We start from the raw sequence: 115,343 nt of genomic DNA, 5'->3' as shown, positions 1-115,343 counted from the left end.
ACCACAATAAATGACGCTATTGCAAGCATGCAAACAGCCATCCAGTTACGCCATTGTGTCTTATTTTCTGAATTATTCACTAAATCATTTCCTCTTTTGCAATGAGTTTTTCAAACAGATAGAGTTTGACCTGATATACGAACCTAAAAGATCGGCAATTGTGCACATCCGGCTGAAAACAGATTGTATTGAGTTGTTATAAATCTGCTTTTAAACATAGTTATTAGCTTGGTGAAAGCAGCGTTAATTCAGTATACTTTGCGAAAATAGACAGATATATAGCTAAATCTGGTAACTGGTTTTCCAGAATCGGAAATCAAATATGAACAAAAAACTATGCTGGGATGATACTAAAGTATTTCTGGCAATCGTACGTGAAGGCACATTGAGTGGTGCTGCAAAGACATTAAAACTTGGCATTGCTACAACTTACCGCCGTCTGGAACGTATGGAAGAGGTACTGGGATATCGGTTATTTATCCGCGATCAGCAAGGGTATAAGCTAACAGATGAAGGCAGAATACTCGTTTCGCAGGCAGAAATACTGGAACAGGCCGGACACGCGTTTGATGCCATGGCTACCGGTGTCAATGCCGGTGTCAGCGGGCACGTACGTTTGGCTACGGCTCAGGGGCTGGCTGATCATCTTATTATTCCGGCTTTACCCAAGCTATATTCAGCACATCCTGATTTAACCCTGGAACTGGTTACTGGAGTATCAACTATCAATCTGCAAAGAAGAGACGCTGATATGGCCTTGCGTCTGGTTCGCCCGGAGCAGGGTAAAGTAACCATCCGCCGTTTAGGCGAGCTTGGTTTTGGTTTGTATGCCTCTGAAAGCTATTTACAGCGCAAACCGTTAAACAAAGAAGAAACAATGTTAAAAAATGCTGATTTTATTGGCTGGCCGGAAACACACCAGAACTTGCCGGCTGCAAAGTGGATAGAAAAAAACAGCCGTGGTAAAACCTGTTGTCTGACTGCCGGCAGCATGTCTGCACATATCAGTGCAGTTGAAGCAGGTATCGGAATGGGTGTCTTACCGAATTTTATTGCTTTAACCAAAAATCTGAATTGTGTTCGCAACGATATTGGCTGCAATCAACCCATTTGGCTAGTCATCCACTCCGACCTTACTAACTCCCGAAGAATAAGAGTGGTAGCTGATTTTCTGAGTAATTTGGTGCAAGAAAATAAAACTCGGCTTGGTTGAGCGGCCTATCCAGACAACAGATTTATTTCTTCACAACTCATTAAATTAATCAATTAATATGCAAAAATACAAACAATATATCATTGGTTTAGCAAATGCTGTTTACTTATAATAATGAGTAAACTATGTTATATTTTAGGTTAATGCTCTTAACTATAAACGATGTATGGATATTAAACTTGGCAAAAACGATAAGCGTTATATAGAAGGTTCAGATGATGTATTCAGCATCATGCAACGCGTACTTCTTCGTGAAAATAAGATAGACAAAGAAAAAGAGCATTTCTGGATTATCGGCATGAACGAAGCAGGATATATCCTCTATATCGAATTAATTGCTTTAGGTTCAGTAAAGGCTGTGAATATAGAGCCCATGAATGTATATCGTGTTGCGGTTATGAAAAATGCGACACGTGTTATTGCTATTCACAATCATCCGACTGGACGCTTAGCTCCTTCCAAGGCAGATTTAGATATCACTGATCGTCTTATCCAGGTAGGCCGTATACTTAATATTGCACTCGTTGATCATCTTATAATCAGCACAGAAGCCTATGAAAGTTTCAGAAGCATGGGCATTATGGATGATTTAGAGAAAAGTCTTACCTATGTCCCGACTTATCAGGTGGTTGAGCAGATTAGGAAAGAAGAGAAGAAGATTGCCAGGGATAAAGTAAAATTGGCAAATGATAAAACTAAGGCTGCTAAAGAAGAAACAAAAGTAGAACGAGAGAGAAGAGAAAAATTAGAGTTTGCTATGGTTTCAACATTGATTGATAAAAATGTTTCTATTGAAGATATAGCAAAGATTATGGAAGTTACACCCAAAGCAGTCGAAAGTATAGTTAATAAATTTAACTTTCTCGCAAGTAACAAGGCAAAATAATTGGAAGAATAGATAATGCAAATTTTCTCAAATAAAAATAGTAAATTGAAAATTTTAAAAGAAAAACCATTTAAATTAGAAAAAGAAATTCAGTCGTTATTTGAAGAAAATTTGGAGACGATCAGTAATTTAAAATTTGTTAAGTCTGAATTTGTTATTAAAGATTATCGTATTGATACTCTGGCCTATGATACTGAAGCTAATGCGTTCGTAATTATTGAATATAAAAGGGAGCGTAATTTTAGTGTTATTGATCAAGGTATTACCTATTTAAATCTAATGCTGGAATACCAAGCCAATTTTATTGTTGAATATAATGAGTCTTGCCAAGAAAATTTAAAGCGCAATCAGATTGATTGGTCACAAAGTAAAATTATTTTTGTTTCATCTGCATTTACTGACTATCAAAAACAATCAACTAATTTTAAAGACTTAGCCATTGAACTTTGGGAAATAAGACGATTTGAAAATGATTTGGTTTCAATCAACCCGATTAAAAAATCCAAATCAGCTCCAAGCATTAAGAAAGTCCAACAAGCTAAAGATTCTGCTCTCGCAAAAGTAACTAAAGAGCTAGTTGTTTATGATGAAGATTATCATTTGAAAGACAGGGCAGATGATATTCTAGAACTCTATGAAAGTTTTAAGAATGCTATATTAATTTTATCACCGGATTTAGAAATATCACCTAAAAAATTTTATTTAGCCTTTAAACAAAATAAAAATAATATCGTCTCTATACGCCTGCAAAATAAATCGTTAAAAATTTGGATAAATGCTAAAAAAGGTAACCTCGATGATCCTAAAAAATTGACCAAAGATGTGTCAAATGTAGGACACTGGGCGACAGGGGATTATGAATTAACCGTTAGTGATACAAAAAATTTAGAATATATTATGAGTTTAGTAAAACAGGTATTGTAAGATATAAAATTCCAGACTTAGGTTATAAGTGGAATACTTTATTATTCAATTTTAATAATAACATACCCTATAAAATTAAATAATTAAATATAACCTATAACTTTGCAAGTATATTATCTGATGCTATTTTATCTATCATAGCCATAACAGCTTTTTCAATATCTGACTCATTTGTATAGTCTGCAGGTAATGCTAAAGTAGCACGACCTTCTTCTATCAGTTTTTTAGCTTTTCCCAAAGCTCCTCTTTTTCCTTTATGATAAACAGCTATTGAATGTCCTCCGAGATCTTTTACTAATCGCATACATGGTATATCAGTTTCTCCATCTCCAATAAATACCATGTTTTTAAACGGAACAGGTCGTTCATTATGGGGCGTAAATTTATTTATAACACTATTGTCATGTTCATCTAAACTATTTTTATTTATACGAAATAAGTATTGAGTTTTAGTCGTATAATTTACAGCTAAGGCTGGCCAATATGCAATTTGATTATGATCAAACATAAAACCTGAGGCATAAATTTTACTAAAATATTTAGCAATTGATGTACCTTGTATCATTTCACGTAATCCAGATGAAATAATATAATGTTTAACGTCTATCCCCTTTTTTTTGCCATACTCATTTATTCGATCAAACCAGGTATCAACTCCTGGAAAAAATTCAATATTCTTACCAAAATCTGCAAAATTCTGTTTACTAATTGGAATTCCTTTTTGGTTAGCTTCTTCTATCATTAAGCGCATATATGCGAGTATTTCATCTGCTTGATGTTTTTTAGCCGATTCCTTTGCTTTTTGCCAAAATTCTTTAGGTGTTACACCTAATTTAGGTACAAAATTATATTCTTGCATATTGCCTGGTGATAAGGTACCATCAAAATCATATATAAGAACAAATGGTGCTTTTTTTCTTCTAGGCATGATTAAACTTCCTTATATCTTATCCTGTAATGTTTTGTATATATAGGTTAGCTAATCATTATTCAAGCAATTTAAATATGGATTTATTGATAAAATATGTATTATTTTTATTAAATATTGTAAATATTCTATTGTTAGTATAAAACCAAGTAGCAAATAATGCTATTTGTTTTAGATTGAACGGGCGTCATATTATTTAATGCTTCATACAGTTTTTCTGTGCTCACATCTCTAACAGTAAATCCAGTTTATTAAAATAGTTTAAATTATAAAATAGTGATTTCGTCTTGAATAAACCATTGTTTTTGTATTATATTTTCTTTGAGTAAATCTGGTGAATTTGTATAGGTGACTAGTGCCAGACTTTCTTTTGCTCGTGTACATGTTACATAAAATAGACGCCTAGTTCTTTGTAAGTCAGTTTCCTTACCATCTATTTGATTTTTAAGATCTGTTTCACTTTCAGGAACAACACCAAATAACTTCTCATACGAAGCACTCAGTGCTCCACGACCTCTTTTTTTATAATCATTCATGATAATCATCACTCTATCAAACTCAAGGCCTTTTACTCCATGATGTGTTGCATAAGGTGTTTCATCATTGATATATTTTGTGTAGTTAATTAACTGTTGATATGGAACTGTCAAAAATTTTATCCAAACTGTTTCTTTTTCTTGCTCTTCTTTTTCTTGTGTTTGCATGTCTCCATTATTTTGATATACCTGTAATGCTTCTTCTAATTTAGGTGGTATTGTAAAAATTTTTTCTTCTTCAAGTATTGTTAAAACGTCTAAAAATTTTAAATCACTATTATAGGAAAATAAATTTGCTAGTTTCTGAACGGACTTTTTTATATCTGAAAGCGTTTCAGTTGTAACATTTTCAGCTAATGTTAAAGAGCTTTCAATTCCTTTTAAAATAGTCGATGAATTTCTAATTAATTCTATGACTGAGAAATTATCATTTTGTGAAAGAGCTTCCTTTAACGGAGTTATTAATTTTGAAAAAAAAGACAATTCTGAAATAGAGCCTTCAAGTATTAATGATTTATATTTCTCATCAGCATAAAAAATATCGTATAATTCAATAAAACCTTGTTGAATTGCTGCCATTCGATGTTCTAAATATAATTTTTTGACTTCATCCTTTTTATTCCATAGTCCATCCTTAGTTATTTCAGCCATTTTACGACAAATTTTGACTTCATTTTCTAATGTATTATTAGCAGTATTCTTTAAAATAAATAAATGAACATTGCCACCTAGTTTATCATCTCTTGGATGCTGTTCTATTTTATCGCTTTCGAATCGAATATTATTAGCTAAATCGATAATTCGCTTCTGACTTCGATGATTCATCTTTTTTTGTGGTGTTGCCCAATGACTTTTAATACATGAGGGTAAATCATGCTTTCCTTGTGAATAAATCCTTTGCATATCATCGCCTATTAATCCTAATAAAAAATTAGAATGGAAGTTATTTTCAAGTTCTAACAAAGCCTCTATAAGTTCCTTATGAGTATCTTGGCTTTCATCAATAAGTAAAAACGGATATTTTTGAACAAATATAGACTGAAATATTGGTTTATTTTTTATAAAATGAGTAGTAAGATTAATCACCTCAGTATGATTCAAAGAGTCTTTTCTAAATTGAGTATTAGAGTTAGGGTTATAGGTAAACTCATAAATAGAATCAAGCTCTGTTAGTCTTTTCTCAGCTTTGTCTAGGCTATACACATTGTTTCTATATAGCTTTGTATTTGTGTTTTTTGTGCCTTCAATTTTTTCACTCAACGCTTGAATTTTATCTTTTAAATCATTTTTTAAAAATTCTCGAATATCATTGTTAAATCCCTGTATAACTGACCAGCAAAAACCATGAATGGTTGCTATATGAAAAATTGGATCTTCATTAGTTCGATGTTTAATTTCATCGCAAGCAGCGTTAGTGAATGTAATAACACCAACATATTTTCCTTGTGATAAAAAAATATTTTTATAGCTATTTTTTATATAGTTTAAAGCGTTAACTAAAGAGCGAGTTTTACCTGAACCAGCTCCAGCAAATAGAAAAAAACTTCTAGGTGAAACCAGATCTAAACAATTCTCTATTTCTTTTTCTACTTCATCATCAAGATTATTATTCATTAGCTTGCTCCTGCGTTTTAGTTTCTTTCTTTTTAAGTCTGTTATTTAACCAATTCAATCCAAGTTCGATATATTTAGGCGGATTAAGCGTGTAATTTGTATCACAAATAAAGAGTAATTCTAAAGCAAGTTCTGCTTTTGTAATTTTGCTTAGTCCTTCAATTAATTTATCGTTAGGGTTTAATCTGGTATAAAATGCTTTCATTAATGTAGTAAGATTATTAAAATCATTACAATCTTTAACAACTTTTTTTAATTGGCTTTTTTCTTGGGTTGGTAAGGTGTCCATTTTTTTTGGTAATTGAGCAATAAACTCTAAGTTATTAATAAGAAGCGCATCTTCAAATGTTCTGGGAATTGTTTGCCCAATGAATTTTTTATTAAATCCTCCATCTAAACGTGAAAAATCAACATCTATTTCTTGTTGAAAAGCGAAATACACTTCAGATGAGGTGGATGATAATTTTTTAATCCGTTCTTCTTCTTTTAAGTTAATTAATATATCAATTGTTTTTTTCTTTTCATTATCGTCAAATAGCCAAGCATTAATCACTGGATTTGAGGAGATTTGTTCCTTTGTTTTTTGTGGTAGCTGTTTGTTTCCATTTTGATCAGCGGAGTCTAAATCTGTAATAATTAATGTATCAATGCCAAGAATTTCAATGAGTGGACGGAAAATATGAACATAATCACCCTCAATTTCAATATAGGAAATATAACGACGATATAGCTCCTTAAAGCGATCTTTAATGAATTGTGGAATTAATAGTTTTTCAGCCTTTCCTTCCAGCATTATCAGTGCATCCGCAAAAAATATATCACAGTGATGAAGTTTCAAATAACGAGCGGCAAAGCGCTTACCTGCATCTTGTGAATTAAAATAATTGGAAAGATTTTTGACTTGAGTTAATGGTATCTCGCTAGCATTATTAGAGGTAAATCGATCAAAATAACGTAAACAAGCAAAGTCTACCTCATGAACAATGTGCGAGGAGTGTGTTGTTACAAGCATCTGTGTACATAAAGATTTATCTATATGTTTATAACGTTCTTTTATTACACTATCTTCAGTATTTTTATAACGTGTAAGTAAATTATATGAGTTGTTAATAAATACCAGTTGTGCTTGTGCATGTAAATGAGCTTCGGGTTCCTCAATAATAACAAAATGTAAGCGTTTTATATGTTCCTTTTGCTCTTTAGATTTTCCAATTCCTAACCATTCATCACGCTGCTTAATAAGCTTAACAGTCATCGCAATAATATTTTGATACCCAAGCCCCAGATAATTTTCAGGAAGTGATAGATCATTGATTTTGTAGTTTAAAGCAGATGAATGATTAATAAAACTACTAAGTATTCCTATCTTAGTTTTGATTTCAATATCAGGGTCTGCAATACTTGGATAACCTAGAGATTTTATTTCTTCAAATAAAGATTCTAATTTAGTTTCTAGCATTTTATTAAAGTTATTTTGTGAATCCTGTATCGCTGTTATAGCATCAAAATCTCTATCATCTGTTGGTGATTTCTCAGGGTTTATTATTGTGTCGTAATATTGCCTGATTTGGGCTGCTGGTTTTTCTATATCATTTAATTTGTCAGAGTCATCGGATACTTCACGTTGTGCAGGAATAAAATCAAATTTTATTAAATCATGTATATTAAATCCCTGAACAATGAAATCAGATTTTTTTCTAACTTCTTTGCTTTCGTTGTCTATATCTAAGAGGTATGTATTTATTGTAAAAAAAGAATTTAACTCGTTGGATAAAAAATCTACCAAATTGGAAGGCCAAAGAGTAACCTTTTTATCTTGTGCATCTATTGCATTCAATCTTTTTTCAACAAATACTTTTCTTAACTCTTCAATAGAATCTGCTTCATAGCATAGACGAACACCTAATATACCTGCTTGCCAATCTAAACTGGGAATAATTTTAATAACATGATGAATTTCATTTTTTGGAACATCGATTAGTATATCTAAAGAAGGGAAATAGCTGATAAACTCTTGGTAACTTTTCTGAATATCTTCATCTGATATTTCCTTTTTGTCATATTTCACCCATTTTTCACCAATTTGGTTTATTTTTTTATGATTAATCAATGTAATATCATTCATTTTTATTTGTTTTCTACCATCTTTGGATAAAAAACATTTTAAAGCATGGGATGCAGAGGTTTTACCACTATTATTAGCTCCAACAAAAATAGTTTTTTCATTTGCAATATCTATTTGTGCATCAAATAATCGTCTAAAATTGGTTATCTTGAATGATATTATTTTCATTATTTCAATCCACTGTCGTTTTACTAAATTGATGGAGATGATTATCTTGAACAATGGTAAAAATGAATTATTGAACTAACGCCTTGCATACTAATTTATATAATCTCTCTATATTCATTAATATTGTAATTAATCCAAATGAGAACAAATCAGACTTAGAAACAATAATGCATAATTCATCATAAACCAAAATTTTATGGACTTAACTCTTAGATTAAATGCCTTAAATTTGGTTTTAATCAATATATCTCTGTAATTGTGAACTATAAAAATATAGCATATCACAATATATTAAAAATTTTTACAATTTTTTATTGTAAAAATTTAAAACATTTGTTGGTTTAATATGGATTAAAAACTAAAAAGCCAGTGATCTTAATTATATTCACTGGCTTAAACAGATATTAACGAACTATTTTGTATTTTGAAATCTGTGTATTTATTCCCACTCAATAGTGGCTGGCGGTTTGCCGCTGACATCGTAAACGACACGGTTAATGCCGCGTACTTCGTTGATGATGCGATTGGAAACGCGGCCGAGCAGGTCGTAGGGCAGGTGTGCCCAGTGTGCTGTCATGAAATCGCTGGTAATTACTGCTCGCAGGGCTACTACGTATTCATAGGTGCGACCGTCTCCCATTACACCTACGGATTTTACCGGCAGAAATACAGCAAAAGCCTGACTGGTTTTATCATACCAGGATACACCGTCTTCATCGCAGGTATTACGCAACTCTTCAATGAATATATGGTCGGCACGGCGCAGTAAATCGGCGTATTCGCGTTTTACTTCACCCAGAATTCGCACGCCCAGGCCCGGACCGGGGAAGGGGTGACGGTAAACCATATCACGAGGTAATCCCAGTGCAACGCCCAGTTCGCGCACTTCATCTTTGAACAAATCGCGCAATGGTTCCAGCAATTGCAGATTAAGGGTTTCGGGCAGACCGCCTACATTATGATGGCTTTTAATAGCATGTGCTTTTTTGGTTTTAGCACCGGCGCTTTCGATTACATCGGGGTAGATGGTGCCTTGTGCCAGCCATTTTGCATTTTGACGTTTGCCGGCTTCTTGCTGAAAGACTTCGACAAATTCGGCTCCAATGATTTTACGTTTACGTTCAGGATCGGTTTCACCAGCAAGTTTGGCGAGAAAATCGGCAGAGGCATCAATGTGAATTACATTGACGCCAAGGTTTTTGCCGAACATATCCATAACCATTTGCGCTTCCTGATAACGTAACAGGCCATGATCTACAAATACGCAGGTGAGCTGGTCGCCAATGGCGCGATGAATCAGTGCCGCAGCTACTGATGAGTCTACTCCACCGGAAAGGCCAAGAATAACTTCATCGGAACCAACCTGTTCGCGAATTTTGATAATGGCTTCTTCGATATAGTTAGGCATAGTCCAGCTGGGTTTGGCCTGACAGATATCAAGTACAAAGCGGTTGATTAGTTCACGTCCCTGTTTGGTATGGGTAACTTCAGGATGAAACTGAACTCCGTAAAAATGTTTGTGCGGGTTTTCAATGATTGCATACGGACAGCTTGGTGTATGTCCGATACTTTTAAACCCTTCTGGCAGTTTGCTTACTTTATCGCCATGGCTCATCCACACATCCAGTGTGTTAGGCTGGTTATCAAAAATGCCATTGGTAAACTGGCTGTCTTCTGTATGTACTTGAGCATAACCGAATTCTCGCTGATCGCCACCGCTGACTTCGCCGCCCATGGTATGTGCCAGCCATTGCATGCCATAACAGATGCCAAGAATGGGTATACCGAGATTGAGAATTTCCGGGTTAGCCTGATAGTCTGATTCATAAACTGAATTGGGACCACCGGACAGGATAATGCCTTTAGGGGCGAATGCCTTGATATCTTCAATAGGCATGTCAAATGAATGTAATTCACAATAAACATGAGCTTCACGTACGCGCCGGGCGATAAGCTGGGTTACTTGTGAACCAAAATCGAGAATTAATATTTTATCCTGATTCATGCTAGGCTCTTGACAGGTTTTATGTATGAAACCAGTTATTTTAACACTTTTCCGGTTTTATTTCTGCAAGTGCTTTGTTCTGGAAAAAACAGTTTTTGAAAACCAGACATCAGATTTGGATAAAGATATTTAATAAATTGATTTATGATTGTATGTTAGGTTATCTGCTCAGAATATTAGTGGTTATATTGCTGTACTCACACATTTTAATGATTCTCTTTTTTCTTTTGCAAAAGATTTCAGAATATTGATAAAGTTGTTTTGATAGTCGTAATCAGCGATATTTTCTACAATTCCGTCACTAAATTGTATATAAAAGTGTATATCTTCTTTTATATTTGAGTTTTTATTAAATGTCATAACAAATTCAAAGGCTTTTATATTGTCAGGATAATTTTCGCTGGAGATTAATGCATTAGCTTTGATTATATGTTGAACAAATACAATAGATTCCAGATAAGATATATCTATTTTTTCATTTTCTACATAGATTGCATCTGGTGTGAAAAGAACCCTTTTAATTAATTCATTAGTTTTTTTGAATTTAATAACTGCAGGGATTACTATAAATAGAAGAATTGTTGACCAAAACCAAAAGTATTGCCCAAAAACGAAAGGAATCAAATAAGCACAAAAATAAATAAAGTAAACGAAATAATTAATATGTGCAAAAAGTTTATTAGAGGTAAATTTTTTAGATTCACTTCTCCATTCTTGCATGACTTTTAAATTTTGTGCTTGGTCATTCATAAAATCTCTTTCTTGGATTCTGCATGATTTAAAATTTACAGGATAGATTTTTATAAAGTTTGATGCAATAGATAAAGTGGTTTGATTTTTAAGTAAAATATGTTGGTGGATATTATTTTTCTTATTCAGATTCTACCAGCATGAATAATTTATTATTCAGAAATATTAGATTGCTTTACCAGAATCTTTTAGTATCTCTCTTCTTTCTTTTGCTAAATTTTCCAGAATAGTGATAAAATGGTCTTCAAAGTTATAATACTGATATCTTCGTCGAAATGATTTACCAAATGCCATGTAAAAATATATTTCTTCTTTAATTATTGGATTTTCAGTAAATTTTATGCAAAATTTACATGTAGACCCTTTATATGGAGAGTATACATGATTAATAAACGTAATTGATTTAAGATAGCAGATGTCTATTTTTTTTTCTTCTATATAAATTGCTTTTAATGAGAAATTAATTTGTTTAATATTTTTTCTTTGAGTTTTATAGAGTTTCCAGAATATAAAAGTCACTACTGCTGTAAATAAAGCTATTGATATGATAAAAAAATCTTGATCTTTAAATGATATATTTGATAGATATATAAAACAAACATAAGCACTTAAAGCTGTAAAAAACAAATAAATATATGCATAATCATTTGAACAACAATGCCATTCTTGCATGAGTTGTAAATATCTGGATCGGTCATTCATAAAATTTAAGTACTCAGTTTTCTTAAATTAGGTATGGAATGTTAGTAGTGCTTGCTTATATTGATGGAGCTATACAATTTTAACACAATTTAACTTTTTTGTATCTGGTTAAATTATTAAATTCAATGTGATTTAAAGTGTATAGGAGCGGTTTTAATGTAGTTTGATGCAATAGGTAAATTAGTAATATGGCTTGATTTATAAGTTAAAAATATGTTGGTGGATATTGTAAATACCCCATTGTTAGCACACAAACCAAGTAGAAAATCATGCTATTTGTTTCATATTTCTATATTCAATGGGTGTCATATTATTTAATGCTTCATGCGGTCTTTCTGTGTTATATATTTCTAACCATTCTTCGGTTATTTTTCTTGCTTGTTCCAGATTTTTAAATATATACAAATCTAATACCTCCGTTCGATATGTGCGGTTAAATCGTTCTATGTAGCCGTTTTGATAAGGACTACCAGGTTTAATGTAATCTATGCTTATTCCATGTGATTTTGCCCAGCTTGTGAATCTGTTTGAGGTAAATTCTGTGCCATTATCAACTCGTATTTTTAATGGATAACCGTAATATTGAGCCAGTCTATCTAAATAACGGGTAATTCTACCTGCCGATAAACTGACCGCAATATCAATGCCTAATGCCTCACGATTAAAGTCATCAATAACATTAAAGGTTCTAAATCTACGATGATTTTCAGAACGATCACTCATAAAATCCATTGACCAACATTCTCCCAGACGACTTGGTACTGATAATGGTTGTGGATAACGCTGGGGTAATCGTTTATTTCGTTTCGAACGAATGTTGAGTTTTAATTGACAATAAACCCGATAAACCCGTTTATGATTCCACTTATATCCTAGTTTCCTGATTCGATGAAAACACTTAGGAAATCCCCAACGTAAATGCTTGTCTGTTATTGACTTAAGTAACGAAATAATCATAGAGTCATCTGCCGATTTAGGTTGGTAGTAGTAAGCACAGCGACTTAAATTCACAATAGTGCAACTCATTTTAATTGTTACACAGTATTGTGACTGAAGTGTTTGTGCCCAACACTTACGAACTGCCGTCGGCACTATAGCTTTTTTATTATTTCTTGCTGAAGCTGAGAGGTTAAGCTTAATTCGGCATACATTTGTTTGAGTTTACGATTTTCAGCTTCCAGCTGTTTTAAGCACTTAATATCCGAAGATTGCATACCGCCATATTTATCCCGCCATTTATAAAAAGTAGAAACGGCCATACCATATTTACGGCAAAGCTCTTTGACAGAGATGCCAACTTCAGCTTCATTTAAAATAGATACAATTTGATGCTCTGAAAATTTTTTCATATTGAAATTCTCCTTAAAAATATCATAGAGAATTTTCTACTTTCTTGCTGTACTATTTTAGGGGATAGTTACAATATTATTTTCCTTATTCAGAATCTACCTGCATGAATAACTTATTTTTCAGTAAAATTAGATCGCTTTACCGGAATCTTTTAGTAGCTCTCTTCTTTCTTTTGCTAAATCTTCCAGAATAGTGATGAAACAATCTTCAAAATTATAATCCTGATACTTCCATCGAAATGGCTTACCGAATTCCATGTAAAAATATATATCTTCTTTAATTACTCGGTTTTCAGTAAATCTTATGCAGAACTTAAATGTAGACCCTCTATTATAAGTAGGGTATTTAAGTTTAATAAATGTAATTGATTTAAGATAAGATATATCTATTTTTTTGTTTTCTATATAAATTGCTTTTGGTGTGAAATAAACCTGTTTAATTTTTTTTCTTTTAGCTTTAAAAAGTTTCCAGAAAAAAAAAGTACTTATTGCTGCAAGTAAAGCTATTAATGTGTTTAAAATTTGATCTTCAAATAATATATCTAACTGTTGATCTTTTAATATTATATTTAATAGGTACATAAGGCAAATATAAGCACCCGTAGCTCCAAAATACAAATGAATAAATGCATGATATCTTGAACAACAATGCCATTCTTTCATGATTTTTAAATATTGGGATCGGTCATTCATAAAATTTGAATATACAGTTTTTTAAATTAGGTATGGAATGTTATTAAGGGTGTTTGCTTATATTGATGTAGCAATACTATTTTAACATAATTTAACTTTTTTGTCTGGTGAAATTATAAAATTCAACGTGATTTAAAGTGCACAGGAGCGGTTTTTATGTAATTAGATGCAATGAGTAAAGTAATTATGTGATTTGATTTTTAAATAAAAATATGTTGGTAGATATTATTTTCCTTATTCAGATTCTACCAGCATGAATAACTTGTCATTCAGAAATATTAGATGCTTTACCAGAATTTTTTAGTAGCTCTCTTCGTTCTTTTGCTATAGTTTCCAGAATAGTAATAAAGCGGTTTTGATAGTCATAATCTTCATTCCATTCAAATAGTCTATTACCAAATGCCATGTAAAAATATACATCATCTTTAATTACTGGGTTTTTGGTAAATTTTATGCAGAACGTAAATAGAGCTTTATTTAAACTAGGGTATGGTTGTTCAATCAATGTAACAGATTCAAGATAAGATATATCAATTTTTTTATCTTCTATATAAATGTCTTTTGATGTGAAGTAAACCTGTTTAATATTATTTCTTTTAGTTTTAAAGAGTTTCCATAAAAAAAGTGTACTAATTGCTGCAAGTAAAACTGTTATTATGCTAAAGTTCGGATATTTAAATAATATATTCATTAGGTACAAAAAACAAATATAAGCACCTACAGATCCAAAATATAAATAAATAAATGCATAGGCTCTTGAACAACAATACCATTCATGCATGATTTTAAAATCTTGTGGTCGGCCATTCATAAAATTTGAATAAACAGTTTTCTTAAATTAAGTATGGAGTCTGATGGTAAATAAAATATTTATTTAATAATTCATGTTTACCGGCATTTTCGCGGACTTTTTCCTTTTAGTTCTTCATTTGTCCTGGTATCATAAATCCGGACTGTGGCTTTAGGAAATGCCTTACATAGTACAATTTTTGAGCGATAAATTCCTGATCCGTGAGCCAGCATTTGTACTTTAGGCGCCAGGTCGTTACCATTTTCATCCAATGCAACGAGACGGTAATCTCCGTTTAATGTCATACAGCCGTTTAGCAATAAAATTATTGATAGCAGACCGATTTTCTTCATCATTACACACCCTGTATTGTTAATAATGCTTGCCTGTATTGATACAGTAATACAAGTTTAACATAATTTAACTTTTTTATGTCTAGTTAAATTTAACTAATTATTATATTAAGAATGGATGTTAAAGGATGATATATAAAATACTGATTTAATAATAGATTATGATTAATTTAATTTGGTTTATATGAAATATGATTTTCTGGAGTTTATTAGCTGTATTATTTTACCAGATAAAAAGAAATGCTTTAATTAGTTTAATTTTTTTATTTATACGGGAAATTAATGAATTTAATTTCCCGTTTTATTATTAATATTTGCCAGGATTTAGCGTGTCTGTTTAAGCAGGCGTTGTTTTTCACGATTCCAGTCTTTTTCTTTACTGCTTTGGCGCTTGTCATGCTGCTTTTTACCTTTGGCCAATCCCATATCGATTTTTACATAACCATGGCTGTAATGCATGTTAACAGGCACAAGGGTATAACCACTGCGTTCTACTTTGCCTATCAGCTTGTTGATTTCTGATTGTTTCAGTAATAGTTTTCGCTGCCGTACGGGATCGGGTTTTACATGATTGGAAGCGGTGGGTAAAGCAGTAATGTGACTGCCAACCAGATAAAAAGCACCTTTTTTCCATTGGATATAGCTTTCTTTGATTTGAACTCGTCCGGCACGAATAGCCTTTACTTCCCAGCCTTCAAGAACAATTCCGGCTTCTATCTGTTCTTCGATAAAGTAATCGTGAAATGCTTTTTTATTGTTGATAATGCTCATTTTAGATATCTGCTACATAGTATTTTTATGTGTATTTTAGCAGAAAGATTTATTATGGAAACAGATTAAGCTAACACTAATGTGAATTAATCGCTAAGATAAAAAACCGATTGGTTAAATCGGTTTTTTATCTGTTTTAATTTTCAATTTCCTGTTTATGTGTTTCTGGTAGCAGTAGTACTGCAATCATACTCAGTATACAGGCGGCAATCAGAAACCAGCCTATATATACTGTACCCTGTAAGCCATATGTTTTAACTATCCATGCTGCAGCAAACGGGGTAAGTGATCCACCCAAAATACCGCCAAAGCTGAAGGAGATAGCTGCACCGGTATATCTTACGTTGGTAGGGAATATTTCAGGTAAGAAAGCCGCTAAAGGTGTCCACAAGATACCCATTATAAACAGTGCAGAGGATAAGAAAATGGCCGCAGTAACACCACTGGCAGAATTGATTAAGTCACCAAAAAAGAAACCGATTATGATTGTGGCTATACCACCAATCAGAAATACCGGGCGACGGCCGATTCTGTCTGAAAGCCATGCAGATATCGGGGAACCGACAGCCATAAATACAATGGCACCCATGAGAATGGATAAATACTCAATTTTATTAAATAATGCTGTACTTTGCCACTCATGCTTTGTAGTAGCATATTGCAAAGAAAATACGGTTGTTAAAAAGAACAGGGTAAAGCACGACGTAGCGGCCAGAGAGCCTAAAAAAAGCTGATTGTAATGTTTGCGTATAGTGTCAGTCAGAGGGATTTTTACAGCACTCTGTCTGGCAACCATGGTACGAAAAGCATTACTTTCAATAATGGACATGCGAACATACATACCCAGACCAACCAGAACAATGCTCAGTAAAAATGGGATACGCCAGCCCCACGACATCATTTGTGCATTATCAAGATTTTTGGATAAAACAATGAAAATCAGGCTGGCAGTAATGAATCCGATAGGAGGCCCGATTTGCGGAAACATCGCAAAAAGAGCACGTTTACCTCTGGGCGCATTTTCGGTAGCCAGTAAAGCGGCTCCGCCCCATTCACCACCTAAGCCAAGACCCTGACAAAAGCGCAGGACGCATAAACAAACTGGTGCAATAATACCTGCCTGCTGATATGTCGGCAGAACACCGATCAGGGTTGTACTGATACCCATTATCAATAATGATGCTATCAGGGTGGTTTTACGGCCAACTTTATCGCCAAAATGTCCGAATAATCCGGCACCAATAGGGCGGGCAACAAAGGCTATTCCAAAAGTAAGAAATGAGGACATGATAGCAATTGCCCGATCTTCGGTTGGAAAAAACAGGTCGCTTAATACGAGTGCAGCAGCAAGTCCGTATATGTAGAAGTCGTAAAACTCTACGGCTGTACCTACGAGGCTGGCAATCGCTACTTTGGCAGGGGAGTTCTGAGTAATTTTGTTTGCAGATTCAGACTGCGGAGCGGGTGGAGTAGTCATATTCTTTCTTGAATTCGGGGTTTAAAAAAAGCTTGTATATGAAAATGCATACACAAGCTTTTTGCTTTGTTACAAACAGACTTAAGCAGCTATATTAGTTTTTATCCTGATCAACCAGTTTGTTTTTGGCAATCCATGGCATCATGCTGCGTAATTGGTTACCAATGATTTCGATTGGATGATCAGCATTCTGGCGACGGCGAGCAGTCATAGACGGATAGTTGGTTGCACCTTCTACGATAAATGATTTGGCATAGTCACCATTCTGAATGCGTTTTAATGCCTCGCGCATAGCCTGACGTGAATGTTCATTTACGACTTGCGGGCCGGTGAAGTATTCGCCGTATTCGGCATTATTGGAAATGGAGTAGTTCATGTTTGCAATACCACCTTCGTAGATTAAATCTACGATCAGTTTCATCTCGTGCAAACATTCAAAATAAGCCATTTCCGGGGCATAGCCTGCTTCTACCAGTGTTTCAAAACCGGTTTTGATTAATTCAACCAGCCCGCCGCACAATACGGCCTGTTCGCCGAAGAGGTCGGTTTCAGTTTCTTCTTTGAAGGTTGTCTGAATCACGCCGCCTTTGGTGCCGCCATTGGCTGCAGCATAGGATAAAGCGATGTCGCGGGCACGACCGGTTGCATCCTGATGTACTGCAATCAGGCTGGGCACACCACCGCCTTTCAGGAATTCACTACGTACTGTGTGACCGGGGCCTTTGGGTGCAATCATCACTACGTCAAGATTTTTGGCCGGAATAATCTGGTTGTAATGAATATTAAAACCATGAGCAAAAGCTACTGTGGCATTGTCTTTCAGATTAGGCGCGATTTCATTCTGATAAACTGCCGGCTGAAATTCGTCAGGTGTCAGAATCATCACTACGTCGGCTGCTTTTGTGGCTTCTGCAACTTCCCGTACGTCATGACCGGCATTTACAGCTTTATGCCAGGAATTACCACTTTTACGCAGCCCGACGATTACGTTTACACCTGAATCTTTCAGGTTGGCAGCGTGAGCATGACCTTGTGAACCATAACCGATGATGGCTACGGTTTTGCCTTTGATTAATGAGAGATCTGCGTCTTTATCGTAATAAACTTGCATTGCTATTCCTTCAATTTAATGTGTTGATTTTTAAAATCAGGGTTTTAATATGTTTTTAGGTCGGATAATGCTTTAAAAATGTCCGGCTTAAATACGTAACATGCGTTCGCCGCGACCTATGCCTGCTGCACCGGTACGTACGGTTTCCAGAATAAGTGTTTTGCCCACGGTATCCAGAAAGGCATCTAGTTTGCTGCTGGTGCCGGTGATTTCTACTGTATAGGTTTTGTCGGTTACATCAATGATGTGTCCGCGGAAGATATCGGTCAGACGCAGTATTTCATCGCGATCCTTGCCAGTAGCACGCAGCTTAACCAGCATTAATTCACGTTCAACGTAGTTGCTATCGTTCAGATCGATAACTTTGATAACTTCTATCAGTTTATTAAGCTGCTTGGTTATCTGTTCCATTACTTTGTTATCGCCGCTGGTGACAATTGTCATTCGTGACAGGGTTTTGTCTTCTGTTGGAGATACGGACAGGGAGTCGATATTGTAAGCACGGGCTGAAAACAGACCAACAATGCGGCTCATAGCTCCGGCCTGATTTTCCATCAGAATAGATAAAATGTGTCTCATGATGTGCTCCGGCTATTCTTCTCTCATATGTGGCGGTAATACCATTTCATCCAGACCTTTACCATTGCCTACCATGGGATAGACATTTTGAGTACGGTCGGTAATGAAATCCATGAATACCAGTCTGTCTTTGAGTGCAATGGCTTCTTTCAGTGCACCTTCGATGTCGGCTGCTTTTTCCACTCTGATGCCAACATGCCCGTAGGCTTCAGCCAGTTTGACAAAGTCAGGCAATGATTCCATATAGGTTTCAGAATAGCGGTTGTCATAATAGAGTTCCTGCCACTGACGAACCATGCCAAGGAAGCCGTTATTAAGATTGATCACTTTAATCGGCAGACGATACTGATAACAGGTGGAAAGTTCCTGGATATTCATTTGTATAGAACCTTCACCGGTAATACAGAATACGTCTTCTTCCGGTTTAGCCAGTTTGGCACCCATAGCATAAGGTAGTCCAACGCCCATTGTGCCCAGCCCGCCGGAGTTTAGCCACTGGCGCGGGCGTATGAATGGATAGTACTGTGCTGTAAACATCTGGTGCTGGCCAACATCCGATGTGATGAGGGCATTGTTGTCGGTCAGTTTTGCCAGTGTCTGGATTACTTGCTGAGGTTTGATAATTTCATCTGAACTTTCAAACCAGATGCTGTCACGGCTGCGCCAGTTTTCGATGTTTTTCCACCATCTGTCCAGTGCATTACTGTTAAAGTTCAGATTCTGCTTCTGCCACAGGGCTAGTAAATCAGCCAGAACGTTTTTAACATCACCAACAATGGGTACGTCTACTTTTACGCGTTTGGCAATGCTGGACGGGTCGATATCAATATGGATGATTTTTTTGCCATCGTCAGTGAATTTATCGGGTACAGAAATAACACGATCATCAAAACGGGCACCGACAGCAAGTACTACATCGGCATTTTGTAAAGCAATATTAGCTTCGTAGCTGCCATGCATACCTACCATGCCAAGAAATTGACGGTTGGTGGCAGGAAATGCGCCTAGTCCCATCAGGGTAGAGACACAAGGTGTACCGGTAGACTGAATAAAATCGGTAAGGATGTTGCTGGCATTACCCAGGATTACGCCTCCGCCGTACAGTACAATTGGTCGTTTAGCTGCAGCCATCACTTGTGCTGCTTTTTTTATCTGACCTGTATGTCCCTGAGTAACGGGCTGGTAGGAGCGGATATTGATGTCTTCCTGCGGATAGCTGAATTTCGCCATTGCCTGGGTCACATCTTTGGGCACATCAATCACTACTACACCGGGTCGGCCGGTACGCGCAATCTGAAAGGCTTTTTTAACTGTTTCTGCAAGCTCACTTACGTGGGTAACCAGAAAATTATGTTTTACACACGGGCGGCTAATGCCGACAGTATCGACTTCCTGAAAGGCATCAGTACCGATAGCAGGTGAGCCAACCTGACCGGATATGACTACGAGCGGGACAGAATCGGAATTGGCGGTGGCTATGCCGGTTATGGCATTGGTAGCACCCGGACCAGATGTTACCAGAGCGACTCCGATTTTTTCTCCGTTGCTGGCGCGTGAGTATGCATCAGCAGCATGAACTGCAGCCTGCTCATGACGGACAAGTATGTGGCGGAATTTTTTTAATTGAAAGATGGCGTCGTAGATTTCGAGAACTGCTCCGCCGGGATATCCGAAAACATATTCTACATTCTCGGCTTTAAGACTCTGCACGAGTATTTGTGCACCTGAAAGTTGCATATCAACCTCTTATGTTCTAGTAGTCCGACTGATACATTGCCAATGCATCTTCATCCGGTAAGATTAATAAGTGTAAACGGCGGTTTAGGGTACGCGAATATACTTATTGTGATGATCTATTGGCTCTGCATCCGGTAGTCGGAATAGCAGGTTTGGGTTAGCTAAATGAGTGTTTACGATAAAACAGGTATAGATGTTAAGCAAGCGCTAATTTTGAAAAGAATGCTAGTTATATGATTATATTAATTTATTTTATGCTAAAGATTTTATATTTTGCGCAATATTATACTTGTTTTAGACAAATTTAACGTTGCAAATGATTAAATTTGTCTAAATTTATAAATAATATATGTTTTTATAAAATTATTTGTTTTGGACTTATTGTCCAGTTAATGTATGACAATATGAGCACCTGCAGCTTGTGCCAGTTGCATAAGTGTTGCACTGTCCATATAGGCATGAGCGAGGCGGGAAATATTGGCCACAATGGGCAAATGAGTAATCTGTCTGGCTTTAACAATGGCTTCTACATCAAGCCGGTAAGGAGCGTTTCGCTCCAGACTTAATGTACCTGCTTCACCCAGCATCAGATGATGATTGCCCTTTAAGGCAATATGCTCAGCTGCAATCAACCATTCATCTACCTGATGATGTTTGTCTTTGCAGAGTACAACCGGAATATTCAGACAGCCTACTTCGTTAAGGAGGGTGCGATTAGACATTAACTCTCCGCCCAGATAGATAATATCTGCTTCTGCCTGTAAAGCCGGTTCTAGCTGGCGCACATCCCTGATACGCAGCCAGACGGGTTTATTGGCTGCATGTGCCTGCTTAATTTGTTGTTGCATGCTGATATTGGTTTGCGGCACTGTCGAATAGGGTGAAAATGCCTGATAAAAAGGATCGATAAAGACATTAGCTCTTTCCGGAAGCCGGGTGCCGCTCATGCTGTCGACTATATGAAAATGGTTGCCGCCAAAGTTCTGTCCTCGTACGGTGATAACTGTATCCTCCGGCTGACTTTCACGGCTGATAATGCGCCAGTCCTGTAGTATGCGCATGGCTTTTTCAACGCCGGCAAGTGCTTCTAGTTCGCGTGGTTCGAAGACTCTTTCATCACCAACAGCTCCGATGATGGTGCGTTCTGCGCCACGGGATAAATGTTCGTGCAATCCGCGTCCACGGATAAAACTGATGACATTGCTGATCTGTGTTTCGGTTGCCTGACGCTGCATTACGATAATCATATCCGAATTCCTTGAAAACAGTATTCTGATTGTCAGAAAAAAACAGAATGCTGACAAGTGGCAATTAGTTGTTTAGCACTCAGAATTTGCTTGGCGCAATTTTCGCAAATATGTAACAGTAATAGTAAACTATTGTTATTGATGAAATGAATGGATATTTTATGTGTTAAATTGTGTGAGCAGGATATGGCGAGTTTCGTGATGCGGAACCAATAAAACAGTTTGTTCAGGGAAAAATAAATGAAAACAAAAAAACTGTTGTTTGTGTTGGTGGTATTGGTATTAGCCGGACTGGCAGTGTGGATTAATATGCGCAGCCATACTGATTTACCTGATGGTTTTGCTGGCGGTAATGGCCGTATGGAACTCAAACGGCTGGATGTGGCTACTTTATATGCTGGTCGTGTCATTGAAATGAAAGTGGATGAAGGTGATGTAGTCGCTAAAGATCAGGTTCTGGCTGAGCTTTCATCTGATCAGACCAGTAGCAAACTGGATGCTGCCCGTGCTGATAAAAAGCGTGCACAGGAAAATGTCTCTAAAGCAGAAGCAGAAATTGCCGCTCAGCAGCAGATACATAAGGTTGCTCAAATGGATCTGGATAATGCGCGTCAGCTTAAATCAGATGAACTGGTTTCTTCACCTGAATTACGCCGGAGAATGGCTGAACGTGATGCTGCAATAGCCAGAGTTAAATCTGCTCAGGCAGCACGCGCTGAGGCTCTGGCAGCAGTACAACAGGCTCAGGCTCAGATTAATGCTACTTCTTCTGCTAATAACGATATGCTGATACGTGCGCCTAAAGCCGGGCGTGTAGAGTATCGTATTGCCGAGGCCGGTAATGTACTGGGTGAAGGTAATAAAGTTGTGTCATTACTTGATCCGTCTGATGTAACGCTGTCGGTGTATTTACCCACAGATACTATTGGAAAATTAAAGCTTGGAGATGAAGCAAGGATTGTTCTGGACGGAATGAGTGCAGTCTGGCCGGCTAAGGTGGATTTTATTGATTCCAATGCTCAGTTTACGCCTAAGTTTGTAGAAACTCAGAATGAACGGCAAAAGCTGATGTATAAGGTTAAGCTGAAAATCCCGCCTGAGATTGCATTGAAATACAGTGGATTGCTTAAAGGCGGGCTGACAGGTAATGGATATATCCGTTTTGATAACAATAAAGCATGGCCGCAGCAATGGCAGGTAAATTTACCCAGTATAAAACAATCTGCCAAAGGTGCCTGATATGGATAGTACGGCCAGAGAGCAGGCTGTAACAGGAGAAGAATGGGCTGTAGATTTACGCCATGTTTTTCATCAGTACCGTCAGACGAAGGCATTGCAGGATGTATCATTGCAAATCCGGCGCTGTGCAACGGTGGGTCTGATTGGTCCGGACGGGGTAGGTAAGTCTACTTTGCTGTCTTTGATTGCCGGTGTAAAAATTATTCAGCAGGGCGAGATACTGGTATTTGGCGACAGTATGGCGGACAAGCATAGCCGGCAGTCGCTAAGCCATCGGATTGCGTTCATGCCGCAAGGGCTTGGTCAGAATCTTTATCCTACTTTGTCGGTTAATGAAAATGTTGATTTTCATGCTCGTTTATTCGGCTTACATGGACGTATGCGTCACGAACGTATTGCGCGTTTGTTGCAGGCGACAGGGTTATCACCTTTTGCTGACCGACCGGCAGGTAAGCTTTCCGGAGGCATGAAACAGAAATTAAGTTTATGCTGTGCGCTGGTGCACAATCCGGAATTACTGATTCTGGATGAACCAACTACCGGAGTGGATCCGTTATCCCGTCGGCAGTTCTGGCAGTTGATTGATGAATTGCGGGCAGAAAACCCGGATATGACGGTGATTGTAGCCACGGCATATTTTGATGAAGCGAAACGCTTTGAATATCTGCTGGCAATGGATAATGGTCATCTGATTGTCAATGCGCCCACTCAGCAGGTTTTGGATGATACCCATACGGATACGCTGGAACAGGCTTATGTCAAACTTTTACCTGAAAATAAGCAGAATAAATCAGGCAGTCTGCAACTAACGCCGTTTGTTCCTGATAAAGACTCTCCACCGGCGATTGAGGCAAAGGATTTAACCAAACGTTTTGGTGATTTTATTGCCGTTAATAATGTTAGTTTCAGGATTGAGCGGGGCGAGATTTTTGGTTTTCTTGGTTCGAATGGCTGTGGTAAATCAACAACCATGAAAATGCTGACGGGGCTGCTGGATGCCAGCTCCGGTTCTGCTGAGCTGTTAGGTCATACGGTTAATGCCAATGATATGACGACTCGGATGAAAATCGGTTATATGTCGCAGTCGTTTTCTTTATATGAAGAGTTAACGGTACGACAGAATCTGGTACTTTCAGCCCGATTATACCGTATGGATGCTGCCCAGATTGATTCTTCTGTTCAGCAGTCTTTACAGGAATTTGATCTGCTTGAATTTGCAGATATTCAGCCTAGTGAAATGCCGCTGGGTATCAGACAGCGTTTGCAGCTGGCAGCAGCCTGTCTGCATCATCCTCAGGTATTAATTCTGGATGAGCCTACATCCGGAGTTGATCCGGTAGCCAGAGATATGTTCTGGCATCATCTGCTAAATTTGTCGCGAAATCATCGCACTACTATTTTTGTCTCTACGCATTTCATGAATGAAGCGGAGCGCTGTGACCGGATATCATTCATGCATCAGGGGCGGGTTCTGGCTATCGGAACACCAGAAGAACTGTGTGAAAGTAAAGATACAGATGATCTTGAAACCGCATTTATTGATTATTTGCAGGAGGCTGTAGATAAAAATCAGCCTAAATCTCAGGTATCTGCTTCTGATACAAAAGAAACCCAAAACACCGCGCATGAAAGCGGATTTGGTCAATCTTCGGGTAAAACAACGGATGTTGATAGCCTGGCTTACTGGCTACAGACTATATGGACATTTGCTGTACGCGAAGGCAAGGAATTACTGCGGGATAAGATTCGTTTATTCTTTGCTCTGTTCGGACCGGTGGTGTTAATGATGATGGCTGCATGGTCAGTATCTTTTGATGTTGAGCATGTTAAATTTGCGGTAATAGATCGAGACCAGACGGTAGAAAGCCGCGCTTTGATTGAGCAATTTCAAGGTTCGCGTTATTTTACTTTCACTGGCAGTCTTCACAGTGCTGCTGAGATTGATAATACGCTTAAGGTTTCCAATGCCAGAATGGTGATTGATATCCCGCCGCATTTTGGTCGTGATCAGCTGCGTGGCAATAAGCCGGAAGTAGGCTTTTATGTTGATGGTACGATGCCGTTTATGGCAGAAAATATTAAAAGTTTTATTTTATCGACACTAAATAACTATACAGCGATGAAATGGACTGAAACAGGTTTGCCGATCTCTCTTAAGCCGGCTGCGCAGATCGCGCCGCGCTATGTTTATAATCAGGATTTTAAAAGTATTTTTGCAATTACCCCCGGTATGATTATGATGGCAATGATGCTGATACCGGTAATGATGACAGCTCTCGGGGTAGTCAGAGAACGGGAAATCGGTTCAATTACTAATTTGTATACTTCCCCCGCATCTGTTAGACAGTTTCTGATTGGTAAACAGCTTCCGTATGTTTTTGTTTCTTTTCTCAGCTATCTGATTCTCGTATGGCTGGCCGTAGTGGCATTGGGTGTGCCGGTGCGTGGCAGTTTTCTGGCGATGAGTCTGGGTGCGCTGGCATTGATATTTGCAGCGACAGCTTTCGGTTTATTGATTTCCAGCTTTGTAAAGTCGCAGGTGGCCGCCATATTCGGTTCGGCAATCTTATCATTAATTCCGGCGCTGAATTTTTCCGGTCTGCTGTATCCGCTGTCTACACTTAGCGGGATTAATTATTGGTTTGGCTGGAGCTTCCCGACTGCATGGTATCAGTTAATCAGTTTAGGCGGTTTTACTAAAGGCTTAGGCTTTCTGGACTTTATTAATTATTACTTGATATTAATGGTATTTTGTCTGGTATACGTTTTTCTGGCCGGCTGCTTACTGAAGAAGCAGGAGGTATAGATGCTGCAGTGGTTTAAAAATGTATGGGTGCTGAGTGTAAAGGAGCTGAAAAGCCTGCTGAGTGATGTGGTTTTAATTGCATTAATGGTAGTCGTGCTGTCTTTAGCCATTTACTCAGTTGCAACCAGTATTACTACCGAAGTGCGCCATGCTTCAGTTGCCATTATGGATGCTGATCACAGTGTTTTGTCTTACCAAATTCGTGATTCTTTGCTGGAACCTTATTTTAAACAGCCGGTAGAAGTAAAGCGTGAAGAAATTGATGCGGCTATGGATAAAGGTGATTATGTCTTTGTACTGGATATTCCGGCCAATTTTGAACGCGATGTGGTCGCAGGACGGTCTCCTACCATTCAGGTGCTGGCTGATGCAACGTCAGTAACTCAGGCTGGTATAGGTTTTAATTATTTAAGCCAGATTATTGATGCACAGACACGTTCTTTTTTACATCAGCACTCTGCAGTGAAGTTATCTCCGATTACGCCGGTGTTAAATATTCAGTTTAATCCTAATGGTGAATCCTCATGGTTTATCGCTACGATGAATGTAGTATCCAATCTGACTTTACTGGCGATTATTCTGGTCGGTGCCGCGGTAATCCGTGAGAAAGAGCACGGTACGATAGAACAGTTGCTGGTTATGCCGGTACGACCCAGTGAAATTGTGATGGCCAAGATTTTTGCTAATGGTGCGGTTATCTCAGTAGCTTCTCTGCTGTCTTTATGGCTGGTTATTCAGGGCTGGCTGCATATACCGATAAACGGCTCAATATTTTTATTTAGTATGGGCATGTTTATTTATTTGTTTTCTGTGGCGTCTCTGGGTATCTGGTTTGCAACGCTGGCTCCTACCATGCCGCAGTTTGGTTTGTTATGTTTGCCGATTTATGTGGTAATGCGTTTACTTTCGGGCTCTGAATCGCCATTGGAAAGTATGCCGGCAGTTTTTCAGTATATAACTTGGTTTTCACCGGAAACTCAATTTACTCAGTTTAGTCAGGATGTGCTCTTTCGGAATGCCGGTCTGGATATTGTCTGGCCGAAAATTTTGATGATGAGCATAATGGGTGTGTTGTTTCTGGCTCTGGCGCTATCGCGATTTCGTGGCATGCTGGCACAGCATTCTTGATGCTTACACCGGATTTTAGGGAAGTATGGTGATGAATAAAACATGGTTGTCTGTATTACTGGCTTTAGGATTGGTGGCAGGTTGCGGCAGAACTGATATTCAGGTGAAATCTACTGTCGGTATGCCACAGCAGTTTGATCAGAATGCGGCAGCACGCGGCTCAGCTGATATCAGCCGCTGGTGGCAAAGCTGGCCGGATCCGGTATTGAATGAGTTAATTGAAACCGGATTAAAAAATAACCGGAATCTGGCCAAAATGAAAGCAAATATGCTTGCAGCACGAGCCAGTGCTGCTATGGCTGAGTCTGATTTAGGACCGCAAGCAGGTGTGGAAAGTAGCGGAGGATTACATCGTTACAATGGTGATAATTCACTTAAAGATTTAAACTTACCGGCAATTGGTAATGCAAAGGATTACTTGCAGGCAACTGGTTCGCCGCTGGGTAATAATCGCCGGCATGTTCATGGTAATATGGTTCAGGCAGGTTTTACAGCCAGCTGGGAGCCGGATGTATTCGGACAAAAACGCAGTGATGCTGATGAAATGCATTATCTGAGCCTGAGCGAAACAGAACGCTGGCATGGTGCGCAGATGATGCTTGGCAGTGAAATTGCCGATAATTATCTGAAAATGCGTGCAATGCAGCAACGGGTAAAAGTAGGTGAGCACAGTGTTGCTACTCTTAAGCAATTGCAGCGATATACGGAAGGGCGTTTTCGTGCAGGTCAGGCATCGGCTTATGATGTCAGAGAAGTTGCGGCAAAACTTTCAGCTATGCAGGCAAAAATTGCTACTTATCAGGCACAGGCTGATGTTTATCAGCGCAATATAGCAGTATTGACTGGTCAGCCTTCGCAAGGATTTGTGGTTGCGCCTGCGTCTTTAGATATTTTTCAGCATTTACCTTCTGCTCCGGCGGGACAGCTTCCACTGGATCTCATTACCCGGAGACCGGATATCCGCACTCAGGAAAATCTGGTGAAAGCGATGAGTGCCGGTTTAGCCAGTGCTAAAGCTGACCGTCTGCCACGATTTTCGCTTAATTTTTTATGGCAGACCGGACAAATACATTTAGACAGCAGTACTTCATATTTAAAAAATACGGCCGGTTTGCTGAATGCAAGTATGACTATTCCTGTGTTTACTGCAGGCAGAATCAAACATAATATTGAGCGGGCTGATGCTCAGTTACAGGCAGCTATTGCCGGATATGACCAGATGATTTTACAGGCTCTGGCTGAAGTAGATAGTGCATATCAGATGCAGTTTAGTCTAAATAAACAAAACCGGTTAATGCATGAGGCTCAAATGCAGGCTGCCAGTCAGGCCGGTGCGGCTGAAAAACTGTTTCGCTATGGCGATATGACCCTGGACCGCAGTTTACGGGCACGCCTGAATGCCGAGGATCTGGATGATCAGCAAATTCAGGGCAAGCTGGAAGAGGCGCGTAATCTGGTTAATCTGTATAAGGCATTGGGTGGTGGCTGGCAGATTAATGATGAAAACTGATTTAAGATAATCAAGCTGAAAATTATGTTATCGTTTAATTTTCTGTTTCTATGTATGAATGAATGGCAGTAATGGTACATTGATAAATTACCTGATAAATAGCAATTATTAATTAATCAATTTATATCAGGTATCCTGATATTTTCTGCTCCGGGAGCTGTAATGCCGCTAAGTATTACGAGATATGTTAGATGGTACCTGCTGACACTGATTGCTGTATTGAGCCTGAATGCCTGTTCTACCTTGCAATATCAGCCTATAGACACAATTGATCATATTGATGAAAAGCAAGGTTATCGTTTACAACGTGCATTGTTAAACAATAATGCGAATAAAAGAGATGATGTAATCGGTATTGTGATGCTTTCCGGTGGCGGAACCCGTGCAGCTGCGTTTGGTTATGGGGTTTTGGAATCTCTGAAAAAGCAGCAAGTAAAAATAGACGGTAAACAGGTAAGTCTGCTTGATACGGTTGATGTGGTTTATGGTATATCTGGAGGCTCAGTTTTAGCTACTTATTTTGGATTACACGGAGCCGATACAATACCGAAATTTGAGCAAAATTTTCTCAATTTAAATTTGCAGAAAATGTTAGTTGGTCAGGTTTTTTCGATGGCTAACTGGTCGCGGCTGGCTTCACCTGAATTTGGGCGTGGTGATTTATTACAGGAACAGCTGGATTTACATTTATATCACGGTGCCACTTATGCAGATTTAAATAATAAACGTAAGGGGCCGTTTGTAGTAATTAGTGCTACAGATATGAGTTTAGGTAGCCGGCTGGATTTTACGCAGGAGTATTTTGATTTACTCTGCATTGATTTAACTAAATTACCCATTTCCCGTGCCGTAGCGGCATCTAGTGCTGTGCCACTGGTTTTTGCACCAGTAACTCTAAATAATAATGGCGGTAATTGCCATTATCGGTTACCGGATAATCTGGTTGATAGTAATAATGCTGATGCTACCGGCACGACAGCTTTCCGTGCTCAGACACGCTCAGCTTATCGCAATAACCTCAAGCAGTACCAGGATAGTCAGAAAAGACCTTATATTCATTTGCTGGATGGTGGATTAACGGACAATCTGGGATTACGCAGTTTACTGGATGCTACTGAGCTATATAGTAATAAAACTTTGTATGACCGGCTGGAATCAGCGAATATTCATAAAATTATTATTATTAATGTCAATGCTCAGACACAGCGCAAAAATGAAATTGACCGTAGCGCCAGTGTTCCCGGTACAACTGAAGTGGTGAGGGCATTAACCAGTATCCCGATTGAAAAATATTCAGAAGATACTCAGAATCAGTTTCAGAAATATGTAGACTGGTGGAATGAAAATCGCAGTGAGGGTACACCGCGTGTTTATTATGTAAGTGTGAATTTACTGGATTTACCTTCTTCCCCTTTAAGGGATAAAGTAATTCATATACCAACAACGTTTTATCTGGCACGCAGTGAAGTAAATAACCTGCGCAAAGCTGCAAAACAGTTGTTAGCTCAATCTGCAGAGTATCATCGGCTGATTAAGGATATCGGTGTATCTTCACCTGAAAGTGAAGTAAATACATTTTCTTTATATGATGATGAAACTGATGATGTTGATACAGACTCAACAGATCCTGCAGATTCTACTCAATATCCGGATGTTGAAGATAATCCACAAAATAATTTAAATAATGCAGTTAATTTTATCAATACCGAATCAATGCCTTTATTTCGCTGAATATTTTATAGCTGAGCCTCGACAGGTATATTTATCTGTATGTAAGTTTGAAAAAAAGCCTGAATAAATTTATTCAGGCTTTTTCTATAATTTTTTTTAAAGATAAGCTGTTTTAATAAATAAGCTTTTCTAATTGCTTTATATTTGATTTATAAATAGTTTTAAAAAATATTGATACAAATACAGCTTAAATAAAATTTTAATCTTTAAATGCAAACTGTTTGTATTCAGTTTTCAGGTATAAAAATATTTATGTAAATGTTGTGTAACAAAATGGATTAATTAGTCATTTTTTTGATTAGATATTTTAATTAGTAATTTATGTTAATTTCAATATCATTTTTATTTAAAAAAAAAGGGGAGTTTGTTGTGAAATGACTACAGAATTTTTAATAATCGGCTAAGTTGTTAAACAGGATTCTTATTATCATTTCAATATGTTAGAAATTATCACTTGCATTAAAAAAATATTTATTTAGCTTAATAATTAAATATTCAATATGAATAAATATATTCAGTTAAAAATAAATTACTTCAATGATGGTTTGAATAAGCTAATATCAGGATATATTTCAATATTTATTCATATTGAATTTTTTATTATTGTATTTGTTTATATATTAATAAAAAAATCTAAACATAATCTTAACTTTTCTCTTTTAAATCAGAGGAAAAATACCCTAAAAGCTGCTTATTACACTAGTGTGAAATTAATCTTACATAGTAATTAAACGTGGTTAATTTGATTAATTAAATGCCAATGTTGTTAACAAAATACCAAAATTATCATTAATTTTCGAACATATGAATATTTAGACAAAAATTAAAAGCGCATAAGCGCACACTAGCCTTCGTTCTTTCAGGAGAAGGTAGACATATGTTGAATTGGGTATTGACTAATATTAAGGAATCACCGGTTATTCTGATGTTTCTGTCGTTAAGTCTGGGATATTTGCTGGGCAATATACGCTTCGGTAAGTTCCAGCTTGGCGGGGTTGCCGGTTCCCTGCTGGTGGCAGTGGTCTTAAGCCTGCTCAATGTTCACATTGATTCTGGCCTTAAGGCATTGCTGTTTACTTTATTTATTTACGCTGTGGGTTATGAAAGTGGTCCTCAGTTTTTCCGTTCACTGGGTGTAAAAACTCTGCGTGAAATCTTTCTGGCATTGTTTATCGCCATTACCGGCTTTATTACGGTAATGATTATGGCACGCCTGTTCCATCTGGATAAAGGTCTGGCCGCTGGTCTGGCTGCCGGTGGTTTAACTCAGTCAGCAATTCTGGGTACGGCTGCTGATGCTCTGACACATATGGGTCTGCCTGCCGATCAGTTACAGCAGTTACAGGCTAATGTAGCTATTGGTTATGCGGTGACATATATCTTTGGTTCTCTGGGCGCAATCATAATTTGTATGAATGTGTTACCGAAAATTATGGGTCGGGATATTCGCGATGATGCGGTAGCTGCAGAAGCTGAACAACTGAAAGGTGCTATGGCACTGGAAGGTAATCAGGGGATGGCAATTACGCAGATGGTGGGACGTATCTATGTGGTTGAACATGATATTCAGAAATCTATTAAAGATATTGAATTAGAAAATCTGGGTATTACGATTGAACGCATTAAACGTCACGGTAATCTGATTGACTGCACTCCGTCTACGATTCTGAAACCGGAAGACATCATCCTGATTGTTGGTCGTCGTGAAGCTGTTACTTCTGTCAGCACTTTATTCGGCCGCGAACTAGATGCCGAGCCGGGTCTGGAAGTCATTGTTGATACTAAAAATGTGGTTTTCCGCAATCCTGAGTATGCGAATAAAACCATGGCTGAAATTCGTTCCAAAGTTCATATGAGCGATAAAGATTTTGAAATTCAGCATGGTATCTATCTGATTGAACTGCATCGCAATGGTGAAAAACTGGATCTGACACCTGATACAGAGTTCAAACTGGGCGATGTAATGACCATTTACGGTTCTACCAGTGATATTAACCGTGTCGTACACATCATCGGTGCACCTATTACGGTTAATAGTAAAACTGACTGGGCTTATCACGGTCTGGGCGTAGTACTTGGTCTGATTATCGGCTGGGTAGTAATTCGTATCGGCAATATTCCGATTACGCTTGGTGCCGGTGGTGGTGCATTGTTATCTGGTCTTTTCTTTGGCTGGCTGCGTGCCCGTAAACAGACATTCGGCAATATGCCTGCTGCGGCTTCTCAGTTTATGAAGGATTTCGGTCTGGCCGGCTTCGTATCTGTTGTGGGTCTGCAATCAGGTTTACAGGCAATTACCACTATTAAAGAACATGGTCTGACTCTGTTCCTGATCGGTGTGGTGGTTACTCTGGTTCCGATGATTCTGGCTATTTTCTTTGGTCGCTATGTGCTTCGTTATGACAATGCAGCTGTATTTGCAGGTGCCTTGGCTGGTTCACGCAGTGCCAATCCTGCATTTGGTGAAGTTCTGGATAAAGCAGGCAATGCAATTCCGACTACTCCATTTGCCGTTACATATGCATTAGCCAATGTGTTCCTGACATTGTTAGGTCCGTTGATTGTGGCTCTTGTTTGATATGTGCTTTAACTTCTTGAGGAAACTATTATGACTTCAAAACATGATTTTGAAAAATATGCTAATTTAAGCCCGTTTGAGTTGAAAAATCACTTGATTGATCTGGCACAGAGCCGCAACGATCGGATGATGCTGAATGCCGGCCGTGGTAACCCTAATTTTCTGGCTACTTTACCACGCAATGCCTTTTTTGAATTAGGTTTGTTTGCTGCGGAAGAGTCTGAAATTTCTTTCTCTTTCCTGGATCAGAATATCGGTGGTATGCCGTTTAAAGATGATCTGATGGCACGTTTTGATGATTTTATCCGTCGTAACCGTCACAAACCGGGTGTTGATTTTCTGAGCAAAGCCATGTCTTATGTACGTGACCAGCTTGGTTACAATCAGCATCAGTTCCTGCTGGAAATGACCGAAGGTATTCTGGGTTGCAATTATCCTGTACCTGACCGTATGCTGCGCTTGTCTGAAGAAATCGTTAAAACCTATATTTTGGAAGAAATGGGTGCTAAAACGATGTCTAATGATGATATCGATCTGTTTGCAACTGAAGGTGGTACTGCTGCTATGGCATACATTTTCAGTTCTCTGAAACAGAATGGTCTGATTCGTCATGGCGATAAAATTGCTCTGGGCGCACCAATTTTCACACCCTATCTGGAAATTCCTGAACTGAACGATTATGAACTGGAAGAAGTTCTAATCAATGCTGATCCGAAACTGGACTGGCAGTATCCTGAAAGCGAATTGCGCAAACTGGAAGATCCTTCAATCAAAGCATTCTATCTGGTTAACCCATCCAATCCGCCTTCAGTGAAAATGGACGACCGCAGTCTGCAGATTATTGCTGACATTGTGAAAAAACGTCCTGATCTGATTATTCTGACTGATGACGTATACGGTACATTTGCTGAGAACTTTGAATCTCTGTTTACTCTGTGCCCGTACAACACTATTTTAGTGTACTCTTTCTCTAAATACTTCGGTGCTACCGGTTGGCGCTTGGGTGTGATTGCCATGGCCAAAGAAAATGTACTGGACAAGAAAATTGCTGAGCTGCCTGAAGAAGAACGTCAGGTATTGCACAAACGTTATCTGTCTATTACTCCGGAACCGGAAAAACTGAAACTGATCGACCGTATGGTTGCTGACAGCCGTGCTGTTGCTCTGAACCACACAGCTGGTTTGTCTACACCACAACAGGTGCAGATGGTACTGTTCTCTCTGGCCGAAATGATGGATACCAAGAAACAGTATAAAGATGCTCTGATGGCTCTGATTCGCAACCGCAGTGCTGCCATGTACAAACAGCTGGGTATTAAACATGAGTTTAATGAAAACAGTGTGGATTACTACACTCTGGTTGATATGGAAGATACTGCACGTCAGCTGTATGGTGATGAGTTTGCTGAATGGGTTGTTAAAACCAAAAACCCGAATGAACTGCTGTTCAGAATTGCGGATGAATCCGGCGTAGTATTGTTACCGGGTAAAGGTTTTGCCGTACGTCACCCATCCGGTCGTGTTTCATTAGCCAATCTGAATGAATATCAGTACAAAGCTATTGGTGCATCTCTGCATAAACTGGCTTGTGAATATCATGAAGAATTTAAGGCCAGCAAGTAATTAATTTTACCCTAGCTTAAATCAGCGCCGCACTGTTTGTGCGGCGCTATTATATTTGCTTTGGCTATATCGTAAATCAAAAATCTGATAAATGGAGATCCTTTTATAATTGGATATCTACCGGAAAAAACCGTATAGTTTAACCAGTTTATTCTGATTTTATTGTATATGGAGGAGAATAAAATTGCGGGTACATTTTATTATTCATCAGGATTATGAAGAAGCTGCAGCTTGTGAAGAATGGGCAATCAGTAGAGATTATCAGATTTCGCATTCACGCGTTTATCTTGGCGACAAATTACCCGAATCTGCAGCTGGTTTCGATATGCTGATTATTATGGGGGGGGCGCAATCACCAGTTACGACAATTGAAGAATGCCCTTATTTTGATACTAATGCAGAGCAAAGTCTGATTCTCAGTGCCATTAATAATGGTAAGGCTGTGCTTGGTATTTGTTTAGGTGCCCAATTAATCGGGCAGGCTTTAAACGGAATGTATGAACACAGTCCTAATAAAGAAATTGGTTATTTTCCAATTTATCTAACTCATGCAGGTATGGCGGATGAACTTATCTCTCATTTTGATAAAGAAATGCTGGTGGCACATTGGCATGGTGATATGCCGGGTCTGACCGAACAGGCACAAGTGCTTGCCTATAGTAAAAGTTGTCCGCGTCAGATTATCCGTTATGCACCGTTGGTATACGGTTTTCAGTGTCATCTGGAGCTGAATGCAAAAGCTATTGATAAATTAATTGCAGCTTCTGCATCTGAATTAGAGAAAGCAGCTGATTATCCTTTTATTCAGTCAGCAGAGGAAATCAGATATTTTGATTATTCTGTTATGAACCAGCAGCTTTTTATTTTTATGGATAAACTGATGCGGCTATATCAAAATAATATTGAATAGCTTAGCAGGAAGGTATGATTTAACGGTGAAAGAATCGGGAAACAGCTGTTTCAGCCTGAGCTTTAAGTGCCGGTGTGATGGCTTTTTGCAGTTGTCTGCATACCATGGTAATAACCGCAATATCATCAGTAAATCCTATTGGTCCGAGTAAATCGGGAATCAGATCTATAGGACTGAGAAAATAGAGCAGGGCACCCAATATCAGCATTTTACTGCGTAGCGGTGTTTCTGCTGATTTAAAAAGCAGATATAAGGTGTATAGCTGCACAATTACGGGCTTACCCAGAATTAAGGCATTTTTCCTAAGCTTTGTGAAAAAGCTTTTTTCATTGAACTGATTATGTCCGATATTGACATTTTTATGTAACCAACTCATCGCTATATGCTTTCATTTGCAGATTATATCTGTATGGTTTATTTTAAAGCAGCGGGTGAAAGAACGACTTTTAGCCGTGCCTGATGGCGCTGTTGATAAAAACGGACATCAAACCACCAAAAAGCTGATTTTTTCACTGACCAGAATTGCTGCGGTAACCAGATGCCGTTGAGCAAATAAGCGCAGAACTGACCTATCCATGGTTGATGACCTACCCATATCTGTGTAGAAGAAGCAGCGTTCTGTTGTTGCAGAAAAGTAGCGAGATTAAGCGGATGGCTGTTAGGATTCAGTAATTTATTAATAGTCAAAGGCTGTTTAAGAAATTCTGCAGTTTGCTGTGCTCTTACTGCTTCTGAGCAGAAAACTTGAAAGTTATCCGGTAAATGCTGATGCAACCATTGAGCACTGGACTTTGCCTGTTGCTGCCCTTTAATTGTTAATCTTCGTGCCATATCATTGCGGCTGTCTTCAGCCTCGGCATGACGCCATAAAATTAAATCCATATCTTACTCCTTTGGATTATGGTTTCAGAGTGCAGTTAGCTGTTATGCTTATGCTACAATTATTTGGTTTGCCGACTTCTTTCTGATAGTAGTAGCATCAGTAGTGTTCTGGCAATGTGGCAGAGGCTATCTTTGTATTTTTTAATCATGCATTAACATTGAAAGACAGGTGTGAATCGATTTTTTGTAGAAAGGAAACTGCAAGATAAAAAAAACGGGCAGTTGGCTGAGCGCTTTCAAGTCTATACACAGTTAATGCGTATAGACCGGCCGATTGGTACGTTATTGCTGTTATGGCCAACCTGGTGGGCTTTATGGATTGCTGCAGACGGCTATCCGGACTGGTTAATCGTGCTGCTGTTTACAATCGGCACTTTTTTAATGCGCAGTGCCGGTTGCGTGATTAATGATTATGCAGACCGCGATTTTGACGGTGCTGTTGATCGTACCTGTCAGCGACCTTTTGCTTTAAAAAAGGTAAGTAAAAAAGAAGCGCTCATACTGACATTACTATTGTGTATTTTATCTGCATTCTGTTTGCTGCCTATGAATCGGCTTACCTGGCTGATGAGTATTCCCGCACTATTTCTAGCCATGACATATCCGTTTACTAAACGTTTTTTTCCATTACCGCAGTTATATCTTGGTCTGGCATTTTCGTTTGGGATACCTATGGCGTTTGCAGCGATAACTAATCATGTGCCGATGATTGCGTGGATTTTGCTGGCTGCCAATACATTGTGGACTTTAGCTTATGACACTATATATGCCATGGCAGACAAGGAAGATGATTTAAAAATCGGCATTCATACCTCAGCAATTACTTTTGGTAATCACGATATTACTGCTGTTATGTTGTGTCATGCAGGGTTTGATCTGCTTATGATTCTGGCTGGCTGGCAGATTCACGCCACTATCTGGTACTGGCTGGCACTGGTAATTGTATCTGTTTTGCAGTATTGTCAGTGGCTCAATATTCGTACGAGAGACCGCAAAATATGCTTTATCATGTTTGTTCGTAATAACCGGATTGGTCTTATCCTGTTTACCGGATTGCTTCTGCATTACTGGATAGGCAAATCATGAACAATGAAAGCATTACCGGGTAGAAATAAGAGATAGTTTTTGTAATTTGATTGTATTGTAATAAATTGCATCTGAATCAGCAAAGTAAATTAGTCCTCTTTCCGGATTAGCCGGCTGTACAGTGCAGTTTGATAGGAATTGAATATGAGCATGAGTTTAATTGGGGATATTTTACCGGTTTCACATGTGGTTCTTGATTTAAATGTAAGTAGTAAGAAACGTCTGTTTGAAGAAACCGGTCAATTATTATCCGAAGAGGCAGGTTTGTCGCAGGAAGATGTTTTTAATTGTTTGTTTGCACGCGAAAAGCTGGGTTCTACCGCATTAGGTAAGGGTGTGGCCATTCCGCACGGGCGTACCGGTGCAGTAAAAGATACTGTGGGTGCGTTTTTCCGTCTGCAGACACCCATCGCATTTGATGCTCCGGATGAACAACCCGTCAGTCTGGTATTTATACTATTGGTACCGGAAAATGCATCAAGCAAACATTTGAATGTTTTATCGGAACTGGCCGGAAAATTTTCACAAAAATCTGTACGCAATGCATTATTGTCTGCTACCAGTGCCGAAAGTGTGCGTGAAATACTGATAGCAGAACAGGTATAAGGAAACATTACTATGCCCAGTATTTCGGTACGGCGCTTATATCATGACAATCAGACAAAACTGAAACTTGCATGGTCTGCCGGCACAGCCGGTGCGGATAACCGTATCAGTATTGACGCCGATAAGCCGGTACTGGCGCTGGTAGGACATCTGAATTTTATTCATCCCAATCAGGTGCAGGTAATCGGGATTGCAGAAGTCGAGTATCTGAATAAAATTGAAGCGGGTGAAATCAAAACCACGCTTAATGAATTGTTCGATTTGACTATGTCTCTGATCATAGTCGCAAATGATTTACCTGTGCCCTATATGCTGCGTGATTATTGTCATACGCATAATGTACCTTTGCTGACATCCAAAACAGAAAGCCCTTTTCTGATGGATGTTCTGCGAATTTATCTGCAGAGAGTGCTGGCAGCTTCTACAGTTAAATACGGCGTATTTCTGGATGTATTTGAAGTTGGTGTGCTGATAACCGGTCAGTCAGGTCTGGGTAAAAGCGAACTGGCACTGGAACTAATATCACGCGGACATGGCTTGGTGGCAGATGATGCGGTGGAGTTATACCGTATCGGACCGGAAACACTTGAAGGCCGCTGTCCGGCTATGCTAAAAGATTTTCTTGAAGTGCGCGGTCTTGGTGTTTTGAATATACGGGCAATTTTCGGTGAAACTGCTGTACGACCCAAAAAGCAGTTACAGCTGATAATCAATCTGGTACTGGCCGATGATACCCATATGCAAAGGATTGACCGTCTGAGTATAAAAAGTGAAACTGAAAGCATTCTCAATGTATCTATTCGCAGTGTTACTCTGCCGGTAGCAGTGGGTCGAAATCTGGCTGTACTGGTAGAAGCTGCTGTGAGTAATTTTATTTTACAAATGCGTGGTCAGGACAGTACCAAGCAATTTCTGGATCGTCATAATTCAATGCTGAAAGAGGATGCGGTGAATCATGAGGATAGTATTGATTAGCGGATTATCCGGTTCCGGAAAATCCATTGCTTTACGTTTACTGGAAGATGTTGGCTTTGTCTGTGTTGATAATTTACCGGTAAAGCTTTTGCCCGGTCTGATTGAACACTATGCAGCCAGTCATGTAGCGCAACTTGGCGTAAGCGTAGATATCCGTTCACGCTTCAACCCTGCAGATGTATTGGAACTGGTCACACAGTTACGTACTCTGGGACATCAGGTTGATTTGCTGTTTTTAACTTCTTCTGTAGCCGTTTTACTGCGCCGGTTTTCAGAAACACGCCGCAGCCATCCATTGGCGCGGGAACATAAAACATTAAGTGAAAGTGTTTCTGCTGAACAGCAATACATGTCTACTTTGCAAAGCCATGCTTATGTAATAGATACTTCATTACTGAATGTACCGCAATTGCGCCGTCAGATTCAGCAATGGTTGCACTTGCCGGTAGCGCCAATGCGTGTTGTTCTGGAGTCTTTTGGTTATAAATTTGGTGTACCTGCCGGTCTTGATTTCGTTTTTGATGTGCGTTTTTTACCTAATCCCTATTACGATTTCCACTTACGTCCGTATAGTGGTCTGGATGAACCTGTAAAGACATTTTTTTCCGGACAGCCAGTTATGGCAGAAATGATAGATGATTTATCCGGTTTTCTATTGCGCTGGTTACCGCACATGGAAAAAGAAAGTCGCAGTTATGTTAATATTGGCATCGGCTGTACTGGTGGTCAGCATCGTTCTGTTTATATTGTAGAAGCACTGGCAAACAGGTTAAATGCTTATTCAGTACTGATTCGGCACAGACAGTTAGAATTAAGTAATCATTCTGAAAAAACGGTATAATACGCATTATGCGTTATTCAGGCAGCCTGATGTCAGGCTGCCTGAATGTTTTCAGTTTTGATATTTTTGATTTCAGACAAGGACAGTTTATGGCTATTCAGTGGTACCCCGGGCATATGAACAAAGCCAAAAAAGTCATTGCCGAACGGATAAAGAACGTGGATATGGTAATTGAAGTACTGGATGCCCGCCTGCCTGCTTCCAGTGCCAATCCTTTGCTGGCAAAACTGTCCGGAAATAAACCAAAATTAAAAATTCTGAACAAGCAGGACTTAGCTGATCCCGAGCGCACAGAGTTGTGGCTGGCTGATTACCGTTCCCAGCCTAATACTAATGTCTTGGCACTGGATGCATCAGAAAAGCAGGCTGCTAACAGAATTATTGCGGCCAGCCGCGCACTGGTTCCTAACCGCCACGGTTTGGATAGACCGCTGAGAGTGCTTATTTGCGGTATTCCCAATGTAGGTAAATCTACCCTGATTAATGGCATGCTGGGTAAACGCAGTGCCAAAACCGGTAATGAGCCGGGTATTACTAAGGCTGAACAGCGACTGATACTGGCTGATGATTTCTGGTTATACGACACGCCCGGAATGTTATGGCCGAAAATTATAGTTGAGGAGGCCGGTTATAATTTAGCTGCCAGTGGTGCCGTGGGTCGTAATGCCCTGGATGAAGAGGTGGTAGCACTGGAATTACTGGATTATCTGCGCCGGCATTATTTGCCGTTACTACAGCAACGCTATCAGGCCGACTTGAGCGAAAGCCCGCACTGGCTTGATGATCAATGGTTAGAATGGGTAGGTAAAAAGCGTGGTGCATTATTAAGTGGCGGGCGCATTGATTACCAGAAAGCTGCTGAACGCCTGCTGACCGATTTTCGTGACGGACTAATCGGGCGTATTACATTGGAAACGCCCAATCAGTGGGCAGTTTGGTTGAAAAAAGGTCAGCAGCATGAAGCACAGCTTAAGGCAGAACGGGCAGCCAGAAAAGCTGCGCGCAAAGGTTAATCTTTATAGATTATTTAAAACGGATTTCAATTTAAGTATAGAAATACATGACTATGAATCAATCTGTTTCTATCGAAGCATTAATTGAAGCTGCATTGCTGACCCAAAGTGAGGCATTAAGTGAAAAAATTTTGTCTGCGCTTTCTGATCCGCCTTTATCATCAGATGAGTTAACCAGCATACTGGAAGCACTGCAAATACGCTGGCAGGAAAGGGCACTTAATCTGGTGCATAGTGCCGAGGGCTGGCGCTTTCAGGTTACTCATGCGGCTTATCCCCGTTTGGCCAGTCTGGATGTTCAGCGCACCCCCCGTTATTCCCGGGCTGTATTGGAAACACTGGCCATCATTGCCTATCAGCAGCCGGTAACACGAAGTGATATTGAGGCTATCCGTGGTGTAGCTGTCTCTAGTAATGTTTTACAAACATTACAGGATCGAGGCTGGATAGAAATTATCGGACAGCGTGATAGCCTGGGAAGGCCAAATTTATGGGCTACCACAGCTGGCTTTCTGAGTGATTTACAGCTGGAAGATTTAAGCCAGTTACCACCATTAACAGAATTGGGTGAGCTTGTATTACCTGATTTAAATGAACCTGCCGTAGATCATTCTACCGCAGAAGAACTGTCTGAAGACAGATAGGAGTATATGAATGAATCAAGCCAAGAAAAAATTAACTAAACGCCAGATACGCGACGGAGTAGCCAGTAAAAGCAATAAACATGTTTCCGGGCGGCACTCCGGCAATAAGACTAAATCAGCTCTCAGACAGCAAAATAATACTGGTGGTAAAGCGGATAGTTCTGTAATTACAGCCAATACAAAAACGAAAGTACAGCGTGCCAAAAAACTGGTGCAGCGTACACCTAATCAAGAAATTCAGCAACGGGCACGGATGCTGAAAGACCAGCGTATCAGTCTGGAAAAAATGGAGCCTGTGAGACTGCAAAAAGCTCTTGCCGCTTCTGGTGCCGGTTCAAGACGGGAAATGGAGCAGTGGATTAGCCAGGGGCTGGTACGTGTTAATGGTAAAGTGGCTCAATTGGGAGACAAAATCACACCGGATGATGAAGTCAGTGTGCGCGGTTCTGCTATTAATATCAAATGGCCGGATCGTTTGCCGCGCATTATGGTTTATTACAAACAAGAAGGTGAAATTGTCAGCCGTGATGATCCGCAGGGAAGAGTCAGTGTATTTGACCGCTTGCCTCAGACAGCCAGCAGTCGCTGGGTAGCCATTGGTCGTCTGGATATCAATACATGCGGGTTATTGATATTAACCACCTCCGGTGAATTGGTTAACCGGTTTGCTCATCCAAGTTTTGAAGTAGAACGCGAATATGCTGTTCGTGTTCTGGGTGAACTGAGTGAAGAACAGAAACAGAGTTTGCTCAATGGTGTCGAACTGGAAGATGGTATTGCTCAGGCTCAGCATCTGTGGGAACAGGGCGGTGAGGGAGCAAATAAATGGTACAACATCATCATTAAAGAGGGTCGCAACCGTGAGGTAAGGCGTTTATTTGAAAGTCAGGGACTGACCGTAAGCCGTCTGGTTCGTGTGCGTTTCGGACCGATTGCCTTACCTAATAGACTGAAACGTGGTCAGTATTACGAGCTAAATGAATTTGAAGTAGCCAATATTATGAAATGGGCTGGTTTATATCAGTCTGAGTCTTCAAAAAAACGGTAAATATAGAGCTTTTCTGGAGGTGATAAATAGCTCCACTGTATGTTATATCTAATTAATCAGTGTATATTTTTTTTTACATTAAGTTGAATATTGATTGATTTGTGTCAATAAATAGTGTCTTTTTTTACACAACCTGATTAAATGCTTTGTGTTCTTTTGCTAATCGGCGCAATATATATTGCAAATTAATTTTTGCATTATTTGCTTGGTTGTCCACATTCAAGAAAATGGAGTCATAATGATTTCACCAATGAAAGTGCCAGAAATCGAACACCGCACATTTGAATTGACACATTACGATGGTGTAAAACGCACGGTATATTGTACTGATGTAGAAACAGAGTTTCCTGATGGCTGTCTGATTACTTCCAGAACTGATCTGAAGGGAATTATCACTCATGCAAATGAAGTGTTTGTACACATGAGTGGCTGGTCGCGCGATGAACTGATGGGTGCCGAGCACTATATATTACGCCATCCTGATATGCCCAAAGTAGCTTATAAAGATTTGTGGGATACTGTAGAGCAAGGAAAGAAATGGCATGGCTATGTAAAAAACCTGCGTAAAGACGGTGGTTTTTACTGGGTTTACGCTACGATAGTACCCAATATCCGCGATGGTGTTATTGAAGGTTATACCTCTGTACGACGCAAACCTTCCCGCAGTAAAGTATTAGAAATGCAGGCATTATATGAAGGCCTCATGAAAGAAGAGCGGGGTAACTCATGACTATCAATTTTTTAATTGCCCCAGATTTTCCTCCTGAATACTATGCCGGATGGCATTTTCTTAATACTCGCCTGCAACGGCTGATTGATGCACCGGTGCATTTATCTATGGCCAGCAATGCTGAAGAAGAACAGCAGGAAATTGATAAGGATAATGTTGATATTATCTATGCTAATCCGTTCAATGCTTCCAAGCTCATTCGCGAACTTGGTTATTTGCCGGTAGTAAAGCCCGTCAATTGTTTTGATGAGATGGTTATTGCCAGTAGTGCAGACAGTGAGATCAAATCACTTGCAGATATCAAGCCCGGTATGTCAATTCTGTGTACCGAGAATTACGATGTTAAACTAATTGCTTTGCGACTGTTGGAAGCCGTAGATATAGAAGAAAAAGATTTAACATGGATTAAAAGTGAATCTTTCGCAGCTGTTGCCCGCGGACTGATACAGAATCAGGGTAATATTGGTTTATTTATGTCCTCTGCCTATCATAAATTGACTGCTATTACACGAAGTCGCTTAAATCTTTTAATTGAAAGTAAAATCAATGATTTATATCATTTGATTTTATTGCATCCGCGTAATGCAGAAATGCTGGAAAATTTACAGAATGCATTTAGTACTATGCATGATACTCCGGCTGGTGAAATGCTGCTGGAGGACTTGGGTTTAAATGACGGCTTTGAAGTATTGAAAAAAGAAGATGTGGAATTATTAATCGATCTGATTGAAACATTACGCGATTAAAGCTTTTAAAAGCAATTTTATTTTATAATTGTCGACGCAACTTGTTTATAAAACGAGTTGCGTTGTTTTTTGATTTAAGTAATTGTAATTTGTGTGGGCTGTATTATTTTGCAAACTAAAAGTACTGTACCAAAATTATTTTTGGCGCCTATGCAGGGTTTAATAGATGCGCCAATGCGCGATCTGTTAACACGCATTGGCGGATTTGATGTTTGTGTTACTGAATTTGTGCGCATAACTCATACCATTCATGGTCGCTCTATCTGGCTGAAATATATGCCTGAACTGACAAATAATAATCAAACTCAGGCTGGTACTGCTGTAGCCGTACAGATATTAGGAAGCGATGCAGAAAATATGGCACTGAATGCTCAAAAGGTAGTTGAACTGGGGGCTACACATATTGATTTAAATTTTGGTTGCCCAGCTCCTACAGTTAACCAGCATCAGGGTGGTGCAGTTCTCCTGCAGTATCCGGATAAAATTGAACAAATAGTAGCCAAAGTACGCAAAAGCCTGCCAGATAAAATTATGCTGAGTGCCAAAATGCGTCTGGGTTATGAAAATAAAGATCTGGCTCTAGATTGTGCACAGGCCATAGAACAGGGTGGTGCAGAGCAGCTAACAGTACATGCACGTACAAAAATCGAAGGTTACCGGCCTCCCGCTCATTGGGAATGGATAGGACGTATTAATCAGACAGTTTGTATTCCGGTTATTGCTAATGGTGATGTATTTACACTGGCTGATTATCAGAAAATCCGTGCTGTTAGTAATTGTACAGATGTTATGCTGGGACGCGGGGCAATTCAATGTCCGGATCTGGCGCGGCAAATTGCTGCCTATAATCATGGGCAAGTAATATCTGCTCTATCATGGCAAGAAATTTTGCCGTGGATTAATGATTTTTTTAATAGTTGCTGTGATAAAGCCGCCGAGGGTTCTGCTTATCCGGTATCCAGACTAAAGCAATGGCTGGGCATGCTTAAATTAAATTACCCTGAAGCAGGAAAGTTATTTACCCAGCTGCGTACTTTAACAGCCGTTAATCAAATCAGTCAGGTTCTTAATCAGCAATTAGAAGAAAGCCAGAATATTGTATGAGTTATAAAATTATACAATCTGCCAGTAATAATGAACTGAAGCATTTGTCCAAATTAATTGCTCAGTCTCATTACCGTCGTCAGCATCAGCTTGCTGTACTGGAAGGTGTTCATCTGGTTGAAACATTTATTCAGGCTGGATATTTAATTCAGACATTATATTTACCGCAACAGCGTATTCATGACCCGGAAATTTCTGATTTACTTGCAACAATTCCGGCACATCAGGTTGTACTGGTTGCGAACAATCTACTGGATAAAATCAGTGATTTAGTTAATTCAAGAGAACCTGTAGCAATAGTGAAGCTACCGGAGGTTGTATCTGCATCAGATATTCAGGATGTTATTCTTTTAGAAAGAGTACAGGATCCCGGTAATACCGGTACCATTTTACGCAGTGCTCTGGCTGCCGGTGTTCATAATATTGTACTGAGCAAAGATAGTGTTGATGTCTGGTCGCCTAAAGTATTACGTGCAGCAATGGGCGCGCATGCCTATTTGAATATACAGACTGTTTCCGATTTAACCGCATGGTGTACAGATTATGCCTATCCGTTGTATGCTACGGCATTGAGTCCTGAGTCTCATAGTCTTTATACATTAAATCTGAACGAACCTGCCGGCTGGATATTCGGCAATGAAGGAGGCGGACTGAGTGCAAAAATGCTACAAGCTGCTTCCAGACACGTAATTATTCCCATGACCGGTCAGACTGAATCACTTAACGTGGCTATGGCTGCAACTATTTGTTTATTTGAACAACAGCGGCAGCGGCTTTTGGTAAACACCCTACCAAACAATTAATATTTTTATTTTTCAGGTCTGATTTGCAGATACCGGAATGAAACCAGGGCAGTTATCAGCAGCAAACCCGGCGGACAAATGCTCTGTTTGATGTTATCCTGCTAATCTTGCAGAACGTAGATATATAAGATATTTCAAGCATGAATAAACGTATTGTAACGATTGTTGCTGCCTTAGTGGCGGTTGTATTACTGATTTTACTGGGTTTGCCATACTATCTGGGTATTAAAGCCCAGCAAAGTCTTGACGAACAGCGTGCTTTACTAGCCAAAAATTCTTTTCTGCTGATTGAAAAGCAGAACTATGAACGCGGCTGGTTTAGCTCAACAGAGACTATGCAGATTCGCTTTAAACCCAGTTTTTTTGCCGGTGTACAGCAACAGTTACCGGATAATGTACGCACGGTACTGCAACAACCGATTACTTTGGTTAATCATGTACATCATGGATTATTTGCCGGCAGTATTCGTCCTGTACGGGCTCATGTAGAAACTGAACTGCAGTTCACGCCTCAGACAAAACAGATTCTTGATCGTTTTTTTGGCCAGAACGCGCCGCTAAAGCTTGAAAATACCATTAATCTAAGTGGAAGCGGACAAATGCACGTTGTGATTCCGAAATTCAATTATGAAGAGTTATCCGGAATTAAAATCAATTGGCAGGGGCTGGATTCAACAATTGATTATGCTAAAGATTTTAATAGTTATGATAGCCATACTGTCAGTCTCGGCTTGGATGTGATTCTGGCGACTAAAGGACATGCGTCTTATCAGGATTTAAAGCTGAACAGCCATACGGAACATGGTAAAACATCACTGGCTTTAGGTAATAGTGATCTGAGTATCAAAAACATTACCTTTATCTGGAATGATGTATCAGATAACAGTATCCGTTTAGATCAGCTGGTTAATCTGGTAACTAATTTGCAGATAGGTGCATTTATTAGTCCGGCTGGTAGCAATATTCCTGCCAAAATTAACATTCAGGATCTGAAACTGGCTACTTCTACTCAGGAAAAAGATCAGTGGATTAATAGTAATGGTAAATTTGGTTTTGCTAAATTAGAGTATGGCAATGATGTTTATGGTCCGCTGGATATTGATGCATCTGCCGAACATCTGGATGCAGCCAGTCTGGTGGCGATCAATAACAAAATTACTCAGTTATCAACTCAGAATCTGAATAATGAGCAACTTCGCGCAGCAATTGTATCTGCTGTACGTAATGAGGGGCAGGGACTGTTTACTCATGACCCGCTTATTAAACTGAACAGTTTTAAATTGCAAATGCCGCAGGGCTTAATAGATATACATGGCAGCCTTGGTTTTAAAAACCTGCTTGCCTCTGATATGCAGCAGTTTGGATTAATGCTGAACAAAACTGAGTCAGAGATGGACTTTGCCATTCCTCAGGCGGTAATGGAAAATTTTGCCATCAGTCAGGCACGTGCCTTTTTTACTGTAGATGCCAGTGCAGGGGGGCCGGAAGCTCTTGAAGATATTGATCAGACAATCCGCTTGATGATTGATAGTGCGGTTAAATCCATGCAGACCAAAGGCTATATACAGGTCGACAATGGGGTTATTAAAACTCATCTGAAATTATTGGGCGGCAAGCTTTATCTGAATGGTAAAATGTGGAATACCGAATCAGAACCTGAGCCGGATTATGCTGAATTACCGGCAGCGTCTGAAACTGCTTCTATCCCTCAGGCTACCGCTAATCACTAACTACCATTAGTATAAAACCTCTTAATCTTGCTGATTAAGAGGTTTTTTATTAATTCATATATCAAATTTTAGTATAGATAATTATTTATTGTCCTCTCAAAAATAAAGCATCCAAATCCTGTAAGCGAAGTTTTACCCATGTAGGGCGACCATGATTACACTGATTAGCACGTTCTGTATTTTCCATATCGCGCAGTAATGCATTCATCTCCGGTAAAGTTAATTTACGTCCTGCACGTACTGAACCATGACAGGCTAAAGTGGAAAGAATGCGGTTTTCCCGTTCCCTGATGACTTCGCTGCTGCCAATTTTCATTAAATCATCCAAAACTTCCTGTACCAGCAGCTTAATATCGCTTTTTACCAGCATAGCCGGTACGGTATGCACCACCAATTGCTGATGATTTTCAACCGAAATATCCAGACCATAATCTTGTAAAGTAGCAGCATATTCATTTGCCAGGGCAATTTCTTCATGGCTGGCATTAAAGCGGATTGGAATCAGTAATGTCTGACTACTTACTTTACCCGTTACATCACGCTGTTGCTTCATTTTTTCATAATTTACCCGTTCGGCACTAGCATGCATATCGACCAGAATAAGTGCGTCTTCTACTTGTGCCAGAATATATATATCAAGTAGCTGGGCAATAGCATATCCCAGTGGGGGAACTATCGTTTCATTTGCCTGTACTGATTGATAAGTAGAATCTATACCGCGTACTTGCTCCAGGTTGGACAGTTCATTATCAACTTCTGCTGATTGTGGGATACTGATTGTATTGTTTTCAAGTACTGGTTCTGATTTATATAATTCAGCATAAGTATTCAGAGCACTCTGTGATTCTTTTAAACTCAGATTGCGCTGAACCGGTGTATGGCTTCGCTGATATGGTGCCGGAGACTGTATTACAGTATTGATTTTATTAGAACCAAATACTTGTTGAACTTCAGCCGGCTGTTTTTGCATAATATCTTTGAGTGCTGTTTCCGGCTGGGATACAGAGGTGGTATGGCTGGCATTCGTAGAAGCCAGACATTTATTCAAAGTATGAAATACAAGCTGATGTACAGCCTGACCCTGGCGGAAACGCACTTCAGTTTTGGTTGGATGGACATTTGCATCAACTTCGGTAGGCGGCAAGGTAAGAAACAGGATAAATGCAGGTGTTAAAGCCTGATGTAAAACATCGTTATATGCCTGTTTAACTGCATGCAGAATAATTTTATCCCGTACAAATCGCTGATTGACAAAAATATATTGCTGGCTGGTTTTGCCATGTGTAAAAGTGGGTTTACTAATGAGTCCGTGTAAACGCATTTCATTGAGTTTTTCGTCAACACTCAGGCTGGCAGCGGTAAAATCTGCTCCCATAATGGCTGAGCAGCGCTCTTGCAGGGATTGTATAGGCAATGAAAGTATATTTTTATTATTATGCTGTAAACTGAATGCTACTTCAGAATGAGCCAGTGCCAGACGTTCTACCATGGTACGACAATGAGCAAACTCAGTTGCAGGAGATTTAAGAAACTGACGCCTTGCCGGTGTGTTGAAAAAAAGTTCAACTACATCAACAGTCGTTCCAGTGGAATGTGCAGCTGGTTTAACATCACTGAGTTTACCGTCTTCTGCGTAAATTTGAGTTGCGTGATTATCCAAATCCGTACGACTAGTCAGAGTCAGGCGGCTGACTGAGGCAATACTGGCCAGACCTTCACCACGAAAACCCATGCTTACTACCTTTTCCAGATCTTCCAGAGAACTGATTTTACTCGTTGCATGACGATGTAAAGCTAGCGGAATATCTGTCTTATCTATGCCCTGGCCATCATCAGTAACGGACAAACGTTTAATACCACCGGCTTCCAGCTGAATATCAATATGGCTGGCTCCCGCATCCAGACTGTTTTCAATTATTTCTTTCAGTGCATTGGCCGGACGTTCAATCACTTCTCCGGCAGCTATCTGGTTAATTAAATGATCGGGTAATACATGTATCTGACTCATAACATGCCTGTAATATCGTTATTAACAGCAGAAAAGAATATTTAATTTTGCTTTGAAGCTGCAAATCTGTGGCGCAGTATTTCTATAACAGCCGGCAATAGAGAAACAGCAATGATAATAATCAGTGCCAGAGAAAGATTCTGTTTAATGAATGGCAGATTACCAAAAAAATACCCAGCATAAGAAAACAGCACAACCCAGAGGATAGCACCAATACAGTTATAGCGTATAAAATGACCATAATGCATATGTCCCATTCCGGCTACAAACGGTGCGAATGTGCGCACTATTGGGACAAAACGGGCAATGATAATCGTCTTGCCGCCATGCTTTGCATAAAATTCCTGTGTTTTGTGTAAATAAATTTGTTTGAATATTTTCGAATGCGGATTTGCAAACAGATGGGCACCAAATTTTTTTCCGATTGAAAAATTTACGGCATCACCGATGATAGCGGCAGCCAATAACAACACAACCATAAAATGCACATTCATCTCGCCTATAGCAGCGATTCCACCGGCTGCAAATAACAAGGAATCCCCAGGCAGAAACGGAGTAACTACCAATCCAGTTTCACAAAAAATCAAAGCAAACAGAATTACATAAATCCATATTCCATATTGAGTCACAATAAATTGCAAATGTTGATCAATATGTAAAATGAAATCTATCAGGGTTGAGATTATATTCATGAAGGATAGCAAAGAAATAAATGATGGTATTTTAACGCAAAGCATTCGTTAACAGCAGGTATATGCATGCTAAAATTAAAATCATAATCATCAGCTCTTCCTTTCAGGCTGATTCTGACTAATTTACACTGATGAATACACTATGAGCCAATATGTATACTCAATGCTGCGCGTAAGTAAAACCGTGCCGCCTCAAAAACAGATTATTAAGGATATTTCTTTATCTTTTTTTCCCGGTGCCAAAATTGGTTTGCTGGGACTTAATGGTGCAGGGAAATCCACTGTTTTAAAAATTATGGCCGGAGTAGATACCGAATTTGAAGGTGAAGCCATTCCAATGAGTGGTATCAAAATCGGCTATTTACCACAGGAGCCCCAGCTTGATGCTGATAAAACAGTAAGAGAAGAAGTGGAATCCGGTTTGGGGGATGTGGCCGGCGCACAGAAAAAACTGGAAGAAGTATATGCAGCTTATGCAGAGCCGGATGCTGATTTTGATGCGCTGGCCGAAGAGCAGGCACGGCTGGAAGCTATTATCGCGGCAGGTGCCGGAGATAATTTAGAACATCAGCTGGAAATTGCTGCTGATGCACTGCGGTTACCAGAATGGGATGCACGGATTGGTAATTTGTCCGGTGGGGAAAAACGCAGAGTTGCATTATGTAAATTACTATTAAGTAAGCCGGATATGCTGTTACTGGATGAACCGACTAATCACCTTGATGCAGAATCAGTAGAATGGCTGGAACAGTTTCTGGTTCGTTTTCCGGGTACAGTTGTAGCTGTTACGCATGACCGCTATTTTCTGGATAATGCTGCAGAGTGGATTCTGGAATTAGACCGAGGACATGGTATTCCATGGAAAGGTAACTATAGTTCATGGCTGGAACAAAAAGAAGCCCGACTGGAGCACGAAGCTAAAACCGAGGCCGCAAGAATTAAAGCCATGAAGCAAGAGCTTGAGTGGGTAAGACAGAATGCACGCGGGCGTCAGGCTAAATCTAAAGCCCGTCTGGCGCGTTTTGAAGAAATGAGTAATTACGAATATCAGAAACGTAATGAAACTCAGGAAATATTTATTCCAGTAGCCGAGCGTCTGGGTAATGAGGTGATTGAGTTTGAGCATGTCAGCAAAAGTTTTGGTGACAAATTACTCATTGATGATTTAAGTTTTAAAATTCCTCCTGGTGCTATTGTCGGGATTATCGGACCAAACGGAGCCGGTAAATCTACATTATTCAAACTGATTACCGGACAGGAAAAGCCGGATACGGGTGAGGTAAAGATTGGTCAGACAGTAAAATTATCAATTGTTGATCAAAGCCGTCACGGTCTGCATGATAATAAAAACGTATTTGATGAAATAGCAGAAGGACGTGATATTTTACAGGTAGGACAATTTGAAATTCCTGCGCGAGCCTATCTGGGCAGATTCAACTTTAAAGGCAGTGACCAGAGTAAAATTGTAGGAAAACTATCCGGAGGTGAGCGCGGACGTCTGCATCTGGCCAAAACTTTAATTTCCGGTGGTAATGTATTGCTACTGGATGAACCATCAAATGATTTGGATGTAGAAACTCTGCGTGCTCTTGAAGAGGCCTTACTGGAATTTGCCGGCAGCGTACTCGTCGTTTCACATGACCGCTGGTTTCTTGACCGGATTGCCACACATATTCTGGCTGCTGAAGGTGAATCAAAATGGGTATTTTTTGATGGCAATTATCAGGAGTATGAAGCTGATAAAAAACGTCGTCTGGGAGAAGAAGGTGCAAAACCCAAACGCATTCGCTATAAACCGGTAATTCGCTAGTTTGTCTGGCCGGACATGTTAATTTCAGATGCCGTATATTTGTCCGGCCAATATTTCACTTTTTAAAATAAATCTTCTTGATACAGAATTTTTCAATAATTATTCAATATTTGAAATACTTGAAAAAAACTGGTTTAGCACCATTTTAACATCCAATTTAATTGCATATTTCCAGGAAAGATTGAGGCATTACATGGCTGAAATTTATGATTCTGCTCCGTTACAGCCAACCACGATGGCAATGTTGCCTTTGCGTGATGTTGTCGTTTACCCGCATATGGTATTGCCCCTTTTTGTAGGACGTGAAAAATCCATAGCGGCTCTGGATGCTGCCATGGAGCATGATGAACCGGTATTTTTGCTGGCACAGAAAAACGCAGATACTGATGAGCCACATGCTGAAGACATGTATGACATGGGCACAGTAGCCAGTATTCTGCAAGTGCTTAAATTACCTGATGGTACGGTTAAAGTACTTGTGGAAGGTTTGTACCGGGCTAAGGTACAGTATATTGATGAAAGCGGGCCGTATGTTGAGGCTCATATAGAAAAATGTACGGATGCCATTGAAGAGGATAAACACGATGATGAGGCATTACGTCGTACCTTATTATCCCAATTTGAACAGCTGGCGAAATTGAATAAAAAAATTCCGGCAGAAGTCATTACTACAATTAACGGTATCGATACTCTTAGTCGTCTGGCTGATACTATTGCAGCTCACTTGCAACTGAAACTTGACCAGCGTCAGCAAATTCTTGCTATGACCAATGTGACTGCCCGTCTGGAACATTTACTTCATTTGCTTGAGTCTGAGCTGGATATCCTTCAGGTAGAAAAACGTATTCGCGGGCGAGTAAAGCGGCAAATGGAAAAGTCGCAGCGCGAATATTATCTGAATGAACAGGTAAAAGCGATTCAGAAAGAGCTGGGTGAAGAAGATGATGATCTGGCTAATCTTGAAACGCAGATTCGCCAGGCTGGTATGAGCAAAGAGGCAGAAGAAAAATGTCTGTCTGAATTCAAAAAATTGCGCATGATGCCTCCGATGTCAGCTGAATCAACAGTTGTTCGTAATTATATAGATACGCTGCTTGAATTACCGTGGAAAAAGAAATCTAAGGTAAGCAAAGATATTGTTAAAGCCGATATGATTCTGAATGCCGACCACTATGGTCTCGAAAAAGTTAAAGAACGCATTTTAGAATATCTTGCAGTACAAAAACGCATGAATCAGCTTAAGGGTCCTATTTTATGTCTGGTCGGCCCTCCAGGTGTAGGTAAAACATCATTGGGTGAATCCATTGCTAAAGCCACCGGACGAAAATATGTTCGTATGGCGTTAGGTGGTGTGCATGATGAAAGTGAAATTCGTGGTCACCGGCGAACTTATATCGGCTCAATGCCCGGTAAAATTCTGCAAAACATGGCCAAGGTTGGTGTTAAAAACCCACTATTTTTACTCGATGAAATTGATAAATTAGGTAATGATTTCAGGGGTGATCCTGCCAGTGCTTTACTTGAAGTGCTTGATCCTGAACAAAACCATTCTTTTTCTGACCATTATGCAGAGGTTGAATTTGATTTATCAGATGTGATGTTTATTGCTACCTCTAATAGTATGAACATTCCGTCTCCGCTATTAGACCGTATGGAAATTATTCGTCTTTCCGGTTATACCGAAGACGAAAAAATCAATATTGCCATGAAATATCTGGTAGCTAAACAGATCAAGCAAAATGGTGTACGCGATGGTGAAATCTGCATTGAGGAATCAGCTGTACGCGATATTATCCGTTATTACACCCGTGAAGCAGGTGTGCGTTCACTTGATCGTGAAATAGCCAAAATTTGCCGTAAAGTAGTAATGAAGCAAGCGGTTGCAGCAGAAAATACCAGTAAAGGTAAAAAAGCTAAAGTAAAACCAGAAACGATTGTCATTAATGCAGATAATTTACATGACTATCTTGGTGTCCGTCGCTTTGATTATGGAGTAGCGGAAAATGAAAACCGTATTGGTCAGGTAACAGGACTAGCCTGGACAGAAGTGGGTGGTGAACTTTTAACTATTGAAGCCAGCAAATTTCGTGGTAAAGGCAATATTCTGCGTACCGGTAAGCTGGGTGATGTGATGCAGGAATCTGTCAGCGCTGCGTGGAGTGTTGTTCGTTCACGGGCTGAAAGTCTGGGTATCGAGCCTGATTTTTATGAAAAAAATGATATTCACGTACATGTTCCTGAAGGTGCTACGCCGAAAGATGGTCCAAGTGCTGGTAGTGCCATAACTCTAGCTTTGGTTTCTGCTTTCACCGGTATCCCGGTACGTGCGGATGTAGCCATGACTGGTGAAATTACTCTGCGAGGAGAAATTCTGCCAATTGGCGGGCTGAAAGAAAAGCTGCTGGCTGCTTTACGCGGCGGAATAAAGCATGTGCTGATTCCAAAAGACAATGTTAAAGATCTGGAAGAAATTCCGGCTAACATCTGTGAACAGCTGACTATTCATCCGGTACAGTGGATAGATGAAGTACTTAATCTGGGGTTGGCTTATCCGCCCAGCCCGTGGCAGAGTACACCTGAAGAAAGTTTAATAGCTAAATCGGCGCCTAAGTCAACAACAAAAACTGTAAAACACTGAGTATGCAGCCATTCACCAACACTAATGGTGAATGGCTTTGTTTTTGGCATGATTTAACTCAATGTAGTTGTGTCGACGCTTGACATAAAGAATTTGGGCTTGTTATAAAGTAATCGTAATGTATTGTTCAGTTTTTGCCATAAAGGAAATGGTCGGAAACTGAAAATCATATGAACATAACAACAGAAAGGGACTTTATTGTGAATAAGTCTGAATTGATTGAAGCTATTGCTCAGGAAGCCGATTTACCTAAAGCTTCTGCAGCAAAGGCTCTAGACGGTATGATTAGCTCTGTTACTAAAGCACTGAAAAGTGGTGATACTGTAACTTTAGTGGGTTTCGGTACATTTTATGTTGGTGAACGTGCTGCACGTGCTGGACGTAACCCGAAAACTGGCGAGCCATTGCAAATCAAAGCAGCCAAAACTCCTAAGTTCCGTGCAGGTAAAGCACTGAAAGATGCTCTTTGATTTGAATTTTGTAATCAAGCTGGGCGGGATATTTTCCCGCCCTTTTTATTGTTTGTCGCTTTTGTGCATTAATTCTTTAATCAACATGGTTTAGCTTAATAAAAAAAGTTACAATATCGTTCTGTCTGTTTTAAATAAAGTTAACTGAATCTCATGTTTCATATTGTAGAAAAATATAAAACCCCGGCTCAAATTATTCTAGGAGCGATTTGTCTAAGTTTTGTATTTGCAGGCGGCTATTCACTGGCTGTTCCCGGTTCTGATTATGTCAGCAAAGTAGGTGACATAAAAATTAAAATAAACGACGTCAATGATTTTCAGCGGCGTCTACAGAACGCATCTGGTAATCCGGTAAGTAAACAGCTTGCTTATGAAACACTGCGTGATCAGGCTTATATCCAGCAGGCTGCTAATGATATGAATATTAATGTTTCTATCAGCCAGATAAAACAGGTAATTGCATCTGACCCGAGTTTTCAGGAAAACGGAAAATTTGTAGAAGCCAAATATCGCGCATTTTTACAACAGTCAGGAATGACAGAAGAAGCTCTTATAGACGGTATGCGTAAACAGTACGCTATGCAGACTATGCTGAATCTTATGAAAGCCGGTAATGTCGTAAGTGACGTACAGGCCAGACAAATGATTAATCTGTTGCAATCTGCACGTCAGGTTCAAACAATTACCTTTCCTGCAGCAAATTTTGTCAGTCAGGTAGCTGTTGATGATAGCAAGCTGAAAGCTTATTACGAAGCGAATAAAAAACGTTATTATCTGCCGCAGGCTGTGAAATATGAATTTGTACAATTGTCTGCTGCAGAGCTGGGCGCTAAGGAAACAGTCAGTGAAGCTGAGCTACAGGAAGCATATAATCAGATTCCGACTTCCGCATCAGCTCCGAAACCCTCATTGGAAAGTGTAAAAGCACGATTAACTCAAGAGATTCAGATTCGTAAAGGTGCAGCTGTTGTTGCGAAAATGAAAGAAACTGTCAGTGATCTGGCATTTAATAACCCAAAAACATTACAGCCGATTAATGATAAGCTTGGTTTACAAATTCACAAGGTAGATCAGGGTTGGGTAACACGCGATATGGCCAATGCCAATCGGATGCCTAAAGCGTTGCAAGACGTTTTATTTGGAAATGATGTACTGGTAAAACGATATAATTCTGAACCAGTTGATTTGGGTAACGGAACATATTGGGTGGTACGTGCACTGGATGTACGTAAAGAACATCAGGCATCTTTTGCAGAGATTAAAGCTCAGATACAACAGGACTACATTGCCGAGGAAGCCAAAAAGCTGGCGACAGCATCAGCTAAGCAGGCTCTGGAAAATTTAAATAAAGGTGACATTTCCAGTCTGTCATGGTCACCAAGTACAGATCTTACACCACAACAAGCTGTAGCGATGATGTCCAAGGATGATTTCCAGCTTTGGATTAAAGCCAAACCCGCAAACAACAAACCGGCATATATTTTACTTACCGATCAGCAAAATCCAGTATTGGTTAAAATTAATGCAATTAAACCACCTCAGGATATGGGTAATGTTTTGCCACAGGCTAAGCAAATTATCAGCGAAAATCTGGCACAAAACCTTGCTATTGCTAATCTGCAATGGTTAAAAAATCGCTATAAAGTGAAGCAGGGTGTACAAAAGCTGGATACGGCTGACGAATAATAAAATTATTATTGACCTTATAAATTTTATAAGGTCAATATTTTTTGCAGACATATATTGTCTTGTATTCAATATGTATGGATTTACCGTTTGCAGTTGAAGGATTTTTGAGTTGTATACCAGTTATCATGCCATTACAGGTGAAATTCTATTTACCCGTGAAAATCTGACCAGAGCTGAATTCGATTTACAGTATCAGCAGCTGTCCAGTAAACAACGTAATTTTGCCTGTGAAAATGTGCAAACACGTACTCATTATCTTTTAGAGTTTGCTCAGCGACTGGAACAAGCACAAACCGAACTGGCCTATCAGATTTGTATTGAAGTAGGACGCTGTTTACGTGAGTGTGAAGCAGAAATCAGTAAATCTATTGCTCTGATTCGTTATTATGCGCATTTAGCGCCCGAGCTGCTTGCTCATAAAACTATTGCCACGCAGGCAAGCCTGAGTCAGGTTCGTTTTGAACCTCTAGGAACAGTATTGGCAGTAATGCCATGGAATTATCCGGTATGGCAGATTTTGCGCTTTGCTATTCCTGCTTTATGTGCCGGAAATGCCTGTCTGGTAAAACCTGCACCTTCTGTAGGCAAAATTAGCCAGATGCTGTTTGAATTGATAGGGGATGATTTACCTTTACAACTTGTCTGGCTCAGTAATGATGATATTGAATATGCTATTGCTCAAACGCAGGCACTGGCTTTTACCGGTTCAACCCAAACCGGGCGATATCTGGCTGCACTGGCCGGCCGTCATTTACGCAAATGTGTTATGGAACTGGGCGGAAGCAATGCGTTCATTGTATTAAATGATGCGAATATTGAGCAGGCTGCTGCAGATGCTTGTTATTCACGCTTTCGCGATGCCGGTCAGTCATGTAATGCAGCCAAACGTCTGATTATAAATAATGACATTGCTGATGAATTTCTGGCCGCTTTAATGCAACACTGTCGGAAACTGCAAATGGGAGAGCCATGGCTGCCGTCCACAACTTTGGCACCACTACATCGCAATGATTTACGTACATTGGTTCATGCGCAGGTTCAGGATGCACTAACCCATGGTGCCCAATGCTTACTTGGCGGCAAAATCCCGGAAAATGTACAAGGCTGGTTTTATCCGGCTACTATTCTGGATAAAGTCAATCCGGATTGTCGTGTATATCATGAAGAAGTATTCGGACCAGTAGCGATTATTCTGCGAGCCAGTGATAATCATCATGCATTAACGCTGGCTAATGATAATCCTTTTGGTCTGGGAGCCAGTATTTATACGCAGAACACTTCACAGGCATGGAAATTCGCAGAACATTTAAATGTAGGTAGTGTATTTATTAACCGACATACGAGTAGTGATTTACGCCTGCCTTTTGGCGGAGTAAAAGATTCCGGATTCGGACGCGAATTGTCAGAATTTGGTATTTATGAGTTTGTTAATGTGAAAACCTACTGGCAAAAATAATTGATACATTCATATAATCAATCATTTATTTGAAAAAGAATGTAATATCTATAGATATAATTTTTATTGCATAAAATAATGATTCTACTTAGTAAAAAGGGACAGAAACTATGTATGTAGCCAGACGCTTTTACTGGTTCGTACTCGCCATAATACTATTTTTGATTGTAATAACAGTTGTATGGCAGATAAAGTCCCAAGCGCATAAAGCTGTCAATACAGATATAAACCAGCAGGTTGTGAATAAGCAGCCAAAGGTTCAATATCATCAGAATTCTCACCAATCAAAAAACGATCAGGTTAATGAACAGATTCTTTCTGAACCTGAAAAAAACAAATACGCTGCTGAATATGCTTTACCCATAGATCAGTTACAACAGTTAATTCCGGCTATGAAAGAAGGCGTATTACAGCTATCGTTTTCGGATGGTAAAAAGAAACTACAAGGCAACTATAAAAATGGTAAACCAGTCGGACAATGGCATAGCTGGTATCCAAATGGCCGGCTTGCGATTGAAATAAGCTGGAAAAATGGTTTACCGAATGGCAAAACACGCAGCTGGTATGAAAATGGCCATAAACGCGGAGAAATTTATTTCGTTAACGGAAAAGCAGAAGGGCGCTGGCAGCGCTGGTACGCTAACGGGCAGATAAAACAGGATATGACTGTACATCAAGGCGTGGTAAAAACGATGACTACATGGGATAACAGCGGACATCTGATTTCTGATGTTGCAATTATAGATAATAAAGTCAGCGGTGTTGTTCTAACCTGGTATGATTCAGGTGCCAAAAAAAGTGAATCTGTATTTGAAAAGAACGAACTAGTACGTAAAACCGAATGGGATGAAGATGGACTAATTGTTGACCTTGATGATAACTAATAATATATATTATTTAAAATAAATATCTTTATGTAATGCACAGCGTGGATTAAAAGAAGCCTGACAAAACGGACACTGATATTGCTGATACTGTTTATAGGTTAAGAGGGTTTTGCAATTTCCACACATAACCGGTTGGCTATTTTCAGTTGTCATTGCTACAAATGTATGATCACACATCAAATCATGGCATTTAAAGCAGGCATAGTATTGTTTACACTGGGCACATTGAAGGGCAGCGATATCATTTTCATTATGATAGTGTACACAGCGACCGCAAGAATCGGTTTGAATTCCTAAAATCATTGTTTTCAACTTTTCAGATAATATTCATTATAGCTGAACATAAATATTTTTAAAGATAACTGTCTTTATATATCGAACGAATTAAAAATTTTATTTTATAAAAAACCGAATCCTGTTTCAGGATTCGGTTTTGTGAATATATGATATGAAAAGTTACATACGTTCAATCAGAGCTTTACCAAAATCAGAGCAGGAGACTTCTTTTGCACCTTCCATCATACGGGCAAAATCATAGGTGACAATTTTGTCGGCAATGGCTTTTTCAATTGAGGTAATAACCAAATCTGCAGCTTCTTTCCAGCCTAAATGACGTAACATCATTTCGGCAGACAGAATAATAGATCCCGGATTAACTTTATCCTGACCGGCATATTTAGGTGCAGTACCATGTGTTGCTTCAAATACGGCATATTCATCAGAGATATTGGCTCCCGGGGCAATACCGATACCACCAACCTGAGCAGCCAGAGCATCTGAAATGTAGTCACCATTTAGATTCAGTGTCGTAATCACATCATATTCAGCCGGACGCAGCAAAATCTGCTGCAGGAATGCATCAGCAATACAATCTTTAATGACGATATTTTTACCGGTTTTCGGATTTTTAAATTCGCACCATGGTCCATCACCAATTAAAGTTGCGCCAAATTCATTCTTAGCCACTTCATAAGACCAGTCACGGAATCCGCCTTCGGTGAATTTCATGATGTTACCTTTATGAACAATGGTAACACTGTCTCGGTCATTATCAATAGCATAACGTATAGCTGCGCGGGTCAGGCGTTGTGAACCCTCTTTAGAAACAGGCTTGATACCAATGCTGGATGTTTCAGGGAAGCGGATTTTGGTAACACCCATTTCACCTTGCAGGAAATTGATAATTTTTTTAGCATCTGCTGTTTCTGCAAACCATTCAATACCTGCATAAATATCTTCAGTGTTCTCACGGAAAATAACCATGTTAACTTTACTAGGATCTTTAAGCGGAGAAGGTACGCCTTTGAAATACTGTACAGGACGTACACACTGATATAAATCCAGTTGCTGACGAATGGCAACATTCAGTGAACGAATACCGCCGCCTACCGGTGTAGTCATCGGTCCTTTGATTGCAACTTTATATTCTTTAATGGCTTCCAGTGTCTCTTCCGGTAACCATACATTTTCACCATAAACTTTAGTGGCTTTTTCACCGGCATAAACTTCCATCCAGACAATTTTTCTGGAGCCGTTATAGGCTTTCGTTACTGCTGCATCAATAACGTCTTTCATCACTGGCGTAATATCAACACCAATACCATCCCCTTCAATAAAAGGAATGATTGGATCATTCGGAATAGCTTGGCCAGAAACGATTTTATGACCTTCTGTCGGCATTTTAATGTGACTCATGGTAACTCCTGTGATGTTACTTTTTCTGATAAAGGGCTACTTACTCCCGCTTGCAGCCTGACAGCCTCATTATCCTTTATTTTGTTAACTTAAGCCAGAAAAATGTAGTGCGATGTAGTCGGAAATTGTTTTAGGGATGTATCATCAGAATGCATTTTCAGAAGCCCATAAATCAGGCTGATATTCATGCTGATAGAAATGGCTGATACCCAGACCAATCAGCCGGAATTGTTCGCCATTGTCCGGTAATCGTTTGAGTAAATCCTGTCCAGCAGCAATCAAAGCTTCAGCATCAGGTAAAGGAGAAGAGTAGGTCTGCGAACGTGTATGAATCTGAAAATCAGCAGTTTTTAATTTTAAAGTTACACAATTTCCCTGCAACTGTTTCTGCTGCATTGTTTCTACCAATGTTTGTGCCAGGTCGGGCAGATGGCGGGCGATTTCAATCAGATTTTCATTTTCGATAAGTGTAATTTCCGTAGATATCTGCTGGCGGTTACGTTCAGGAGTAACTTCGCGGTCATCACGCCCCTGAGCTAGATCAAACAGCCGGTATCCCCAGCGACCAAAATGATGCACTAAAACAGATAAGCTTACCTGACTTAAATCTCCGACTATTTTCCAGCCTAAGGCATGCATTTTCTGTTCTGTTACTTTACCGACTCCGGGAATTTTACCTAATGGTAATTTCTGCAAAAAATTCATTACTTGCGAAGGGGCAATAACAAACTGACCGTTTGGCTTGCGCCAGTCAGAAGCAATTTTAGCCAGAAATTTGTTAGGAGCAATACCGGCGGAGGCAGTCAAACCGGTTTCTGACAAAATTGATGCGCGTATTTCACTGGCAATATCCCGGGCATAAGGCAGTTTGCCCTGATAATTAGTGACATCGAGATAAGCCTCATCCAAAGATAAGGGTTCAATTTGATGTGTATAGCGGCTAAAGATACTGTGAATATGCTGGGATACTGCACGGTATTTATTGAAATCCGGAGTAATATAAATTGCCTGAGGGCATAATCGCTTAGCTGTAGATACAGCCATAGCAGAATGTAATCCATATTTGCGAGCCGCATACGAGGCAGCACAAATTACTGATCTTGGTCCATCCCATGCTACAACAACAGGTTTATTCTGAAGTTCGGGACGATCGCGTAATTCTACTGACGCATAAAAAGCGTCCATATCAATATGAATAATTTTCCGATCCGACATGTTTATACTTTATTTATTAAATATGTAGGATCAGACACCAGTAATATAAAAAATAATACTGATGTCCAGACTAATAATGACGAATTAATGCAGGCTATAACCGTTAAGATACTTAATACGTTCATTAATCATTAGTGTATCACATTCCAGCCGTATTAGTTCCGCCTGAGCGGGCGAACCGGCTTTAGCCGCTTTTGCCTGACACTGACTGGTTTTCTGGGCTATCCATTTCTGTTCTTCCTGCTGCAAGGTATTACGAACAGTATCGTTCAGATTATGCCATTTTGCATTGATAACACTATTGGCATTGCGGTTATTATCCCGTGCCTGCTGCAACTGATCAGCAGTTATATCGTTTTGGATAACATGATTGTTATCAGTCTGATTATTATTCTCTGTTGCTAAAGAATGACCGTTAAGAATATCACTAGCCTTTTGAGCTTCCGGGCTGAGGCGATCTAATGGTAAAACCTGGGCATTGGGATTAGTGATTAGCTTAATAGCATCTGCACGATTGTACATATGTCCGGCAATCATGACTGTATCCTTGATACCATAGGGTAATAGTGCATTACCTAAAACAGTACTTAAAGTCTGAATACCAGTCTGATCAAATTTGCTGGCGGAATTAGTTACAGATGCCGCATTAGCATTTGTTCTGTCTGAAACAGGTGCATATTGGATAGGTTTAGTAAAAACATTATCATGCAGAGTAACTTCATTACCTTGCAACTGCTGATTCAGATGGGCAATAAAATCGGTTTTACCAAATAATAACGGTGCATTCGTCTGAATTTGCTGCCAAATATTAGTGGGAACGGTAATTTTTAGCTCACTGCTGCAAACAGGATTACCATTACTGTCTTTATCCAGCTTGCCATCAGATACGGCTACAGATAAATCATGGCTGGCATTGATTACTTTATCTGCATCTACAAACTGACGGCTGTCATTTTGAGCGAACTGGTGAACATTATTATTGATACCTGTCTGCAGGGTTTGCTGAATCTGACTGCGAAGCTGCTCACTATTGCAGCTTAGTTTTGCTTTAGATGTTTCTGAATCATCCCTTGAACAGGCTGCCAGAGAAATAATGCCGATGATGCTGTATACAAGTATGCTTCTTTTCATGATTGTTTCCTATATTGATAATGGATAAAAGACAACTTGATTACAAATAATGCATCTTTATTATGCTGCGTATGTAATTATTAATCATTTGATTTTACTAAAAAATACAAAAAGCCTGAAATATCTCTCAGGCTTTGGAAACAATATGACTGATTTAACGCAAACTATCCAGTATAGAGTAAATCGGGCTTAAAATTGCCTCCCCCAAACGCAGAGAACGCTGGCCGTTCCAGCCAAAATCGTCATCCGGCCATTGATTATTATCTTTAAATGGCATTTCAAGTGTATAAGCTAAACATTTGAAGGTTTCGCCAATGTATGCAGTAGCAATATTCAAATTGGCTTTACCCGGTTCATCTTTTTCATAACCATATTTATCCTGAAAATCTGGGCTTGCTACCAGAAAGGCCTGTTTGAACATTTCCTGTAACGAATGCAGCCTGTCATCGAAGGAAGGAATTCCCTCATTACCTGAAAGAAATACATAAGGAATAGATTCGTCGCCATGAATATCCAGGAATAAATCCACTCCTGTTTCATGCATTTTTTCACGTACCAGATAAACTTCCGGACTGTTTTGCATGCTGGGCTGCAACCATTCGCGATTGAGATTTGCACCGGCAGCATTAGTACGCAGATTACCAAGTACGGATCCATCAGGGTTCATATTCGGAACAATATAAAATGTAGCCTGATCCAGCAAAGCACGTGCTGTCGGATCCTGATGATCTAATAACCGGCCTAACAGACCTTCAATAAACCATTCAGCCATAGTTTCGCCAGGATGCTGACGCGCAATCACCCAGATTTTCAAATCGCTGGCAACCTGATTGCCAATTGTCAGCAGATTAATATCGCGTCCCTGAATAGTGCTGCCTAAATCTTCTATCTGGCATAAGCCGCTGCTCTGGCTGTCACCTAGTAAATTCAGATGCTGCTCATATGAATAAGGTTCGAAGTAGGCATAGTACACACTATTGGATAACGGAGTATGAGAAATAGTTAATATGTCGTTTTCAAAAATTGTAGGAACACGAAACCAGTTGATGCGATCATAAGAGCACATTGCCTGATAATCTACCCAGCCCTCCGGATAGGCAGATTCAGTTGTATTAATGAAGTTCAGGCGAATATTCTGATAAGCAACACCCTGTACACGGAAATAAAACCATTGCCGAAATTCGGCCGCATTGTCTTTAGGTAATTTGAGCTGGATATTAGCCGGATCACTGGCATCGACAATCTCAATATTACCACCATCAAACTGTGTGCTGATTTTTAGCATACAACTACTTTCATTGAAATAAACATCTGAGTTAAAGATATTGTAGTCTTTCTGGCAGTGACTTTCTATGTTTGTCAGATAAAATTTATGGCAGGATAATATAGTATCGCTTTGCTAATAAATAATTTTTGTACCGCTTAAAATTTATTTTATGAGTTTAAAATTTAATTTGAACATTAAAATATCTGCTTAAGGTGTGATTATTTAAAAATCCGTTAACTTATTAGCACTTTGCCCTGAATGATGTATTTAATGAAAGCTTTTAAGCTCTAATGTTTGAAAATTAAAAGCTTTTCTGAATTATTATAAATTCTTGGGCGCACTACAGTACATTCCGCTAAAATAAGCAGTTATTTTCTGGTTTTCTGGTATTGATTTACCAGAATGTTGCTGTCTGAATTAATTTGAATTATTGGCTTACATGAACAATATACGCAATTTCTCTATTATCGCCCATATTGACCATGGGAAGTCGACACTGGCTGATCGTTTTATTCAGTATTGTGGCGGTCTTGAAAATCGGGAAATGAGTGCACAGGTACTCGATTCCATGGATATTGAAAAAGAGCGCGGTATTACAATTAAAGCTCAAACTGCAGCTTTACAGTATAAAGCTCGTGACGGGCAGGTTTATCAGCTTAATCTGATTGACACCCCGGGGCATGTAGACTTTTCCTATGAGGTATCCCGTTCTCTTTCTGCCTGTGAAGGTGCATTACTGGTGGTAGATGCATCACAGGGTGTAGAAGCTCAGACTGTAGCCAATTGCTATACAGCTATTGACCTGGGCGTAGAGGTTTTGCCCGTTCTGAATAAGATTGATTTACCTTCAGCAGAGCCTGAACGGGTCATAGAAGAAATAGAAGATATTATTGGAATTGAGGCCATTGATGCTGTACGCTGTTCTGCTAAAAGCGGCATCGGTATTGAGGATGTACTGGAAGAGATTGTAAAAAAAGTACCGGCACCTACTGGTAAAAATGATGCACCGTTAAAAGCGTTAATCATTGATTCATGGTTCGATAATTACGTTGGCGTAGTAATGCTGATACGTATGGTCGACGGAACGGTACGTCTGAAAGATAAAGTTCGTTTCATGGCCACAGGAGCCGAAACACAGGTAGAACAATTAGGTATATTTACACCCAAATCTGTACAGAAGCAGGAATTAAAAGCCGGTGATGTAGGCTTTTTAATTACCGGTGTCAAAGAGCTTGGTTCGGCTAAAGTAGGTGATACGATTACCCTGGTGCGGGAGCCGGCCAGCGAACCTTTACCCGGTTTTAAAGAAGTGCAGCCACAGGTGTTTGCCGGTTTATATCCTGTTGAGAGTCACGATTACGATGCATTACGTGAAGCTCTGGAAAAATTACAGCTTAATGATGCTGCACTGAAATTTGAACCGGAAATTTCACAGGCACTGGGATTTGGTTTTCGCTGTGGTTTTCTTGGTCTGCTGCATCTGGAAATTGTCCAGGAAAGGCTTGAACGAGAATTTAATATGGATCTGATTACCACTGCACCAACAGTGGTATATGAAATATTAATGAAAAGCGGTGAACGCTTAGAGATTGAAAATCCGTCTAAATTACCTGATATCGGTACACTTGAAGCAATTTATGAGCCTATTATCACGGCAACTATATTATTGCCGCAGGAATATGTCGGTGCGGTAATGACATTGTGTAATCAGAAACGCGGTGTTCAGAGAAATATGCAATACATGGGCCGGCAGGTAATGCTGACTTATGAAATGCCAATGAATGAAGTTGTGATGGATTTCTTTGATAAGCTGAAATCAACTTCACGCGGCTATGCTTCGCTTGATTATGAGTTTCTCGAATTCAGGGCTGCAGATCTGGTTAAACTGGATATTCTGGTTAACAGTGAAAAAGTCGATGCGCTCAGTCTGATTGTTCATCGCAGTAATTCAGTTCATCGCGGCAGAGAGCTGGTAGCTAAAATGCGTGAGCTGATTCCGAGACAAATGTTTGATATTGCTGTTCAGGCGGCAATCGGCGGTAAAATTATTGCGCGTGAAAACGTAAAAGCTCTGCGCAAAAATGTGCTGGCCAAATGTTATGGCGGCGATATTACCCGTAAGAAAAAATTATTGGAAAAACAAAAAGCCGGTAAAAAACGTATGAAACAGGTGGGTAATGTGGAAATTCCACAATCTGCCTTTCTGGCGATTTTACAGGTTGGAGATTAATAAATGTCAAACACGATGATTATTGGTGCAGCAATACTATTGGTGCTGGGGATACTACTATTTTTCAAAAGCTCAAAAAAGCGTGAAGAAAATGGAGAATGGAGCGGAGCATTACAGTGGGGGTATTTGCTGATTCTGGTAGGTGCATTTGGTGTATTGTCATACAAAATGAGCTTTACCGCAGTTCTGCTGATTTTTGTATTGTTAACAGGAATAGCCTGGATTATCCATCGTAGCCTGAAGAAAAAAAATCCGGGGCATGTAGATAACAATCATTTTACTGATTACATGAGTGGTTTTTTTCCGATTATTCTGGTGGTATTTGTTCTGCGCACCTTCTTAGCTGAACCTTTTCAGATTCCTTCCAGTTCTATGCGTCCGGGTCTGATCACCGGTGATTTTATTCTGGTAAATAAATTTATTTACGGTATCCGTTTGCCAATTCTGAATAATGTACTTATTCCGGTCAACAAAGTAGAACGTGGTGATGTGATTGTATTCAACTATCCCCGAGATACACGTATAAATTATATTAAACGGGTAATCGGTCTACCTGGTGATGTTATTACATACAAGGATAAAACCCTGTCAATCAATGGTAAAGTAATCTCTGATATTGATGAGCAGAAAATTTATAATTATTCGGAACAGCTTCCTCAGTATGGGAATATCAATATGCAGGCTCAGCAGGTAACCGAGAAGCTTGGCAATAAATCAATTCAGATACTGAAAATGCCTCAGCAACCCCCAGTTATTCTGCAAGCAGTACATACTGATTTTCCAGATCGGGAATTGTGTAACTATGATGCTGATGGCAGTGGGTTTAGTTGTACCGTTCCTGCAGGAAAATACTTCATGATGGGTGACAATCGCGACAATAGTGAAGATAGCCGTTACTGGGGATTTGTAGATGATAAGCTTGTTGTAGGTAAAGCCTTTCTGGTATGGCTGAATATGGGTGATATGAAACGAATCGGTACGAAGATTCAGTAATATCTGATACCGGGCGCAAGATTTTTTCTTGCGCTTTGTTTATATAATTATGGTTATTTATTATCAAAGACGGTTAAATGAGAAAAACTGATGTACGCCATGAAAATGCTTTGAAATATGTACAACAAAAGCTTGGCTATCAATTTAAGCAGTCTGATTTATTGCTGAAGGCTTTAACTCACCGCAGTTACAGTGCATTACACAATGAACGTTTTGAATTTGTTGGTGATTCGATTTTAAATTATTCTGTAGCTAAAATGCTGTTTAATGCATTTCCGCGCCTGACAGAGGGTGAGCTTTCACGAATGAGGGCGAATCTGGTTAATCAGGAAACACTGGCTCAGATTGCAACTGAACTAAAAATCGGAGATGCTTTATTGCTGGGTACTGGTGAGTTAAAAAGCGGTGGCTTCCGGCGGCCATCTATACTGGCTGATGCTATGGAAGCATTATTTGCCGCAGTAAGCTTTGATGCAGATTTTAATACTGCTGAGACTGTCGTAAGACATTTATACGCAGACCGCATCCGTAATATTAATCCTCAGAACAGTGGAAAAGATGCAAAAACACGTCTGCAGGAAGCCTTGCAGGCACGACATATGCCATTGCCAAAATATCGGATTGTAGATCAGATTGGTGATGTTCATGATTTACAATTTGTAGTGCAATGTGATTTAGGAGAAACCGGCTTTCAGACTGAAGCAGCCGGACACAGCCGGCGTGAAGCAGAACAACAAACCGCACAAACAGCTCTTGTTTGGTTAGAAAAGCAGTTTCCGGCAGCTAAACCTAGAAAAAATAAATAAGTTACAATACATTGAAGGTGCCATATTGTTATTACTTATTGTCTTACAATAAAGGGGAAATAATGGGAAAAACAAAATCAATTTCTGAAATACTGAATGAATTACCCGAGTGTGTTAGCCTGATTACGGATAAACCGGACTATCTTGATTGTCAGAAAAAAGAAATCGGTAAAAATATTACAGCTTTTGAAGCATATAAAATGATGACATCACGTCAGCCTGAATGGCTAAGAATATTATTTAAAATCAGAGATAATATAGTTAGACCTGCTGGCATACGTACTATAGAGGGATTTACTTATCTGGATGAGGAGAGGATTCAATCCGGTGAAACAAATTCAGCACATTTCTTTACTATTACTGAAAATACTGCTGATAAACTTACTTTAGAGATTAAAGATTCTCATTTAGATGTTTGTCTTTGTCTGCGTATTACTGATAATACCCAGCAGCCGGATAAAAAAATGCTTTATCTGATCGCTTCAGTAAAAAATCATAATTTCTGGGGACGGTTATATATGATGCCAGTTAGTAAACTTCATCCGTTTATTGTAAATAAACTTTTTGAAAATATTGTTTAATCACTCTGAGGTCTTTCGTTACTTAGTATTCATAAAGTATTTGTTCAGTAAGAATGACTCCATTTCTCTGAAATCGTTCGAATAAAACTGTATATATTCAGGTAATTTAGTAGTTTATAATTGGTATCTGCAATGTGTTATTTAGCAGAATTCATTTTACTTGTTTTGAAATAATTCAGCTTATTATCAACCATTTTATGGTTATTTGTATCATTTAAGAAAGAATGTATGTCTGAAGTATCCAGTTACAATTATCCTCCTCAGTCAGAAAATTTTCGCTGCGGTTTTGTTGCAATTGTTGGCCGGCCTAATGTGGGAAAATCCACATTAATGAACCACCTTATTGGTCAGAAAATCAGTATCACCAGTAAAAAAGCCCAGACTACTCGCCATAAAGTTAATGGTATTTATACCGATAATGAAGCACAGCTGATATTTGTAGATACCCCCGGTTTTCAGACTTATCACCGCAATGCACTTAATGACCGTCTCAATCAGAATGTTACTGAGGCAGTTGCCGGTGTGGATGTTATTGTATTTGTGATTGAAGCATTGCGCTTTTCGGATGCAGACAGAGAAGTACTGCAACAATTACCTGCACATATTCCGGTAGTGCTGGTAATTAATAAGGTCGATAAGGCAAAGGCAAAAGACCAGAGTGTACTGCAGAACTTTATTGATGAAGTACAGCAGGCATATAAATTCACTCAGGTTGCTCTGGTGAGTGCAAAGCACGGACTGGGCGTGGCTCAACTTGTGCATATTCTCAAGCCCATGCTGCCAATAGGTATTCCGCTCTATCCTGAAGATATGGTGACAGACAAATCGGCAAGATTTCTTGCTATGGAAATTGTGCGGGAGAAACTGTTTCGTTATCTTGGTGAAGAATTACCATACGCTATGAATGTCGAAGTAGAACAGTTTACCGAGGAAGACGGACTTTACCGGATTTATATTGCAGTTCTGGTAGATAAGGAAAGCCAAAAGGGCATTTTAATTGGTAAAGGCGGGGAAAAACTGAAAAAGATATCTACTGAAGCCAGACTGGATATGGAAAAATTGTTTGAAACAAAAGTTTTTTTAAAGGTTTGGGTAAAAGTGAAATCCGGCTGGGCTGATGACATTCGCTTTTTGCGTGAATTAGGAATGTGAGGTAAGAGTCTGGCATTCCTAAACTTAATATGTATCAAATTTTATTCTGGTATCAGCATTACAGATAAATAAAATTACTATTCATAGTATGCGTGCTCATTTTGTTAATATATAATCTGATATGCTTAATGCTTATTTATCTTAAAGATAGCCTTGGCGGCTATCTAATTATCAGATAGCACAAATCAATTTATGCTTCTCAATATTCTGGATTTTGTTCATAAAAACATTCAGCAGACAGTAAAGGCTGGAGATACAGTCATTGATGCTACTGCTGGTAACGGGCATGATACTTTGTTTCTGGCCTCTTGCGTCGGTGCCCAGGGTAAAGTAGTTGCATTTGATATACAGGCAAGTGCATTAAAAGCTACCAGTAACAGACTGGCAAAAGCCGGTTATAGTGAGCGGGTACAGTTAATTCATGCCGGACATGAACATCTGAGTGAGTATATTCAGAGTAAGGTTAGTGCCATCATATTTAACCTTGGATATTTACCCGGCGGAGATAAAAACTGTACAACCCAAGCCAATACCACTCTTAAGGCAATGCAAAGCGGATTAAACCTTCTTACCGATAATGGTGTATTGGCTGCAGTTTTATATCCGGGTCATGAGCAGGGAAAAATTGAAGCGGAAACAATACAAACATGGGCGCGAAGCTTACCGCAACAGCAGATAGCAGTGTTGAAATATGCTTTTATTAACCGGATAAATGATGCACCTTTTGCATTAATATTGCAAAAACATTCATAGATCATAGCTCTAGAAACTAAAGGGAAATAGATGAAACGTAAGGAATTTATCAATCTGGCTGCAACAGTGTTACAGCGGCTGGATGCCATTTTGCCACCATTGGCTCAGGAACCTGACTGGACGGCGGTTGCTTACCGCTGGCATAAATTAGGTAACAAGGGTATTCTGGAAAGTTTGCCGCATCCGCATACCTTTTCTCTGGACTGTCTGGCAGCTGTTGATGAGCAGCGCCGACAACTGGTACGTAATACAGAACAGTTTCTTGCCGGCAGACCGGCAAATAATGTATTAATGACAGGAGCACGTGGTACCGGAAAATCATCACTGGTTAAGGCGTTACTGCATCAGTATGCAGATCAGGGGTTGCGTCTGATTGAGGTTGATAAAAGTGATTTGTTAACGTTACCTGCTTTACTTTCTTTACTAAGCGCCAGACCGGAAAAATACATTCTGTTCTGCGATGATTTATCTTTTGAAGATGGCGATGATGCTTACAAAGCATTAAAAACTACCCTTGATGGCGGATTGTCTCAGCGATGTGACAATGTATTGGTATATGCTACATCCAACCGCCGGCATTTAATGCCTGAGTATATGGCAGACAATGTGGCTCATACAGGCAATGGCGGAGAAGTTCATCCTCAGGAAGCCGTCGAAGAAAAAGTATCTTTATCGGATCGTTTTGGTTTATGGCTAAGCTTTTACCCATTTGATCAGAATGCATATTTACAGGCTGTACAGAACTGGCTGGAAGAAGCTGGTCTGAATCTGGATGAAACAGCAAGACGCGCAGCATTAAATTGGAGCCAGAGCCGTGGCAGCCGTTCAGGAAGAGTAGCATGGCAGTTCGTATGCGACTGGGCAGGAAGAAACCCACAGGATAGAATTGTATAGGTAAATCAGTTGTTTGTTCTGTATTCAGTTTTCTGATTAACTGCTGGGTAACTTAGTTTCAACGGAAGCAAATCATGTCTGTATTATTTAGCGAACCATTAATGATATTACTTCCCATATTGATATTTATCGGAAGCATCGGATTAATTATTTATCCTTTTTTCGCTAATAAAAAAAATCCGGTAAAGACACTATCTCGAAGATTAATGACTATCTGTATGATTGTCATCGGATTCGCGGGCATAGTTGCAGGTGTAGCATTATTTTTTAGAAATTATACTATTGACCAGAAAATTAAAACTATAGATGTAAAAAATACGGCTGTAGCAGTTTCTCCTCCTGTTAGCGGTGACAAAATTTATCTGCGAATATTCAAACAGGAAGGAATATTAGAAATATGGTATAAGCACAAAAATAATAATTATCAGCTATACAGGACATGGGATATCTGTACATATTCAGGTGGTCTGGGACCTAAAAAAGCCGAAGGTGATGGCAAAAGTCCGGAAGGATTTTACGCAACCGAGAAAAATCTATTAAAACCAAATAGTAATTATCATCTTGCTTTTAACATCGGCTACCCGAATGCCTATGACCGTGCCAATGGATACACAGGAAGCTTTATCATGATTCATGGAAACTGCGTGTCCATCGGTTGCTATGCTATGACTGACAAGGGAATAGAACAAATCTATGCTGTTGTTAATCAAGCTATAAACAGCGGACAGAAGCGGATACCCATTCATATTTTTCCATTCAGAATGACAGCATTAAATATGCAAAAGTTTCAAAACTCAGCTTATATGCCTTTCTGGAGCGAATTGAAGCCTGCTTATGATATTTTTCAGTCTGAGCACAGAGTAGCAGATATTACTGTGCACAATAAGCATTATGTCATTAAATAAATAGAAGCAGTAAGGTAACTATCTGATATCGTGACATTTAAAATAATGATTGATTGTATTTGCATATCTGATTGAAGAAACAGTTATTTTTTAATTTACCCAAATATAAAACGACTTTCGATATCAAATTTAATATCGGAAGTCGTTTTATATTGCTTAATAATCGATAATTTCTGCTCAAGAATAATTTATTGATTTGTTTAATTATTTACCGATCTCTACAACCAAAACATTACCTGTATCTTTCAGGAAGTATTCATCCTCTTGTGGAGCTCGTAATGACATCATTTTATTATCGCCAATTTCCATTGTATCCCCGGAATTCATAGTTGCTCCGCTCTGACGCAGATACGATAAAATATTACCAAACATATCGAAATAGTCAGAACCTTCATCATGGTTATTTGCTAATACAGCAAAATCAGGCAATCCAAATACATCAGCACCGTAAGTGCGCATCCAGACACCTTTAACGTCTTCTAAAATATATTTAACAAATCCGCAGAAAAATAGCGGTAAACAATCGCATAAACTCTGTGCACTGTTTTCGTCACTAAGTAAGTTACTTAAAACATTTGCAGGGAGTGAAGAATGAGCGTTTTCATTAATAACTGCTAATGCATTAAATTCTTCAAAACACGCAGCCAGACGGGACAAAGCCAGGTATTGTTGTATTACATCTTCATCATGTCCTGTATAGTACAAAATTACATGACTATCATTTTTACGAACTTGATTTTTGATATCTTCACTATAATGTGCTGGCTCAACACAAGTTTCCAATGCATCAGCAGGAAAAGGCGCATTGAAACCGATAAGTTTAACTACGTGTTTTCCCCAGCTTATTAAAGCAAAAACGCCTTGTTCAAGCTCTCCGGCAGGGGTTTCGTATTTGACATTTGTTATTGAAGAATCCAGATATCTTAATTTATCTAATAATTTATCTTTATCAAAATTAAGAGAGCCTTTAAATACAACACTTAATCCTATTGATTGTTTATTATTTGTATTTTCACCTACCGTGGTATCTGTATCTTTAGATTTTTTACCAAATAAACGAGCAAACAGTGACATTTAAATTCCTATTCTTATTAAGTTAATTGCCTGTCAAAAATTTATTTAACATAACATTTCAAAGAATAATTTATTTTTAAATTAAAAATCTGAATTTAAATCAACAAACAATTAATCACCGAATTCTTAGTGATAACAATTTACGCAATAGAATAGAAATACATTTGAAAATGTATATCTTAATTATCAAATAAATCAGACTGAATTTTCGGCGGAGCAACCTGTACGCTACGTTCACCGCAAGCAAAGCGAATATTAAGATACTGGCCGGTTTTTAATTTGTTTGCATCACGTATTACCTGCCCGCGCTGATTAGTGACAACGCTATAACCTCTGGCGAGAATCTGTAGAGGAGAGACTGCCTGTAACACAGATGTCTGCTGTTGCAGCCGTTGTTGCGCGCGCATAAAAATATTTTGCCAGATCTGATGTAATTGTTGTTTCCGATATTCAAGTGCCTGTAGTGCATGAATAGTTTGCGGTCGTGTATTTTCCAGACTCCGTTGTTGCTGTATCAGATTTTGCCGATGCTGCCTGATCTGACGCTGCATGCCAATTTGTAACAGACGTGCTAAATCCCTTAGTTGCTGCTGCTGTTGCTGCCAGTTTTGCTGCGGGTGCTTTAACTGACGAGCAAGCCAGTCTAGTTTTTGTGAAGCATCATAATAACGTTGTTCCAGTAATTGGTGTATACGCTTTTGCCATTGAGTAACACTATGTCTTAATTGCGCCATATCAGGGCTAACCAGTTCGGCAGCTGCTGTCGGTGTCGGGGCGCGAACATCTGCGGCAAAATCGGTCAGGGTAAAGTCAGTTTCATGACCAACACCGCTCACAGTGGGAATTGCACTGTCGGCTACCGTTCGTACGACGATTTCTTCATTATAAGACCACAAATCCTCAATGCTGCCGCCTCCACGGCAAATTATCAGTACATCAGCCAGTGCCTGCTGATTGGCACTGGTAATAGCAGCAGCAATCTGACGTTCACTCCCTGCACCCTGTACGGCTGTCGGGTAAACAATCACACGGATACCGCTATGGCGCCGGCGCAGGGTTGTCACAACATCGCGTAAAGCTGCTGCGGCCAGACTGGTCACTACACCGACCACTTTAGGATGAACAGGTAGCGGACGTTTGCGTTCCTTTGAAAATAAACCTTCGGCAGTTAACTGCTGTTTCAGCCGCTCATAAGCTTCATATAATTGTCCCAACCCTTTGTGGCGCACTGCATTAATGGTAATCTGAAATTCACCCCGTGCTTCGTAAATACTGATTTTTCCGGCTACTTCTATATGATCACCTTCCTGTAAGGGCTGGCTTAGCTGCTGTGCCACACCTTTAAACAGTACACATCTGACTTGTGCACGGGCATCTTTTAAAGAAAAATAGAAGTGACCGCTGGCTGCACGGGTAAGATTAGAAACTTCACCGCCAACCCATAAATCAATCAGATTGTCTTCAAGCAATTGACGGGCATAAGCATTGAGTTCAGATACACTTAAAGCAGCCGGAGCAAAGAAATCAGACATAATGGATACCATATTCAGAGCGGTTTTATTCTGTAGATATTATACGGCGTTTTTTTATCATAGTTCAGTTCTGCATATACAGCGTGGTATAGTGCAGCTTTGTAATTAATAGGCAGAGTTATGGGCTGGTTAGCCGGTTTAATACAAAAGCACTGGCAGCATCCGCGTATAGCGCTGGTATTGTTACTGTGGCCGCTTGCACGATTATTTCAAAGTATTGCTTTGTTACGGCGCTGGCTGTACAAATCGGGCATTTTGCCGACTAAAAAACTGCCTTGTCCGGTAGTGGTAATCGGTAACATTCATGTTGGCGGTGTTGGTAAAACACCTTTAGTCGCTGCGCTGGTACAGACCTTACAGCAGCGGCAGATAAGAGTAGGCATCATCAGCCGCGGCTATGGGCGTTTAAGTAAAGAAACGGTTATTCTGAATGCCCAATCTACCGCGGCAGAAGCCGGAGATGAACCATTAATGCTGTTTCAGCAAACTCAGGCACCGGTTGCAGTTGCTTCTACTCGTGAAGCTGCCGGCAGAGCATTGTTAAATGCATATCCGGATTTGCAGCTTTTATTAAGTGATGATGGTTTACAACATTATGCACTTTGCCGGGATATGGAAGTTATAGTATTTCCGGCCGCAGATATCGGAAAAAAACTGGATATATTGCCTAATGGCCCATTGCGCGAACCCGTTGAGCGCTTACAGGGAGCAGATGCGGTAGTATTCAGTCAGGGTGATGCGAATTCTGTTCAGCAGGCACAGCAACTGAATTTAATAAAAACACAATGGTGTGGTTTCAGTCAATTGAACTATGGCGATTTCTATTGTTTAAATCAGCCGCAACAGACTGCAAAAGCCCATGATTTTTCAGAAAAAAAATGCGCGGCAATTGCAGCCATCGGACAACCGCAACGTTTTTTTCAGGCATTACAGATACTGGGTATTCATCTGAAAGAAACCATTGCGCTGAATGATCACACAACCATTCAATCCGAAGACTGGCCTGATGCAGAAATAATATTTATTACAGAAAAAGATGCGGTCAAATTGAAAAAACCTTTGCAATATAATATTTGGGTCTTACCACTTTCAGCACAAATCTGCCCGGATTTAGCTGAATTGATTCAGTTAAAATTAGACTTACACCGTTCTAAATAAAATAAATACATTTCTGCAATGAAAAAGATGCCATGGACTCCGGCTGCTGGTAAAATTTCAATAAATTGTCAGTATATCGTTGGTAGACAATATAAACTGACTACGATTTCAGGTTCTGTATTAAGCAGCCTCTATATTGCCATTTTAATATATGGTAAAGTCATTCAAAGACGATATTTATAAATTATTAACTGGTATTACTGCATTCAGGAAACCTGCTAAATCAACAACCATAAACTTCGCTTGCCACTTTTGCGAAACTAAGGATTAAAAATGAATCAAAAATATCTGGATATACTGGTATGCCCCGAGTGTAAAGGAAAACTGCAATGGCATGCACAGCAGCAGGAACTGTGGTGTAAAGCATCACGGCTGGCTTATCCGGTAAAAGATGGTATTCCCTATATGCTGGTAAATGAAGCTCGTAATTTAACTGATGAAGAATGTACGGCGACACATGAGTAACTTTGTTGTTCTGATTCCGGCACGACTATCCTCCAGTCGTTTACCCAATAAGGCTTTAGCCGATATACATGGTAAACCGATGGTAGTAAGGGTAGCTGAGCGTGCACTTGCCAGCAAAGCCGGAAGAGTAGTTGTGGCAACAGATCATGCTGATATTCAGACTGCGTGTCAGGTACACGGAATTGAAGCCGTTTTAACAGCTCCGGAGCATGAGAGTGGTACAACTCGTCTGGCTGAAGCAGCCGGCATTCTGAATCTCGCTGGAGAAGACTGTGTTTTAAATGTTCAGGGTGATGAACCTTTGATTGAACCTGAGCTGATTAATGCTGTAGCTGAACAATTACAACAAAGTTCAACACCAATGGCCACAGCAGCACATCTATTAACTGATTACACAGATTTTATAGATGCCAATTGTGTTAAAGTTGTGTTAAACAACAAAAATAATGCCTTGTACTTTAGCCGTGCGGCTATTCCATGGCCGCGTGAATTAATGCGCAGCGGCGCTGAAGTCATGCCGGCAGATATTCCGGTATATCGTCATATTGGCATTTATGGTTATCGGGTACAGTTTTTGCACCAATATGCAGATTTGACTCCATCACCATTAGAACAGGCTGAATCACTTGAGCAGCTGCGCGTACTGTGGCATGGTTACAATATTGCGGTACAAATTACACCGCATGCTCCGGCTGCGGGTGTGGATACAGCTGCCGATCTGGAGCGTGTACGCACGAACTGGACAGAAGTAAAAAAATAAATATTAGTAATAATATTAAATCAAATCACAGATATATTCAGGAGTTGAAATGAAAGTTTTATTATTAGGTGCACCGGGTGCCGGAAAAGGCACACAGGCACAGTTTATTACTGCTGCGTTTAACATACCGCAGATTTCTACCGGAGACATGCTGCGTGCAGCAGTAAAAGCCGGCACACCTTTGGGCATTGAAGCCAAAAAAATTATGGATGCGGGCGGGCTGGTTCGTGACGATATTATTATAGGTCTGGTAAAAGAGCGTATTGCCCAGCCGGATTGTGCTAATGGTTTCTTATTTGATGGTTTCCCGCGTACACTGGCTCAGGCTGAAGCAATGGAAAAAGCGGGTGTGCATCTGGATGCGGTGGTAGAGATTGCCGTACCCGATGATGTCATTATTGAACGTCTGTCCGGTCGCCGTGTCCATCTTGCTTCAGGCAGAACTTATCATCTGGTTTACAATCCGCCAAGAGTCAACAATATTGATGATGAAACTGGTGAACCACTGATTCAGCGTGATGATGATCAGGAAGAAACCATCAAAAAACGTTTACAGGTTTATCACGAGCAAACAGAAGTACTGATTGATTTCTATGGTAAACAGAATGATGCTAACGCACCGGATTATATCCGTGTAGATGGAACCCAACCGGTAGAAGCAGTAAAAACTCAGGTTCTGGCCGCCTTAAAACTTTAATGGCAGAATCCGGCTGTCTGTTCTCATAAGATTACAGACAGCTTTTTGTTGCATGACAAATGATAAACAGTATTTCAGAATAAAGCCGGATTGTATATCCGGTTTCGGAGCATGGTATGAAAGTTACCAAAACCGTATTGACTGTATTACTTCTTGGTGTTTGTGCTTGTGCACTGGCACGCAGGGAAACTTTATATAACGAGCATTATATTGGACCGGATGAAAATCAGCCTTGGGAAGAGCAGGCTGTACCTATGCCAGCGTATCCTGCCGGTAATGAGCAATGGGCAGATATTTATATCAGCCAGACATATCAGGGCCAGCCAAAATTAATGCTGAACAGTATTCAAATCAATACAGACCGTACTATCCATTATATTCTGAACCAGCAATCAGATCAGGGAATTAATAACCTTACTGCTGAAGCTATTCACTGCCCGACACGGCGCATGAAGGTGTTCGGATATGGTGACGATGTAAATAAACGCTGGATACAGCCGCGCAATAGTCAATGGAAAGTAATCGGTACCAGCCTGAATCAACTGGATAAAGTGCGTTCGGTGCTGTATCAGACTTTCTGCGAAGACGGATTACCCCGTAATCAGCAAGAGTTAATTAAGCGTATTACCACACGTGCCATGCGCTAGTAGGATATATCGTGGAATGGCTCAGTGACTCTCATATTTGGTGGTTATTAATTATCGGATTCAGTGCCGGTTTAATGGATGCAGCTGTCGGTGGTGGCGGCTTATTACAGATCCCCGGGCTGTTTGGCGCATTACCACAGAAAACCATCACACCGGTTGTTCTAGGGGTAAATAAATTTGCTTCTGCCTGTGGTACTTTAGTAGCAGCTGTACAATATACCCGACGTATACCGGTTCCATGGGCAATGCTGTTACCTGCCGCCGTACTTGCATTTGCTTTTTCATACATGGGTGCTCATGTTGTGGAATATCTGCCCACAGCGTGGATGAAACCGTCCATTCTGGTTATTTTAATCATTATGGCGATTTATACCTTTTTGAAAAAGGATCTGGGTCAGGTTCAGCGCCAAAGCCGGCTAACCCGACGTGAGTATATTATCGGACTGTTAATGGGTGCCTTAATCGGTTTATATGACGGTATATTTGGTCCCGGTACAGGCAGCTTACTGGCTTTTATATTTGTTCGCTTTTTTGCCTTCGACTTTATTACTGCAACAGCATCTTCTAAAGTTATTAATCTCACAACAAATTTTGCCGCACTGATATTTTTTATTCCACATCAGTATGTCGTATGGCATTGGGCAATTCCACTGGCTATTGCCAATCTGAGCGGAGGAATCATTGGTGCCCGATTAGCAATGCGTGGCGGCAGCAAATTATTGCGTAAAGGTTTTATTATTCTTCTGTGTATTATGATTGGTAAATTTGGCTACGATTTACTGTAATTTATGATTGCAGCAGCATTGGTTTATACCGGGCTGCGCTTGCGCCGGAAAAAATTCTGTAATAATTGAGTGGATTCATTAGCCAGAACGCCACCAATGATTGCAGTGTGTTTATTTAACTGCTGATTAGTAAATAAATTAATCACACTGCCGGCTGCCCCGGTTTTTGTTTCACAAGCTCCATAAATTACCCTTCTGATTCGTGCTTGTATTAATGCACTTGCACACATAGCGCACGGTTCCAGAGTAATATAAACATCACAATTTTCCAGACGGTAATTTCTCAATGCCTTACTGGCTGCCGTTAATGCCTGAATTTCTGCATGATGGCTAATATTACAATCAGCGATACAGCGATTGTAGCCATAACCAACCAGAGTGTTTTCACAGACAACAACAGCACCAACTGGCACTTCATTCAGTATAGAAGCCTGATGCGCTGCATCCAGAGCCTGATACATCCATTGCTGCATAACTTTTTCAGACGGAAAGACAGCTACTGGCGGATGCAGTTTAAGCTGCTTGCGCCAGTAATCTTTTTCTTCAGATGTAAACGACTGAACTGAGCGATCTTCTACTAGAGCAATAAATTGCCATAAAAGACTGTCTGTACAGCCTGTACTCATACTTTTAAATTGTAAAAACGCCGTTATCGCTCCGCGAAGATGTAAATCTTCTAAGCAATGTATATTAAGTTGTTTAAGAATTGCTATGGTTTTAGGTGCCAGCGGAGGCGTTGTTAACGGCGTGCTCATAAGTAAAGGTATCAATCATTATAAATCATAAAAATACTAAAATACTCTAAAATTAACGCTAAAGTACCCACCTTAAGTTTCAGCTATAAGTTCAAATTTGTACAAAAAAATTGTACAAATGGATAAAATGATGCTATTATTCAGCCATATTTGAAATTCATTAAAAGGTGTTCAGAGCAAAACTTTACAAGGTACATGAAGTTAGGGTTTGAATCAAACTAATGAATGAAACAAAGCAATTAAGCGTACGAGTTCTAACACAATTGTGCTGTGTGAAGAGGGTGATGAAATTGAAGGTTTAGTTAATTCTATAGCATCCGGCACTTTAGACAGCTTGTCGTATGGAGTTTGAGTTCACCATACCTCATTAGTTCGTATGTTTATGACAGGGTAGAATTTGAGTTTGGGGATAATGTTATATGTGGGGCTCAAATTCCGCCTAGTAAAACCAATGAAAATCTTAATCACCTGTTAAATCTGTATAAACGACCGTAGCGAAGAAAGGGGGCACTGTTAACTTTAAATGGAGAGTTATCACTTTAGATACTCGTAACCCAAATGTGCATTTAATTGAAGCAATTTAATAACGAAAGGAGCTTATGTCTCGAATAACATATAATGCATCATTTATTGAATCAGGTGGTAGACCTTCTCAAATACCTATTTCAATAGATATTTATAAATCAGCAGCAGACAGTAATCTTTCTGTCCCTGCATATTTACAGCAAGAGTATGGTCAGAAAGCTGATAAAAATTATGCTAATGGCAGCGTTTTTTCACAAGTTATGGCATCCTTAAATGCCCCTATTGATGTAAAGGGGAAAGGTTTTCGAGCTATGAAGCTTGGAAATATTTTGGACGGAACATTTCGAGCAGCAGTAACTCAGGATGCAAAAAAAGCGATCACCATTTTAGCACCTGCTGCAATTCTGTCAATAGTAGAAGAAAATAAGACCGAAGATTATACTGATACGCTTAGTATGTTTGAAAAGTTGATTGCAATAGACAAATTTAATTCAAGTGACACTTTTGCAATGCCAATTTTTGATTTGTCAAATGCAGATAAACGACAAGCTTCTGCTATTGGTCAGTCAGCAATCTCTTATGTAGGGCGATTAACGATTTCTCGGAAATCACACACAATTCCAACTTTTTCTTATGGCTTAAAAGCCTCAGATGAGGCTTTAAAAGCATGCTCCATTAATGCTATAACAATTCACCTAAGAAGTCTTCGTAAGTCACTAGCTTCTAATTTAGTGCGCCAACAGCTAAATTCTTTGATTAATGGTAATAGAGATATGGATATCAAACCATTACCTGTTGTTCCTATCAATAAATATGATAGCGAAGCTGGTAATGGTGTGTTAACCCATAAAGCTTATATGAAGTGGTTATGGAATGATAGGGGAATCTATCAGGTAGATTATGTTCTGTGTAATGAAGATGATTACTTCAGAATTATCGAGCGTAAAGGTTGTCCTAATATAAGTTTAGAACAAATGGCTTACGCAACTAAACCTATCAATAAGAATATTGTTGAACCTCAAATATTTATTCTTAATGAAGGTGTTGTTCCGCCTGGAACTTTAGTAGGGATTGATTCACGGTATGCTATTGCACGACTTAAATACTCTCAGGCTAATTTTGACGCAGTTGAAGAGATGGTTATGCGTAATGGTAAAGCACTGTACTTTGACGAGAGACAAGTTTTATATCGGCATGATGAAGAGGCATTTAAAGTAACTACTCTAAACTAATTTAACAGGCTGCTTTGGCAGCCTGCTGGAGAATTTAATGGCAAGATCACCTAAAAAATGTAAGGTCTGAATGAATATGTTGAACAGATTGATGGCGTAGAGGAGACTAATACAGTAAAACAACCTGAAACCTCTGATAATGCGGAAGAATCAGAAACTAATCACCAAGAACTAAATAATCAGAAACCAACAAAGGATACTAAAATTAAAACTGACACAGAAAAAGTGATTTTAAAACAACCCAAGTTTATCCAAGTTTGTGTAACTCATGGTTATGACTTACTCCATCCTTATTTATGCAAAAATCATAATAAAGGTTAATTTTTATTTTCTATTTTAGAATGTAATTTCCGTAAATCACTCAGACATCTTAAAAGAATCTCAAGTTCCTGCATGCTGACATTATTTTTTTTCAGCATTTCTAACATTTTTGTGGAAGATTTTGAATCAATAGGATTATCAAATACTTGGTTGAGTGGCTCCCAGCTCAGATTAAAGGATTCCGCTATAAGAAGCATAAGTTTCCGATTAGGCTGTCTGCTGTAAGATCTATCTGAACTTTCATATTTGACACCAGAACTTCTGGATAATCCTAAAATCTCCCAGAATTCTTCAGCAGATAAACCCAGAAGATTAATTCGAAGATTACAGATAAACGACTTCCATTGTTTAGAGTCTTGCGGGATAAGTAGATTTACACCTAAGTCTTTAAGAGTCCGTTGAGCTCTCATAGCTAATATTGTGTTGTCTTTAGTTTTGTTTTTGTTAGTCATTCTCACTTGTTCTTGGGAAAATTAATTAAAAATTTGATTTTATCGTATTAATTAGGAAATAAAAACCGAAGCTTATTACCTTAGTTTAATATTTACAATGTAATCAGGGTATTAGCAATAGCTTAAGTCGTGTCTTCATGCGTTACGATAATTATCTGATAAAAACCTGTAGGAATAATAAAGTCCAAGGCTAGCATCTGCCGTTCTATATCACAGGCTGTGAAAATTTCACCTAGTAACATAAAACGCATGTAAGCAAAAACGTTTTAATCAGTTCTATCTGAATCACTATACTTAATACATTCGCTGTACCACCTGAAAGAACCTTAGTATTGTGACCATCAATTTCCGCTCACCAGTAGGGCAGATTAGGCTACCGCTCTTCAGGTTTTCAAGAAATGCAAGTTTTGACAATAACTCTTGCTTTTTGATTGTATGCACACTAAAGGTTGATTCAAGGAATTTTATATGTTGCAGTATAGATTTATCAATTCACTCTACTGTTCAAATGAGCTTAAACAACACTAAGTTACTAAGCTTCGTTAATATTACCAGACATGCTATTGTGTGTTTGCTCGGAAATTGCCTGTACAATAGCTGCCCGGTGTATCTCATCACTATAATCCTCACATTGTTCTGGACTGATACCCAATTTAATAAATAAAGCATTATCTTTTTCAACTTGAGGATTGGATGTTGTAAGCAATTTATCTCCATAAAATATAGAGTTTGCTCCTGCTAAAAAAGCCAGTGCCTGCATTTGCTCATTCATTTGTTCACGTCCTGCGGATAATCGCACATGTGATTTGGGCATCATAATACGGGCAACAGCAAGCATTCTGATGAAATCAAACGGTTCAATATCCTGTTCATTCGCTAAAGGTGTACCTTTAACCTTGACCAGATTATTGATGGGAACACTTTCCGGATGTTCATCTAAATTAGCCAGTTGAATTAATAAACTGGCTCTGTCTTTTAGAGATTCACCCATTCCAAGAATTCCGCCCGAGCAAATTTTAATGCCTGCTTCTCGGACATAAGCCAATGTTTGCAAACGCTCCGCATAGGTACGGGTGGTAATGATGTTTCCGTAAAATTCAGGTGAAGTATCTAAATTATGATTATAGAAATCTAATCCGGCCTCAGATAACGCATGAGCCTGATCCTGTGACAATTTGCCCAGAGTCATACAGGTTTCCATACCCAGTGCTTTAACACCTTTTACCATCTCCAGAACATACGGCATATCTCTGGCAGTAGGATGCTTCCAGGCAGCACCCATACAGAAACGTGTTGAACCGATTGCTTTTGCAGCCTTGGCTTTTTCAATTACTTTTTGAACTTCAAGTAATTTTTCTTTTTCTAGACCAGTATCGTAATGGACTGATTGCGGGCAATATTTACAGTCTTCCGGACAAGCACCGGTTTTTATGGATAGTAAAGTTGAAACTTGCACTTTATTGGCATCAAAAAATTGTCGGTGTATTGTTTGTGCTTTAAATATCAGATCATTAAATGGCAGTTGAAATAATTTGATAACCTCTGGTAGTGACCAATCATGACGAATAATGCTTAACGACATAAAAGTTTCCTTTAAATAACAGGCATAAAATTTACATTGCATGATAATACTTAACTTAATAAAGTCAATTTCTTCATAAATAAAGTTTATATTTAAACAAATTAAAATCTGATTTTTTTACTGCATAAGTAAAGTGTATGATTACTATCTGGCTAGAAACTCAGATAATTTTTGAAAAAGGGAATTTAATATGCAATGTTGTGTAATTATTACTGGTCATAGTCGGGGGTTAGGACGGGCCCTCACAGAATATTACCTGACCAAAGAAGTCAAAGTTGTCGGTCTATCAAGGTACGGCTGGGATAATCCGCCGGAAAAATTACTGGAATATTCAATTGATTTTTCTGATGCTGATGCTATGGCGACATTAATCCGGTCAGCCAGCTGGCAGAGTGGTCTTGAAAATAAAAATGAAATTATTCTGATAAACAACGCTGGTATGGTAGAGCCGAATTCAATAATAGGCCAGCAGGATTGTGATGCAATTATTAAAGCGGTAGCCGTAAATATTACTGCACCATTACTATTAACTAATGCGGTGATTGCCGCTACGTCGAAAGCTGAAATTCGCATTGCGCATATCAGTAGTGGTGCCGGGCGGCATCCGGTAGCAGGCTGGAGCGTATATGGAGCCACTAAGGCGGCACTGGATCAGCATGCAGCAGTAGTAGCGGCTGAACAACATCCGCATGTACGTATTGCCAGTATTGCTCCCGGCGTTGTTGATACCAATATGCAGCAAAATATCCGTTCTGCCGATGCTGATAAATTTCCCCTGGTACAAAATTTTATTGGCTTAAAGGATAAAAATCAGTTGCAAAGTGCTGAAGATACTGCAAAAAGAATTGCGGATATGATTGCTGCAGATGATTATGGCCGGCAAATTCTGCGCGATGTACGGGAACAGAACGGGGTTTGATATAATAAGCCCTTTTTGCTTTGGCTGATAACTATATGACCGGTATTACTTACCAGCAACAATTATCTGATAAACAGCACTATCTGGAGCAACTATTTGCAGACTGTGCTTTTCCGCCAATACAGATTTTCACTTCTCCGGCTTCTCATTACCGGATGCGTGCGGAATTTCGTATCTGGCATGAAGGAGACAGCTGTAGTTATGCTATGTTTACCCCGGGAGAAAAAGCCAGTTCCGGTAATGTATGTAAAATACGTGATTTTGCCATAGCTCATGAAAATATTAACTCATTGATGCCTGTTTTACTGAGCAAAATACAGGCCAGAGAAGAGTTAAAAACACGCTTATTTCAAGTTGAATTTTTAACTACACTGGCTGGCGATACGCTGGTTACTCTGATTTATCATAAAAAACTGGATGATGTCTGGGCTCAGTCGGCGAAATCGCTGGCCACTGAACTGAACATTCAGATCTTGGGGCGAAGCCGTGGACAGAAGGTAGTTCTGGAACGCGATTATGTTATTGAACGCTTAAAAGTTCATAATGAAATCTTTGAGTATAAACAGTTTGAAGGTGGTTTTACTCAGCCGAATGCAGAAATTTGTCAGTCAATGCTGGGTTGGGCTGTTGATGTTGCTCAATCGATCAATGGCGGAGATCTACTGGAGCTTTATTGTGGCAATGGTAATTTTACTTTGCCCCTGTCCCGCCAATTTCACAAAGTTTTGGCTACAGAAGTATCAAAAACTTCTGTACAGGCAGCGCATTGGAATATTGATAATAATCATATCAATAATATTGCATTAGCCCGACTTTCGGCAGAAGAATTTACAGAAGCATTTACAGGCATCCGAACTTTCCGGCGATTGGCCAGTGAGCAGATTAATCTGGCTGATTATCAGTTCAGTACGGTTTTTGTGGACCCTCCGAGAGCCGGTATTGATCATGGCACCCTTAAGTTGTTACAGAAATTTGATAACATTATTTATGTATCCTGTAATCCGGTCACTTTGCACGAAAATCTGCAAACATTATTAGCTACTCATAGCGTTAAACAGGCCGCCATGTTTGATCAGTTTCCTTTCACACCGCATATTGAATCTGGTGTCTGGCTAAAGAGACGCTGATTAAATTTAATTTATAAATAGTACTTTGCCTAAATGATAAAAAAACTGCCTGATAAATTTTATCAGGCAGTTTTTTATCAAAAGAATAAATTAATTTTTCTCTTCAGTCTGAACTTTTTGACGTAAACGCAGGCCAAGCTCACGCAATTGTTTTTCGTCAACATGATTTGGTGCATCTACCAGTAAATCCTGCGAACGCTGAGTTTTCGGGAATGCGATAACATCACGAATTGAATCAGCACCAGCCATCAGGGTTACCAGTCGGTCCAGACCAAACGCGAGACCTCCATGCGGAGGAGCACCGAATTTCAGGTTATTCAGCAGAAAACCGAATTTATTCTGTTGTTCTTCCGGAGTGATTTTCAGTGCAGCAAATACTTTCTCTTGAATATCTGCACGATGAATACGAATAGAGCCACCACCGATTTCCCAGCCATTTAGCACCATATCATAAGCACGGGCAATACACTGATCCGGTGCAGATACCAGTAAATCCTCATGACCGGCTTTAGGTGCAGTAAAAGGATGATGCATAGCAGACCAGCGATGTTCTTCTTCATCATATTCAAACATCGGGAAATCAACTACCCATAATGGACGCCATTCATTAGTATAATAACCGTTGGCAGCACCATGTTCGTGACCGATTTTAACGCGCAGCGCGCCAATAGCTTCGTTAACCACTTTGGCTGTATCGGCACCAAAGAAAATAATATCGCCATTCTGTGCACCGGTTTTCTCGATAATAGACTGCAAAGCACGATCAGAAAGGAATTTCACAATCGGTGACTGCAAACCACTATCTTCTGTATTATTTACTTTGCTAATGTCCATTACTTTGATAAACGCCAGACCTTTTGCACCATAGATACCGACAAATTCTGTATACGTATCTATTTCCTTGCGGCTCAGGTTAGCGCCATTAGGGACACGCAAGGCAACAACACGACCGTTTTTCATATCGGCAGCTTCACGAAATACTTTAAATTCTTCCGTTTTCATCAAGTCAGTTAATTCAGTGAATTGCAGATTTACGCACAAATCTGGTTTATCCGAGCCATACATGAACATAGCATCCTGCCAGCTCATGCGCGGGAAAGTAGGTAAGTCTACAGCCAGAACTTCCTGAAAAACCAACCTAACCATGTTTTCAGTGATATCCATGATTTCGTTTTCATTCAAAAACGAGGTTTCAAGGTCTATCTGAGTAAATTCCGGCTGACGGTCAGCACGCAGGTCTTCATCACGGAAACATTTTACAATCTGATAATAGCGGTCGAATCCTGCCACCATCAATAACTGTTTGAATAGCTGCGGAGATTGCGGTAAAGCAAAGAACTCACCCGGAAATACACGGCTGGGTACCAGATAATCCCGTGCACCTTCCGGAGTAGAGCGGGTTAACATCGGAGTTTCGATATCTATAAATCCCTGACTGTCCAGATAGCGGCGAACAGCCATTGCAACACGATAACGCAGTCGCAGATTATTTTGCATCACCGGACGGCGCAAATCGATTACACGGTTAGTCAGACGTACATTTTCACTGATGCTTTCGTCATCAATTAAAAACGGTGGGGTAGCAGCAGTATTTATTATTTCAATTTCTTTGGCTAATAATTCAATACCGCCGGAAATCATTTTATCGTTTTTGGTACCTTTAGGACGGGCACGTACACGACCGGTAATACTCAGTACATATTCATTACGGACTGAGTCGGCCAGAGTAAAAGTTTCAGGTGTATCCGGGTCAATCACTACCTGTACGATACCTTCCCGGTCACGCAGGTCAATGAATATTACACCGCCGTGATCGCGGCGGCGATGTACCCAGCCTTTTACGGTAACAGTCTGGTCGAGATATTGCTCATTAATTAAGCCACAATAGTTGGTTCGCATTTTGATGCCTTTTTACTATGATTAAGGTTAATTGTGTCATCTAGGAATATCATTTCCGGCCAATCATGCATTAATGCGGTTTGGCTGGTTTGTGTAAAGAGAAAATAGCCTGTAATGACTGGTTGTGCGGTGGTTCATCCGGCTGCACCATACCCAGTGAAATAACATATTTCAGTGCATCATCCACGCTCATATCAATTTCGCGGACGTCTTTACTGTTAACCATAATATAGTAACCACCTGTCGGATTAGGTGTAGTGGGCACATATACTGAAATATAATTATCTGACGAAGCTTCTTCAGAATGGTGCGGTAAGGCGGATGCTAGTTTATCCGGTATGTGACCTGATACGAATCCAATAGTCCAGATATCTGGCTGAGGAAAGGGTACCAGTACTGGTGTTTTAAACGACTGCCGGGAATCTGACAATAAAGATTCAGAAACTTTTTTAACTCCGGAATAAATACTCTTTACGACAGGAATGCGCCCCCACAACGCATCCCAGGCAGCGAATATTCTGCGTCCGAGCATATTTGCCGCCAGTAAACCAGTGAAAAATACAACAATGATAGCAAACAGTAAGCCTAAACCATGAATCTTGAATCCCAATATTGCCTGAGGCTGCCAGTGAGCAGGCAGAATGTTGACAAGCTGATCTGCCATGCCAATGATATAACTGATTACCCAGATTGTTACAATAATAGGTAACCATACCAGCACGCCAGTGAGCATGTATTTCTTTAATGATTTTTTCAGTTTTCCGCCCTCGGCAGGCTGTTGTGCCATAGTGTGATTAAGTCCTTTTAATTAAAGCCGGCTTAAAATTATCAAACTTTATATTATACCCATATTTATTTGTTTTCACAGCGGCATTACTGAGATTAATTAAATTTAATTCAACAGTACAGATACTGAAAATTCAGATTGGCAAAATAACTGTATATTTTCAAAATAACATATTGGAATTTCATCTTATCCGGATTTAATAATTTTAATAGGACTGAATAAAACCCGTTAATCGAGTATTAAATTTTTCATCTGCCTGATTTAATTTTATGCATGATTATCTGTCCTGTTATTATCATCTCAGATTTCTATAAATCTAGTATTAAAAGCTTTACGGCCAAAAAATTACAATAACATTTTTAATTTAATTCAGTATAATGTGGTTATGATAATTACAAATAAATATTTATCTGAAATTAACAGCAGCTTGTATGTCAAAAACTCTCGTGGTCAGTGGATGGTTACCGTGGTGGGTATTGGGTGTTTGCAGTTCTTATCTGCTGGCCTCAGCAGCGATTTTACCGTGGATATATGCTTTTTTTATTTTGTTAGTCTTCACAGTTTTTACGCGCTGGCAGGTTTTTTTGTTTGGTTGTGCTTTATGCGCCGGAATAATATTTGCATTATGGCGCACGGATAATTTATTACAAAATCAATGGCCGCTTACTGATAGAGCAAGTGTGCAAAATATTACGCTTACTGTAAGCGATATCCCTCAATATGAACAGCAACGCAGTCGTTTTGTGGCACAGGTTAAATTACCAGATGGACGGCAGCAGCAATGGCTACTGACTGATTATTCAAAACAACAATGGACGGTTGGCAGCCGATGGCAAATAAAAGCAAAAGTGCGTGCCATAATCGGTGAAGCTAATAAGGTTGGTTTCAATCGTGAAGCATGGGCACTGGCTAATCATATCAGCGCTCAGGCTACAGTGGTAAAAGGTCAGCGCAAAGCACTTCCGGCTGTGTCCGGCTGGAAGGAAAAGCTCACAAGCTGGCGCGTCTGGTGCGGCGGCCGATGGGAAGCACAATCTCAGATATATCCGCAGGGCGTAGCATTAATAAAGGCGCTTACAGTCGGTGAACAGTCTGCATTACCGGCTGAAGCATGGCAGGTATTCCGTCCTTTGGGTTTAAATCATCTGGTCAGCATTTCTGGCTTACATGTAGGGATGTTAGCCATGCTGGCCGCGTGGCTGTGCAGCAAATGCTTACAATATCTCCCTTTTCGGGTTTCACAACCATGGATACTGACACGTGGTGCAGCAGTAATTACTGCGATTGTATACAGTGCTCTGGCCGGATTTGCCGTGCCGACCCAGCGAAGTATGCTGATGATTATCATTCTGGCACTGACGTGGCGGCGGGGGTATTTGCGAGCATTTCAAATTTGGTGGCTGACGATAGCACTTGTATTGCTGTTTGATCCTCTGGCCGTTCTTAGTGTTGGTTTCTGGCTTTCTTTTTTGTTAGTTGCAGTTCTGATGTGGGCAGGAGAAGGTGTAAATCATACAATTAAATTGTTTCAGTTAGTGCAGGCACAGTGGGCTGCCGGGCTTGCTTCAGTCGTACTGGTAGCTTTCTGCTTTGGTTCAGTACCTGTCATATCGCCATTGGTAAATGCTCTGGCCATTCCTTGGTTCACACTGGTTCTGGTACCAATAGCATTATTATCAATGATTGTTCCGTTAGATTTCTTGCGTACTTTTGCTGCATATCTTACCGAACAAACGATGCAGATACTGAACACAATAGCTGAATATGCGCCGGAATATTATCCAGCACATGCGCCATTAGCTCTGTGGTTACTGGCGATGCTTTCTGTTTTAATTTTATTACTGCCCCGGGGCTGGCATCTGCGTCCGCTATGTCTGCTAATTTTATTGTTAATGCTCAGTTACCGGCCGCCACGTCCTGCTCAGGGTGAAGCATTAGTTAGAGTATGGGACGTCGGGCAAGGTCTGGCTGTAAGCATTAGTACGGCCGGGCATGAATTATTATTTGATACGGGTACAGCATATGCTGCGCAATCGGTGTTATTACCTAATTTACGCGCAGCCGGTATCAGGCAACTTGATACGCTAGTACTCTCACATAATGATGCTGATCATGACGGCGGTGCTGTACTGATTAAAAAGCAGCTGCAACCTAAAAAAATCATCGCCGGACAAATCAGCGCATATCAGTTTCCTGTCCACTCTTGTACAGCCGGAGCTAACTGGCAGTGGGACAATGTCTGGTTTGAATTTCTTAATCAGCCAGTAGCAACTAATAAAAAAGGAAAAAATGATTATAGCTGTGTTTTAAGAGTAGTCAGTGCTGATAAAGCCGTGTTGATAACTGGCGATTTAGGAAAAAAAGGCGAGCAGGCCTTGCTAAAAGCTTACGGGGATAAATTGTTTAGCCAGATTTTAGTTTTAGGCCATCATGGCAGCCGCTATTCAAGTGATGCTGCTTTTATCCAAACAGTTGCCCCTCAATATGCCGTGGCCAGTGCAGGCTTTGCAAATCCTTACGGTCATCCGCATATTCAGGTGCAAGCGTTGCTGGCACAGGAAAATATTAGTCTTTTACGTACAGACCGGATGGGAGGAATACAGTCAATTTTATCCGAACGAAATTTGAGCTTGCAGCCATTACAGGTATATAAACCATACTGGCAACGAAAACCAATAAAATAAACATCAAGGCTATAACAATTAAATGCCATAATGTCCTGGTGTATAATTATAAGAATCTGAAAGTAATCGGATAAAAGGAATCTGTATGTATTGGCGGAAAATTTGCTATTTAGGCATAGTTGTCTTAGCGCTGGCTGCTTGTGCTACACCTGAACAAAAAGCTGCCCGTCAGGCCGAGCGTGCAGCAGCAGAAAAGGCAGCACAGCAAAAACTGCAGCTGGATCTGGCTGAACAGTGTGATACCCGTACTGCTGAATTAATGCGGGAACAAATGCAAAACCCGACATTTTTATCTGATCCTGCCAATGCCAAATTAGCAGAAGAATACCGGCAAAAAGTTAATTTGCCTATTTTTCAGAGTTGTTACAAGCTGGCATGGAATAATTATATTAACAAAATTAAATTGCAGCAGGCACAGAACTGGGCAATGCAGCGCAGATGGGATGATGATATGGACTGGATGATGTTCCGCCCGCGCTGGTGTCGAGGAGTTCATAACGGACGCTCATACGTTTATCGTTGCTGACATCCCGTTAATGAGCAATATAAAACAGGCAGGTACAGGCTGCCTGTTATGCTATTAGTCTATTTTACTGGCTTAATACATCTACACCTTTAGGCGGTGTAAATTTGAACTGATTGCGATTAAACTGCGGATGAGTATTAAGCTGACTGAAAGTAATATTGGTCAGATTACCAAAACTGTCTTTCAGCTGCATATTGGCCAGATTGTCACCACGAAAACCAATACGAATATTCTGATAGCCTGTATCGCTTCGTTTTGGAATGGCCCGAACATAATCAATACCATTACTGCTGCCATCATCTGACAAGGTATAATTGGCATTCAACGCTGATTTATTCGAAAGAATAGCTGCCGGAGAATCGCCAATGGTCTGATTCTGAGAGCGCTTGGTTACCTGAGCTAAGTCCTGATCATATAACCAGACAGTTTTACCATCACCAACAATAGTTTGCTTATATGGCTGTGTATATTCCCAGCGGAAAAGTCCCGGGCGCTGAATGGAAAATGTTCCTGAAGTAGTTTGAGTACGCTTTTTACTGTGAACAGTCTGACTAAACTGACCGGAAATACCATCTGTATCGGAATTGAATTTTTGCAGAGTATCAAGACCTCCGGCATAAGCCAGAGTTAAATTGACAGTCATAAAGCCGGTTAGTATTGCTTTACTCAAAATTCGCATTAATTACTCCTTTGATGAACTACTAAAGAATATTTTAGCTGCTCCTGAACAAAGATGAAACTAAATTAAGCTATTAATCTCTGTTTGAATAATTACAAAATAAATGAATAATGGCAGTAGTCTTAACAAATAAGGAATTTGAAAATATCTGGCCAATATATCAATCAATGATGGTATAGGGATTTTTTATTAGTTTAGATAAAATTTCTAAGAATTTTTAGAAAATAAATTTGCTAATGAAAAAGCCTTAAGTGAAAAGCTCTTTCATCAGCAATATTGGTGCATTTAATGTTTAGCTGCCTGCTCAAAACGGGCTAAATTCTGTTTAGCCTGTTGAAGCTTTGATGTATTTTCGTTTAATTTATTTTGTAATTCAGCAGTTTTTTCTGTATCTCCTTTAGCCTGAGCCTTGGCCAGTTTACGCTGTGTTTCACTGATTTTGCTGTCTAATTTATTAATTTTCTGAGTGTATTTTTGTCGTAAATCATCATTTGAGCAATTTTGGATGATGTCTGCTTTTTGTGCATTCAGCCGGTTAATTCGCTTTTGATTATGGTTAGCCTGTGCATATTGCAATTGTTTTTCAATCTGTTGCTGTTTTTCTTTACATGTTTGCCAATTATGATCAGCTAGTGCAGGAATTGAAACTGCTAAAGTCAAAGTTAAAAGAACAGCTTTTGTTGTGCGTGAATAATACATTTTTAATCCTTTTATATATTAATAAATTGATATTGTAATTCATAATAGCTGATTAAAACCATTAAAATGTTAAATCATATTAAATCGCAGTTTATTTAGCAGCGACCGGACATGTATACTCAATCATAATTTTGCCATAACGTAACTTCTATATATGTCTATTTTCTTATTACTCGAATCTGCTTTGTTAAGTTGCCAGCCTGAGGAAAAATGTACGCTAAGTTTAACTGCACAACAACTGTGCTCAGATACACCTGCAAATAGTCTGAGAAGGGATGAGATAGGTGAAATAAAAGATTTTCGTCTGGCCGGACATCCGCAGAGACCTGAGTTAGTGCCTCCCTCCAGAGTTACAAACAGAAAATTAACTACTATAGAAGGTTATGCAGCTTTGTTGCATGCAGTTTGTCATATTGAATTTAATGCAATCAATCTGGCTTTAGACGCAGCCTACCGATTTAGATTGTTACCGGAAGAGTTCACTCGTGACTGGGTACGGATTGCTGCTGAAGAAGCAAAACACTTTCAGCTTATGCGTCAGCGTTTGCAAGCAACTGGATATGATTATGGTGATTTTTCAGCTCATAATCATTTATGGGATATGGCTTATAAAACTGCATTTGATCCATTACTGCGTATGGCTTTAGTACCCAGAGTACTGGAAGCACGAGGGTTGGATGTAACACCGGGAATGCGTAAGAAAATTGCTCAAAAAGGGGATGATGAAACTTGTGCTGTACTGGATATTATCTATCGTGAAGAAGTAGGGCATGTACGTGCGGGAAATTACTGGTATCAGTATTTATGTAAACAGCGCGGACTTGAGCCACTGACATTATTTCGTCGCTTACTCAGTCGTTATGATTTATTTATTTTTCGCGGCTATGTTAATCTGGAAGCACGGGAACAAGCCGGTTTTTCCAGTTTTGAACTGGAAATGCTGGAAAATTTTGAGCAAAACCGCCAGACAGATATACACAACTGGCGGCAGGCTTTACAAAATTAAAAAACAGCATATAGCCAGCACTGACTATATGCTTATCTGTAAATTTATTTCATCGCACTGCATAAAGCATTTACATTATAACGGAACATATCAATGTATGTAGCTGCCGGAGCACCTTTGCTCAGTGCATCAGAATAAAGACGACCAGATATTTTGGTTTGAGTCTCGCTGGCAATACGCTGAACCATCTTCGGATTTTTTATGTTTTCCATAAATATAGCTTTAATATGATCGCGCCGGATCTGGCTGATAATAGCGGCAATCTGACGGGCAGAAGGCTCTGCTTCGGTGCTCATACCTTGTGGCGCAATAAATTCAATCCGATAACGTTTTGCCATATAACCGAAAGCATCATGTCCGGTTAATACTTTTCGTTTTTCTGCAGGCACTGCATTAAACATTTTGCTTGCCCAGTTATTCAATCCGGCAAGTTGTTGCTGATATGCAGTCAGACGCTGCTGATAATAGGCTTTACCTTGCGGATCCACACTAATCAGAGCATTAGCAATGTTGCGTGCATATATTTGCATGAGAACAGGGTCATTCCAGACATGCGGATCGGTATGCTGATGATGTCCGTGACCATCATCAGCCAGCATTAACGGTGTAATGTTCTGAGTAACAGTAAACAACGGTACTCGGCTTTGCTGAGCAGCACGTTGCAAAGTAAGAGGTTCAAGACCCAGTCCATTAAGCAAAATCAGTTTAGCAGTACGCATGTCACGTAAATCTTTACTTACTAACTGATACATATGCGCATCCTGATCAGTACCAATCAGGCTTCGTACCTGTACTCGTTCACCGCCGATTTGCCGTGTGACATCTCCCAAAATACTAAAGCTTGTGATTACCGGTAATGGTGCTGCATGAATTATGCTGGCAAAACCAGTCAGAAATAAAGTTAACAGACAGATAAACAAACCACGTTTCATCAACTAATATCCTAGAATGAGTTTACTGAAAATTTTTCAGGCAATATGATGACGGTGACGTTTATATAACCGCCATAAAATACCGTTTTCACAACCAATAAATAAAGACAGAATATAAACAAAACCACAGCACAAAATAATTGCCGGACCTGAAGGCAGATCTATATAGTAAGAAAGCAGTAATCCGATAAATCCGCATACTATGGCAATACCGGCAGCAATCGTCATCATACCGCCCATTGTTTTATGCCATAGCCTTGCGCTGATAGCCGGTAACATCATCAAGCCTACAGACATCAGGGTGCCTAATGCCTGAAAACCAGCTACCAGATTCAAAACGACAAGTATTAAAAAGATAATATGCCAGAGTGTCCCTTTTCCGTTTACGGCACGCAAAAACAGCGGATCGATACTTTCCAGCATCAGCGGCCGGTAAATAACAGCCAGTACCAGCATGGTTATACTGCTGACTACTGCAACCAAAGTTAAGGCTGCGTGATCAACCGATAAAATTGAGCCGAATAATAAATTCAGTAAATCGACGCTATTACCGCCACGACTGACCAATACCACGCCTAAAGCCAGACAGGTAAGAAAAAAAGCAGCAAAGCTGGCATCTTCACGTACATCGGCAAAGCGGCTGGCCAGACCGGCCAGTAATGCCATCAGTAAACCGGCAATAAAGCCGCCTAAACTCATTGCGGGCAGACTGAGACCGGCAATCATATAACCAGCCGCAGCACCCGGTAAAATTGCATGACCTAAAGCATCACCAACCAGACTCATGCGGCGCATCATCAGAAAAACCCCTACCGGTGCCGTCCCTAAAGCAAGAAATACAATAGAGCAGAGTGCATAACGCATAAAATCGTAATCAGCAAAAGGTTCTGTAAGTAAATGGACAATATTCATCAGTTTTACCTGTCCCTGTCACACCACTGGTTTTGTTCATATTGCTGCATAGCCGCCGCTGCCTTTTGCAGATTATTTTCTGTTATTACTTTATCCGTTTTACCTGCTGCAATTTTTTCACGGGCAATTAATAGCGTATTGGGGAAATAGGCTTGTACTTGTTCATAATCGTGCAAAACGGTAATAACAGTACATTTTTGTTGCTGCTGATATGTCTTGAGTATATCCAGTAAAGCAAATGTGGTTGACGCATCGACAGCATTAAATGGTTCATCCAGTAATAATACACTTGCATTCTGAATCAGCATACGCGCCAGCAATACACGTTGAAATTGGCCGTTGGAAAGCTGGGCAATACTACGGTCTTTATATTGCAACATCCCTACCTGATTAAGTACATTAAAAATTCGCTGATACATGGTTTTAGATATACTGGTAAAAAAACCTGTTTCATACCATAAACCCATTGCTACCAGTTCAAATACACTCATCGGCTGGCTACGATCAATATCCGACTGCTGAGGCAGATAAGCAATATCGGAACGCTGCAATTTTCCCCAGCTAATTTGCCCGCTATCAGGGCGAACAAGATGCATAATGGCTTTAAGCAAAGTTGATTTACCCGCTCCGTTCGGACCAAATATAGCCCACATCTCATTCTTATTAAAATCAATATTGATATGATGAATAGCAGGTCGATGTCTGTAGCTCACAGTAACATTTTCAAGCTGAATACTCATGATCCGCACACCGCCCATGCATACATTAACCAGAGTAAAACCAGAATCAGGCTTACCCATGACAGACGTTTTATTGCTCCGCAAAGCAAGAGTGAAAACATACTGAGCCTTTAATAACCAATCTTAATCAAGAATGTTACTATATAACATTACATAAATGATACCCTATAACATTATATATATGCAAAATGTTACTTAGTCTGTTCAGCAAATGTGAATGATTGGTGATGAGTGAGCATCCTGATGGGTAAACGATTAGGGTGTAAAGCCTGCTGTAAGCGTACCGATAAAGGAGAGGGCAAACCAAGAATAGATGTAGCTATAGCTTCAGCACATAGCGGAGCAGTAATCAATCCACGGCTGCCATGAGCGGTATTGATAAATGCTCCCGGCAGCCATGGACAGGGCTGAGTAAGTGGGTAGTTTTTATCCATACGTAACTGCGCATAATACTTGAACATAGCAGATGTATCGCCGATTGGTCCGACAACCGGTAAATGATCATAAGCATCACAGCGTATGGCTGCATGTCCCTGCAAAGGGTTATCAGAATCTAAGTTTGCTGCAAGATGCGGCATCCATTGGCGTAATTGCTGCCAGTTTTCTTTTTCGTCTTCACTGGTTAAATCATCATTGGTTTGATTGGGATGAAAAGTAGCGCCAAAACACAATTTATCACGCCATTGCGGGGTAATATAACTATTTGCACTCAATGCACAGTGCAGCTGCACAACCTCCTGTTTTATACTGGCTGTAGTTGTCTGACCGCGTATTTTATGAAGTGGCCATCCGGTTACCGGATACAAAAAATTACTTTCGGCTCCGGCACAAATGACAATATGAGATGCATTAAGTGAAAATGCCTCAAGCTGATTCTGACAATCTATCTGCCATAAATCCTTTTGCCGGCAAATGGCATTTACTTTCGTTGTTGTTAATACCTGAATCAGCGGGTGCCTGAGCATATTCTGAATCCAGCTGAGAGGATTAATTGCTGCGCCATAAGGCCACCATAAACCACTATGCGGCAAATCTATACCGGCGATCTGACTGGCTTCTTCCTGTGTAACAGCATGAAATAATTTACTTTGCGGATTTTGATTAGTCAGCAGCATATTACGTTGCTGTTCTTTTGAATTGTAATTCAGATGGATAACACCGCAATCCAGCCAGCCCTGACCGGCAGGCAAACTGTTGCTGAGCAGTGCCCGGCTGTAGCCATAGCCTGCCAGTAATAGCTCAGTCTGAACCGTAGCATGCGCCGAAATTTTTGCGTATAACAGACCAAGATGATTGCCTGAGGCTGCGCTGGCAATTGTATGCTGTTCTATGACTGTTACTGCTATACCACGCTTTGCCAGAGCAAAGGCAGTGGCAGCTCCGGCAATACCTGCGCCAATCACCACCACGGATTTAACCGGTAATAAATCCGGCAAGGTAAGCCATGGTTTATATCTGAATTCAGAATAAACGGGCGTCGTACTTGTACAGACTATACCGGGATTAAACTGAACCCATTGTTCATATACATGCGGCTGAATAAAAGTAAATTTTCCTGCATGACGAAATGGATAACTAAATACCGGCTGGTGCTGCCAGAATATCCTGGCTTCAACCCAGAGCTGTACAATAATCTGGCCGGCATGTGATTGTGCAGTAAAAGATTCTGGCCAGTTTTGTGCAATTATTATGATTTCTGCCTGCTCATCACTACCAATCTTCTCAGCCAGTTCATCTGGCTTCGGCCACACGTGGAAAATATAAACGCTCATGGCTGACGAGCAGAGGTATAAGTTTCAGAAGAAGAACTGGCTCCCTGATTAAGCCATAACCATTGCTGCTGTAATGTTTGCCGCAAACTGTCCTGTTTTTGTTGTGAAGTGTGTAAACCGGCAGTCAGTTTCTGATAATCAATAGTAAAGGAAGGGCGGCTAAAAGTGCCATTAATGCGTAATGGCAGTAAATTTTGCTGCTGGGCACGCCGAGTAGCAATCAGCACATTATAATCCATTTGCTGCTGTAACCATTTAACACTACCCACACCTTTAATATCAAAGTTATCAGCATGCAATTCTATTCGTCCGTTTTTACTATTACCGTTCTCTACCGGAATAAACAGCTTAATAATTCTGAATGGTGTTTGGCTGGTTTCATTGTAAGCAACGGTAGTCTGATTTTCACCGTTTTGCAGAATATTATTGATATCAATCCCATTCCAAAAACCCTGATGGATTTGTAATTTAGCATTACCAGTCAGAGTCGACAGCCATTGATTACGGTTCATTCCATTACCATGTAACTCAAAATCGGCATCTGCAGTGCCATCAAGGTTATGCCAGCCAAATATATCTTGAAGAAAAGATTTAATCTGCACGTTATTTACATGTTGCTGAATTTTCCAGCTCAAAGGATTGGCATTACTAATCTGTAACATTCCCTGAGTGTTTCCGCCATACATCTGAATACTGAATGGTTGCAGTGTAAAATTATGCACATCAATTGAAAGATTGGTTTTCAGTTGATTCAGCTGCACTTTATGCGTCTGCAAAGAATCGATATTAAGCAGGATATTAACAGAACGGTTTTTAAACCAGTTTTGCCACAACTTTTGCCAGTCAGACGGAAGTATACCGGTAGTATTATCTGTATACGGGCGCAGATTTAGCTGAACAAGATGAATATTTCCATTCACTTTTCCTGAATTTTTATCACTTTGGTAATTTAAATTAATATCCACAGGCTGATTATCGAACAGACCTTGTAATACTAACTGTGCATTTCCGTTGTCATCTCCATGAAGGCTGCCAGTTAGATCACTGATAAACCGCGAATTGGGCAGAGCATTAACAGTATCCTGATGGCTGTTAACCGATAAATTACTAATTTTCCAATGTCGCATATCCAGCCAGTTTAACTGACCACTCACGGTTAAAGCAGTTTGATATAAATGACTTTGCCAGCCGCTATCAATCTGAAATTGTGATAAAGACCACTGATTCTGTATCCAGCTAGTATTACTGGCTGATAAAGTTGCATTAATCTCATTATCACCAATTTGTGCGGTAGCCACACCGTTCAATTGAGGTAATAAGAGTTTAGCCCAACCAAGTTGCCAGTTCTGGCCATTACCTGATATATGCAACTGATTATGCTGACTGTGCCATTGCCATTGGACAGCAGTTGTCTGAAAAAGCTGCTGCTGAGGCAGCCAGCGTGCATCAAAATGCCATTGGCCATTACTATCGCCCAAAGAAGGTAGTTTAGTTTTTACTTCCAGATTGACATCCTGCCATTGCATAACCGCATCAGGACGGTAAACAGCACTTAGTTGACATTGCATAGTCTGCATGTATTGGCCGCTGAGCGTCCCATCCAGTTTAAGCAAACTGTTATTACCAAGATTATGCCATTGTAAATTTAGCTGATTAATTTTCTGAATATTTTGTCCGTCATTGATACGGAAGCTGGCATTTTCCAAAATAAAGCGATTAATTTTCAATTGATTATTTTTATGTTGTTGTTCCCATAAATCGCTCAGATTCCATTGCCCCTGACTATCTCTAACAAGATTAACGTGTGCATTTGTAAGCTGTAATTTTTCAATTGTCATGCGACCGAACAAGCTTTGCCACCCTAAACCAATTTTCATATCATCAATATGAATATCGTCTGCTTTGCTGAATTTATTTTTAATACGTACATTGTGCAAAGTAACTGTCGGGCGTGGAAACATAGCACGGTTTATATCCTGGTCAAAAACAACCTGATGGCCACTATTTGCCATCATGGCATTTGCCCGTTTATTAATTTCTTCTGCATTAAATAAATAATGCAAAACGGCTATATCAATGGCCAGCAAAAGGATAATGCTCAGGCAGCTGAATACGATCAGCTTCAACCAGAATTTGCCTGAATGCAATAAGGAAATCATATTGAATTAAAATTGGATTATTCTCAAAAACTTTGTTCTGATTTATCATCAGAACAAAGAAACAAAATATATTTTTATATAAAACAAATTCAATCAATAAAATAAAAATATCCTACTGATTAAATTAGAAGCCAACAATCAGCTTAGTCAATTAAGTAAACGAATCTATTGAAAGACCAGAGATTGTAAGATAAAGATAAATGCCAGCCTGTTTAACAGACTGGCTGCAAATCTAATGATGCATATGATGATTATCTGAACTAGAAGAACCGACACTGACAGGAACATTAAGCATTAACGGTTTGGCATAACGAAAAGTTAAACGCACCGGAATTGTTGTTCCTTTTACTAAGGGCTTTTTTAAACCCATTAACATAATATGCATTTTCCCCGGTTGAAGCTGGGTCACCTTACCGGCAGGTAAGGGCAAACCTTGCGGTAAAGGGCGCATTTTCATTACGCCATCTACTTCGGTTGTTTCATGCACTTCACCAGACATTGCCACCGGGCTGGATACACTCAGTAAAACATCATCTTTACCTGAATGATTATCCAAATCCATAAATACACCACTGGAAGACATTCCCGGCACACTGAACCGTGCCCATGCATGATTAGCAGCAATACCTTGTGCCAATACCAAACCTGCATATGAAGCCAATAAAGTCGAAAACAAAATTTTTTTCATAATTATCATCTTTATAAAAGCAGATATAAAATTTGTTGTACCCGAATGACCTTAACCGGAGCAATTTGCCATAAAAACATTATACAGCTAAATGCGGAGCAATAATTTGTAAAAGCTGGGCAAGAATTTTGGGATTTGCAGCAACAATATCCCCGCTATCCAGCCAAGTTTGTTCACCATGCATATCAGTAACAATACCGCCAGCTTCCTGCACAATCAGAGCACCACCGGCAATATCCCAGGGTTTCAGGTTAAACTCAAAATATCCGTCAACTCGGCCACAGGCAACATTACATAAATCCAGAGCAGCAGAACCTTCTCTGCGACCACCGGCTGTTTTAGCCAGTACGTCTTTTAAAATTGCCAGATAGGTATCCATCATGCTTTGGTCAACAACTGGAAAACCTGTAGCTATCAGGCTGCGCAATAAATCACTTCGATTGCTAACCCGTATACGCTTATCATTAAGCAAAGCGCCCTGACCCCGGCTGGCAACATATAAATCATTCTGTTCCGGTGCATAAACCAGTGCTTCGGCTAAAGTACCTTTATGCAGCAAAGCCATAGAAATAGCGTACTGTTTATGTCCGTGTAAATAATTGGTTGTACCGTCCAGCGGATCAATAATCCATTGATATTCCGCATTAGTATTACCTGAATGACCAGCCTCTTCACTCAAAACAGCATGATGAGGATAGACTTCCTGAATAGTGTTAACAATAATATGCTCAGCCTCGCGGTCTACATCTGAAACAAAATCATTAGCAGCTTTATTATCAATTTTAATGTTGTTTAAATTGCTGCTGGCACGATGCATCATTTGGCCGGCTTTGCGTGCTGCTTTCCACGCAGTAGTTAATATAGGATTCATGCTAATTCTCGAGATAGGGCTTAAAAGCTAAAACAGATATACAATGGGTATTTTAAAGAACAAATGCCGCATAGAAACACTGCGGCAATATAAACAGAATATTGCCAATTATACGACAAAAAGTGTTTTTGCCAAAATTATGCTCTCGTAGCAGATTGAGAGGCCTGATTTTGCTATAATACGCAGAATTTCTGCATTCAGCAGATGTCTGTATTAATCACTGATATGAATAAACCTGTTCTACCGGATTTTCTCAACAACATTACTATTGTACTTAGCCGAACCAGTCATCCTGCCAATATCGGATCTGCAGCAAGAGCCATGAAAACAATGGGTTTAACCAGACTTACTCTTGTTGCACCGAATTTGATGCAGACGCCAATGACATCTGACCCTGCTAAGTTCGATTATGCCAATCCAGCTGCATTTGTATTACCTGAAGAAAGCTTTATCCTGGCCTCAGGTGCTCGTGATGTACTGGAAAATGCACGGATTGTCGCTACACTGGATGATGCTCTTGCAGATACTACTTTATCTTGCGCCTTAACCAGCCGGCGGCGTGAGTTGTCCGCTCCGCTACATACCCCGCGGGAAATCATGCCCTCATTAATTTTGGCAGCCGGTACAGGTCAGCAAATAGCACTGGTATTTGGAAATGAAACTTTTGGATTAAGTATAGATGAAGTTCAAAGTTGCAATCGTCTGATTACTATTAATGGTAATCCGGATTATTTTTCTCTTAATCTGGCCCAGGCGGTGCAAATTATATGTTATGAATTGTTCAGCCATGTTGATATCAGTATGACACATCTAAAACAAGAACAGAATCTGGCTACTCATCAGCAAACAAGCGGTATGGTAGAACATTTACAACAGGTAATGAATTTGGCCGGCTTCTTTAACCGGCGCAATGAAAAAAGGCTGATGCGACGCATGGCTGCAATGTTCGACCGTGCACAATTAAGCACAGAAGATATCGATGTCTTGCGCGGATTCTACAATACTGTTAGTCAGCAATTACAAAAAAATCAAAATTAGTATTATATTGTAAATATTTTTCTGCAAAAGAAAAGGGTGCCAGTATGAATTATTCTTCAGATCCGATTTGGTGGCGTTTAAAAAAAACGATCGTACGCGATCTGGCCAGTCTGTTAACGGCACCACCTCCATGGATATCATCTGCCGAGATACCAGTTTCAGTACTATTGGGAGATGAAGGATTCCGATTTTTACTTTCTCTGGATGAGCAGCCTGAAAGCCTGTATTTATTTCTGAAAAAACATGGCGGATATCAGAGCCGCCTGGGCATTTATGCAGAACGTTTACTCAGGTATTGGTTTTTACATGCTCCGCACAGTAGACTGATTGCACATAATGTGCAGGTTCAGCATAATCAGCAAACATTGGGGGCTTTCGATTTTATCGTACAGTTAAACGAAAGTATTTACCATCTGGAGTTAGCAACTAAATATTATGGCAGCCGGTCAAATCAACTTGAAAACTTTACCGGTCTGAATCCGACTGACCAGCTTATTAATAAAATGCATAAAATCCAGCAGCAGCTCAGGTTAAGCACGGAGCCTGCTGCTGAAAATATCCTGAAAGATTTATCTTTGGAGCATGAGCAATTGCAACATGCCAGCATTATTCGCGGTATGCTGTTTATGCCTGAACCACAGCAACAATTGCCAGCACCATTAAATTCTTTGAGCTGGCAAGGGTATTATGTAGAAAACTGGGATGAATTTAAATGCTCAGAAAATAGTCGTTTTTACGTACTTGACCATTTATCTTTTCTGTCTCCTGCACGCATCAGTAGTAATGCTATAGTTACCTTCAATCAGATTAAGCAAATCCGCCAGGGTATGGTTGCAGTGGTTGAAGAGCGTGTAGACGGCTGCTGGCATGAAGTGCAGCGTATAATGAAAACAAATTGTAAAAACAACTAAACCTGAACAGCGGCAAGTGTTTTTATCAGTACATAGGTTTTTGTAAAGGCTTATGGTACACTTGCCATTTAATTTTTGTCTGCATGAGTAAATGCCCGTGTGCGTACAGCCCAAAAGCAGTAGCTTAAGACAAATGAAACCAAAACCAGATCAACTGACATCTAAGGGTTTACGATGAGCGTAACAGTAGAAAAATTAGATAATTTAGAGCGTAAAATCATTTTGGCTCTGAGCTGGGAAGACATCAGAGCAAAAGTCAACGCACGCATGAAAGTAGCACAGAAACGTGCCCGTGTTGATGGCTTTCGTCCCGGTAAAGCACCGCTGAGAATAATCGACTCTATGTACGGCTATGGTATTCGTGACGAAGTATTGAACGAAATGACCCATAAAGCATTTGAAGATATCATTGTAGCTGAAAAACTAAAAGTTGCTGGTCTGAAAAGCCTGACTGCTTTGGAAGATGCCGATCAGGATGATGAAAAAGTTTATAAAATTGCCGTAGTATTTGAAGAATTTCCAGAAATCAAAGTCGGTGATTTAAGTAATCAGGAAGTAACGAAGTTCAGCACTGAAATCGGTGATGCAGAAATAGATAAAACTGTTGATATTCTGCGCCAGCAGCGTACCCGTTTTAATCATGTTGAACGTGAGGCACGTGAAGGTGATCGGGTTATTATTGACTTTGCCGGCAAAATTGACGGTGAGGCCTTTGCTGGTGGTACTGCTGAAAATTATCCGTTTATGCTGGGCAAAGGCCAGATGCTGCCGGATTTTGAAGCAGGTATTGCTGGCATGAAAGAAGATGACGTAAAAGAAGTTGCCGTTACTTTTCCGGAAGATTACCAAAGCAAAGAGCTGGCAGGAAAAACTGCAAATTTCACTATTACTCTGAAAAACGTTTCTGAAGCAGTTCTGCCGGAAGTAAATGAAGAATTTGCCAAGTCACTTGGTATTGAAGACGGTGATGTCGAAAAAATGCGTGCTGAAATCAAAAAAAATGTCAGCCGTGAAGTAAACCGTCGCGTTAGCGAAATGACTAAAGACAGTGCAATTAATGCATTACTGGCTGCAACACCGATTGAAGTACCTTCCTCACTGATTACAGAAGAAGCTAAAAGCATGGCAGCAAGAATGAAAGAAAATTTTGCTGCTCAAGGTATGGATCAGAAAGATCTGGAATTACCTCTGGACATGTTTAACGAACAGGCTAGTCGTCGTGTTGCCATCAGCCTGATTATGGGTGAATTGGTTCGTGAAGAAAAGCTTGAGCCAACAGAAGAGCAGGTGCGTAACGTTATTAATGAATTTGCTGATAGCTATGAAGATCCGCAGGAAGTTATCGACTGGTACTACAGCGACAGAAAAAATCTTCAGGCACCTACTTCATTAGCCATTGAGCAGAATATAGTTGATTATGTATTAGGCAAAGCAAAAGTGACTGATAAAGTACTGACTTTTGATGAAGTAATGGGTCAGCAGGCCCAAGCCTGAATCTAAAATACATAATCTGATATGACCAAGCACCGAAGTAGTTGCAAAGCTGCTTAGGTGCTTTTATTTCAACTGAGGAAAAAATATGTCACATATTGAAAATCTGGGTCTGGTACCTATGGTAGTAGAGCAGAGCGGTCGCGGAGAACGTGCATACGACATTTATTCACGCCTGCTTAAAGAGCGCATTATTTTTATGGTAGGACCGGTTACCGATGAAACTGCCAATCTGGTGGTTGCCCAGTTATTATTTCTGGAAAGTGAAAATCCTGACAAGGATATTTCTCTTTACATTAATTCTCCGGGTGGTTCAGTTACAGCAGGCATGTCAATTTTTGATACGATGAATTTTATTAAGCCCGATGTAGCAACGTTGTGCCTGGGACAGGCCGCCAGTATGGGTGCTTTTTTACTTTCTGCAGGGGCTAAAGGTAAACGCTTTGCCTTGCCTAATAGCCGCGTCATGATTCACCAGCCGCTTATCAGTGGCGGATTAGGTGGTCAGGCCTCAGACATCGAAATCCACGCACGTGAGTTACTTAAACTGAAAAAACAGTTAAATGAGCACCTTGCCCGTCATACCGGACAGAAACTTGAACAGATTGAAAAAGATACCGACCGTGATAATTTTATGTCAGCCGAAGAAGCGAAAAAATATGGTTTGATTGATGAAGTACTAGTCCATAGACCTAAATAGAATTTTTAGAAGCAGACAATTAGATAGTATATCTAATACATTAGAAAACGAAACCTTCGAACAAGGTTTCGTTTTTCATTATTGTACTTATGACATGTAAGCTAACAATATTTTTTATCTTAAACAAATAAATAAAATATTATTGTTTACGCTGATTGCTTATACCCATCAGCATAGCTAAGATTACCATTACCGATAACGTAGCTGTACCACCATAGCTTACCAATGGTAAAGGCACTCCTACCACAGGTAAAATCCCGCTAACCATACCCATATTTACAAATGCATAGCAAAAAAGGGTCATGGTTAATGCTCCAGCCAGGGTTCGGCAATATAAGGTTGGCGCTTTAAAGGTTATATAAAGGCCGCGCACAAGAATAAACGTATATACGGTTACCAGTAAAATATTTCCTATCAGGCCAAACTCTTCTCCAAACACTGCAAAAATGAAGTCTGTAGTTGATTCAGGAATATAATCTAAATGTGTTTGCGAACCTTCTAACCATCCTTTGCCCCATATTCCGCCAGAACCAATTGCTGTCATAGATTGGAGAATATGGTATCCGGCACCCAGCCGGTCTTTAGTTGGATCCAGTAAAGTCAATACACGCATACGCTGATAATCATGCATACCGTAATTCCAGATCAATGGCAGCATGGCAACGAAACCAATAATTGCTGAAATGATGACTTTCCACGGTAAACCGGCAAAAAATATCACAAACAGACCTGAAGCCATAATCAGAGTAGCAGTCCCCAAGTCCGGCTGTTTTAAAATCAGTGCTACCGGAATGAATATCAGTACGAAAGCAATAATATAATGATACCAGCGAATATTACTTTCATTTTTCTGAAAGTACCACGCAATCAGCATCGGTACGGCAATTTTCATAATTTCTGAAGGCTGAATACGGGCTATACCAACATTCAGCCATCGTGTAGAACCATTTACCGTAATTCCGGCAAAATGTACCCCAATCAATAGCAAAATCCCCAAACAATATGCAGGTAAAGCAAAATTACTTAATATCTGAGGAGGAGTACGCGCAATAACCCAAAGTAAGATAAAACTTAGAATAGTATGCAGGGTCTTATTTTCAAGCTGACCAAAATCCTGACCGTCGGCAGAATAGAGCAAAAACAAACTCATTACATAAATAATCAACATGGCATAAAAAAGCCATACATCCATAGGTGCCCAAAGTTTGATCCAGAGACGTTTAAACCATTTTTGTTCATTGATCATTGTTTATCTCACAGGCCTGGCTGAGGACGATAAGCACGCAATAACGGAGGTAAGTCAGTCTGACTATGCTCATTATGTTGTTTTGCATCCATCATGGCATTATTGGATAAATCATTCACCGGTAAGTCTGCAGAATTAGCTGCTTCTTTTGCACTAGGGAGATTTTTTAATTTCAAAAGATAAAAATCAGCTAATTGACGAGCCAGAGGGGCTGCTGTAGCACCCCAACCATTGTTTTCAAGAATAACTGCAATCGCTATCTGTGGCTTATCTGCAGGCGCGAATGCAATAAACCATGCATGGTCTCTCAGCTGTAGTTTTAATGCTGCCGCATTATAACGTGCACCTTGTTTAATCTGTACGACCTGAGCAGTACCGGTTTTGCCGCCCATAGTATAAGCCAGCCCAGAACCTACTGCCGCAGCCGTACCACCCGGTTTTAATACTTTTTGCATAGCATCTTTAACATATTCAAAATTGCCACGTTTGAAAGGGACAGTTCTAACTGGTTGCGGGTCGATTAAAGTCATTTTTTTCGAATTATGGTCAAGTAATGCCTGAACCAGATGAGGGCGGTAAACCACACCATCATTACTGAGAATTGCTGTAGCAAAAGCCATCTGCAGAGGAGTATACGCATTATAGCCCTGACCGATGGCCATGCTCACACTATCAGCCGGCTGCCATACGCGTGCCTGAGGTTTAGAGCGGGCAAATCTTTTTTCTTTCCAAGCGCGTGTTGGCAATACACCAGCATATTCATGATTTATATCAATACCCGTCTGCTTACCAAGATTAAACTCAGCTAAATAAGGTGACATACGATCCACCCCCATTTCATAGCCCAGACGGTAAAAAAATGTATCTGACGAAACCTGAATAGCTTTATTCAGATTGGCTGATCCATGGCCACCTCGCGCAGCATCCCTAAACTGATGGGTTGATCCGGGAATACTCCAAAACCCCGGAGCAGGTAAAACTGTACTCTGAGTCAGTTTGCCACTTTCCAAAGCAGCCATTGCCAGAAAAGGCTTAAATGTAGATCCGGGAGGATACATACCCTGAGTCGCACGATTTAAAAGCGGGTGACGCCAGTCTTCATTCAGACTTTTCCACGTATCAGTATCGATTCCATCAATAAACAGATTCGGGTTATAGCTGGGTTTGGATACCATAGCCAGTATCGCACCCGTTTGCGGATTAATAGCAACTAAAGCACCACGTTTATCACCCATCAACCGGTCTGCTTCTTGCTGTACACGGATATCGAGTCCCAGACGAAGCGTTTGTCCGGGCACTGCCGGCACTGTTTTAATAGTACGAACAATATGTCCCTGCGCATCCTTTTCAACTTCACGATAACCCGGAATACCATGTAATTGGCGTTCATAGTATTCTTCCAGCCCCATTTTTCCTATATGAGTGCTACCACGATAAAGTGTTGTCAGTTCAGCTTTGTCGAGAGCTGCCATATCGCGGTCGCTGATCCGGCCGATATAGCCTACGATGTGAGCAAGTAATTCGCCATAAGGATAATCGCGAAATGTTCGCGCATTAATTTCAACACCCGGAAAACGATAAAGTTCAGCCGCCAGACGACTGGCTTCTTCCATTGTTAACTTAAGTTTTAAAGGTATTTTTTCATAAGAACGGTATTCTGCCCGGAATTTATTAAACCGCTTCATATCGCTGGGGGTAATGTCCACATAGTTGCGCAAGGCATTAATTGTATCTTCGAGTTTACCCGGTATCTGATTAGGGGTTATCTCAAGAGAATAAGCCGGATAATTATGTGCCAGTACCACGCCATTAACATCAACTATTTCTCCACGAATGGGTGGTGTAGGAATTAATGAGATACGATTATTAGTAGCGGCAATGACATATTCATCATATTTGATTACTTGCAAGTATACAAACCTGGCAATCAGCATAGAAAAACAAATAATAATCAAAGCAAAGGCTACTGCAATCCGTAAACCGAGATCGCCATTTTGCGCAGGTTTAGATACACGCTTTTTTTTAGTTCGGAATTGCAGTGCTTTCATAGACGTCTTGAATAGGCGAGATAAAGCATGAATTTAGATAAAAGAGGCCAGAGCAGAGCACTGATAAATGGTGAAACAAACAGATTCCAGCCACTAAACTGATGGGTAGAAAAGAAGTGTACAACGACTAAAATCAGAGTCATTAGCATCAGACTGCCGAAAATAGTCAGAGCCTGGTAAGCATAAGAATAACCAAGCATCTGATGCCTGTTTTGTTCAATCAAATAGACAGCTGCCATCAAGCCTAATGCATGTTGCCCGAACGGAGTACCAATTCCCACATCCAAGAGCAGTCCTAATACAAAAGCCATACCGATACCGATATTTTGTGGTCGGTGCAAGCTCCAATACAATGTCATCATGGCTGTAAATGCAGGTAGGCAGCCAGCCAGAGGCTGAGGAAACGGAATCAGATCCAGAAATAATGCAATTACTAAGCTTAGTACAATAAGCCTTTTTCTGGTATGGCGGTGCAAGCTGTCAACTTCAGTCATGATTGATGGATAAAGTATTAGTGGCTGTTGCATCAGCATAATGATCAACTATCTGCGCATGCTTTTGCGGGATAACCAGTACAAAATTACTATTGCGTAGTTGCGCTACAGGTTCAATCTGTGTCCGGTAATAGGGTGAACCATTACCACTCTGCGCTTGTATGACAGTGGCAATAGGTATTCCGGCAGGATAAATACTATCCATGCCTGAAGTAACCAGTAAATCATTACGTAACAGGCTGGCATTAGCCGGAAAGTAACGCAGATCCAAACTACCTGAACGGCCATAAACCAGTGTGCGTACTCCAGTACGCATTACCATCGCCGGAATAACTGCATTACTATTGGTAATTAGTGTCACTTCAGAACTCAATGGCTGAACAGCTGTAATCTGACCAATCAGACCATGTTCATCACTTACGGCATCACCCTGTCGAATTTGATGATGACTGCCTTTATCTATAATGAAGCGGTCAGTCAGCGGATTAGTATCACTTGATACAATCTGTGCAACCTGCGCCTGAGGTAATGCTGCTTTCTGAAGCTGAGTCAGATGATCAAGACTGATTACTGACTTTAACTGTACGTCACGCTGACTAATTTGTAATTTAAGCTGCGCATTTTGAGCCTTCAACAATTTGTTTTCATCGCTCAGATTCTGCTGCTTTTCAAGAAACACCATACCATTAGATACAGCATTAACCGGCTGCATAGCCAGCCACTGTAAAGGATATAATGCGGTACCGATATAATTGCGGCTAATTTTAACCACATCATACCGGTTATCAAGCAACAGCAATACAACTGCTAACAGTGACAGTACAACCAGTTTACTGGTACTGCGCAGACCATTGTGTACAAAATTGAGTGAAGGCTCTGCCATTATTATCTTATATCTGACAAACAGTGCTGCATTTACGGATTGGATACAAATACAGAGTTCATTTTACCAATCATATCCAATGCATGACCAGAACCCCGTGCAACACAAGTTAACGGATCTTCGGCAATCATAACTGGTAAACCGGTTTCTTCTGAAAGCAGGCGATCCAGACCTTTAAGTAAAGCGCCGCCGCCGGTTAACACCAAACCACGGTCAGCAATATCCGCACCCAGCTCCGGGGGAGTTTGCTCCAAAGCATTTTTAACTGCCTGTACAATCTGATTGAGTGGTTCAGTCAGCGCTTCCAGAACTTCATTCGAACTGATTGTAAAAGCACGAGGAATACCTTCTGCCAGATTGCGGCCTTTTACTTCAATTTCTTTTACTTCCATACCGGGGAAAGCAGAACCGATATTTTTCTTAATTTCTTCAGCAGTAGATTCACCAATCAGCATGCCATAATTGCGGCGCACATAGTTAATAATAGCATCATCAAATGCATCACCACCTACACGGATTGAGTGAGAATAAACTACACCAGATAAAGAAATCACACCAACTTCTGTTGTACCGCCGCCAATATCCACGACCATTGAGCCAGTTGGTTCTTCAATAGGCAAACCCGCTCCAATTGCTGCTGCCATAGGCTCTTCAATCAGATTTACAATCGATGCGCCGGCTGCCAGAGCTGAATCACGAATAGCTTTACGTTCTACCTGAGTTGAACCGCATGGAACACAAATAACGATTCGGGGAGCAGTAAACCGGCTGTTGTTTACCTTTTTGATAAACTGCTTGAGCATTTTTTCAGTGACATTAAAGTCAGCAATCACACCATCTTTCATAGGTCGTATTGCCTGAATGCTTCCCGGCGTACGCCCCAGCATTTTCTTTGCTGCTGTTCCCACAGCCAGCATGCCGTTTTTAGCATTTATGGTGTCATTTTGCACGGCCACCACAGACGGCTCGTTTAAAACAATACCCTTATTTTTAATAAAAATCAAAGTGTTGGCGGTACCAAGATCAATAGCCAGATCATTGGATAAATATTTGGAAAAAAAGCGAAACATGAGGATGTCCTAATGAACTTTTAAATTATAAGTATGGCAAAAGCAGTTTTACGGCGCACTGTACTCAGCAAATCAGTACGCCAAAGAATAGGGTTTTCGGTTATAATTCTATATTATGTAACAACCGAATCAGAACGCGCAATGATACCGCAGTTTGCCCGTTTTGCTAAATCAAATTTAAGGATTTTTGATGGCTTTAACATTAAGTGATGTAGATAAGCTCGCACGCCTCTCTCGCTTGAGTCTTTCAGAAGCAGAGCGAAATAACATGCTGACAGAGCTGAACCATGTATTCGATCTGGTCGAAAAAATGCAGGAAGTCAATACTGACGGGATTGAACCGATGGCACATCCGCATGAACTGGCCTTGCGTTTACGCGACGATGCAGTTACTGAAAAAGACGAGCATCATGCAATCCAGTCATGCGCACCGCTGGTAGACAGGGATTTATATCTTGTACCCAAGGTTATTGAATAACTCAACCCTTACCACAATGACTTGTTCATTCATATTTAAATTTATTGCAGGTAACTACAGACAATGTTGCCTGAAAGTTATATAACCACTATGCCAAAAAATTATACATTAAAACAGTGCAGTGACTTACTGCAATCAAAACAGGCTTCAGCTGTCGAATTGGCGCAGGAGTATCTGGCTGCAATTGAAAGTGAAAATGCCAGTCTTAATGCTTATATCACACTGGATAAAGAACGCACTATAGCTGAAGCCAAGACAGCTGATGCACGTTTGGCGCAGGGTTCAGCAAATATATTAACTGGTGTACCCATAGCCTATAAAGATATATTCTGCCAGCAGGGATGGCGCAGTGCCTGTTCCAGTAAAATGCTGGATACTTTTACTGCACCTTATACAGCAACAGTAGTTCAGAATTTGCTTGATGCAGGTATGGTAACCCTGGGCAGAACCAATATGGATGAATTTGCCATGGGTTCAACAACTGAGTCTTCCTACTATGGTATAACTCACAATCCCTGGCAGCTTAATCATGTTCCGGGTGGTTCCTCTGGTGGTTCAGCAGCAGCCGTGGCTGCGCGGCTAGCACCGGTTGCGCTGGGTTCAGATACTGGCGGTTCCATTCGCCAGCCTGCCTCACACTGTGGTATTACTGGTCTGAAACCCACCTACGGTGTAGTTAGCCGTTTCGGTATGGTTGCTTATGCTTCCAGCTTTGATCAGGCCGGACCAATGGCTCAGACAGCAGAAGATTGCGCCTTGTTAATGAATAGTATGGCGAGTTTTGATGAGCGGGACTCTACCAGTATAGAGCGTAATAAAGAGGACTATACCCGCGATTTAAATCAATCATTACAAGGTTTAAAAGTAGGTCTGCCGCGCGAATTTTTTGGCGAAGGTCTGGACGCACAAGTACATTCATCAATTGATAGTGTTGTAGAAGTACTCAAAAAACTGGGTGCGGAAATTGTAGATATTACTTTACCACATACAGAACTATCCATTCCTGCCTATTATGTACTGGCTTCAGCTGAAGCCAGTACAAACCTGTCACGCTACGACGGTGTTCGTTATGGACATCGCGCTGCTGAATTCGATAATCTGGACGAAATGTACAGTAATACCCGTGCGGAAGGTTTCGGGTCTGAAGTAAAACGCCGCATTATGATAGGCACTTATGTTTTGTCTCACGGTTACTATGATGCTTACTACCTGAAAGCACAAAAATTACGCAGAATGGTTGCAAACGATTTCCAGGCAGCGTTAAAACAGTGCGATATTATTCTGGCTCCGGTTGCGCCTACTGCAGCACCATTATTAGATAGCCATAATAGTGATCCTGTTGAAATGTATCTTTCTGATATTTACACCGTTTCTTTAAATCTTGCCGGTTTGCCGGGTATTTCTCTGCCGGCAGGATTTACCACAAGCGGATTACCCGTAGGCGCTCAGCTTATCGGTAATTATTTCGCAGAAAGCCGTCTGCTAGGTATTGCACACCAGATTCAGCAACATAGTGACTGGCATACCAAAACTCCATTTGTACAATAATTGCCAGTATACGAATTGAAAGAAGACAGAATGAATTGGGAAACAGTAATCGGTCTGGAAATCCACGTTCAGTTAAACACGCGTTCCA

General features: G+C 39.9%; 102 protein-coding genes and 1 pseudogene (2 of these 103 cut by a window edge). 56 read left to right on the top strand and 47 right to left on the bottom strand.

From position 1 onward, the window contains the following. Nucleotides 1-80 carry the 5' portion of an MFS transporter gene (locus tag H3V01_RS04405; protein WP_198186094.1) on the bottom strand. Its footprint begins 1,105 nt before the window's first position, so the window shows 80 of its 1,185 coding nt (coding positions 1-80); its start codon is at nucleotides 78-80; the stop codon falls past the left edge of the window. A gap of 242 nt (nucleotides 81-322) precedes the next feature. On the opposite strand from H3V01_RS04405, the gene H3V01_RS04400 reads away from it, so the two are divergent. The 3 genes from H3V01_RS04400 (at nucleotide 323) to H3V01_RS04390 (ending at nucleotide 3,023) form a co-directional block, all read left to right on the top strand. Further along, nucleotides 323-1,213: a LysR family transcriptional regulator gene (locus H3V01_RS04400; protein ID WP_198186093.1), complete on the top strand. Its 891-nt coding sequence runs from the start codon at nucleotides 323-325 to the stop codon at nucleotides 1,211-1,213. A 166-nt stretch (nucleotides 1,214-1,379) separates the two neighbouring features. After that, nucleotides 1,380-2,099, top strand: a complete 720-nt coding sequence (locus H3V01_RS04395) for a JAB domain-containing protein (RefSeq protein ID WP_198186092.1) — start codon at nucleotides 1,380-1,382, stop codon at nucleotides 2,097-2,099. 15 nt (nucleotides 2,100-2,114) lie between these two features. Then, a complete protein-coding gene (locus H3V01_RS04390; protein WP_198186091.1) occupies nucleotides 2,115-3,023 on the top strand; it encodes a DUF5655 domain-containing protein in 909 nt (302 codons plus the stop codon). 94 nt (nucleotides 3,024-3,117) lie between these two features. Here the strand turns inward: H3V01_RS04390 and H3V01_RS04385 are convergent, their stop codons facing one another. The 16 genes from H3V01_RS04385 to H3V01_RS04310 all read right to left on the bottom strand — a co-directional run bounded on the left by H3V01_RS04385 (nucleotide 3,118) and on the right by H3V01_RS04310 (nucleotide 21,958). Then, on the bottom strand, nucleotides 3,118-3,951 hold the full coding sequence (locus H3V01_RS04385; RefSeq protein WP_198186090.1) for an HAD family hydrolase: 834 nt from the start codon (nucleotides 3,949-3,951) through the stop codon (nucleotides 3,118-3,120). 266 nt (nucleotides 3,952-4,217) lie between these two features. Next, nucleotides 4,218-6,101 (bottom strand): UvrD-helicase domain-containing protein, encoded by a 1,884-nt coding sequence (locus H3V01_RS04380; protein ID WP_198186089.1) that lies wholly within the window; start codon nucleotides 6,099-6,101, stop codon nucleotides 4,218-4,220. Then, a complete protein-coding gene (locus tag H3V01_RS04375) occupies nucleotides 6,094-8,394 on the bottom strand; it encodes an AAA family ATPase (RefSeq protein WP_198186088.1) in 2,301 nt (766 codons plus the stop codon). The genes H3V01_RS04380 and H3V01_RS04375 overlap by 8 nt, the downstream gene beginning before the upstream one ends. 439 nt (nucleotides 8,395-8,833) lie before the next feature. Continuing rightward, entirely contained in the window at nucleotides 8,834-10,399 is a 1,566-nt protein-coding gene (gene guaA, locus H3V01_RS04370) for a glutamine-hydrolyzing GMP synthase (RefSeq protein ID WP_198186087.1), read from the bottom strand. Between the two features lie 183 nt (nucleotides 10,400-10,582). Further along, a complete protein-coding gene (locus tag H3V01_RS04365; RefSeq protein ID WP_198186086.1) occupies nucleotides 10,583-11,149 on the bottom strand; it encodes a hypothetical protein in 567 nt (188 codons plus the stop codon). Between the two features lie 165 nt (nucleotides 11,150-11,314). After that, nucleotides 11,315-11,821 (bottom strand): hypothetical protein, encoded by a 507-nt coding sequence (locus tag H3V01_RS04360; protein WP_198186085.1) that lies wholly within the window; start codon nucleotides 11,819-11,821, stop codon nucleotides 11,315-11,317. 297 nt (nucleotides 11,822-12,118) lie between these two features. After that, nucleotides 12,119-13,200, bottom strand: a protein-coding gene (locus H3V01_RS04355) for an IS3 family transposase (protein WP_370570114.1) whose coding sequence is annotated in 2 segments (ribosomal slippage) — nucleotides 12,119-12,957 and nucleotides 12,957-13,200 — 1,083 coding nt in all. Because the reading frame shifts where the segments join, the coding sequence is not laid out codon by codon here. Between the two features lie 129 nt (nucleotides 13,201-13,329). Beyond that, entirely contained in the window at nucleotides 13,330-13,863 is a 534-nt protein-coding gene (locus tag H3V01_RS04350) for a hypothetical protein (protein WP_198186084.1), read from the bottom strand. A 295-nt stretch (nucleotides 13,864-14,158) separates the two neighbouring features. After that, nucleotides 14,159-14,674 (bottom strand): hypothetical protein, encoded by a 516-nt coding sequence (locus tag H3V01_RS04345; protein WP_198186083.1) that lies wholly within the window; start codon nucleotides 14,672-14,674, stop codon nucleotides 14,159-14,161. A 107-nt stretch (nucleotides 14,675-14,781) separates the two neighbouring features. Continuing rightward, nucleotides 14,782-15,039 carry a hypothetical protein gene (locus tag H3V01_RS04340; protein WP_198186082.1) on the bottom strand — a complete coding sequence of 86 codons (258 nt, stop codon included), beginning with the start codon at nucleotides 15,037-15,039 and terminating at the stop codon, nucleotides 14,782-14,784. Between the two features lie 321 nt (nucleotides 15,040-15,360). Further along, entirely contained in the window at nucleotides 15,361-15,807 is a 447-nt protein-coding gene (gene smpB, locus H3V01_RS04335) for an SsrA-binding protein SmpB (RefSeq protein ID WP_025330778.1), read from the bottom strand. Nucleotides 15,808-15,943: 136 nt separating this feature from the next. After that, entirely contained in the window at nucleotides 15,944-17,284 is a 1,341-nt protein-coding gene (locus H3V01_RS04330) for an MFS transporter (protein ID WP_198186081.1), read from the bottom strand. A 94-nt stretch (nucleotides 17,285-17,378) separates the two neighbouring features. Further along, nucleotides 17,379-18,395 (bottom strand): ketol-acid reductoisomerase, encoded by a 1,017-nt coding sequence (gene ilvC / locus H3V01_RS04325; protein ID WP_025330776.1) that lies wholly within the window; start codon nucleotides 18,393-18,395, stop codon nucleotides 17,379-17,381. A gap of 87 nt (nucleotides 18,396-18,482) precedes the next feature. Continuing rightward, complete coding sequence (ilvN, locus tag H3V01_RS04320; RefSeq protein ID WP_025331818.1) at nucleotides 18,483-18,974, bottom strand: acetolactate synthase small subunit; 492 nt, start codon at nucleotides 18,972-18,974, stop codon at nucleotides 18,483-18,485. Between the two features lie 12 nt (nucleotides 18,975-18,986). Continuing rightward, nucleotides 18,987-20,711 (bottom strand): biosynthetic-type acetolactate synthase large subunit, encoded by a 1,725-nt coding sequence (gene ilvB / locus H3V01_RS04315; RefSeq protein ID WP_078474874.1) that lies wholly within the window; start codon nucleotides 20,709-20,711, stop codon nucleotides 18,987-18,989. Nucleotides 20,712-21,100: 389 nt separating this feature from the next. Continuing rightward, nucleotides 21,101-21,958 (bottom strand): chorismate mutase, encoded by an 858-nt coding sequence (locus H3V01_RS04310; protein WP_084547321.1) that lies wholly within the window; start codon nucleotides 21,956-21,958, stop codon nucleotides 21,101-21,103. A 240-nt stretch (nucleotides 21,959-22,198) separates the two neighbouring features. Here H3V01_RS04310 and H3V01_RS04305 point away from each other — a divergent pair, with 240 nt between their 5' ends. From H3V01_RS04305 to H3V01_RS04270, 8 genes are all read left to right on the top strand, one after another. Next, complete coding sequence (locus H3V01_RS04305; protein WP_198186080.1) at nucleotides 22,199-23,197, top strand: HlyD family secretion protein; 999 nt, start codon at nucleotides 22,199-22,201, stop codon at nucleotides 23,195-23,197. A gap of 1 nt (nucleotide 23,198) precedes the next feature. Beyond that, nucleotides 23,199-26,003 carry a ribosome-associated ATPase/putative transporter RbbA gene (rbbA, locus tag H3V01_RS04300; protein WP_198186079.1) on the top strand — a complete coding sequence of 935 codons (2,805 nt, stop codon included), beginning with the start codon at nucleotides 23,199-23,201 and terminating at the stop codon, nucleotides 26,001-26,003. Further along, nucleotides 26,004-27,131 (top strand): ABC transporter permease, encoded by a 1,128-nt coding sequence (locus H3V01_RS04295; protein WP_084565149.1) that lies wholly within the window; start codon nucleotides 26,004-26,006, stop codon nucleotides 27,129-27,131. It begins immediately after the preceding gene. A 31-nt stretch (nucleotides 27,132-27,162) separates the two neighbouring features. Beyond that, a complete protein-coding gene (locus H3V01_RS04290) occupies nucleotides 27,163-28,641 on the top strand; it encodes an efflux transporter outer membrane subunit (RefSeq protein ID WP_198186078.1) in 1,479 nt (492 codons plus the stop codon). Between the two features lie 162 nt (nucleotides 28,642-28,803). Next, nucleotides 28,804-30,372 (top strand): patatin-like phospholipase family protein, encoded by a 1,569-nt coding sequence (locus H3V01_RS04285; protein ID WP_198186077.1) that lies wholly within the window; start codon nucleotides 28,804-28,806, stop codon nucleotides 30,370-30,372. Nucleotides 30,373-31,249: 877 nt separating this feature from the next. Next, nucleotides 31,250-32,950 carry an aspartate-alanine antiporter gene (gene aspT / locus H3V01_RS04280; protein ID WP_037476278.1) on the top strand — a complete coding sequence of 567 codons (1,701 nt, stop codon included), beginning with the start codon at nucleotides 31,250-31,252 and terminating at the stop codon, nucleotides 32,948-32,950. A 30-nt stretch (nucleotides 32,951-32,980) separates the two neighbouring features. Beyond that, nucleotides 32,981-34,573 carry a bifunctional aspartate transaminase/aspartate 4-decarboxylase gene (locus H3V01_RS04275; protein WP_025330768.1) on the top strand — a complete coding sequence of 531 codons (1,593 nt, stop codon included), beginning with the start codon at nucleotides 32,981-32,983 and terminating at the stop codon, nucleotides 34,571-34,573. A 184-nt stretch (nucleotides 34,574-34,757) separates the two neighbouring features. Continuing rightward, nucleotides 34,758-35,483, top strand: a complete 726-nt coding sequence (locus H3V01_RS04270; protein ID WP_198186076.1) for a glutamine amidotransferase-related protein — start codon at nucleotides 34,758-34,760, stop codon at nucleotides 35,481-35,483. Nucleotides 35,484-35,502: 19 nt separating this feature from the next. Here H3V01_RS04270 and H3V01_RS04265 read toward each other — a convergent pair whose 3' ends face one another. Together H3V01_RS04265 and H3V01_RS04260 are read right to left on the bottom strand one after the other, a co-directional pair. After that, a complete protein-coding gene (locus tag H3V01_RS04265) occupies nucleotides 35,503-35,859 on the bottom strand; it encodes a YkvA family protein (protein WP_198186075.1) in 357 nt (118 codons plus the stop codon). Nucleotides 35,860-35,897: 38 nt separating this feature from the next. Continuing rightward, nucleotides 35,898-36,365, bottom strand: coding sequence for a SixA phosphatase family protein (locus H3V01_RS04260; RefSeq protein ID WP_084548413.1), 468 nt, complete (start codon nucleotides 36,363-36,365; stop codon nucleotides 35,898-35,900). 255 nt (nucleotides 36,366-36,620) lie between these two features. Between H3V01_RS04260 and ubiA the strand changes: the two genes are divergently transcribed. The 12 genes from ubiA to H3V01_RS04200 all read left to right on the top strand — a co-directional run bounded on the left by ubiA (nucleotide 36,621) and on the right by H3V01_RS04200 (nucleotide 47,691). Then, nucleotides 36,621-37,451, top strand: a complete 831-nt coding sequence (ubiA, locus tag H3V01_RS04255) for a 4-hydroxybenzoate octaprenyltransferase (RefSeq protein ID WP_198186434.1) — start codon at nucleotides 36,621-36,623, stop codon at nucleotides 37,449-37,451. A 150-nt stretch (nucleotides 37,452-37,601) separates the two neighbouring features. After that, nucleotides 37,602-38,057: a PTS IIA-like nitrogen regulatory protein PtsN gene (gene ptsN, locus H3V01_RS04250; RefSeq protein ID WP_198186433.1), complete on the top strand. Its 456-nt coding sequence runs from the start codon at nucleotides 37,602-37,604 to the stop codon at nucleotides 38,055-38,057. A 12-nt stretch (nucleotides 38,058-38,069) separates the two neighbouring features. Further along, nucleotides 38,070-39,032, top strand: coding sequence for an HPr(Ser) kinase/phosphatase (gene hprK / locus H3V01_RS04245; protein ID WP_025330762.1), 963 nt, complete (start codon nucleotides 38,070-38,072; stop codon nucleotides 39,030-39,032). Then, nucleotides 39,013-39,873: an RNase adapter RapZ gene (gene rapZ / locus H3V01_RS04240; RefSeq protein ID WP_025330761.1), complete on the top strand. Its 861-nt coding sequence runs from the start codon at nucleotides 39,013-39,015 to the stop codon at nucleotides 39,871-39,873. The genes hprK and rapZ overlap by 20 nt, the downstream gene beginning before the upstream one ends. 89 nt (nucleotides 39,874-39,962) lie before the next feature. Beyond that, nucleotides 39,963-40,886 (top strand): ribosome biogenesis GTPase YlqF, encoded by a 924-nt coding sequence (ylqF, locus tag H3V01_RS04235; protein ID WP_198186074.1) that lies wholly within the window; start codon nucleotides 39,963-39,965, stop codon nucleotides 40,884-40,886. Between the two features lie 53 nt (nucleotides 40,887-40,939). Further along, complete coding sequence (scpB, locus tag H3V01_RS04230; protein WP_037395236.1) at nucleotides 40,940-41,530, top strand: SMC-Scp complex subunit ScpB; 591 nt, start codon at nucleotides 40,940-40,942, stop codon at nucleotides 41,528-41,530. 10 nt (nucleotides 41,531-41,540) lie between these two features. Next, complete coding sequence (locus H3V01_RS04225; RefSeq protein ID WP_037394991.1) at nucleotides 41,541-42,578, top strand: pseudouridine synthase; 1,038 nt, start codon at nucleotides 41,541-41,543, stop codon at nucleotides 42,576-42,578. A 238-nt stretch (nucleotides 42,579-42,816) separates the two neighbouring features. Beyond that, entirely contained in the window at nucleotides 42,817-43,308 is a 492-nt protein-coding gene (locus H3V01_RS04220; RefSeq protein ID WP_232332590.1) for a PAS domain-containing protein, read from the top strand. Next, nucleotides 43,305-44,054 carry a phosphate/phosphite/phosphonate ABC transporter substrate-binding protein gene (locus H3V01_RS04215; RefSeq protein ID WP_025330757.1) on the top strand — a complete coding sequence of 250 codons (750 nt, stop codon included), beginning with the start codon at nucleotides 43,305-43,307 and terminating at the stop codon, nucleotides 44,052-44,054. The genes H3V01_RS04220 and H3V01_RS04215 overlap by 4 nt, the downstream gene beginning before the upstream one ends. Before the next feature lie 150 nt (nucleotides 44,055-44,204). Next, nucleotides 44,205-45,158, top strand: coding sequence for a tRNA dihydrouridine synthase (locus H3V01_RS04210; protein WP_198186432.1), 954 nt, complete (start codon nucleotides 44,205-44,207; stop codon nucleotides 45,156-45,158). Next, nucleotides 45,155-45,961, top strand: coding sequence for a TrmH family RNA methyltransferase (locus H3V01_RS04205; RefSeq protein ID WP_037476295.1), 807 nt, complete (start codon nucleotides 45,155-45,157; stop codon nucleotides 45,959-45,961). Before H3V01_RS04210 ends, H3V01_RS04205 begins: the two co-directional genes overlap by 4 nt. A gap of 140 nt (nucleotides 45,962-46,101) precedes the next feature. Next, nucleotides 46,102-47,691 (top strand): YdgA family protein, encoded by a 1,590-nt coding sequence (locus H3V01_RS04200; RefSeq protein ID WP_198186073.1) that lies wholly within the window; start codon nucleotides 46,102-46,104, stop codon nucleotides 47,689-47,691. A gap of 85 nt (nucleotides 47,692-47,776) precedes the next feature. Here the strand turns inward: H3V01_RS04200 and mutL are convergent, their stop codons facing one another. Beyond that, nucleotides 47,777-49,699 (bottom strand): DNA mismatch repair endonuclease MutL, encoded by a 1,923-nt coding sequence (gene mutL, locus H3V01_RS04195; protein ID WP_198186072.1) that lies wholly within the window; start codon nucleotides 49,697-49,699, stop codon nucleotides 47,777-47,779. Nucleotides 49,700-49,740: 41 nt separating this feature from the next. Continuing rightward, the gene (locus H3V01_RS04190) at nucleotides 49,741-50,385 is read right to left on the bottom strand and encodes a DedA family protein (RefSeq protein ID WP_084554406.1); all 645 of its coding nucleotides are present in this window, start codon (nucleotides 50,383-50,385) and stop codon (nucleotides 49,741-49,743) included. 148 nt (nucleotides 50,386-50,533) lie between these two features. Here H3V01_RS04190 and ettA point away from each other — a divergent pair, with 148 nt between their 5' ends. The 6 genes from ettA to H3V01_RS04160 all read left to right on the top strand — a co-directional run bounded on the left by ettA (nucleotide 50,534) and on the right by H3V01_RS04160 (nucleotide 59,338). Next, a complete protein-coding gene (gene ettA / locus H3V01_RS04185; protein ID WP_084554121.1) occupies nucleotides 50,534-52,201 on the top strand; it encodes an energy-dependent translational throttle protein EttA in 1,668 nt (555 codons plus the stop codon). Nucleotides 52,202-52,394: 193 nt separating this feature from the next. After that, on the top strand, nucleotides 52,395-54,839 hold the full coding sequence (lon, locus tag H3V01_RS04180) for an endopeptidase La (RefSeq protein ID WP_370570113.1): 2,445 nt from the start codon (nucleotides 52,395-52,397) through the stop codon (nucleotides 54,837-54,839). A 200-nt stretch (nucleotides 54,840-55,039) separates the two neighbouring features. Further along, complete coding sequence (locus H3V01_RS04175; RefSeq protein WP_025330749.1) at nucleotides 55,040-55,309, top strand: HU family DNA-binding protein; 270 nt, start codon at nucleotides 55,040-55,042, stop codon at nucleotides 55,307-55,309. A 153-nt stretch (nucleotides 55,310-55,462) separates the two neighbouring features. Then, nucleotides 55,463-56,995, top strand: coding sequence for a peptidylprolyl isomerase (locus tag H3V01_RS04170; protein ID WP_198186071.1), 1,533 nt, complete (start codon nucleotides 55,463-55,465; stop codon nucleotides 56,993-56,995). A gap of 112 nt (nucleotides 56,996-57,107) precedes the next feature. Then, complete coding sequence (locus H3V01_RS04165; protein ID WP_198186070.1) at nucleotides 57,108-58,454, top strand: aldehyde dehydrogenase family protein; 1,347 nt, start codon at nucleotides 57,108-57,110, stop codon at nucleotides 58,452-58,454. Between the two features lie 110 nt (nucleotides 58,455-58,564). Continuing rightward, a complete protein-coding gene (locus tag H3V01_RS04160) occupies nucleotides 58,565-59,338 on the top strand; it encodes a toxin-antitoxin system YwqK family antitoxin (protein ID WP_198186069.1) in 774 nt (257 codons plus the stop codon). Between the two features lie 9 nt (nucleotides 59,339-59,347). Here the strand turns inward: H3V01_RS04160 and H3V01_RS11255 are convergent, their stop codons facing one another. From H3V01_RS11255 to H3V01_RS04135, 5 genes are all read right to left on the bottom strand, one after another. Then, complete coding sequence (locus H3V01_RS11255; RefSeq protein WP_038648860.1) at nucleotides 59,348-59,644, bottom strand: CHY zinc finger protein; 297 nt, start codon at nucleotides 59,642-59,644, stop codon at nucleotides 59,348-59,350. A gap of 153 nt (nucleotides 59,645-59,797) precedes the next feature. Further along, nucleotides 59,798-61,036, bottom strand: a complete 1,239-nt coding sequence (gene icd / locus H3V01_RS04150) for an NADP-dependent isocitrate dehydrogenase (protein ID WP_198186068.1) — start codon at nucleotides 61,034-61,036, stop codon at nucleotides 59,798-59,800. A gap of 144 nt (nucleotides 61,037-61,180) precedes the next feature. Next, on the bottom strand, nucleotides 61,181-62,251 hold the full coding sequence (gene dinB, locus H3V01_RS04145; protein WP_198186067.1) for a DNA polymerase IV: 1,071 nt from the start codon (nucleotides 62,249-62,251) through the stop codon (nucleotides 61,181-61,183). A gap of 84 nt (nucleotides 62,252-62,335) precedes the next feature. Further along, a complete protein-coding gene (locus H3V01_RS04140) occupies nucleotides 62,336-63,382 on the bottom strand; it encodes a lysozyme inhibitor LprI family protein (protein ID WP_198186066.1) in 1,047 nt (348 codons plus the stop codon). Nucleotides 63,383-63,536: 154 nt separating this feature from the next. After that, complete coding sequence (locus H3V01_RS04135) at nucleotides 63,537-64,667, bottom strand: M14 family metallopeptidase (protein WP_198186065.1); 1,131 nt, start codon at nucleotides 64,665-64,667, stop codon at nucleotides 63,537-63,539. A 421-nt stretch (nucleotides 64,668-65,088) separates the two neighbouring features. Between H3V01_RS04135 and lepA the strand changes: the two genes are divergently transcribed. From lepA to H3V01_RS04095, 8 genes and pseudogenes are all read left to right on the top strand, one after another. Beyond that, nucleotides 65,089-66,879, top strand: a complete 1,791-nt coding sequence (gene lepA / locus H3V01_RS04130; RefSeq protein ID WP_198186064.1) for a translation elongation factor 4 — start codon at nucleotides 65,089-65,091, stop codon at nucleotides 66,877-66,879. A 3-nt stretch (nucleotides 66,880-66,882) separates the two neighbouring features. Next, nucleotides 66,883-67,872: a signal peptidase I gene (gene lepB, locus H3V01_RS04125; RefSeq protein WP_198186063.1), complete on the top strand. Its 990-nt coding sequence runs from the start codon at nucleotides 66,883-66,885 to the stop codon at nucleotides 67,870-67,872. A gap of 77 nt (nucleotides 67,873-67,949) precedes the next feature. Then, the gene (gene rnc / locus H3V01_RS04120; protein ID WP_198186062.1) at nucleotides 67,950-68,678 is read left to right on the top strand and encodes a ribonuclease III; all 729 of its coding nucleotides are present in this window, start codon (nucleotides 67,950-67,952) and stop codon (nucleotides 68,676-68,678) included. Nucleotides 68,679-68,740: 62 nt separating this feature from the next. Then, nucleotides 68,741-69,259, top strand: a complete 519-nt coding sequence (locus H3V01_RS04115; RefSeq protein WP_198186061.1) for a DUF2867 domain-containing protein — start codon at nucleotides 68,741-68,743, stop codon at nucleotides 69,257-69,259. Nucleotides 69,260-69,487: 228 nt separating this feature from the next. Next, nucleotides 69,488-70,411, top strand: coding sequence for a GTPase Era (gene era, locus H3V01_RS04110; protein ID WP_037394944.1), 924 nt, complete (start codon nucleotides 69,488-69,490; stop codon nucleotides 70,409-70,411). 186 nt (nucleotides 70,412-70,597) lie between these two features. After that, a pseudogene (locus H3V01_RS04105) lies at nucleotides 70,598-71,164 on the top strand (class I SAM-dependent methyltransferase); the annotation flags it as partial. Nucleotides 71,165-71,194: 30 nt separating this feature from the next. Next, nucleotides 71,195-72,058, top strand: a complete 864-nt coding sequence (locus H3V01_RS04100) for an ATP-binding protein (RefSeq protein WP_084548429.1) — start codon at nucleotides 71,195-71,197, stop codon at nucleotides 72,056-72,058. A gap of 74 nt (nucleotides 72,059-72,132) precedes the next feature. Beyond that, a complete protein-coding gene (locus H3V01_RS04095) occupies nucleotides 72,133-72,963 on the top strand; it encodes a L,D-transpeptidase family protein (RefSeq protein WP_198186059.1) in 831 nt (276 codons plus the stop codon). Nucleotides 72,964-73,167: 204 nt separating this feature from the next. On the opposite strand, the gene H3V01_RS04090 is transcribed toward H3V01_RS04095, so the two are convergent. Both H3V01_RS04090 and xseA read right to left on the bottom strand, forming a co-directional pair. Then, on the bottom strand, nucleotides 73,168-74,037 hold the full coding sequence (locus H3V01_RS04090; protein WP_198186058.1) for a DUF4261 domain-containing protein: 870 nt from the start codon (nucleotides 74,035-74,037) through the stop codon (nucleotides 73,168-73,170). A gap of 179 nt (nucleotides 74,038-74,216) precedes the next feature. Further along, on the bottom strand, nucleotides 74,217-75,569 hold the full coding sequence (gene xseA / locus H3V01_RS04085; protein ID WP_084554151.1) for an exodeoxyribonuclease VII large subunit: 1,353 nt from the start codon (nucleotides 75,567-75,569) through the stop codon (nucleotides 74,217-74,219). Between the two features lie 120 nt (nucleotides 75,570-75,689). On the opposite strand from xseA, the gene lpxK reads away from it, so the two are divergent. From lpxK to H3V01_RS04055, 6 genes are all read left to right on the top strand, one after another. After that, complete coding sequence (gene lpxK / locus H3V01_RS04080) at nucleotides 75,690-76,727, top strand: tetraacyldisaccharide 4'-kinase (protein WP_084554153.1); 1,038 nt, start codon at nucleotides 75,690-75,692, stop codon at nucleotides 76,725-76,727. A gap of 273 nt (nucleotides 76,728-77,000) precedes the next feature. Further along, on the top strand, nucleotides 77,001-77,192 hold the full coding sequence (locus H3V01_RS04075) for a Trm112 family protein (RefSeq protein WP_025330730.1): 192 nt from the start codon (nucleotides 77,001-77,003) through the stop codon (nucleotides 77,190-77,192). After that, the gene (gene kdsB, locus H3V01_RS04070) at nucleotides 77,185-77,952 is read left to right on the top strand and encodes a 3-deoxy-manno-octulosonate cytidylyltransferase (RefSeq protein ID WP_198186057.1); all 768 of its coding nucleotides are present in this window, start codon (nucleotides 77,185-77,187) and stop codon (nucleotides 77,950-77,952) included. Before H3V01_RS04075 ends, kdsB begins: the two co-directional genes overlap by 8 nt. Before the next feature lie 49 nt (nucleotides 77,953-78,001). Further along, nucleotides 78,002-78,649 (top strand): adenylate kinase, encoded by a 648-nt coding sequence (adk, locus tag H3V01_RS04065; RefSeq protein WP_037394928.1) that lies wholly within the window; start codon nucleotides 78,002-78,004, stop codon nucleotides 78,647-78,649. Between the two features lie 116 nt (nucleotides 78,650-78,765). Further along, nucleotides 78,766-79,296 (top strand): CNP1-like family protein, encoded by a 531-nt coding sequence (locus H3V01_RS04060; RefSeq protein ID WP_078475609.1) that lies wholly within the window; start codon nucleotides 78,766-78,768, stop codon nucleotides 79,294-79,296. Nucleotides 79,297-79,304: 8 nt separating this feature from the next. Then, entirely contained in the window at nucleotides 79,305-80,081 is a 777-nt protein-coding gene (locus H3V01_RS04055) for a sulfite exporter TauE/SafE family protein (RefSeq protein ID WP_037476347.1), read from the top strand. Between the two features lie 23 nt (nucleotides 80,082-80,104). Here the strand turns inward: H3V01_RS04055 and tadA are convergent, their stop codons facing one another. Next, nucleotides 80,105-80,836, bottom strand: coding sequence for a tRNA adenosine(34) deaminase TadA (gene tadA / locus H3V01_RS04050; RefSeq protein ID WP_100125543.1), 732 nt, complete (start codon nucleotides 80,834-80,836; stop codon nucleotides 80,105-80,107). A 599-nt stretch (nucleotides 80,837-81,435) separates the two neighbouring features. On the opposite strand from tadA, the gene H3V01_RS04045 reads away from it, so the two are divergent. Beyond that, on the top strand, nucleotides 81,436-82,593 hold the full coding sequence (locus H3V01_RS04045) for a hypothetical protein (protein ID WP_100125544.1): 1,158 nt from the start codon (nucleotides 81,436-81,438) through the stop codon (nucleotides 82,591-82,593). Between the two features lie 317 nt (nucleotides 82,594-82,910). On the opposite strand, the gene H3V01_RS04040 is transcribed toward H3V01_RS04045, so the two are convergent. Beyond that, on the bottom strand, nucleotides 82,911-83,366 hold the full coding sequence (locus tag H3V01_RS04040; protein WP_100125545.1) for a hypothetical protein: 456 nt from the start codon (nucleotides 83,364-83,366) through the stop codon (nucleotides 82,911-82,913). A gap of 532 nt (nucleotides 83,367-83,898) precedes the next feature. Then, nucleotides 83,899-84,948 (bottom strand): biotin synthase BioB, encoded by a 1,050-nt coding sequence (bioB, locus tag H3V01_RS04035; RefSeq protein WP_084554163.1) that lies wholly within the window; start codon nucleotides 84,946-84,948, stop codon nucleotides 83,899-83,901. Nucleotides 84,949-85,138: 190 nt separating this feature from the next. On the opposite strand from bioB, the gene H3V01_RS04030 reads away from it, so the two are divergent. Further along, nucleotides 85,139-85,867 (top strand): SDR family NAD(P)-dependent oxidoreductase, encoded by a 729-nt coding sequence (locus tag H3V01_RS04030; RefSeq protein ID WP_100125546.1) that lies wholly within the window; start codon nucleotides 85,139-85,141, stop codon nucleotides 85,865-85,867. A 35-nt stretch (nucleotides 85,868-85,902) separates the two neighbouring features. Beyond that, nucleotides 85,903-86,994, top strand: coding sequence for a tRNA (uridine(54)-C5)-methyltransferase TrmA (gene trmA / locus H3V01_RS04025; protein ID WP_084554167.1), 1,092 nt, complete (start codon nucleotides 85,903-85,905; stop codon nucleotides 86,992-86,994). 90 nt (nucleotides 86,995-87,084) lie between these two features. Here trmA and aspS read toward each other — a convergent pair whose 3' ends face one another. Next, on the bottom strand, nucleotides 87,085-88,893 hold the full coding sequence (gene aspS / locus H3V01_RS04020) for an aspartate--tRNA ligase (protein ID WP_100125547.1): 1,809 nt from the start codon (nucleotides 88,891-88,893) through the stop codon (nucleotides 87,085-87,087). A 70-nt stretch (nucleotides 88,894-88,963) separates the two neighbouring features. Continuing rightward, nucleotides 88,964-89,680: a DUF502 domain-containing protein gene (locus H3V01_RS04015; RefSeq protein ID WP_025330720.1), complete on the bottom strand. Its 717-nt coding sequence runs from the start codon at nucleotides 89,678-89,680 to the stop codon at nucleotides 88,964-88,966. Nucleotides 89,681-90,111: 431 nt separating this feature from the next. On the opposite strand from H3V01_RS04015, the gene H3V01_RS04010 reads away from it, so the two are divergent. Together H3V01_RS04010 and H3V01_RS04005 are read left to right on the top strand one after the other, a co-directional pair. Further along, nucleotides 90,112-92,364 carry a DNA internalization-related competence protein ComEC/Rec2 gene (locus H3V01_RS04010; protein WP_198186056.1) on the top strand — a complete coding sequence of 751 codons (2,253 nt, stop codon included), beginning with the start codon at nucleotides 90,112-90,114 and terminating at the stop codon, nucleotides 92,362-92,364. 85 nt (nucleotides 92,365-92,449) lie between these two features. Next, complete coding sequence (locus H3V01_RS04005; protein ID WP_179300431.1) at nucleotides 92,450-92,890, top strand: hypothetical protein; 441 nt, start codon at nucleotides 92,450-92,452, stop codon at nucleotides 92,888-92,890. A 64-nt stretch (nucleotides 92,891-92,954) separates the two neighbouring features. On the opposite strand, the gene lolA is transcribed toward H3V01_RS04005, so the two are convergent. Together lolA and H3V01_RS03995 are read right to left on the bottom strand one after the other, a co-directional pair. Further along, nucleotides 92,955-93,569 (bottom strand): outer membrane lipoprotein chaperone LolA, encoded by a 615-nt coding sequence (gene lolA, locus H3V01_RS04000; RefSeq protein ID WP_198186055.1) that lies wholly within the window; start codon nucleotides 93,567-93,569, stop codon nucleotides 92,955-92,957. A 285-nt stretch (nucleotides 93,570-93,854) separates the two neighbouring features. Next, the gene (locus tag H3V01_RS03995) at nucleotides 93,855-94,268 is read right to left on the bottom strand and encodes a DUF1090 domain-containing protein (RefSeq protein ID WP_198186054.1); all 414 of its coding nucleotides are present in this window, start codon (nucleotides 94,266-94,268) and stop codon (nucleotides 93,855-93,857) included. A 154-nt stretch (nucleotides 94,269-94,422) separates the two neighbouring features. Between H3V01_RS03995 and H3V01_RS03990 the strand changes: the two genes are divergently transcribed. Continuing rightward, nucleotides 94,423-95,274: a ferritin-like domain-containing protein gene (locus H3V01_RS03990; RefSeq protein WP_198186053.1), complete on the top strand. Its 852-nt coding sequence runs from the start codon at nucleotides 94,423-94,425 to the stop codon at nucleotides 95,272-95,274. Nucleotides 95,275-95,318: 44 nt separating this feature from the next. Here H3V01_RS03990 and H3V01_RS03985 read toward each other — a convergent pair whose 3' ends face one another. The 7 genes from H3V01_RS03985 to H3V01_RS03955 form a co-directional block, all read right to left on the bottom strand. After that, nucleotides 95,319-96,206 (bottom strand): metal ABC transporter substrate-binding protein, encoded by an 888-nt coding sequence (locus H3V01_RS03985; RefSeq protein WP_198186052.1) that lies wholly within the window; start codon nucleotides 96,204-96,206, stop codon nucleotides 95,319-95,321. A gap of 36 nt (nucleotides 96,207-96,242) precedes the next feature. Next, a complete protein-coding gene (locus H3V01_RS03980) occupies nucleotides 96,243-97,118 on the bottom strand; it encodes a metal ABC transporter permease (RefSeq protein ID WP_198186051.1) in 876 nt (291 codons plus the stop codon). A 5-nt stretch (nucleotides 97,119-97,123) separates the two neighbouring features. Next, complete coding sequence (locus H3V01_RS03975; RefSeq protein ID WP_198186430.1) at nucleotides 97,124-97,858, bottom strand: metal ABC transporter ATP-binding protein; 735 nt, start codon at nucleotides 97,856-97,858, stop codon at nucleotides 97,124-97,126. Nucleotides 97,859-98,049: 191 nt separating this feature from the next. Then, a complete protein-coding gene (gene mnmC / locus H3V01_RS03970) occupies nucleotides 98,050-99,630 on the bottom strand; it encodes an FAD-dependent 5-carboxymethylaminomethyl-2-thiouridine(34) oxidoreductase MnmC (protein ID WP_198186050.1) in 1,581 nt (526 codons plus the stop codon). Next, nucleotides 99,627-101,756 (bottom strand): AsmA family protein, encoded by a 2,130-nt coding sequence (locus H3V01_RS03965; protein WP_198186049.1) that lies wholly within the window; start codon nucleotides 101,754-101,756, stop codon nucleotides 99,627-99,629. The genes mnmC and H3V01_RS03965 overlap by 4 nt, the downstream gene beginning before the upstream one ends. A gap of 265 nt (nucleotides 101,757-102,021) precedes the next feature. After that, the gene (locus H3V01_RS03960; protein WP_179300429.1) at nucleotides 102,022-102,477 is read right to left on the bottom strand and encodes a copper chaperone PCu(A)C; all 456 of its coding nucleotides are present in this window, start codon (nucleotides 102,475-102,477) and stop codon (nucleotides 102,022-102,024) included. A 79-nt stretch (nucleotides 102,478-102,556) separates the two neighbouring features. Continuing rightward, nucleotides 102,557-103,348 carry an inositol monophosphatase family protein gene (locus H3V01_RS03955; protein ID WP_025330708.1) on the bottom strand — a complete coding sequence of 264 codons (792 nt, stop codon included), beginning with the start codon at nucleotides 103,346-103,348 and terminating at the stop codon, nucleotides 102,557-102,559. Nucleotides 103,349-103,573: 225 nt separating this feature from the next. Here H3V01_RS03955 and H3V01_RS03950 point away from each other — a divergent pair, with 225 nt between their 5' ends. From H3V01_RS03950 to clpP, 4 genes are all read left to right on the top strand, one after another. Next, the gene (locus H3V01_RS03950) at nucleotides 103,574-104,386 is read left to right on the top strand and encodes an RNA methyltransferase (RefSeq protein ID WP_198186429.1); all 813 of its coding nucleotides are present in this window, start codon (nucleotides 103,574-103,576) and stop codon (nucleotides 104,384-104,386) included. Between the two features lie 44 nt (nucleotides 104,387-104,430). Then, nucleotides 104,431-105,297 (top strand): DUF1853 family protein, encoded by an 867-nt coding sequence (locus H3V01_RS03945; RefSeq protein ID WP_198186048.1) that lies wholly within the window; start codon nucleotides 104,431-104,433, stop codon nucleotides 105,295-105,297. 174 nt (nucleotides 105,298-105,471) lie between these two features. Next, a complete protein-coding gene (gene tig / locus H3V01_RS03940) occupies nucleotides 105,472-106,791 on the top strand; it encodes a trigger factor (RefSeq protein ID WP_198186047.1) in 1,320 nt (439 codons plus the stop codon). 85 nt (nucleotides 106,792-106,876) lie between these two features. Next, on the top strand, nucleotides 106,877-107,488 hold the full coding sequence (gene clpP, locus H3V01_RS03935; protein ID WP_025330704.1) for an ATP-dependent Clp endopeptidase proteolytic subunit ClpP: 612 nt from the start codon (nucleotides 106,877-106,879) through the stop codon (nucleotides 107,486-107,488). Nucleotides 107,489-107,627: 139 nt separating this feature from the next. Here the strand turns inward: clpP and rodA are convergent, their stop codons facing one another. The 5 genes from rodA to H3V01_RS03910 are packed head-to-tail and all read right to left on the bottom strand — an operon-like array spanning nucleotide 107,628 to nucleotide 113,229. Continuing rightward, nucleotides 107,628-108,734, bottom strand: a complete 1,107-nt coding sequence (gene rodA / locus H3V01_RS03930) for a rod shape-determining protein RodA (RefSeq protein ID WP_025330703.1) — start codon at nucleotides 108,732-108,734, stop codon at nucleotides 107,628-107,630. An 8-nt stretch (nucleotides 108,735-108,742) separates the two neighbouring features. Then, complete coding sequence (gene mrdA, locus H3V01_RS03925) at nucleotides 108,743-110,782, bottom strand: penicillin-binding protein 2 (RefSeq protein ID WP_198186046.1); 2,040 nt, start codon at nucleotides 110,780-110,782, stop codon at nucleotides 108,743-108,745. Beyond that, nucleotides 110,779-111,276 carry a rod shape-determining protein MreD gene (mreD, locus tag H3V01_RS03920; protein ID WP_025330701.1) on the bottom strand — a complete coding sequence of 166 codons (498 nt, stop codon included), beginning with the start codon at nucleotides 111,274-111,276 and terminating at the stop codon, nucleotides 110,779-110,781. Before mreD ends, mrdA begins: the two co-directional genes overlap by 4 nt. Next, nucleotides 111,269-112,159 carry a rod shape-determining protein MreC gene (mreC, locus tag H3V01_RS03915; RefSeq protein WP_025330700.1) on the bottom strand — a complete coding sequence of 297 codons (891 nt, stop codon included), beginning with the start codon at nucleotides 112,157-112,159 and terminating at the stop codon, nucleotides 111,269-111,271. The genes mreD and mreC overlap by 8 nt, the downstream gene beginning before the upstream one ends. A gap of 32 nt (nucleotides 112,160-112,191) precedes the next feature. After that, nucleotides 112,192-113,229, bottom strand: a complete 1,038-nt coding sequence (locus H3V01_RS03910) for a rod shape-determining protein (protein WP_025330699.1) — start codon at nucleotides 113,227-113,229, stop codon at nucleotides 112,192-112,194. A gap of 190 nt (nucleotides 113,230-113,419) precedes the next feature. Between H3V01_RS03910 and gatC the strand changes: the two genes are divergently transcribed. The 3 genes from gatC to gatB form a co-directional block, all read left to right on the top strand. Then, nucleotides 113,420-113,707, top strand: a complete 288-nt coding sequence (gatC, locus tag H3V01_RS03905; RefSeq protein ID WP_025330698.1) for an Asp-tRNA(Asn)/Glu-tRNA(Gln) amidotransferase subunit GatC — start codon at nucleotides 113,420-113,422, stop codon at nucleotides 113,705-113,707. Between the two features lie 63 nt (nucleotides 113,708-113,770). Then, on the top strand, nucleotides 113,771-115,255 hold the full coding sequence (gene gatA, locus H3V01_RS03900) for an Asp-tRNA(Asn)/Glu-tRNA(Gln) amidotransferase subunit GatA (protein ID WP_232332587.1): 1,485 nt from the start codon (nucleotides 113,771-113,773) through the stop codon (nucleotides 115,253-115,255). Nucleotides 115,256-115,270: 15 nt separating this feature from the next. Beyond that, nucleotides 115,271-115,343: the 5' portion of an Asp-tRNA(Asn)/Glu-tRNA(Gln) amidotransferase subunit GatB gene (gatB, locus tag H3V01_RS03895; RefSeq protein WP_255516589.1), read on the top strand. 1,370 nt of this gene lie beyond the right edge of the window; the window shows 73 of its 1,443 coding nt (coding positions 1-73); it begins with the start codon at nucleotides 115,271-115,273; its stop codon lies off the right edge, out of view.

This window comes from Snodgrassella sp. M0351 (assembly GCF_016100575.1).
Taxonomy (GTDB): Bacteria; Pseudomonadota; Gammaproteobacteria; order Burkholderiales; family Neisseriaceae; genus Snodgrassella; species Snodgrassella alvi.
The sequence above is the reverse complement of the archived record's forward strand: the minus strand, read 5'-3'. Positions and strand labels throughout refer to the sequence as shown.

Excerpts from the sequence above, each read along its gene's own strand:
- H3V01_RS04400 (WP_198186093.1), top strand. The coding sequence starts at position 323 with ATGAACAAAAAACTATGCTGGGATGATACTAAAGTATTTCTGGCAATC.
- H3V01_RS04395 (WP_198186092.1), top strand. The coding sequence starts at position 1,380 with ATGGATATTAAACTTGGCAAAAACGATAAGCGTTATATAGAAGGTTCA.
- H3V01_RS04390 (WP_198186091.1), top strand. The coding sequence starts at position 2,115 with ATGCAAATTTTCTCAAATAAAAATAGTAAATTGAAAATTTTAAAAGAA.
- H3V01_RS04385 (WP_198186090.1), bottom strand. The coding sequence starts at position 3,951 with ATGCCTAGAAGAAAAAAAGCACCATTTGTTCTTATATATGATTTTGAT.
- H3V01_RS04380 (WP_198186089.1), bottom strand. The coding sequence starts at position 6,101 with ATGAATAATAATCTTGATGATGAAGTAGAAAAAGAAATAGAGAATTGT.
- H3V01_RS04375 (WP_198186088.1), bottom strand. The coding sequence starts at position 8,394 with ATGAAAATAATATCATTCAAGATAACCAATTTTAGACGATTATTTGAT.
- guaA (WP_198186087.1), bottom strand. The coding sequence starts at position 10,399 with ATGAATCAGGATAAAATATTAATTCTCGATTTTGGTTCACAAGTAACC.
- H3V01_RS04365 (WP_198186086.1), bottom strand. The coding sequence starts at position 11,149 with ATGAATGACCAAGCACAAAATTTAAAAGTCATGCAAGAATGGAGAAGT.
- H3V01_RS04360 (WP_198186085.1), bottom strand. The coding sequence starts at position 11,821 with ATGCAAGAATGGCATTGTTGTTCAAATGATTATGCATATATTTATTTG.
- H3V01_RS04350 (WP_198186084.1), bottom strand. The coding sequence starts at position 13,863 with ATGAAAGAATGGCATTGTTGTTCAAGATATCATGCATTTATTCATTTG.
- H3V01_RS04345 (WP_198186083.1), bottom strand. The coding sequence starts at position 14,674 with ATGCATGAATGGTATTGTTGTTCAAGAGCCTATGCATTTATTTATTTA.
- H3V01_RS04340 (WP_198186082.1), bottom strand. The coding sequence starts at position 15,039 with ATGATGAAGAAAATCGGTCTGCTATCAATAATTTTATTGCTAAACGGC.
- smpB (WP_025330778.1), bottom strand. The coding sequence starts at position 15,807 with ATGAGCATTATCAACAATAAAAAAGCATTTCACGATTACTTTATCGAA.
- H3V01_RS04330 (WP_198186081.1), bottom strand. The coding sequence starts at position 17,284 with ATGACTACTCCACCCGCTCCGCAGTCTGAATCTGCAAACAAAATTACT.
- ilvC (WP_025330776.1), bottom strand. The coding sequence starts at position 18,395 with ATGCAAGTTTATTACGATAAAGACGCAGATCTCTCATTAATCAAAGGC.
- ilvN (WP_025331818.1), bottom strand. The coding sequence starts at position 18,974 with ATGAGACACATTTTATCTATTCTGATGGAAAATCAGGCCGGAGCTATG.
- ilvB (WP_078474874.1), bottom strand. The coding sequence starts at position 20,711 with ATGCAACTTTCAGGTGCACAAATACTCGTGCAGAGTCTTAAAGCCGAG.
- H3V01_RS04310 (WP_084547321.1), bottom strand. The coding sequence starts at position 21,958 with ATGATTATCGTAATGCAGCGTCAGGCAACCGAAACACAGATCAGCAAT.
- H3V01_RS04305 (WP_198186080.1), top strand. The coding sequence starts at position 22,199 with ATGAAAACAAAAAAACTGTTGTTTGTGTTGGTGGTATTGGTATTAGCC.
- rbbA (WP_198186079.1), top strand. The coding sequence starts at position 23,199 with ATGGATAGTACGGCCAGAGAGCAGGCTGTAACAGGAGAAGAATGGGCT.
- H3V01_RS04295 (WP_084565149.1), top strand. The coding sequence starts at position 26,004 with ATGCTGCAGTGGTTTAAAAATGTATGGGTGCTGAGTGTAAAGGAGCTG.
- H3V01_RS04290 (WP_198186078.1), top strand. The coding sequence starts at position 27,163 with ATGAATAAAACATGGTTGTCTGTATTACTGGCTTTAGGATTGGTGGCA.
- H3V01_RS04285 (WP_198186077.1), top strand. The coding sequence starts at position 28,804 with ATGCCGCTAAGTATTACGAGATATGTTAGATGGTACCTGCTGACACTG.
- aspT (WP_037476278.1), top strand. The coding sequence starts at position 31,250 with ATGTTGAATTGGGTATTGACTAATATTAAGGAATCACCGGTTATTCTG.
- H3V01_RS04275 (WP_025330768.1), top strand. The coding sequence starts at position 32,981 with ATGACTTCAAAACATGATTTTGAAAAATATGCTAATTTAAGCCCGTTT.
- H3V01_RS04265 (WP_198186075.1), bottom strand. The coding sequence starts at position 35,859 with ATGAGTTGGTTACATAAAAATGTCAATATCGGACATAATCAGTTCAAT.
- H3V01_RS04260 (WP_084548413.1), bottom strand. The coding sequence starts at position 36,365 with ATGGATTTAATTTTATGGCGTCATGCCGAGGCTGAAGACAGCCGCAAT.
- ubiA (WP_198186434.1), top strand. The coding sequence starts at position 36,621 with ATGCGTATAGACCGGCCGATTGGTACGTTATTGCTGTTATGGCCAACC.
- ptsN (WP_198186433.1), top strand. The coding sequence starts at position 37,602 with ATGAGTTTAATTGGGGATATTTTACCGGTTTCACATGTGGTTCTTGAT.
- hprK (WP_025330762.1), top strand. The coding sequence starts at position 38,070 with ATGCCCAGTATTTCGGTACGGCGCTTATATCATGACAATCAGACAAAA.
- rapZ (WP_025330761.1), top strand. The coding sequence starts at position 39,013 with ATGAGGATAGTATTGATTAGCGGATTATCCGGTTCCGGAAAATCCATT.
- ylqF (WP_198186074.1), top strand. The coding sequence starts at position 39,963 with ATGGCTATTCAGTGGTACCCCGGGCATATGAACAAAGCCAAAAAAGTC.
- scpB (WP_037395236.1), top strand. The coding sequence starts at position 40,940 with ATGAATCAATCTGTTTCTATCGAAGCATTAATTGAAGCTGCATTGCTG.
- H3V01_RS04225 (WP_037394991.1), top strand. The coding sequence starts at position 41,541 with ATGAATCAAGCCAAGAAAAAATTAACTAAACGCCAGATACGCGACGGA.
- H3V01_RS04220 (WP_232332590.1), top strand. The coding sequence starts at position 42,817 with ATGATTTCACCAATGAAAGTGCCAGAAATCGAACACCGCACATTTGAA.
- H3V01_RS04215 (WP_025330757.1), top strand. The coding sequence starts at position 43,305 with ATGACTATCAATTTTTTAATTGCCCCAGATTTTCCTCCTGAATACTAT.
- H3V01_RS04210 (WP_198186432.1), top strand. The coding sequence starts at position 44,205 with ATGCAGGGTTTAATAGATGCGCCAATGCGCGATCTGTTAACACGCATT.
- H3V01_RS04205 (WP_037476295.1), top strand. The coding sequence starts at position 45,155 with ATGAGTTATAAAATTATACAATCTGCCAGTAATAATGAACTGAAGCAT.
- H3V01_RS04200 (WP_198186073.1), top strand. The coding sequence starts at position 46,102 with ATGAATAAACGTATTGTAACGATTGTTGCTGCCTTAGTGGCGGTTGTA.
- mutL (WP_198186072.1), bottom strand. The coding sequence starts at position 49,699 with ATGAGTCAGATACATGTATTACCCGATCATTTAATTAACCAGATAGCT.
- ettA (WP_084554121.1), top strand. The coding sequence starts at position 50,534 with ATGAGCCAATATGTATACTCAATGCTGCGCGTAAGTAAAACCGTGCCG.
- lon (WP_370570113.1), top strand. The coding sequence starts at position 52,395 with ATGGCTGAAATTTATGATTCTGCTCCGTTACAGCCAACCACGATGGCA.
- H3V01_RS04170 (WP_198186071.1), top strand. The coding sequence starts at position 55,463 with ATGTTTCATATTGTAGAAAAATATAAAACCCCGGCTCAAATTATTCTA.
- H3V01_RS04160 (WP_198186069.1), top strand. The coding sequence starts at position 58,565 with ATGTATGTAGCCAGACGCTTTTACTGGTTCGTACTCGCCATAATACTA.
- H3V01_RS11255 (WP_038648860.1), bottom strand. The coding sequence starts at position 59,644 with ATGATTTTAGGAATTCAAACCGATTCTTGCGGTCGCTGTGTACACTAT.
- icd (WP_198186068.1), bottom strand. The coding sequence starts at position 61,036 with ATGAGTCACATTAAAATGCCGACAGAAGGTCATAAAATCGTTTCTGGC.
- dinB (WP_198186067.1), bottom strand. The coding sequence starts at position 62,251 with ATGTCGGATCGGAAAATTATTCATATTGATATGGACGCTTTTTATGCG.
- H3V01_RS04140 (WP_198186066.1), bottom strand. The coding sequence starts at position 63,382 with ATGAAAAGAAGCATACTTGTATACAGCATCATCGGCATTATTTCTCTG.
- H3V01_RS04135 (WP_198186065.1), bottom strand. The coding sequence starts at position 64,667 with ATGCTAAAAATCAGCACACAGTTTGATGGTGGTAATATTGAGATTGTC.
- lepA (WP_198186064.1), top strand. The coding sequence starts at position 65,089 with ATGAACAATATACGCAATTTCTCTATTATCGCCCATATTGACCATGGG.
- lepB (WP_198186063.1), top strand. The coding sequence starts at position 66,883 with ATGTCAAACACGATGATTATTGGTGCAGCAATACTATTGGTGCTGGGG.
- rnc (WP_198186062.1), top strand. The coding sequence starts at position 67,950 with ATGAGAAAAACTGATGTACGCCATGAAAATGCTTTGAAATATGTACAA.
- H3V01_RS04115 (WP_198186061.1), top strand. The coding sequence starts at position 68,741 with ATGGGAAAAACAAAATCAATTTCTGAAATACTGAATGAATTACCCGAG.
- era (WP_037394944.1), top strand. The coding sequence starts at position 69,488 with ATGTCTGAAGTATCCAGTTACAATTATCCTCCTCAGTCAGAAAATTTT.
- H3V01_RS04100 (WP_084548429.1), top strand. The coding sequence starts at position 71,195 with ATGAAACGTAAGGAATTTATCAATCTGGCTGCAACAGTGTTACAGCGG.
- H3V01_RS04095 (WP_198186059.1), top strand. The coding sequence starts at position 72,133 with ATGTCTGTATTATTTAGCGAACCATTAATGATATTACTTCCCATATTG.
- H3V01_RS04090 (WP_198186058.1), bottom strand. The coding sequence starts at position 74,037 with ATGTCACTGTTTGCTCGTTTATTTGGTAAAAAATCTAAAGATACAGAT.
- xseA (WP_084554151.1), bottom strand. The coding sequence starts at position 75,569 with ATGTCTGATTTCTTTGCTCCGGCTGCTTTAAGTGTATCTGAACTCAAT.
- lpxK (WP_084554153.1), top strand. The coding sequence starts at position 75,690 with ATGGGCTGGTTAGCCGGTTTAATACAAAAGCACTGGCAGCATCCGCGT.
- H3V01_RS04075 (WP_025330730.1), top strand. The coding sequence starts at position 77,001 with ATGAATCAAAAATATCTGGATATACTGGTATGCCCCGAGTGTAAAGGA.
- kdsB (WP_198186057.1), top strand. The coding sequence starts at position 77,185 with ATGAGTAACTTTGTTGTTCTGATTCCGGCACGACTATCCTCCAGTCGT.
- adk (WP_037394928.1), top strand. The coding sequence starts at position 78,002 with ATGAAAGTTTTATTATTAGGTGCACCGGGTGCCGGAAAAGGCACACAG.
- H3V01_RS04060 (WP_078475609.1), top strand. The coding sequence starts at position 78,766 with ATGAAAGTTACCAAAACCGTATTGACTGTATTACTTCTTGGTGTTTGT.
- tadA (WP_100125543.1), bottom strand. The coding sequence starts at position 80,836 with ATGAGCACGCCGTTAACAACGCCTCCGCTGGCACCTAAAACCATAGCA.
- H3V01_RS04045 (WP_100125544.1), top strand. The coding sequence starts at position 81,436 with ATGTCTCGAATAACATATAATGCATCATTTATTGAATCAGGTGGTAGA.
- H3V01_RS04040 (WP_100125545.1), bottom strand. The coding sequence starts at position 83,366 with ATGACTAACAAAAACAAAACTAAAGACAACACAATATTAGCTATGAGA.
- bioB (WP_084554163.1), bottom strand. The coding sequence starts at position 84,948 with ATGTCGTTAAGCATTATTCGTCATGATTGGTCACTACCAGAGGTTATC.
- H3V01_RS04030 (WP_100125546.1), top strand. The coding sequence starts at position 85,139 with ATGCAATGTTGTGTAATTATTACTGGTCATAGTCGGGGGTTAGGACGG.
- trmA (WP_084554167.1), top strand. The coding sequence starts at position 85,903 with ATGACCGGTATTACTTACCAGCAACAATTATCTGATAAACAGCACTAT.
- aspS (WP_100125547.1), bottom strand. The coding sequence starts at position 88,893 with ATGCGAACCAACTATTGTGGCTTAATTAATGAGCAATATCTCGACCAG.
- H3V01_RS04015 (WP_025330720.1), bottom strand. The coding sequence starts at position 89,680 with ATGGCACAACAGCCTGCCGAGGGCGGAAAACTGAAAAAATCATTAAAG.
- H3V01_RS04010 (WP_198186056.1), top strand. The coding sequence starts at position 90,112 with ATGTCAAAAACTCTCGTGGTCAGTGGATGGTTACCGTGGTGGGTATTG.
- H3V01_RS04005 (WP_179300431.1), top strand. The coding sequence starts at position 92,450 with ATGTATTGGCGGAAAATTTGCTATTTAGGCATAGTTGTCTTAGCGCTG.
- lolA (WP_198186055.1), bottom strand. The coding sequence starts at position 93,569 with ATGCGAATTTTGAGTAAAGCAATACTAACCGGCTTTATGACTGTCAAT.
- H3V01_RS03995 (WP_198186054.1), bottom strand. The coding sequence starts at position 94,268 with ATGTATTATTCACGCACAACAAAAGCTGTTCTTTTAACTTTGACTTTA.
- H3V01_RS03990 (WP_198186053.1), top strand. The coding sequence starts at position 94,423 with ATGTCTATTTTCTTATTACTCGAATCTGCTTTGTTAAGTTGCCAGCCT.
- H3V01_RS03985 (WP_198186052.1), bottom strand. The coding sequence starts at position 96,206 with ATGAAACGTGGTTTGTTTATCTGTCTGTTAACTTTATTTCTGACTGGT.
- H3V01_RS03980 (WP_198186051.1), bottom strand. The coding sequence starts at position 97,118 with ATGAATATTGTCCATTTACTTACAGAACCTTTTGCTGATTACGATTTT.
- H3V01_RS03975 (WP_198186430.1), bottom strand. The coding sequence starts at position 97,858 with ATGAGTATTCAGCTTGAAAATGTTACTGTGAGCTACAGACATCGACCT.
- mnmC (WP_198186050.1), bottom strand. The coding sequence starts at position 99,630 with ATGAGCGTTTATATTTTCCACGTGTGGCCGAAGCCAGATGAACTGGCT.
- H3V01_RS03960 (WP_179300429.1), bottom strand. The coding sequence starts at position 102,477 with ATGAAAAAAATTTTGTTTTCGACTTTATTGGCTTCATATGCAGGTTTG.
- H3V01_RS03955 (WP_025330708.1), bottom strand. The coding sequence starts at position 103,348 with ATGAATCCTATATTAACTACTGCGTGGAAAGCAGCACGCAAAGCCGGC.
- H3V01_RS03950 (WP_198186429.1), top strand. The coding sequence starts at position 103,574 with ATGAATAAACCTGTTCTACCGGATTTTCTCAACAACATTACTATTGTA.
- H3V01_RS03945 (WP_198186048.1), top strand. The coding sequence starts at position 104,431 with ATGAATTATTCTTCAGATCCGATTTGGTGGCGTTTAAAAAAAACGATC.
- tig (WP_198186047.1), top strand. The coding sequence starts at position 105,472 with ATGAGCGTAACAGTAGAAAAATTAGATAATTTAGAGCGTAAAATCATT.
- clpP (WP_025330704.1), top strand. The coding sequence starts at position 106,877 with ATGTCACATATTGAAAATCTGGGTCTGGTACCTATGGTAGTAGAGCAG.
- rodA (WP_025330703.1), bottom strand. The coding sequence starts at position 108,734 with ATGATCAATGAACAAAAATGGTTTAAACGTCTCTGGATCAAACTTTGG.
- mrdA (WP_198186046.1), bottom strand. The coding sequence starts at position 110,782 with ATGAAAGCACTGCAATTCCGAACTAAAAAAAAGCGTGTATCTAAACCT.
- mreD (WP_025330701.1), bottom strand. The coding sequence starts at position 111,276 with ATGACTGAAGTTGACAGCTTGCACCGCCATACCAGAAAAAGGCTTATT.
- mreC (WP_025330700.1), bottom strand. The coding sequence starts at position 112,159 with ATGGCAGAGCCTTCACTCAATTTTGTACACAATGGTCTGCGCAGTACC.
- H3V01_RS03910 (WP_025330699.1), bottom strand. The coding sequence starts at position 113,229 with ATGTTTCGCTTTTTTTCCAAATATTTATCCAATGATCTGGCTATTGAT.
- gatC (WP_025330698.1), top strand. The coding sequence starts at position 113,420 with ATGGCTTTAACATTAAGTGATGTAGATAAGCTCGCACGCCTCTCTCGC.
- gatA (WP_232332587.1), top strand. The coding sequence starts at position 113,771 with ATGTTGCCTGAAAGTTATATAACCACTATGCCAAAAAATTATACATTA.